The 112,819-nt window shown below is 61.5% G+C and carries 113 protein-coding genes (2 of these 113 cut by a window edge); 57 read left to right on the forward strand and 56 right to left on the reverse strand.

What is annotated here, in order from left to right; translation table 11 throughout:
* The 10 genes from ACFORG_RS10425 to ACFORG_RS10470 all read left to right on the forward strand — a co-directional run.
* Nucleotides 1–1,071, forward strand: the 3' portion of a protein-coding gene (locus tag ACFORG_RS10425) for a TonB-dependent siderophore receptor (RefSeq protein ID WP_386735362.1). It extends 1,023 nt beyond the left edge of the window; 1,071 of the gene's 2,094 nt are visible here — the last part of the coding sequence; the start codon falls outside the window, past its left edge; the stop codon is at nt 1,069–1,071.
* Between the two features lie 47 nt (nt 1,072–1,118).
* Nucleotides 1,119–2,111, forward strand: a complete 993-nt coding sequence (locus ACFORG_RS10430) for an ABC transporter substrate-binding protein (protein ID WP_386735363.1) — start codon at nt 1,119–1,121, stop codon at nt 2,109–2,111.
* Entirely contained in the window at nt 2,101–3,126 is a 1,026-nt protein-coding gene (locus ACFORG_RS10435) for a FecCD family ABC transporter permease (protein WP_386735364.1), read from the forward strand. Before ACFORG_RS10430 ends, ACFORG_RS10435 begins: the two co-directional genes overlap by 11 nt.
* Complete coding sequence (locus tag ACFORG_RS10440; RefSeq protein WP_386735365.1) at nt 3,123–4,139, forward strand: FecCD family ABC transporter permease; 1,017 nt, start codon at nt 3,123–3,125, stop codon at nt 4,137–4,139. The genes ACFORG_RS10435 and ACFORG_RS10440 overlap by 4 nt, the downstream gene beginning before the upstream one ends.
* Nucleotides 4,140–4,173: 34 nt before the next feature.
* Entirely contained in the window at nt 4,174–4,974 is an 801-nt protein-coding gene (locus ACFORG_RS10445; protein ID WP_386735366.1) for an ABC transporter ATP-binding protein, read from the forward strand.
* A gap of 6 nt (nt 4,975–4,980) precedes the next feature.
* Nucleotides 4,981–6,027 (forward strand): siderophore-interacting protein, encoded by a 1,047-nt coding sequence (locus tag ACFORG_RS10450; RefSeq protein WP_386735367.1) that lies wholly within the window; start codon nt 4,981–4,983, stop codon nt 6,025–6,027.
* A gap of 125 nt (nt 6,028–6,152) precedes the next feature.
* Nucleotides 6,153–7,163 (forward strand): MotA/TolQ/ExbB proton channel family protein, encoded by a 1,011-nt coding sequence (locus ACFORG_RS10455; RefSeq protein ID WP_386735368.1) that lies wholly within the window; start codon nt 6,153–6,155, stop codon nt 7,161–7,163.
* Between the two features lies 1 nt (nt 7,164).
* A complete protein-coding gene (locus ACFORG_RS10460; protein ID WP_386735369.1) occupies nt 7,165–7,539 on the forward strand; it encodes an ExbD/TolR family protein in 375 nt (124 codons plus the stop codon).
* 3 nt (nt 7,540–7,542) lie between these two features.
* The gene (locus ACFORG_RS10465) at nt 7,543–7,926 is read left to right on the forward strand and encodes an ExbD/TolR family protein (protein ID WP_386735370.1); all 384 of its coding nucleotides are present in this window, start codon (nt 7,543–7,545) and stop codon (nt 7,924–7,926) included.
* Nucleotides 7,923–8,948 (forward strand): TonB family protein, encoded by a 1,026-nt coding sequence (locus ACFORG_RS10470; protein WP_386735371.1) that lies wholly within the window; start codon nt 7,923–7,925, stop codon nt 8,946–8,948. Before ACFORG_RS10465 ends, ACFORG_RS10470 begins: the two co-directional genes overlap by 4 nt.
* Before the next feature lie 4 nt (nt 8,949–8,952).
* Here ACFORG_RS10470 and ACFORG_RS10475 read toward each other — a convergent pair whose 3' ends face one another.
* Both ACFORG_RS10475 and ACFORG_RS10480 read right to left on the reverse strand, forming a co-directional pair.
* The gene (locus tag ACFORG_RS10475; protein WP_386735372.1) at nt 8,953–9,759 is read right to left on the reverse strand and encodes a crotonase/enoyl-CoA hydratase family protein; all 807 of its coding nucleotides are present in this window, start codon (nt 9,757–9,759) and stop codon (nt 8,953–8,955) included.
* Nucleotides 9,760–9,792: 33 nt separating this feature from the next.
* The gene (locus ACFORG_RS10480; protein WP_386735373.1) at nt 9,793–10,941 is read right to left on the reverse strand and encodes an aromatic ring-hydroxylating oxygenase subunit alpha; all 1,149 of its coding nucleotides are present in this window, start codon (nt 10,939–10,941) and stop codon (nt 9,793–9,795) included.
* Nucleotides 10,942–11,035: 94 nt separating this feature from the next.
* Between ACFORG_RS10480 and ACFORG_RS10485 the strand changes: the two genes are divergently transcribed.
* The 4 genes from ACFORG_RS10485 (at nt 11,036) to pdeM (ending at nt 16,990) form a co-directional block, all read left to right on the forward strand.
* Complete coding sequence (locus tag ACFORG_RS10485) at nt 11,036–11,632, forward strand: TetR/AcrR family transcriptional regulator (RefSeq protein WP_386735374.1); 597 nt, start codon at nt 11,036–11,038, stop codon at nt 11,630–11,632.
* A 53-nt stretch (nt 11,633–11,685) separates the two neighbouring features.
* On the forward strand, nt 11,686–13,701 hold the full coding sequence (locus ACFORG_RS10490) for a CocE/NonD family hydrolase (RefSeq protein WP_386735376.1): 2,016 nt from the start codon (nt 11,686–11,688) through the stop codon (nt 13,699–13,701).
* Between the two features lie 181 nt (nt 13,702–13,882).
* Entirely contained in the window at nt 13,883–16,285 is a 2,403-nt protein-coding gene (locus tag ACFORG_RS10495) for a ligase-associated DNA damage response DEXH box helicase (protein ID WP_386735378.1), read from the forward strand.
* Between the two features lie 42 nt (nt 16,286–16,327).
* A complete protein-coding gene (gene pdeM, locus ACFORG_RS10500; protein ID WP_386735380.1) occupies nt 16,328–16,990 on the forward strand; it encodes a ligase-associated DNA damage response endonuclease PdeM in 663 nt (220 codons plus the stop codon).
* Here pdeM and ACFORG_RS10505 read toward each other — a convergent pair.
* The 21 genes from ACFORG_RS10505 to ACFORG_RS10605 all read right to left on the reverse strand — a co-directional run bounded on the left by ACFORG_RS10505 (nt 16,987) and on the right by ACFORG_RS10605 (nt 38,889).
* Nucleotides 16,987–17,679, reverse strand: coding sequence for a LytTR family DNA-binding domain-containing protein (locus tag ACFORG_RS10505; RefSeq protein ID WP_386735381.1), 693 nt, complete (start codon nt 17,677–17,679; stop codon nt 16,987–16,989). The genes pdeM and ACFORG_RS10505 overlap by 4 nt on opposite strands.
* Before the next feature lie 150 nt (nt 17,680–17,829).
* Nucleotides 17,830–18,732: a bifunctional methylenetetrahydrofolate dehydrogenase/methenyltetrahydrofolate cyclohydrolase FolD gene (gene folD / locus ACFORG_RS10510; protein ID WP_386735382.1), complete on the reverse strand. Its 903-nt coding sequence runs from the start codon at nt 18,730–18,732 to the stop codon at nt 17,830–17,832.
* 172 nt (nt 18,733–18,904) lie between these two features.
* Nucleotides 18,905–20,581 carry a formate--tetrahydrofolate ligase gene (locus ACFORG_RS10515; RefSeq protein ID WP_386735383.1) on the reverse strand — a complete coding sequence of 559 codons (1,677 nt, stop codon included), beginning with the start codon at nt 20,579–20,581 and terminating at the stop codon, nt 18,905–18,907.
* 273 nt (nt 20,582–20,854) lie between these two features.
* Nucleotides 20,855–21,430 carry an MOSC domain-containing protein gene (locus ACFORG_RS10520; RefSeq protein ID WP_386735384.1) on the reverse strand — a complete coding sequence of 192 codons (576 nt, stop codon included), beginning with the start codon at nt 21,428–21,430 and terminating at the stop codon, nt 20,855–20,857.
* Nucleotides 21,431–21,558: 128 nt separating this feature from the next.
* Nucleotides 21,559–23,475 carry an ATP-dependent zinc metalloprotease FtsH gene (ftsH, locus tag ACFORG_RS10525; RefSeq protein WP_386735385.1) on the reverse strand — a complete coding sequence of 639 codons (1,917 nt, stop codon included), beginning with the start codon at nt 23,473–23,475 and terminating at the stop codon, nt 21,559–21,561.
* Between the two features lie 89 nt (nt 23,476–23,564).
* On the reverse strand, nt 23,565–24,809 hold the full coding sequence (gene tilS / locus ACFORG_RS10530; protein ID WP_386735386.1) for a tRNA lysidine(34) synthetase TilS: 1,245 nt from the start codon (nt 24,807–24,809) through the stop codon (nt 23,565–23,567).
* 4 nt (nt 24,810–24,813) lie between these two features.
* Nucleotides 24,814–25,641, reverse strand: a complete 828-nt coding sequence (gene ybgF / locus ACFORG_RS10535) for a tol-pal system protein YbgF (protein ID WP_386735387.1) — start codon at nt 25,639–25,641, stop codon at nt 24,814–24,816.
* 6 nt (nt 25,642–25,647) lie between these two features.
* Nucleotides 25,648–26,187 (reverse strand): peptidoglycan-associated lipoprotein Pal, encoded by a 540-nt coding sequence (gene pal, locus ACFORG_RS10540; protein WP_386735388.1) that lies wholly within the window; start codon nt 26,185–26,187, stop codon nt 25,648–25,650.
* 80 nt (nt 26,188–26,267) lie between these two features.
* Nucleotides 26,268–27,599, reverse strand: coding sequence for a Tol-Pal system beta propeller repeat protein TolB (tolB, locus tag ACFORG_RS10545; protein WP_386735389.1), 1,332 nt, complete (start codon nt 27,597–27,599; stop codon nt 26,268–26,270).
* Nucleotides 27,596–28,747: an energy transducer TonB gene (locus tag ACFORG_RS10550; RefSeq protein ID WP_386735390.1), complete on the reverse strand. Its 1,152-nt coding sequence runs from the start codon at nt 28,745–28,747 to the stop codon at nt 27,596–27,598. The genes tolB and ACFORG_RS10550 overlap by 4 nt, the downstream gene beginning before the upstream one ends.
* Nucleotides 28,748–28,756: 9 nt before the next feature.
* Complete coding sequence (gene tolR / locus ACFORG_RS10555; protein WP_386735391.1) at nt 28,757–29,230, reverse strand: protein TolR; 474 nt, start codon at nt 29,228–29,230, stop codon at nt 28,757–28,759.
* A 3-nt stretch (nt 29,231–29,233) separates the two neighbouring features.
* Nucleotides 29,234–29,929, reverse strand: coding sequence for a protein TolQ (gene tolQ, locus ACFORG_RS10560; protein ID WP_386735392.1), 696 nt, complete (start codon nt 29,927–29,929; stop codon nt 29,234–29,236).
* A 107-nt stretch (nt 29,930–30,036) separates the two neighbouring features.
* Nucleotides 30,037–30,432, reverse strand: a complete 396-nt coding sequence (gene ybgC, locus ACFORG_RS10565) for a tol-pal system-associated acyl-CoA thioesterase (RefSeq protein WP_386735393.1) — start codon at nt 30,430–30,432, stop codon at nt 30,037–30,039.
* Nucleotides 30,433–30,562: 130 nt separating this feature from the next.
* Nucleotides 30,563–31,135, reverse strand: coding sequence for a bacteriochlorophyll 4-vinyl reductase (gene bchJ / locus ACFORG_RS10570; RefSeq protein ID WP_386735394.1), 573 nt, complete (start codon nt 31,133–31,135; stop codon nt 30,563–30,565).
* A complete protein-coding gene (gene bchE, locus ACFORG_RS10575) occupies nt 31,132–32,751 on the reverse strand; it encodes a magnesium-protoporphyrin IX monomethyl ester anaerobic oxidative cyclase (RefSeq protein WP_386735395.1) in 1,620 nt (539 codons plus the stop codon). Before bchE ends, bchJ begins: the two co-directional genes overlap by 4 nt.
* Before the next feature lie 85 nt (nt 32,752–32,836).
* Nucleotides 32,837–33,352, reverse strand: coding sequence for an isopentenyl-diphosphate Delta-isomerase (gene idi, locus ACFORG_RS10580; protein ID WP_386735397.1), 516 nt, complete (start codon nt 33,350–33,352; stop codon nt 32,837–32,839).
* Nucleotides 33,349–34,527: a geranylgeranyl diphosphate reductase gene (locus tag ACFORG_RS10585; RefSeq protein ID WP_386735398.1), complete on the reverse strand. Its 1,179-nt coding sequence runs from the start codon at nt 34,525–34,527 to the stop codon at nt 33,349–33,351. Before ACFORG_RS10585 ends, idi begins: the two co-directional genes overlap by 4 nt.
* 3 nt (nt 34,528–34,530) lie before the next feature.
* Nucleotides 34,531–35,817 carry a BCD family MFS transporter gene (locus ACFORG_RS10590; protein ID WP_386735399.1) on the reverse strand — a complete coding sequence of 429 codons (1,287 nt, stop codon included), beginning with the start codon at nt 35,815–35,817 and terminating at the stop codon, nt 34,531–34,533.
* Nucleotides 35,814–36,722: a chlorophyll synthase ChlG gene (chlG, locus tag ACFORG_RS10595; protein ID WP_386735400.1), complete on the reverse strand. Its 909-nt coding sequence runs from the start codon at nt 36,720–36,722 to the stop codon at nt 35,814–35,816. Before chlG ends, ACFORG_RS10590 begins: the two co-directional genes overlap by 4 nt.
* A gap of 55 nt (nt 36,723–36,777) precedes the next feature.
* Nucleotides 36,778–38,205, reverse strand: coding sequence for a transcriptional regulator PpsR (ppsR, locus tag ACFORG_RS10600; protein WP_386735401.1), 1,428 nt, complete (start codon nt 38,203–38,205; stop codon nt 36,778–36,780).
* Nucleotides 38,206–38,232: 27 nt separating this feature from the next.
* Nucleotides 38,233–38,889, reverse strand: a complete 657-nt coding sequence (locus ACFORG_RS10605) for a cobalamin B12-binding domain-containing protein (RefSeq protein WP_386735403.1) — start codon at nt 38,887–38,889, stop codon at nt 38,233–38,235.
* Nucleotides 38,890–39,343: 454 nt separating this feature from the next.
* Here ACFORG_RS10605 and bchF point away from each other — a divergent pair, with 454 nt between their 5' ends.
* From bchF to ACFORG_RS10680, 15 genes are all read left to right on the forward strand, one after another.
* Nucleotides 39,344–39,844, forward strand: coding sequence for a 2-vinyl bacteriochlorophyllide hydratase (gene bchF / locus ACFORG_RS10610; protein WP_386735404.1), 501 nt, complete (start codon nt 39,344–39,346; stop codon nt 39,842–39,844).
* The gene (locus ACFORG_RS10615) at nt 39,841–41,127 is read left to right on the forward strand and encodes a ferredoxin:protochlorophyllide reductase (ATP-dependent) subunit N (RefSeq protein ID WP_386735405.1); all 1,287 of its coding nucleotides are present in this window, start codon (nt 39,841–39,843) and stop codon (nt 41,125–41,127) included. The genes bchF and ACFORG_RS10615 overlap by 4 nt, the downstream gene beginning before the upstream one ends.
* Nucleotides 41,124–42,635 (forward strand): ferredoxin:protochlorophyllide reductase (ATP-dependent) subunit B, encoded by a 1,512-nt coding sequence (gene bchB / locus ACFORG_RS10620; protein WP_386735406.1) that lies wholly within the window; start codon nt 41,124–41,126, stop codon nt 42,633–42,635. The genes ACFORG_RS10615 and bchB overlap by 4 nt, the downstream gene beginning before the upstream one ends.
* Nucleotides 42,625–46,188 carry a magnesium chelatase subunit H gene (locus ACFORG_RS10625; RefSeq protein WP_386735407.1) on the forward strand — a complete coding sequence of 1,188 codons (3,564 nt, stop codon included), beginning with the start codon at nt 42,625–42,627 and terminating at the stop codon, nt 46,186–46,188. Before bchB ends, ACFORG_RS10625 begins: the two co-directional genes overlap by 11 nt.
* Nucleotides 46,189–46,207: 19 nt before the next feature.
* Nucleotides 46,208–47,104: a ferredoxin:protochlorophyllide reductase (ATP-dependent) iron-sulfur ATP-binding protein gene (bchL, locus tag ACFORG_RS10630; protein ID WP_386735408.1), complete on the forward strand. Its 897-nt coding sequence runs from the start codon at nt 46,208–46,210 to the stop codon at nt 47,102–47,104.
* Nucleotides 47,104–47,775 (forward strand): magnesium protoporphyrin IX methyltransferase, encoded by a 672-nt coding sequence (gene bchM / locus ACFORG_RS10635; RefSeq protein ID WP_386735409.1) that lies wholly within the window; start codon nt 47,104–47,106, stop codon nt 47,773–47,775. The genes bchL and bchM overlap by 1 nt, the downstream gene beginning before the upstream one ends.
* A complete protein-coding gene (locus tag ACFORG_RS10640) occupies nt 47,772–49,211 on the forward strand; it encodes a PucC family protein (RefSeq protein WP_386735410.1) in 1,440 nt (479 codons plus the stop codon). Before bchM ends, ACFORG_RS10640 begins: the two co-directional genes overlap by 4 nt.
* Before the next feature lie 30 nt (nt 49,212–49,241).
* On the forward strand, nt 49,242–50,009 hold the full coding sequence (puhA, locus tag ACFORG_RS10645) for a photosynthetic reaction center subunit H (RefSeq protein ID WP_386735411.1): 768 nt from the start codon (nt 49,242–49,244) through the stop codon (nt 50,007–50,009).
* A 24-nt stretch (nt 50,010–50,033) separates the two neighbouring features.
* Nucleotides 50,034–50,666 (forward strand): photosynthetic complex putative assembly protein PuhB, encoded by a 633-nt coding sequence (puhB, locus tag ACFORG_RS10650; protein WP_386735412.1) that lies wholly within the window; start codon nt 50,034–50,036, stop codon nt 50,664–50,666.
* Between the two features lie 15 nt (nt 50,667–50,681).
* A complete protein-coding gene (gene puhC / locus ACFORG_RS10655; RefSeq protein WP_386735414.1) occupies nt 50,682–51,146 on the forward strand; it encodes a photosynthetic complex assembly protein PuhC in 465 nt (154 codons plus the stop codon).
* Nucleotides 51,147–51,159: 13 nt separating this feature from the next.
* Nucleotides 51,160–51,456 carry a hypothetical protein gene (locus ACFORG_RS10660; protein ID WP_386735416.1) on the forward strand — a complete coding sequence of 99 codons (297 nt, stop codon included), beginning with the start codon at nt 51,160–51,162 and terminating at the stop codon, nt 51,454–51,456.
* Entirely contained in the window at nt 51,453–52,577 is a 1,125-nt protein-coding gene (gene acsF, locus ACFORG_RS10665; RefSeq protein WP_386735417.1) for a magnesium-protoporphyrin IX monomethyl ester (oxidative) cyclase, read from the forward strand. The genes ACFORG_RS10660 and acsF overlap by 4 nt, the downstream gene beginning before the upstream one ends.
* Entirely contained in the window at nt 52,577–53,386 is an 810-nt protein-coding gene (gene puhE, locus ACFORG_RS10670; RefSeq protein WP_386735418.1) for a putative photosynthetic complex assembly protein PuhE, read from the forward strand. The genes acsF and puhE overlap by 1 nt, the downstream gene beginning before the upstream one ends.
* Nucleotides 53,376–54,590: a 5-aminolevulinate synthase gene (gene hemA / locus ACFORG_RS10675; protein ID WP_386735419.1), complete on the forward strand. Its 1,215-nt coding sequence runs from the start codon at nt 53,376–53,378 to the stop codon at nt 54,588–54,590. The genes puhE and hemA overlap by 11 nt, the downstream gene beginning before the upstream one ends.
* Before the next feature lie 81 nt (nt 54,591–54,671).
* The gene (locus tag ACFORG_RS10680; protein WP_386735420.1) at nt 54,672–55,115 is read left to right on the forward strand and encodes a c-type cytochrome; all 444 of its coding nucleotides are present in this window, start codon (nt 54,672–54,674) and stop codon (nt 55,113–55,115) included.
* A gap of 137 nt (nt 55,116–55,252) precedes the next feature.
* On the opposite strand, the gene dxs is transcribed toward ACFORG_RS10680, so the two are convergent.
* The 13 genes from dxs to ACFORG_RS10745 form a co-directional block, all read right to left on the reverse strand.
* Nucleotides 55,253–57,184 carry a 1-deoxy-D-xylulose-5-phosphate synthase gene (dxs, locus tag ACFORG_RS10685; protein WP_386735421.1) on the reverse strand — a complete coding sequence of 644 codons (1,932 nt, stop codon included), beginning with the start codon at nt 57,182–57,184 and terminating at the stop codon, nt 55,253–55,255.
* Between the two features lie 92 nt (nt 57,185–57,276).
* Complete coding sequence (gene pufC / locus ACFORG_RS10690) at nt 57,277–58,371, reverse strand: photosynthetic reaction center cytochrome PufC (RefSeq protein ID WP_386735422.1); 1,095 nt, start codon at nt 58,369–58,371, stop codon at nt 57,277–57,279.
* 2 nt (nt 58,372–58,373) lie between these two features.
* On the reverse strand, nt 58,374–59,360 hold the full coding sequence (gene pufM / locus ACFORG_RS10695; protein ID WP_386735423.1) for a photosynthetic reaction center subunit M: 987 nt from the start codon (nt 59,358–59,360) through the stop codon (nt 58,374–58,376).
* Between the two features lie 2 nt (nt 59,361–59,362).
* Nucleotides 59,363–60,202, reverse strand: a complete 840-nt coding sequence (gene pufL / locus ACFORG_RS10700) for a photosynthetic reaction center subunit L (RefSeq protein WP_386735424.1) — start codon at nt 60,200–60,202, stop codon at nt 59,363–59,365.
* 116 nt (nt 60,203–60,318) lie between these two features.
* Complete coding sequence (pufA, locus tag ACFORG_RS10705; RefSeq protein WP_386735425.1) at nt 60,319–60,483, reverse strand: light-harvesting antenna LH1, alpha subunit; 165 nt, start codon at nt 60,481–60,483, stop codon at nt 60,319–60,321.
* A gap of 13 nt (nt 60,484–60,496) precedes the next feature.
* Nucleotides 60,497–60,646, reverse strand: coding sequence for a light-harvesting antenna LH1, beta subunit (gene pufB / locus ACFORG_RS10710; RefSeq protein WP_386735426.1), 150 nt, complete (start codon nt 60,644–60,646; stop codon nt 60,497–60,499).
* A gap of 162 nt (nt 60,647–60,808) precedes the next feature.
* Complete coding sequence (gene pufQ, locus ACFORG_RS10715) at nt 60,809–61,033, reverse strand: cytochrome PufQ (protein ID WP_386735427.1); 225 nt, start codon at nt 61,031–61,033, stop codon at nt 60,809–60,811.
* A 3-nt stretch (nt 61,034–61,036) separates the two neighbouring features.
* A complete protein-coding gene (bchZ, locus tag ACFORG_RS10720; protein ID WP_386735428.1) occupies nt 61,037–62,521 on the reverse strand; it encodes a chlorophyllide a reductase subunit Z in 1,485 nt (494 codons plus the stop codon).
* Nucleotides 62,521–63,987 carry a chlorophyllide a reductase subunit Y gene (bchY, locus tag ACFORG_RS10725; protein ID WP_386735818.1) on the reverse strand — a complete coding sequence of 489 codons (1,467 nt, stop codon included), beginning with the start codon at nt 63,985–63,987 and terminating at the stop codon, nt 62,521–62,523. The genes bchZ and bchY overlap by 1 nt, the downstream gene beginning before the upstream one ends.
* A gap of 46 nt (nt 63,988–64,033) precedes the next feature.
* Nucleotides 64,034–65,035 carry a chlorophyllide a reductase iron protein subunit X gene (locus tag ACFORG_RS10730; RefSeq protein ID WP_386735429.1) on the reverse strand — a complete coding sequence of 334 codons (1,002 nt, stop codon included), beginning with the start codon at nt 65,033–65,035 and terminating at the stop codon, nt 64,034–64,036.
* On the reverse strand, nt 65,032–65,973 hold the full coding sequence (gene bchC, locus ACFORG_RS10735; protein WP_386735430.1) for a chlorophyll synthesis pathway protein BchC: 942 nt from the start codon (nt 65,971–65,973) through the stop codon (nt 65,032–65,034). The genes ACFORG_RS10730 and bchC overlap by 4 nt, the downstream gene beginning before the upstream one ends.
* 232 nt (nt 65,974–66,205) lie before the next feature.
* A complete protein-coding gene (locus ACFORG_RS10740) occupies nt 66,206–67,081 on the reverse strand; it encodes an amidohydrolase family protein (protein ID WP_386735432.1) in 876 nt (291 codons plus the stop codon).
* On the reverse strand, nt 67,078–68,082 hold the full coding sequence (locus ACFORG_RS10745; RefSeq protein ID WP_386735433.1) for a nuclear transport factor 2 family protein: 1,005 nt from the start codon (nt 68,080–68,082) through the stop codon (nt 67,078–67,080). The genes ACFORG_RS10740 and ACFORG_RS10745 overlap by 4 nt, the downstream gene beginning before the upstream one ends.
* Before the next feature lie 116 nt (nt 68,083–68,198).
* Between ACFORG_RS10745 and ACFORG_RS10750 the strand changes: the two genes are divergently transcribed.
* The 15 genes from ACFORG_RS10750 (at nt 68,199) to ACFORG_RS10820 (ending at nt 83,177) form a co-directional block, all read left to right on the forward strand.
* On the forward strand, nt 68,199–69,251 hold the full coding sequence (locus ACFORG_RS10750) for an ABC transporter ATP-binding protein (RefSeq protein WP_386735434.1): 1,053 nt from the start codon (nt 68,199–68,201) through the stop codon (nt 69,249–69,251).
* 97 nt (nt 69,252–69,348) lie between these two features.
* A complete protein-coding gene (locus ACFORG_RS10755; protein ID WP_386735435.1) occupies nt 69,349–70,593 on the forward strand; it encodes an ABC transporter substrate-binding protein in 1,245 nt (414 codons plus the stop codon).
* A 65-nt stretch (nt 70,594–70,658) separates the two neighbouring features.
* Nucleotides 70,659–71,690: a carbohydrate ABC transporter permease gene (locus tag ACFORG_RS10760; protein ID WP_386735436.1), complete on the forward strand. Its 1,032-nt coding sequence runs from the start codon at nt 70,659–70,661 to the stop codon at nt 71,688–71,690.
* Between the two features lie 10 nt (nt 71,691–71,700).
* Nucleotides 71,701–72,582, forward strand: a complete 882-nt coding sequence (locus tag ACFORG_RS10765) for a carbohydrate ABC transporter permease (RefSeq protein ID WP_386735437.1) — start codon at nt 71,701–71,703, stop codon at nt 72,580–72,582.
* 2 nt (nt 72,583–72,584) lie between these two features.
* The gene (locus tag ACFORG_RS10770; RefSeq protein WP_386735438.1) at nt 72,585–73,604 is read left to right on the forward strand and encodes an ester cyclase; all 1,020 of its coding nucleotides are present in this window, start codon (nt 72,585–72,587) and stop codon (nt 73,602–73,604) included.
* A gap of 130 nt (nt 73,605–73,734) precedes the next feature.
* Complete coding sequence (locus tag ACFORG_RS10775) at nt 73,735–74,265, forward strand: ester cyclase (protein ID WP_386735439.1); 531 nt, start codon at nt 73,735–73,737, stop codon at nt 74,263–74,265.
* Nucleotides 74,266–74,275: 10 nt separating this feature from the next.
* Complete coding sequence (hisD, locus tag ACFORG_RS10780) at nt 74,276–75,607, forward strand: histidinol dehydrogenase (RefSeq protein ID WP_386735440.1); 1,332 nt, start codon at nt 74,276–74,278, stop codon at nt 75,605–75,607.
* A gap of 64 nt (nt 75,608–75,671) precedes the next feature.
* Nucleotides 75,672–76,724, forward strand: a complete 1,053-nt coding sequence (locus ACFORG_RS10785) for an ester cyclase (RefSeq protein ID WP_386735441.1) — start codon at nt 75,672–75,674, stop codon at nt 76,722–76,724.
* Entirely contained in the window at nt 76,724–77,488 is a 765-nt protein-coding gene (locus ACFORG_RS10790) for an SDR family NAD(P)-dependent oxidoreductase (protein ID WP_386735442.1), read from the forward strand. The genes ACFORG_RS10785 and ACFORG_RS10790 overlap by 1 nt, the downstream gene beginning before the upstream one ends.
* Nucleotides 77,488–78,507, forward strand: coding sequence for a LacI family DNA-binding transcriptional regulator (locus tag ACFORG_RS10795; protein WP_386735443.1), 1,020 nt, complete (start codon nt 77,488–77,490; stop codon nt 78,505–78,507). The genes ACFORG_RS10790 and ACFORG_RS10795 overlap by 1 nt, the downstream gene beginning before the upstream one ends.
* Entirely contained in the window at nt 78,504–79,493 is a 990-nt protein-coding gene (locus tag ACFORG_RS10800) for a nuclear transport factor 2 family protein (RefSeq protein ID WP_386735444.1), read from the forward strand. The genes ACFORG_RS10795 and ACFORG_RS10800 overlap by 4 nt, the downstream gene beginning before the upstream one ends.
* Before the next feature lie 149 nt (nt 79,494–79,642).
* Nucleotides 79,643–80,605 carry a cupin gene (locus tag ACFORG_RS10805; protein ID WP_386735445.1) on the forward strand — a complete coding sequence of 321 codons (963 nt, stop codon included), beginning with the start codon at nt 79,643–79,645 and terminating at the stop codon, nt 80,603–80,605.
* A 63-nt stretch (nt 80,606–80,668) separates the two neighbouring features.
* A complete protein-coding gene (locus ACFORG_RS10810) occupies nt 80,669–81,793 on the forward strand; it encodes a cobalamin-independent methionine synthase II family protein (protein ID WP_386735446.1) in 1,125 nt (374 codons plus the stop codon).
* A complete protein-coding gene (locus ACFORG_RS10815; RefSeq protein WP_386735447.1) occupies nt 81,790–82,485 on the forward strand; it encodes an alpha/beta fold hydrolase in 696 nt (231 codons plus the stop codon). Before ACFORG_RS10810 ends, ACFORG_RS10815 begins: the two co-directional genes overlap by 4 nt.
* Nucleotides 82,482–83,177, forward strand: a complete 696-nt coding sequence (locus ACFORG_RS10820) for an RraA family protein (protein WP_386735448.1) — start codon at nt 82,482–82,484, stop codon at nt 83,175–83,177. Before ACFORG_RS10815 ends, ACFORG_RS10820 begins: the two co-directional genes overlap by 4 nt.
* A gap of 69 nt (nt 83,178–83,246) precedes the next feature.
* Here the strand turns inward: ACFORG_RS10820 and ACFORG_RS10825 are convergent, their stop codons facing one another.
* The gene (locus ACFORG_RS10825; RefSeq protein WP_386735449.1) at nt 83,247–84,374 is read right to left on the reverse strand and encodes a methyltransferase; all 1,128 of its coding nucleotides are present in this window, start codon (nt 84,372–84,374) and stop codon (nt 83,247–83,249) included.
* A 1-nt stretch (nt 84,375) separates the two neighbouring features.
* Complete coding sequence (locus ACFORG_RS10830; protein WP_386735450.1) at nt 84,376–85,245, reverse strand: polyprenyl synthetase family protein; 870 nt, start codon at nt 85,243–85,245, stop codon at nt 84,376–84,378.
* 93 nt (nt 85,246–85,338) lie between these two features.
* Between ACFORG_RS10830 and crtD the strand changes: the two genes are divergently transcribed.
* Both crtD and crtC read left to right on the forward strand, forming a co-directional pair.
* Nucleotides 85,339–86,916, forward strand: coding sequence for a 1-hydroxycarotenoid 3,4-desaturase CrtD (gene crtD, locus ACFORG_RS10835; RefSeq protein WP_386735451.1), 1,578 nt, complete (start codon nt 85,339–85,341; stop codon nt 86,914–86,916).
* On the forward strand, nt 86,871–87,743 hold the full coding sequence (crtC, locus tag ACFORG_RS10840; RefSeq protein ID WP_386735819.1) for a carotenoid 1,2-hydratase: 873 nt from the start codon (nt 86,871–86,873) through the stop codon (nt 87,741–87,743). Before crtD ends, crtC begins: the two co-directional genes overlap by 46 nt.
* On the opposite strand, the gene tspO is transcribed toward crtC, so the two are convergent.
* The 3 genes from tspO to ACFORG_RS10855 are packed head-to-tail and all read right to left on the reverse strand — an operon-like array spanning nt 87,740 to nt 90,801.
* A complete protein-coding gene (gene tspO / locus ACFORG_RS10845) occupies nt 87,740–88,204 on the reverse strand; it encodes a tryptophan-rich sensory protein TspO (protein ID WP_386735452.1) in 465 nt (154 codons plus the stop codon). The two genes, crtC and tspO, sit on opposite strands and share 4 nt — an antisense overlap.
* Nucleotides 88,205–88,210: 6 nt before the next feature.
* Complete coding sequence (gene crtB, locus ACFORG_RS10850) at nt 88,211–89,251, reverse strand: 15-cis-phytoene synthase (protein ID WP_386735453.1); 1,041 nt, start codon at nt 89,249–89,251, stop codon at nt 88,211–88,213.
* Nucleotides 89,248–90,801, reverse strand: coding sequence for a phytoene desaturase (locus ACFORG_RS10855; RefSeq protein WP_386735454.1), 1,554 nt, complete (start codon nt 90,799–90,801; stop codon nt 89,248–89,250). Before ACFORG_RS10855 ends, crtB begins: the two co-directional genes overlap by 4 nt.
* Before the next feature lie 170 nt (nt 90,802–90,971).
* On the opposite strand from ACFORG_RS10855, the gene crtA reads away from it, so the two are divergent.
* Genes crtA through bchO form a run of 4 tightly spaced genes read left to right on the forward strand, consistent with a single transcriptional unit; the run spans nt 90,972 to nt 95,137 of the window.
* The gene (gene crtA / locus ACFORG_RS10860) at nt 90,972–91,613 is read left to right on the forward strand and encodes a spheroidene monooxygenase (protein WP_386735455.1); all 642 of its coding nucleotides are present in this window, start codon (nt 90,972–90,974) and stop codon (nt 91,611–91,613) included.
* Nucleotides 91,610–92,614 carry a magnesium chelatase ATPase subunit I gene (gene bchI / locus ACFORG_RS10865; protein WP_386735456.1) on the forward strand — a complete coding sequence of 335 codons (1,005 nt, stop codon included), beginning with the start codon at nt 91,610–91,612 and terminating at the stop codon, nt 92,612–92,614. The genes crtA and bchI overlap by 4 nt, the downstream gene beginning before the upstream one ends.
* Nucleotides 92,611–94,275, forward strand: coding sequence for a magnesium chelatase subunit D (locus tag ACFORG_RS10870; RefSeq protein ID WP_386735458.1), 1,665 nt, complete (start codon nt 92,611–92,613; stop codon nt 94,273–94,275). Before bchI ends, ACFORG_RS10870 begins: the two co-directional genes overlap by 4 nt.
* 4 nt (nt 94,276–94,279) lie before the next feature.
* Nucleotides 94,280–95,137 carry an alpha/beta fold hydrolase BchO gene (gene bchO / locus ACFORG_RS10875; protein WP_386735459.1) on the forward strand — a complete coding sequence of 286 codons (858 nt, stop codon included), beginning with the start codon at nt 94,280–94,282 and terminating at the stop codon, nt 95,135–95,137.
* 4 nt (nt 95,138–95,141) lie between these two features.
* On the opposite strand, the gene ACFORG_RS10880 is transcribed toward bchO, so the two are convergent.
* From ACFORG_RS10880 to ruvC, 5 genes are all read right to left on the reverse strand, one after another.
* Nucleotides 95,142–95,741, reverse strand: a complete 600-nt coding sequence (locus tag ACFORG_RS10880; protein WP_386735460.1) for a hypothetical protein — start codon at nt 95,739–95,741, stop codon at nt 95,142–95,144.
* 264 nt (nt 95,742–96,005) lie between these two features.
* Nucleotides 96,006–96,629, reverse strand: coding sequence for a hypothetical protein (locus ACFORG_RS10885; RefSeq protein ID WP_386735461.1), 624 nt, complete (start codon nt 96,627–96,629; stop codon nt 96,006–96,008).
* 61 nt (nt 96,630–96,690) lie between these two features.
* Complete coding sequence (ruvB, locus tag ACFORG_RS10890) at nt 96,691–97,710, reverse strand: Holliday junction branch migration DNA helicase RuvB (protein ID WP_386735463.1); 1,020 nt, start codon at nt 97,708–97,710, stop codon at nt 96,691–96,693.
* Between the two features lie 66 nt (nt 97,711–97,776).
* On the reverse strand, nt 97,777–98,457 hold the full coding sequence (gene ruvA, locus ACFORG_RS10895) for a Holliday junction branch migration protein RuvA (RefSeq protein WP_386735465.1): 681 nt from the start codon (nt 98,455–98,457) through the stop codon (nt 97,777–97,779).
* A complete protein-coding gene (gene ruvC, locus ACFORG_RS10900) occupies nt 98,454–98,951 on the reverse strand; it encodes a crossover junction endodeoxyribonuclease RuvC (RefSeq protein ID WP_386735466.1) in 498 nt (165 codons plus the stop codon). Before ruvC ends, ruvA begins: the two co-directional genes overlap by 4 nt.
* 353 nt (nt 98,952–99,304) lie before the next feature.
* Here ruvC and ACFORG_RS10905 point away from each other — a divergent pair, with 353 nt between their 5' ends.
* The gene (locus ACFORG_RS10905; protein WP_386735467.1) at nt 99,305–99,520 is read left to right on the forward strand and encodes a DUF1127 domain-containing protein; all 216 of its coding nucleotides are present in this window, start codon (nt 99,305–99,307) and stop codon (nt 99,518–99,520) included.
* 74 nt (nt 99,521–99,594) lie between these two features.
* Here the strand turns inward: ACFORG_RS10905 and ACFORG_RS10910 are convergent, their stop codons facing one another.
* The 4 genes from ACFORG_RS10910 to ACFORG_RS10925 all read right to left on the reverse strand — a co-directional run bounded on the left by ACFORG_RS10910 (nt 99,595) and on the right by ACFORG_RS10925 (nt 103,542).
* Nucleotides 99,595–99,939: a hypothetical protein gene (locus ACFORG_RS10910; protein ID WP_386735468.1), complete on the reverse strand. Its 345-nt coding sequence runs from the start codon at nt 99,937–99,939 to the stop codon at nt 99,595–99,597.
* Nucleotides 99,940–100,033: 94 nt separating this feature from the next.
* Complete coding sequence (locus ACFORG_RS10915) at nt 100,034–100,906, reverse strand: 50S ribosomal protein L11 methyltransferase (protein WP_386735469.1); 873 nt, start codon at nt 100,904–100,906, stop codon at nt 100,034–100,036.
* On the reverse strand, nt 100,906–102,300 hold the full coding sequence (locus ACFORG_RS10920; RefSeq protein WP_386735470.1) for an MATE family efflux transporter: 1,395 nt from the start codon (nt 102,298–102,300) through the stop codon (nt 100,906–100,908). The genes ACFORG_RS10915 and ACFORG_RS10920 overlap by 1 nt, the downstream gene beginning before the upstream one ends.
* 6 nt (nt 102,301–102,306) lie before the next feature.
* The gene (locus ACFORG_RS10925) at nt 102,307–103,542 is read right to left on the reverse strand and encodes an MFS transporter (protein WP_386735471.1); all 1,236 of its coding nucleotides are present in this window, start codon (nt 103,540–103,542) and stop codon (nt 102,307–102,309) included.
* A gap of 142 nt (nt 103,543–103,684) precedes the next feature.
* Here ACFORG_RS10925 and ACFORG_RS10930 point away from each other — a divergent pair, with 142 nt between their 5' ends.
* Together ACFORG_RS10930 and ACFORG_RS10935 are read left to right on the forward strand one after the other, a co-directional pair.
* The gene (locus tag ACFORG_RS10930) at nt 103,685–104,746 is read left to right on the forward strand and encodes a YeeE/YedE family protein (protein ID WP_386735472.1); all 1,062 of its coding nucleotides are present in this window, start codon (nt 103,685–103,687) and stop codon (nt 104,744–104,746) included.
* A 60-nt stretch (nt 104,747–104,806) separates the two neighbouring features.
* Nucleotides 104,807–105,217, forward strand: coding sequence for a hypothetical protein (locus ACFORG_RS10935; RefSeq protein ID WP_386735473.1), 411 nt, complete (start codon nt 104,807–104,809; stop codon nt 105,215–105,217).
* Between the two features lie 2 nt (nt 105,218–105,219).
* Here the strand turns inward: ACFORG_RS10935 and ACFORG_RS10940 are convergent, their stop codons facing one another.
* Entirely contained in the window at nt 105,220–107,415 is a 2,196-nt protein-coding gene (locus ACFORG_RS10940) for a primosomal protein N' (RefSeq protein ID WP_386735475.1), read from the reverse strand.
* A 93-nt stretch (nt 107,416–107,508) separates the two neighbouring features.
* Between ACFORG_RS10940 and fsa the strand changes: the two genes are divergently transcribed.
* From fsa to ACFORG_RS10960, 4 genes are all read left to right on the forward strand, one after another.
* Complete coding sequence (fsa, locus tag ACFORG_RS10945) at nt 107,509–108,162, forward strand: fructose-6-phosphate aldolase (protein ID WP_386735476.1); 654 nt, start codon at nt 107,509–107,511, stop codon at nt 108,160–108,162.
* A gap of 262 nt (nt 108,163–108,424) precedes the next feature.
* Nucleotides 108,425–109,132 (forward strand): DUF484 family protein, encoded by a 708-nt coding sequence (locus ACFORG_RS10950; protein ID WP_386735477.1) that lies wholly within the window; start codon nt 108,425–108,427, stop codon nt 109,130–109,132.
* Complete coding sequence (locus ACFORG_RS10955; RefSeq protein ID WP_386735479.1) at nt 109,129–110,049, forward strand: tyrosine recombinase XerC; 921 nt, start codon at nt 109,129–109,131, stop codon at nt 110,047–110,049. Before ACFORG_RS10950 ends, ACFORG_RS10955 begins: the two co-directional genes overlap by 4 nt.
* A gap of 53 nt (nt 110,050–110,102) precedes the next feature.
* Complete coding sequence (locus tag ACFORG_RS10960; RefSeq protein WP_386735480.1) at nt 110,103–110,798, forward strand: CDP-alcohol phosphatidyltransferase family protein; 696 nt, start codon at nt 110,103–110,105, stop codon at nt 110,796–110,798.
* Between the two features lie 22 nt (nt 110,799–110,820).
* Here the strand turns inward: ACFORG_RS10960 and ACFORG_RS10965 are convergent, their stop codons facing one another.
* The 5 genes from ACFORG_RS10965 to ileS form a co-directional block, all read right to left on the reverse strand.
* Nucleotides 110,821–111,279 (reverse strand): hypothetical protein, encoded by a 459-nt coding sequence (locus ACFORG_RS10965; protein WP_386735481.1) that lies wholly within the window; start codon nt 111,277–111,279, stop codon nt 110,821–110,823.
* A gap of 63 nt (nt 111,280–111,342) precedes the next feature.
* A complete protein-coding gene (locus ACFORG_RS10970) occupies nt 111,343–111,798 on the reverse strand; it encodes a methylated-DNA--[protein]-cysteine S-methyltransferase (RefSeq protein ID WP_386735482.1) in 456 nt (151 codons plus the stop codon).
* 2 nt (nt 111,799–111,800) lie between these two features.
* On the reverse strand, nt 111,801–112,055 hold the full coding sequence (locus tag ACFORG_RS10975; RefSeq protein ID WP_386735483.1) for a DUF3253 domain-containing protein: 255 nt from the start codon (nt 112,053–112,055) through the stop codon (nt 111,801–111,803).
* Nucleotides 112,052–112,318 (reverse strand): hypothetical protein, encoded by a 267-nt coding sequence (locus ACFORG_RS10980; RefSeq protein WP_386735484.1) that lies wholly within the window; start codon nt 112,316–112,318, stop codon nt 112,052–112,054. Before ACFORG_RS10980 ends, ACFORG_RS10975 begins: the two co-directional genes overlap by 4 nt.
* Nucleotides 112,315–112,819: the 3' end of an isoleucine--tRNA ligase gene (gene ileS / locus ACFORG_RS10985; protein WP_386735485.1), read on the reverse strand. The gene runs 2,429 nt beyond the window's last position; 505 of the gene's 2,934 nt are visible here — the last part of the coding sequence; its start codon lies off the right edge, out of view; its stop codon occupies nt 112,315–112,317. The genes ACFORG_RS10980 and ileS overlap by 4 nt, the downstream gene beginning before the upstream one ends.

The raw sequence follows: 112,819 nt of genomic DNA on the forward strand, positions 1-112,819 counted from the left end.
GACGGCACGATCAACCGCACATTCTACCGGGCCGAGAACGAGCTGAAAACGCTTGCCCTCGACACCTACGCCACCGCCGAATACGCGATGGGTGGGGTCGAGATGCGCACTCTCCTCGGCGCCAGCTACAGCCGTGGCACCTATGATTCCGATATCGGCTACGGCGCGCAGAACGCCCCGCTCGATCCGTTCAACCCGGTCTATTCCGGCTTCACCCCGATCACCGTGACCGACACGCCCGGCACCTCGGTCGACGAATGGGGGATCTACGCCCAGAACCGCGCCACGGTCGACAACTGGATCGTCGATCTCGGCCTGCGCTACGGCCGCATCGAAAGCGGGGCCTCGAACGGCAGCTTCGGCGCGACCACCACCGCGGCCGAGGACAGCGCATGGACCGGCAATGCCGCCGTCATGTATGTCTTCGACAACGGCCTCGCGCCCTATCTCAGCTACGCGACCAGCTTTGAACAGGACGCCATTGGCACGGATGTGAACGGCAACGCCTTCGACCCGACCGAGGGCGAACAGGTCGAGCTGGGCGTGAAGTACCAGCCCGCCGGAACCGACACGCTGCTGTCGGCCGCGCTGTTCGACCTGACCAAATCCAACCTACTGATGAACGACCCGGTCAATCCCGGCTTTCAAGTGCAGACGGGCGAGGCAAAGTCGCAAGGGCTGGAGCTTGAGGCCTTCCACAGCTTTGGCGAGGTCTCGGTTCAGGCCGCCTATACCTATCTCGACACCGAAAACGCCAATGGCTTCGACATCGCGCAGGTGCCGACCCACGCCGCATCGCTCTGGCTCAACTACGCGCCCCGCGCGCTCGAAGGGTGGCAGTTCGGCGGCGGCGTCCGCTACAACGGCACCGCCGGAGACGGCGCGGGCCAGTTCACCACACCCGCCTACACGCTGGTCGATACCGCCATCGCCTACGAACGGGACAACTGGCGGCTGGCGCTCAACGTCGCGAACCTCACCGACGAACGCTACATGACCACCTGCCAGGGCGGCGCCTGCTACTTCGGTGAAGGGCGTAACGTGGCGCTCACCCTCTCCTCGACCTTCTGAACTCCAGCGGCGGCCCGACCGGGCCGCCCCAACCCATGGTGCCTTCGATGCTGCGCGCGCTCCTCCTCTCGCTGACCCTCGCCTCTGCCCCCGCCGCGGCGCAGGAGTTTCCGGTGCGCATCCCCCATGCCTTCGGCACTGCCGAGATCCCGGACCGCCCGACTCGCGTCGTCTCGCTCAGCTTCATCGGCCACGACTTCCTGCTGGCGCTCGGCCTCCGGCCTTACGCCCTGCGCAAATGGTATGGCGATTACCCGTTCGGCGTCTGGCCCTGGGCGCAGGACGCGCTCGGGCAGGCCGAACCGATCGTCATGCAGGGCGAGATCGATATCGAGGCCATCTCCGCCATGCAGCCCGACCTGATCGTCGGACAATGGAGCGGCATGACCGCCCATGACTACCGCCTGCTGTCGCAGATCGCCCCCACCCTCGCCCATCAGGCCGAGTGGGGCCCCTACGGCGCGCCGTGGCAGGGGATGTTGCGCAACCTTGGCCGGGCCACCGGCCACAGCGACCGGGCCGAGGCCTGGATCGACCGGCTCGACGCCCGCTTCGCCCGCATACGCGCCGACCACCCCGACTGGCAGGGCGCCAGCGCCGCCGTGGTCTGGGCAGGGCGCATCGGTGCCTATACCGGGCGCGACATTCGCGGCCGCCTGCTGCGCGACCTCGGCTTCACCATCCCCACCGAGATCGACGCGCGCGGCGGGCTCAACACCACCTATGTCCCGATCCCGCCCGAGGACCTGTCGCCGATCGACGTCGACGCGCTGATCTGGCTCGACGCAGGCGCGGGCACCGACCGGCTGAACGCCCTGCCCCTGCGAAACACGATGCGCGCCTATGCCGAGGGGCGCGAGGTCTATTCCGGCCTGATGCTGTCGGCAGCCATGTCGCATTCCAGCCCGCTCAGTCTCGATCACGCGCTGGACACACTTGTGCCGCTGCTCGAGGCGGCGATGGACGGCGACCCCGCGACCGTCGTGGCCAGCTCCGCCAAGGCCGGCATCTTGCCGAAAGAGACACCCGATGCCCGCTGACATTGCCCTGCGCCACACCCCCGCACGCGACCGACGCGGCCTCGCCCTTCTGGCAGCACTGGCGGCGCTGGCTCTGATCGCGCTGCTCGCGCTGCGGCTGGGATACCGCCCGGTCACTTGGGCCGAACTTGCTGCCGCCTTCACCGCTTACGACCCCGCTGACCCCGCACAGATCGTCATCCGCGAGATCCGCCTCCCGCGTATCGCCGCGGCCCTTCTGGCAGGAACGGCGCTTGGCATTGCGGGCGCACTGATCCAGGGCATGACCCGCAACCCCCTCGCCGATCCGGGCCTTTTGGGAATCAACGCGGGTGCCGCCGTCGGCGTGATCGGCGCGGTGTTCCTGCTGCGCATCAGCGATCCGTCACAGTTCATCTGGACCGCGCTGGCGGGCGGCGCGCTTGGCGCGGTGGCGGTCTTCGCGCTTGGCGGCGGCGCTCAGGCCCGGCCTGTGCGGCTGCTGCTGGCGGGGGCCGCGCTTACCGCCTTCTTCCTCGCCTTGATCCGCGCACTGGTGCTGGTCAGCCGGCAAAGCCTCGAGACCTACCGCTTCTGGGTGCTGGGCGGGTTCGAGAACGTGACCACCGACAGCCTCGCCGCGCTCTGGCCCTTCTTCCTCGGCGGCGCGCTGGTCGCGCTGGCCGCCGCCCTGCTGATCGACGCCCTGTCGCTGGGCGACGATACCGCCCGCGGGCTGGGCGTGAATGTCGGCGGGGCAAGGCTGCTTTGCGGTTGTGCAATCGTCCTGCTGGCCGCCAGCACCGTTGCGCTGGCCGGCCCCATCGCCTTTGTCGGGTTGATCGTGCCGCACATGGCGCGCGCCGTGATGCGGCAGGACATGATCTGGCTCGCCCCCTGTTCGGGGATCTTCGGCGCCTGCCTGCTGCTGCTGGCCGATCTCGCGGGCCGCTCGGCGCTGTTCGGCGGCACCATGCAGGCCGGCGTGATGTCGGCACTGATCGGCGGGCCCCTTCTGATCTGGCTGATCCGCCGCACCGGGGGGAGCAGGACATGACCCACGCTCTTCGGCTTGGCCCGCTCTCCATTCCCGTCGCGCGCCGCGCCCTGTTTGCGGGTGGCATGCTGCTGGGCCTGTCGACGGTCATCGCGCTGACCGCGCTGCTGACCGGCAGCTATCCGGTGACGGCCGCGGATATCTGGCAGGCGCTTGCGGGTCGGGCCGAGGCCATACCGTCGATGATCGTGCTCGACCACCGGATGCCGCGCATCCTCACCGGGCTGGGCGCGGGCGCGGCGCTTGGCATGGCCGGGGCGATGTTCCAGACCATGCTGCGCAACCCGCTTGCCGCCCCCGACATCATCGGCTTCACCGCCGGGGCCAACGCCGGCGCATTGCTCGCCGCCTTGCTGACCGGCGGCATGATCCTTGGCGGAGCGCTTCTAGGCGGCGCACTGACCGCGCTGGCCGTAACCGCGCTCGCATGGCGCGACGGGCTCGACACCCATCGGCTGATCCTCGTCGGCATCGGCGCCAGCCTGTCGCTTGGCGCCGCGGCCGACCTGCTGCTCAGCTACACCGACGAGAACACCGCCGCCGACATGGCCCGCTGGCTGACCGGCACGCTGCACGCGCGCGGCTGGGCCGAGGTCGTGCGGATCTGGGGCGGGCTGGCCCTGCTGTTGCCGCTGCTGGTCTGGGTCAGCTTCCCGCTCGCCCGACTGGCCCTGTCCGATGAAACCGTGACTGCGCTCGGCCTGCCGCTCGCCCGGCTGCGCCTCGCCGTCACCGCGCTTGGCGTCACGCTTGTCGCACTGGCGGTCAGCGTCGCCGGGCCGCTGCCCTTCGTCGCCTTCGTCGCCGGACCCATCGCGCGGCGGCTGGTTGGCGGCGGCACCCCGGCGCTGCTCGCCGCCGCACTCGTCGGCGCGTGCGTCACCGCCGGGGCCGATCTCGCCGCGCGGTCGCTGCCCATGGTGCGGCTGCCCGCCGGTGTCTTCACCGCGATGCTGGGTGCGCCGGTTCTTGTCTGGCTCCTGTGGGCCGAGGCGCGAAAGGGGCGGATATGAGCGATGTACAAAACGGTCAATCGGGGCTCTGAACATGGTACAAAACGGTCAATTCGGGGGTACAAACCGCTTGCAGGCGAAGGAGATCTCGGTCTCCTACCCGCGCCGCGCGGTGATCGAGGCACTGACACTCGACATCCCCGACGGCAAGGTGACGGCCATCGTCGGCCCCAATGCCTGCGGCAAGTCCACCGTGCTGCGCGCCCTTGCGCGCCTGACCCCGGTGGCCGCCGGACGGGTGGATCTTGACGGTCAACCCATTGAAAAAAAAGGCTCCCGTGCGGTTGCTCGGCGGCTGGCCATCCTGCCGCAATCCCCGCTCGCGCCCGAGGGGATGACGGTGCGCGATCTCGTCCGCCGGGGCCGCACGCCGCATCAATCCGCCCTGCGCCAGTTCTCGCACGAAGACGCCCGCGCGACCCAGCGCGCAATTCAGCTTACAGGCCTGGAATCACAAGAAAATTCGTCACTCGAAACCCTCTCCGGAGGACAGCGCCAACGCGCGTGGATTGCGATGGCACTGGCACAGGACACCGACCTTTTGTTGCTGGACGAGCCCACGACCTATCTCGACCTGCCCCACCAGATTGAGCTTCTGACCCTGATCCGCAAACTCAACCACGAGACCGGCCGCACCGTCGCCATGGTGCTACACGACATCAACCTGGCGGCCCGCTTCGCTCACCACATGGTCGCGCTGAAAAAAGGCCGCATCCGATACCAGGGCGCACCGGACCAGGTCGTCACGCCCGAGATGATGCAAGACGTCTTCGCCCTTCCCTGCACCGTGATCGCCGACCCCGTCCACGGCCATCCCCATGTCATTCCAAGCTGAGGCCACATGACCAAAACAGCAACGCATCACACGGAAACCAGACTGCCCCACCTCGCCTTTGCCCCGCTGCGCGCGATCTTGCTGGCCGAGGCCAAGGAACACGGCCTCACGGCGACAGACACAGCCGCGGATGGTCTGCGCATCGTAACCTGTTATGGAGATTACGTTTTTCGGACCAACGCCACTGGTCTGCACGCACGGATCGAGGCACCGCGCGCCGATTGGCTCTTTGCTCTCAAGGACGGGCTGACAGAACGGATCACGGAACTTTCGCCCGATACCGGACGCGACATGCGCTGGTCGGGCGGGGACGAGGCGGGGGTGCGGCCACCGAACTTCCAATTGATCGAGATCCGCGAGATCGCCCCGCTCGGTAGGGATTTCCTGCGGATCACGGCAACCTCCGAGGACCTGACGCGCTTTGGCACGGATGCGATCCATTTCCGCCTGATCCTGCCGCCCGAAGGCCTCGAGACGCCGGAATGGCCCAGCATCGCCCCCAACGGCGCGACCGTTTGGCCCAGCGGGCACAAGGCCCTGCATCGTCCGGTCTACACGTTGCGCCATGTCGATCCTGCGGCGGGAACGTTCACCTTCGATCTGTTCAGGCACGAGGGCGGACGCGCAACCGAATGGGCCGGCAAGGTCAGGCCGGGCACGGTCGTCGGCCTGACCGGACCCGGCGGTGGCGGGCTTGTCGAGACCTCGGCCATCACGCTCTATGCAGACGAAACAGGCTTCCCCGCAGTGGCCCGCATCGTTGAATCGCTTCCGCAGAACGCCACAGGCATCGCGGTATTGTCGGCTGGAGCAGGCGCCGACTGCGGCTATCCGATGCCGACGCATCCCGGGATAGAAATCCACTGGACCCCGGGCCGGATCGATCTGGCAGCGCGGGCGATCGCCGAAAGAAAAGACCACCCGAACCACTTCTTGTGGTTTGCAGGAGAGCAACGCCAGGCCCGCACGCTGCGGGATTGGTGCCGCAGTACCGACTTGGACGTTCGAGCGCACAGCATTGCCGCGTATTGGACAGACAGGAGGGACGCGTGACATACATGCTCGGTATTCTTGACAGGAAAAACCACCGTATCTATTCCCGCCAAAACGGGGACTCGCATGCCACGCGCGGCCGGGACCTCCCGCTCCGCCGCGTCGAGAAGGAAGGACCGGCAATCATGACATCCTGCCGACACATCTTCATCGGTGCGGCTCTGGCGTTCTGCGTTGGTGCAGGAGCGTCGGCGCAAGAAGTTCCCGCAACACCGCCGACGCCCGAGATCGGACAGGCGCCCACGACGGGAATGGCCTCCAAGACCGATCAGAGCGAGCGTGTGGAGCGTTCCGCGCCCGCGCCGCAAACCGCCGAAACGATTGCAGACAGCGCAGCAGAGGTCGCAACCGAGCCGTCGGTGCCGCAAGTCTCGACCACCGTGCCGGCCGAGCAAAGCGCGCCAGTTGCATTGCCGGGTACAACCACCGAGGGCGACGAAGCGACGACACCCCAGATGCAATCAGCCGGATCAGTTACCGACACGGCGCGGAATGCGTCAGACCGGGCCATGGCATTCCTTCGCGAAGGGGGACCGGCGATCTGGGCCATCGCGGCACTGTCCGTGATCACCGTGGCGCTGATCCTTTGGAAGATCTGGCGCCTTGCCCTCATCGGCGCGTGGTCGCGCGGCAAGGCAGGGCGCGCGGTCGAGGCCTATCTTGCCGGCGAGCCCGAAGCTGCGCTGGCGCTGGTCGAAGGGCGCCGCGGCATCCGTTCGCAAGTCATGGCAGTCTCGCTTCGCAGCCTTGGCCATTTGCCGCACGAAACTGCACGCGAGGAAACAGCGCGCGTCGCCAAGCGGCATCTGTCGTCGGCACGTGACGGGCTGGGTGCGCTGGAACTGATCGCAACAATTGCGCCCCTTCTAGGCCTCCTTGGCACGGTTCTGGGCATGATCGCGGCATTCCAGGCCTTGCAGGCAGCCGGGTCGCGGGCAGATCCGGCGCTGCTGGCGGGCGGCATCTGGGAGGCGCTGCTGACCACGGCAGCGGGCATGGCGGTGGCGATCCCGGCCTCGGCCGCGCTGACATGGTTCGACTCGGTCATCGAGCGGATGCGCCGCGACATCGAGGACAACGCCACCCGCGTCTTCATCGCCGCAACCCCTGCGCGGCTGAAACTCGCGGCCGAGTGAGATGGAGTTCACGCCCCCTGCCCGACCGAGGCGCAGGCCCAGCCTGACGCCCATGATCGACGTGGTGTTCCTGCTCCTCGTCTTCTTCATGCTGGCCTCGCGCTTCGGCACCGAGGCGATGATGCCTCTGCCGCTTGCCGCATCGGGGGGCGACGGGTACAGCGGCCCGCCCCGGCTGGTCGATATCGCGCCGGAGAGCGTAGCGCTCAATGGTCGCCCGGTCGCGGACCTGCCAGCGGCGCTGGCGCCCTTGATGACCGCGCCCGACGACATGGTGATCCTGCGTGGTCGCGACGGGGCCGATCTGCAACGCGTGGTGGACGTGGCTGAAACCCTTCGTGCCGCAGGGCTATCCGCCCTTGTGTTGGTGGAGTGAGCGATGGACCTGAGTGATCCCCCCCGCCGCCAGCCACGCGAATCCATCGTGCCGATGATCAACGTTGTCTTCCTGTTGCTGATCTTCTTCCTCATGACGTCGAAACTGGCCCAACCCGACCCGTTCGAGGTTAGCCCACCCAAAGCCGCGAGCGAGGCAGAGGTCGAAGCGGAGCCGGTGCTGTACGTGAGCCGCGACGGTGAAATCGCGTACAACGATCTGCGCGGGGCCGCAGCGATTGGCGCGCTGTCAGGTCAGGCAGAAGACGCAACGGTGATCCGGCTGAGGGCGGATGCCCAACTGGACGCGTCAAAGCTCGCCGCGATCCTGCGCGACCTGTCGTCGGCGGGCCTTGTCCGGGTCGAGCTGGTGGTGACGACGAAATGAGACGCGTTGTCGAACTGGCCGTGTTCACGGGCCTTGCAATCCTGTTCCACGTTGCGCTGTTCGCGCAACCGCCCGACGAAGGTGCCGAGGCCGGTGGATCGGGGGGCGAGGCTCTTGTGTCGCTACAGGCCGCTGACGCCACCGTGACCGACATGGTTGCGGCCTGGCAGCGCCCCATCGACCGACAGCCGCCGCCCGAACCGGAACTTGCGCCGATCGAGGCCGAGAGTACCGCGCCGAACCTGCCCCGGCTGGACCTTGCCGAAGCGCGACGGGCCGAGATGAGGTTGGCCGCGATGCCGCCTGCAGAGACCGAGACGTTGGATTTCGATGCCCCCAAGGCGCCCGTACGGCCCCGCGCGCAAATGCCCGAGATCGCACGCCCCGATGCGCCCGAGACCTCGCTTTCGCCCGACATGCCGCGACCGGAGACTACGCGACCCGAACGTTCTGTCCCGCCGAAGACCGTTCTGACACAGCCGCAAGCGGAAGCCTTGGAGATTGAAACCGAAGCCGCCGAGCCGCCCCCGTCGGACGCCGCGCCCGTAACGTCAGTGCGGCCCCCCGAACGCCCCGCGCCGCAACCAAGAACCGAGCCGAGGCCGCAACCCCAGACCGCGCGCAAGGCCGAGAAAACGACGACGGGCACCGCGGCACAGCGTGCGGCCGGATCGGGTGGCAGCGCGCAGGCCGGCAATGCCAGAAGCGCTCGCACGGCGACACTGTCGAAAGGCCAGCAGGCCAAGCTGCAGGCTGTCTGGGGTGCCAAGATCCGCGCACGCATTGAACGTGCCAAGCGCTACCCGCGCGGGACCAATGCATCGGGGCAGGTCAGCCTGGCCATCTCGATTGGCAGAGACGGCCAGCTGCAGGGCGTCAGCATTCGCCGGTCTTCCGGCAATGGCGCATTGGACAAGGCGGCGGTCGATGCCGTGCGTCGCGCGGGTCGTTTCCCCGCCGCCCCGAAGGATCTGCCAGGCAACAGCTTTGCCTTTTCGCTCGCGATCGTGATGAAGCGCTAGCGGATCAGATGTTGGTGAAATCTCCGTGGCGTCCGGCGCCATCCCGGAAACGTCCAGCGCCCGCGGTTCCTTCCCTGCGGATCGCCTCGAGGCCGTTTGCCCACTCGACCTTCAGCGCCTCGCGGACCGGCAGGCCGCGTGTCTCGATGATGGTCCGGCGATCGGCGCGAACGGCCTCCTGCGGGAAGCGCGCAATCTCGCGGGCCATCGCCTCGGCCGCTTCGCGCGCGGCGCCATGCGGTACGACCTTTTCGGCCAGCCCGATGCGATAGCATTCTTCGGCTTCGACCTTGCGGCCCGTCATCGCGATTTCAAGCGCCTTGCCCTGACCCACGAGACGCGGCAAGCGCACCGCGCCGCCATCCATCAGCGTGATCCCCCAGCGGCGGCAGTAAACGCCCAGATAGGCGGTTTCCGCCATCACGCGGATGTCGCACCACAGGGCAAGCTCCATGCCACCGGCGACGGCGGCCCCTTCGATGGCACCGATCACAGGCTTGTTGAGCTCCATCCGCGACGGGCCTAGAGCGCCGGGGCCGACCGGGGCCGAACCGACGGGAAACTTGTGCGCGTCGAAATAGGCATCGCGTTTGACCGGGTCGGCCAGCGATGCGGCAAGCTTCAGATCCCATCCAGCGCAGAAATTGTCGCCCTTGCCCCAGAAAACGGCAACCTTGGCGTCGCTGTCGTCGAAGGCCTGAAAGGCATCGACCAAGGCATGCGCATGTTCCGTGTCCACGGCGTTGCGCGCTTCGGGACGATTATGGACGATCGTCCAGATATCGTCGTCTTTCTCGATTTCTACAGTCATGCGTTCCTCCCTGAGAATTATGATGCGCCCGCGTCAACCCGTGAGCATTTCCTCGACGACGAGGTTGAAACGGTTCAGTGCCCCTTCGAACCGCCCGAAAAGGTGGCTCGGGTTGCCGCGTGAGGCGAAACCGGCCTGGATTTCCTCGCCGAGGACGAAGTCCTCCATCAGTGTCACGTGGGTGATCTGGTGGTTTTTCTGCCAGTGCTTCTGCATCTCAGGCGTATCGGGCGAGTCATTTGGCACCAGCGTGGCAAGACGCAATGCGGTACGGCCTTCGGAGAGCGGTTCACTGTTGATCCAGACGATGTGATCCTGCTGCACCAGCATCTGGGTGGTGGGCATCAACGTGTAGAGCACGTTCGCGTCCTGACGGATTTCCCACTCGGTTTCCGGCTTTTCGTCCAGCTCCATCATTGAACTACGCGGCAGGATCGAGCGCATGTGCGGCCCGAACATCCGGTAGGTCGACAGGTTGTCGGGAAAGTGCGGTGCGATCGTCGCGGCATGCGCGACGCGGAAATGGTAGGCTTCGATCCCGCCTTCGACGAGCACCTTCCAGTTGGCCGCAATCTCAACCGTTTCCTCGACCGCGATCTTGTGGTTCGCAAGATCAAGCCAGTCCATGTCCGATGCAATTTCGCCCAACCAGGCGTCGATATCCAACGATGACCCATCGTCGGGATTAGCGACGACCCAGATGAACCCGTGCGCCTCGGCAACGGGCAGGCGGCGCAGCCCGCGCTCTGCGCGCGGCAGGTCGGGAAAGCCCTGCGCCTCCTGAGGGACGGCGCGCAGCTCGCCCTTATTGGTCCAGCTCCAGCCGTGATAGGGACACGTAAAGACCCGCTTGCACCCGGAGCTTTCACGCTCAAGTTTTGCGCCGCGATGTCGGCAGACGTTGAGAAATGCGCTGACCTCGCCATCGTCGTCGCGCACCAGCAATACCGGAAGCCCCATAACGTCTCGGGCGAGGAAGGCGCGCGCGCCTTCCAACTCGCTCGAATGCGCCGCGACGATGGGCTTGCGCCGAAAGATCGTGGCGCGCTCGCGCTCGAACCGCTCAGCGCTCGAATAGCGCGAAATCGGCGAATGCGCGATCGTATCGTCCAGATAAGCCGACTTTTGTTCGGCCAGCCCGATGATTTCCTTGATCAGGCCCAGTTCCTCGGTTCGGTCCATGGCGTCCTCCACCCGCTCGCTTACCATATGGTAAGTACCTACCGACTGGTAAGCCGTCAATGATTCTGTATGGTGTCGGGAAAGGAGAATCGCGATGTCGCAACAACCCAACCCCCGCGAGAGGTATCTTGCGATCGCGACCAGCGCCTTTGCCGAGACCGGCTACCATGGCGTCAGCCTTGCCCGGCTGGCCGAAACCGCGGGCGTAACCAAACAGGCGCTTCTTCATTTCTTCGGTACGAAAGAACGGCTATATACCGAGATCCTGACCGCCTTGGCCCAGCGGTTGTCGGCCAAGATCGACGAGATAGAAGCCCCCGACGCCGAGACGCGGCTTGTCGCCTATTTTGACGCGCATGCAGCAGGCGCATTATCGCAACCGGATGATGCAAAGCTGGTGATACGCGCGCTGCTGGACAGTGATGCGGCAGCTCGGATCTGGCCGATGAAACCCTATCTCGAAAAACTCGTGAATCTCGCGCTGTTGACCAGACGGTGGCGCGGCGCGGACAAGCGCGAGGTGCTGGCCGGTCTCTACCAGTTGATCGGGTCAATCCAGTATTTTGCAATCTCGAACCCGACGCTGACCGGAATGTACGGCGATACGGCGTCGACCACGCTGGCCGAGCATGTCACGCGAAACGTCCATGACGCCGTCAAGCTTTTCGCCTATGGAGAGAAAATCGACTGAATGAGCGCGGCAAGACAGGCCGCGCAACCGGCCCAAGGAACGGAGCGCAGACCATGCCGCAGATCGCCATCCGCACCGAGTTTCCGCGCAAGACACGCGAAATCGAAAATGTCTGGATTCCCATGCCGGACGGGACCCGCCTTGCCGCACGTATCTGGCTGCCCGAGGATGCCGAGGAAAACCCTGTGCCGGCGATCCTGGAATACCTTCCCTACCGCAAGCGCGATGGAACGGTCGAGCGTGATGCCCTCACCCATCCCTATTTTGCCGGTCACGGTTATGCCGGGGTGCGCGTCGACATGCGCGGAACCGGCGACAGCGAGGGGATCTGCCTTGGCGAGTACTTGTTGCAGGAACAGGACGACGCGCTGACAGTGATCGAATGGCTGGCCGCGCAACACTGGTGTTCGGGCAAGGTCGGCATGATCGGCATCAGTTGGGGTGGCTTCAACGGATTGCAGATCGCTGCACGCCAGCCCGAAGCGCTCGGCGCGGTCATCACCCTTTGCTCGACGGATGATCGCTATGCCGATGACATCCATTTCATGGGCGGTGCGGTCCTTACCGACAAGCTGGCCTGGGGCGCAACGGCCTTCGCCATCGCCAACACCCCACCCGACCCGGCCATCGTTGGCGAACGCTGGCGCGACATGTGGATCGATCGGCTGGAGAACAACGGCCTGTGGATGGTGGACTGGTTCCGCCACCAGCGGCGCGACGAATTCTGGCGGCATGGTTCCATCTGCGAGGATTATGACGCGGTCAAGGTGCCTGTCTATGCCGTGGGCGGCTATGCCGATGGCTATACCAATCCGATCTTTCGCATGATGCAGAACCTGACCTGTCCGCGAAAGGCATTGGTGGGACCTTGGGCGCACAAATACCCGCATTTCGCGACCCCCGCGCCGCGCATCGGCTTTCTGCAGGAGTGTCTGCGCTGGTGGGATCAACACCTCAAGGGCTTGGACACGGGTATCATGGACGAGCCGATGGTCCGGACCTGGATACAGGAACCTGCCGCGCCCAGCACCGTCGCGACCGAACGGCCCGGACGGTGGGTGTCTGCACCGAACTGGCCTACGCCCGGGTCACGCGTGAGCAGTTGGCACGTAAACCCGGCGGGCCTGTCTCAAGAGGCCGCGCCAGCCAACCCAATCACGCTTGCCTGCCCTGAAACCGCGGGAATGGCGGCGCAGACATGGTGCATTTATGGCGTCGACGCAGACGGACCGATGGACCAGAACCTCGAATCCGGGCGCATGCGCTTCTTCGACACGCCCCCCCTTGAACAGGACATGCAGATCATGGGGTTCCCCATTCTGCATACGAGTGTCGCAAGTGACGCTGACCAGGCGAACCTGGCCGCGGTTCTGTCGATGGTTGCTCCAGACGGAAAGGCGACCCTCATCAGTTTTGGCGTGCTTAACCTGACCCATCGCGACGGACACGCCGAGCCCAAGCCTTTGCCGATCGGACAATCGGTGCCGGCGCAACTCCAACTCAACGTGATCGGTCAGCGGGTACCAGCCGGATACAGGTTACGGCTGCAACTCTCGCAATCCTACTGGCCCCTGATCTGGCCCTCGCCGCGGCGGGTGCAATTGACGCTGACCGAGACGCGGCTCGACCTTCCCCTGCTCGCCGAAGAGGCCGGACCGGACCTGCCCGCGTTCGCCCGGCCCGAGGGGGCGGCGCCGTTGCAGACCGAAGAGATCGAAGCAGGCCATTCATCGCGGACCCACTGTATCGATTGTACGACCGGTGCCGAAACGCACACCCGATCCTCGGACACCGGGCGTCTCCGGCATGTCCATACCGGGATCGAGGTGCATTACGAGAACGAGGACAGCTTTACTATCCATCCCGACCACCCGAACAGTGCCTCTGGCACATGCAGATGGGCAAAGCACTATCGCCGCGGCGATTGGATCGCCGAGCTAGATACATCCGTGACGGTTCGCGCCTTGCCTGACGCGTGGCACATTACCGCCACGCTAGAGGCGCGCGATGCGGACGGCATAGTCGTGACCCGCGAATGGGACGAAACCATCCAGCGCGACCTTGTTTGAACGTTAACGGCAGCAGGGCCATTTTGCTTTGGAGCAGGAGTGGTTTGACTGAGCCAAGTCATTGCATGGTGTGACCTCGAGAAGTGATTATGGCGTGTCGTTGCGGTGTTTCCCGAACGCGGGATTTCCGTTAAGGCACGCACCCTACCCTGCCGTCACGCCTGTGCTAGGTCGCACCCCCATGCAAATTCCCGCCCAGATCATCGATTGGTTCTCTACCCGCGGCTGGGCCATTCACCCCCATCAACGGGCCCTGTTCGACCGCGCTGACGCGCCGGCGACACTTCTCATCGCGCCGACCGGCGGCGGCAAGACGATGGCGGGTTTTCTGCCGACACTGTCGGAGCTTGCCGACGGCGGTCACGAGGGGCTGCATACAATTTACGTCTCGCCGCTCAAGGCACTGGCAGCCGACATCCGACGCAACCTGACGACCCCGGTCACCGAGATTGGATTGCCCATCCGTATCGAGGACCGGACCGGCGACACCCCCGCAAGCCGTAAGAAGCGTCAGCGAGCCGACCCGCCGCATATCTTGCTGACGACGCCTGAAAGCCTGGCCCTGCTGACTTCCTACGAGGACGCCCCGCACATCTTTTCCGGGCTGCAGCGGGTGGTCGTGGACGAAATCCACGCACTCGCCGAAAGCAAGCGGGGCGATCAACTGATGCTCGCGCTGGCGCGATTGCAAAGCTTGCGCCCCGGCCTGCGGCGAGTTGGCCTTTCTGCCACGGTCGAAGATCCTGCTGCGATTGCCCGCTTTCTGGCACGGCACCCGGATCCGTGCGAAATTGTCGAGGCCGACCCCGGCCCCGATCCGGATATCGCGATGCTTCAGATCGACGAGAAACCGCCCTGGTCGGGCGGCGGCGCAGCATATGCTATCCCAGCCGTTCTGGAACAGGTGCGCAAGCACAAGACGACGCTCATCTTTCATAACACGCGCGCGCAGGCCGAGATATTCTTTCACAACCTCTGGCTTGCCAATGACGAGGGGCTGCCCATCGGCATCCACCACGGCTCGCTCGACCGGGTTCAGCGCGAGCGTGTCGAGGCGGCGATGGTCAGGGGCGAGTTGCGCGCCATCGTCTGTACCGGCAGTCTCGACCTTGGAATCGACTGGGGCGATGTCGACCTCGTGATACAGATCGGTGCGCCCAAGAACGTAAAACGGCTGGTGCAACGGATCGGTCGGGCCAACCACCGATACAACGCGCCGTCAAAGGCCCTTCTGGTGCCTGCAAACAGGTTCGAAGTTGTCGAATGCGTCGCTGCGCTTGAAGCCGTGAAGGCACATGATCTGGACGGCGAACCGCGCGGCACCGGCCCGCGCGACGTGCTATGCCAGCAGATCCTGATTACCGCGGCGGCCGGACCGTTTGACGCCGACACGCTCTATACCGAAGTGACCAGCGCCGGCCCCTACGCCACGCTGACGCGTGCGGGGTTCGATGCCTGCCTCGATTTCGTGGCAACCGGCGGCTATGCGCTGCGTGCCTATGATCGCTGGCAGCGGTTGCTGCAACGCCCCGACGGGATGTGGCAATTGCGCGATCCCCGGGCGTCGCAGCGGATCCGAATGAACATCGGAACGATCCAGGACACCGATACACTCAAGGTCAGACTGCGGCGCAACCGGGGTGGCAAACCACTGGGCGAGATCGAGGAGGGTTTTGCCGCCTCGCTGACGCCCGGCGACACCTTCCTGATCGGCGGCCAGATTGTGCGATACGAGGGGCTGCGCGAAATGGTGGTCGAGGTCACGCGACGCGCCGACAAAAAGCCCAAGATCGCCACGTTCATGGGCACGAAATTCGCGACCTCGACGCAGTTAAGCGCCCGTATCCTCGACATGTTCGCGCAGGATAGCTGGCCACAACTGCCCGCCCACACAGCCGAATGGCTGGCATTGCAGCGCGAGGTCTCGCAATTGCCCCAGCGCGGGCGGCTGCTGATCGAGAGCTTTCCCCATGACGGGCGCGAACACCTGTGCGTCTACGGGTTCGCAGGCCGGAACGCGATGCAGACACTGGGCCTGTTGCTGACGAAGCGGATGGAGGAAACGGGGCTGGCCCCGCTCGGTTTCGTCGCCACCGATTACGCCACCCTGATATGGGGCCTCGACGCGCCGTCCGATCCGACACCTCTTTTCGACATTGACGCCCTACGCAACGGTCTGGAGACGTGGCTTGCGGGAAATGCCGTGATGAAGCGCACCTTTCGCGCCAGTGCCACGATCGCCGGCCTGATCGAACGAAACACAGGAGGCCAACGCAAGTCTGGGCGGCAGGCGACGTTTTCGTCTGATATCCTTTATGACACGCTGTTGAAGTACGATCCCGGTCACCTACTGATGCAGATCACGCACGAGGAGGCGATGCGCGGCATGGTCGATTTCGGTCGGATCGAAGAGATGATTACCCGTGTCGGCTCGCGGATCGACCTATTGCGTCTGTCTCGGCTGACGCCCCTGTCGGCGCCGCTGTTCCTTGAAATGGGGCGCGTTCCCGTGAAAGGCGCGGCAGAGGAAAGGCTGCTTGCCGAAGAAAGCGCGCGGCTTCTGACTGAGGCGGGACTGAGCTGATCCGCCTTGCACTGCCGGCACGGTTGCGGCAAGGAACGGAGCATGAACGGATATGACTTCTCCCTTGCCGGCGTAGACCTGACCGCGTTGGGCTCGGGCGCCCTTTGGTGGCGCGAGGCCGACCTTCTTTGCGTGTCCGATTTGCATCTGGGAAAATCCGAGCGTATCGCCCGGCGTGGTGGAACAACGCTTCCGCCATATGAAACCCGCGACACGCTTAACCGCCTTTCTGACGATCTCGAAAAAACCGATGCCAAGACCGTTATCTGCCTCGGGGACAATTTCGACGATCTGCACGCGGCCGAGGCGCTGACCGAACATGACCGGACATCGATTACCGTTCTGCAATCGGGGCGGCAATGGTTGTGGATCGAAGGCAACCACGACCCGGGACCGGTCGAGTTCGGGGGCGCGCACCTTGCGGAATACAGCAGGGACGGACTTACGTTTCGCCACATCGCACAATCGGGCGCGCAGGCCGAGATCTCGGGCCATTACCACCCCAAGGCGACCTTGCGCAGCCGTGGTCGCGCGATCAGCCGCGCAGCATTTCTTGTCGATGACGCAAGGGTCATTCTTCCGGCATATGGCACATATACCGGCGGGCTGCGATGCGACGATGCCGCGCTTTGCGCGCTGATGGGGCCGCGGTCAGTTGCCATCCTGACGGGGCCGACACCCGCGCCCATGCCGATGCCGCGCTAGATGACGCCTAGCCGTTCCAATTCGGGACGATACTTGCGACTCACCGGGACCAGATCGCCATTGCACAGGCGTAATGAAACGCGGCCCGATTGCCGCTCGACGCTTTCGATGGCTTTTTCGCTGACCCAGTGCGACCTGTGGGTGCAATAGCCGCGAACCGGCTCCATTTCGTCTATTGCATCGGAGAACCGCATGCGAATGACGTGGGTTCCCTCGGTCGTGACCACGCGAACGCTGTGATCCTCGACCGTCAAACGCAGGATCTCTCCCCGGAAATCATCCGCGAGCCTTCGCTTCAATCGTGGACTGTCTTGCGGCTTCTCAGCGGCGGCTGATGGCACGGCAGCTTTCAGTAGGATCATCCCGGAGGCGGCGATCACCCCGTAAGAGCCGATTTCAGTCAGGCCCGGAAATACGTTGCCTCGTGCGCTCCAAACGACAATGGCCACAAGGAGCCAGAGAAACGGTGTGAAAAGAACGAAGATGCCCAGCGCAATGGAAAGGTCATGCAGCATACGGTGTTGCGAGGGAAGGATCCGCGAAACGATCCTTTGCGCGGCCCCTGCCGATAGCGCGGCAAGGATCATAACCAGCAACCAGAAAACCATCAGACCAGGAAAAGACAATTGAACCACGTCAAACGGATCAACTGTCGCCGCCAGCGCGAACCCACATATGAAACCGGGCACCAGGACCCGTTGCAGAAAGTGACCGATACACAATTCCGGCCCTGAATTCATACGCTTCGCACTCGCCCCTTTACACCCGGAACTTGTATTAGCGTATCAAACTGACGCTGACAAACGTCAATCCGTAATCAGGTAAACTTGGCTCGCTGGTCAGGCGGTCAGCCCCTCGGGTTCCGGCAGGCCGTTGGCGCGGCAACAGGCCGTCAGCGTGTTGGCCAACAGGCAGGCGATGGTCATTGGTCCTACACCACCCGGTACCGGGGTGATCGCACCGGCGACCTCGGCACAGCTTTCGTAATGGCAATCTCCCACCAGCCGCGTTTTGCCTTCGCCCTTCTCGGGCGCGTCGACACGATTGATGCCGACATCGATTACTGTCGCGCCGGGCTTGATCCAGTCTCCGGGCACCATTTCGGGTCGTCCCACGGCGGCGACAACGATATCCGCGCGCCGCACCACGTCGGGCAGATCCTTGGTTCTCGAATGCGCAATCGTCACGGTGCAGCTATCGCGCAGCAACAACTGCGCCATCGGCTTGCCAACGATGTTCGAGCGCCCAACGACCACCGCCTCCAGACCGGACAAGTTGCCATGATGCTCTCTCAGCATCATGAGGCAGCCCAGCGGAGTGCAGGGCACCATCGCCTTTTGGCCGGTCGCAAGAAGTCCAACATTGGAGATATGGAAGCCATCGACATCCTTGGCCGGGTCGATCGCATTGATGACCAGATCTTCGTTCAGGTGCCCGGGCAATGGCAACTGCACCAGGATCCCATGTACTGCCGGATCGGCGTTGAGCTGTGCCACGAGGGCCAGCAACTCGTCCTCCGAAGTCTCGGCATCCAGCTTGTGCTCAAAGGAATTCATGCCGACTTCGACGGTCATCTTGCCCTTGGACCGGACATAGACCTGGCTGGCAGGATCTTCACCGACCAGCACGACAGCCAGACCGGGCGTGATGCCGTGATCCGCCTTCAAACGCGCCACATGCTCCGCCACACGCCCCCGCACATCGCCTGCAAAGGCCTTGCCGTCGATTACTTGCGCCACCATCGCGATTTCCTTCTTCGCATTCCACGGGACTTGCAGCCCCGGTTTCGAGTGTTTCTCCGCTGTCCGCCACATTGAAGCGATCAAGGGTCAGCGCCGCCGCGCCGGGCCGTAAGGTCCACGCGGCCGCGAGCGGGCAGGGCTCGATGCCCTGCCCGCTCGCCACGTGTCTGGCTCAGAACAGCCCTTCGATCTGGCCGGCCTCGTTCAGGCGGATATTTTCGGCCGCCGGTTTGCGCGGCAGGCCCGGCATGGTCATGATCTCGCCACAGACGACGACGATGAAGCCGGCCCCTGCCGACAGACGGACCTCACGCACCGGGACGGAGTGGCCCGTGGGTGCACCGCGCAGGTTGGGATCGGTCGAAAAGGAATATTGTGTCTTGGCCATGCAGACCGGCAAGTTGCCGTACCCCGCATCTTCCCATTCGCGCAGCTGGTTGCGGATTTTTTGGTCTGCCAGCACCTCGTCCGCGCGGTAGATCCGCTTGGCGATTGTTTCGATCTTTTCGAACAGAGACATTTCATCGGGATAGAGCGGGCCAAAATTCGCTGAGCCGGAGTCAGCCAGTTCCACTACCTTACGTGCCAGGTCTTCGGACCCTTCCGAACCAAGTTCCCAGTGGCGCGACAGGACCGCCTCGCAGCCATGGGTGCCGACATACTCCTTGACCGCGTCGATCTCGGCATCGGTATCGGTCACGAAGTGGTTGATTGCCACGACCACAGGCACGCCAAAGCTTTTCACGTTCTCGATATGGCGTCCGAGGTTCGCGCACCCCTTCTGCACCGCTTCGACATTCTCGGCACCCAGATCGGCCTTGGCGACACCGCCATTCATCTTCATCGCACGCACGGTGGCGACGATCACGACCGCCGAGGGTGCGATACCGGCCTTACGACACTTGATGTTCATGAATTTCTCGGCACCAAGGTCGGCACCGAAGCCAGCTTCCGTTACAACGTAGTCGGCCACTTTCAGCGCGGTTTTGGTCGCGATGACCGAGTTACAGCCATGCGCGATGTTGGCAAACGGCCCGCCGTGTACGAAAGCAGGGTTGTTTTCCAGCGTCTGAACGAGGTTTGGCTGCATCGCGTCCTTGAGCAAGACGGTCATCGCTCCTTCGGCCTTGATGTCGCGGCAATAGACCGGGCTCTTGTCGCGGCGATAGGCAACAATGATGTCGCCCAGGCGCTTTTCGAGGTCTTTCAGGTCGTTCGCAAGACACAGGATGGCCATGACTTCCGAGGCCACGGTGATGTCGAACCCGTCTTCGCGTGCAAAGCCGTTCGACACACCGCCCAACGACGAAGTGATCTGGCGCAAGGAGCGGTCGTTCATGTCGACGACGCGGCGCCATTGCACGCGGCGGGTGTCAATACCTTGTTCGTTGCCCCAATAGATATGGTTGTCGATCATCGCCGACAGCAGCGAATGCGCGCTGGTGATCGCGTGGAAATCCCCGGTAAAATGAAGGTTCATCTCTTCCATGGGAACGACCTGCGCATAGCCGCCACCCGCTGCGCCGCCCTTCATCCCGAAGTTCGGACCCAGAGAGGCTTCACGGATGCAGATCATCGCATTCTTGCCGATCCGGTTCAGGCCATCCCCCAGACCGACTGTCGTGGTCGTCTTGCCTTCGCCCGCTGGCGTCGGGTTGATCGCGGTGACGAGGATCAGCTTGCCGTCTTCGCGGTTCTGAACCGAGTCGATGAACCCCTGGCTCACCTTTGCCTTGTCGTGACCGTAAGGCAGCAGGTCGTCGGCGGAAATGCCCAGCCTTGTCCCGATTTCCTGAATCGGCTTCTTGCTGGCCTCGCGGGCGATTTCGATATCGGATTTATGGCTCATGCTGCGCAGTCCCTGGATTGGCGGTGCAAGATGATCGGCGCGATACGCCGACGTCGATCACTGCATAGCCTTGCCTTGCTTCGAGTTGGGACAGAATTGCGACCTTTCGACGTTTCGAAACGTCCAGATTGCGACTGAGATGTTCAGATCGGAAACCCCGAACGCCTCGCGGAAACCCGTATGGTGTCAAGTCTATGATCCGCCGCATGCGGAGAGGCGTTTGCTGAATCACCTGCAAGAGATACACGGCCCGGAAAGCAGACGGTTAAACGGTCACGGGGCCCAGACGCGTTGTTCCGGCACGAACAGACGCAACCGATCGCCCAGGGCAAGCCGACCGGCGCGCTCCACCCAGGCCGTCACGCCACGACGCCCCTTGGCGGCCTGCTTGAACTGCTTGCCGTGGCCCGGTTCGTCGGCTTCGATTTCGCGGGCGGGCAAGTGGCACGGCAAGTTCTCCATATCCACTGTAATCGTCAGACCTGACGGCCCTTGGAGCCGCGAGCCCGGCGGGACATGGGTAAAGTCGGGAATACCGCGCAGGATGATACTCGCCCCGAGCAGGGCCGGGTCCAACTGTTCCAGCCCGATCTCGGCACCGACCAGGTCCAGCTCTTCTCCCGACAGAATCGACAGCTGGCGGACGTTCCGGATTTCGGTGCCCTTGGGATACAGGTGCGTCACCCGCGAGCAGGAGGGGCGGACGGCCCCCTCGTGGCGTGCACCCGCGTCCCCGCCCAGCGTCAGGTCAAGCGAGACGACCGACTCGGCACGGATACCGCTGCCTGCTGGGACATGGCCCAACCAGATCACTTCGCCCGCGTATTGTGTTTCCGCAACGGTGGACATGGCCTCTCCCTACTCAGCTGTTCCTCTCCGATATCGTGCAACGGGCACATCGGGCAAGGCTTTGGTCAGGCCCCCAAACGAAAAGCACCGCGCAAATGCGCGGTGCTTCTATGTAATTGAAGATGGGATCAAACCGTCGGTTCAGGCTCCAACCCACTTTCGGGTGGTGTCTTCTTGGGTTTGGTCTTTGGGATGGCAGTAACACTCGGCGCATTGCCTTCGTCCGAGGTATCGTCACCGTCATCTCCGACATTGGGTGGTTCGCCCCGGATGACGCGCTTGATCTCGTCGCCGGTCAGCGTCTCGTATTCCAGTAGCCCCTGCGCCAGGCGCTCCCATTCTTCTTTCTTCTCCTGAATGATCGTGAAGGCTCGGTCGTAACCTTCCTGGATGAAGCGTTTTACCTCTTCCTCGATCATTTCCTTGGTGTGTGCCGAAACGGAGAAACCTGGCGTCTGGCCCGAGTAGCCTTCATGCGCCTCGGCATAGTCGATATTGCCCACCTTGTCGGACATCCCCCAGCGCAGCACCATGGCGCGCGCCAACTGGCTTGCCTGCATGATATCGCCGGCCGGGCCGTTCGAGACGTGATCGGGACCATACTTGATGATCTCTGCCGCCTTGCCCGCCATCGTCATCGCGAGTTTCTGTTCGCACTCGTCCTTGTGGAAATTCAGACGATCCATTTCGGGCAGCGAAACGACCATACCCAGCGCGCCACCGCGCGGGATGATCGTCGCCTTGTAGACAGGGTCGCAGAGCGGCAGCTCAAGACCCACGATGGCATGTCCGGCCTCGTGATAGGCGGTTTTCTCTTTCTGGTCCTGTGTCAGCACCATCGAGCGGCGCTCGGCGCCCATCATCACCTTGTCCTTGGCGTTCTCGAAGTCTTCCATCGTGACGAAACGCCGACCCACCCGCGCAGCCATCAGAGCTGCCTCGTTAACGAGGTTGGCCAGATCGGCACCAGAGAAGCCCGGCGTGCCGCGTGCGATGATGCGCAGGTCGACGTCGGGGCCAAGGGGCGTCTTGCGCGCATGCACGCCAAGAATCTTTTCACGGCCTTTGATGTCAGGATTGCCGACAGTGACCTGCCGGTCGAAACGGCCGGGGCGCAGAAGCGCCGGGTCCAGAACGTCCTTGCGGTTGGTGGCGGCAAGAATGATCACGCCTTCGTTTGCTTCGAACCCGTCCATCTCGACCAGCAACTGGTTGAGCGTCTGTTCGCGCTCGTCATTGCCACCTCCATAGCCGGCACCGCGATGGCGACCCACCGCGTCGATCTCGTCGATGAACACGATGCAAGGAGCGTTTTTCTTGGCCTGCTCAAACATGTCGCGCACACGCGATGCACCGACACCGACGAACATCTCGACGAAGTCGGAGCCCGAGATGGTGAAGAACGGCACGCCCGCCTCACCAGCAATGGCCCGAGCCAACAGTGTTTTACCAGTACCCGGAGGGCCCACCAGCAGCGCCCCTTTGGGGATCTTGCCGCCAAGGCGGGAGAACTTCTGCGGGTTGCGCAGAAACTCGACGATCTCTTCGAGTTCTTCCTTGGCTTCATCGATGCCTGCAACATCGTCGAAGGTCACGCGACCATGCTTTTCGGTCAGCATCTTTGCCTTGGACTTGCCAAAGCCCATTGCCCCGCCTTTTCCACCGCCTTGCATCCGGTTCATGAAATAGACCCAGACACCGATCAGCAGCAGGAAGGGCAGCAGCGTGATCAGGAATGACTGGAAGCCTGACTGCTGCTGTTTCTTTGCCTGAACAGGGATGTCGTTATCGATAAGCAGGGTGGTCACCTCGGCATCGCCGGGTTTGATGGTGACGTATTCCCGGCCATCGTTGCCGCGGAAACGGATCTGCTCGCCATCCAGGGTGACTCGGCTGACCTCATCCGCTTCGACGGCACTGACGAATTCCGAATAGGTCTTTTCCTGGCTTTGCAGGGTTCCGCCAGATCCGCTGAACAGGTTGAACAGAGCAAGGATCAGAAGGAACAGGACGACCCAGAAGGCGATGTTGCGTGCGTTGCCCAAGGAAACTCTCCTAAATCTCACGGCAATCAGTGCCCCGAATGGGGGCTCGTGCCGGCTAGGCTAGTAAAATAGAGATCATTGCCCGAGGTTCAATGCGATAAAAGGGATGCATAGAACTCTTCGTCGCCTCCGATCCGCCTTGCGCACCATCCGCAGGCGTTTCCTGCGCTTGGCGCGGCAAGAAGCCGCTCGCCCTTCCAGACCGACGGCGAAGACAACAATGCCTGCCTCGGGCGTCCGGTCTGTCGCCAGTCGAGACATTCTATCAATCCCTCTGGACCGAGGGCACGAATGACCGCACCGGGCGTCGAAGGGCCGGTAAGTGCCCATCTTCCATCCCAAACCTCGCTAACCGGAGCCTCCAGTTCCTTGACGAAGTGGTATTCACGGCAAATCCGGGCCGACCGTCCCTGCCGCAAGATCAGGCAATGGCCAAGCGCACCGGGCCGTTCGTGCCGGATGGCCTGCATAGCTTCGGCAACGGCCAAGCGACGTGGCCCATACTCTCCGCCACCGACCCATGTGACGCAATGCAGCAGCAAACGTCGCGCGATTTCTTCGGGCAGAGTGCGATACCCGCGCAGGTCGATCAAAACGTCGCCGGCATCCAGGCTGACAATGTCGCGCGCCGCGAGGAACACGTACCAATCGAGTGCGTCGCGCACCTGCGCCATGTTGCGCGCAACTTCCGACAGGCTCGCAACCGTGATTCCCAATGGCGCCAAGGAGGAGATGGCTTCGCGTGCCTTGATACGATCAAAACGGCGGTCGACATTCGACGGATCTTCAGCCCAGTCGATACCCCTTTGAACCAGGTATGACCTGAGTTCTGCTCTCGTCTGCTCTAGCAAGGGGCGGACAAGCGTGACACCATTCAGCGTCCGGCGAGGTGACATGGCCGCCAGTCCACTTGCCCCGGCGGCACGGCCCAATCTCATCAGAACCGTTTCCGCCTGATCGTCAGCGGTATGCCCCAAGGCAACCAATTCTATACCCTTGTCGAGGGCCCAGCCTGTCAACAGCGTGTACCGTGCCCTCCGTGCCTGATCCTGCATGTTGCCGGACCCGTCCCACCCTTGCCAACGCAATACAGTGTGAGACACTCCGAGCTGCTCGCAGAGCGTGCTCACATTCCGGGCTTCTTCCGCTGCCTCGGGACGCAAGCCGTGATCCACTGTCGCCGCGAGCAGCTCGACGCCTTCGCCAGCGAAAGCGCGGTGCAAGAGATCAAGCAGTGCGACAGAATCCCCGCCACCTGAGACTGCGACCCCGATCCGCTGTGGTGCCTGCGCTGGAAACCAGGTCCGCACGGCGGCGACGAGATCGTCGTCCATTGCCTCAGGTGCAGTTGAGGGTTGCCATTTCCTGCGTCGCCTTGGCGACGGCAGGCGCCCCGGGGAACCGGGCCGAGACTTCGCCAAGCGTCACGCATGCCTGGTCCACCTGCCCCAGACGGCCAAGTGCCGCCCCCAGTTGGAACAGTGCTTCGGCCGCGTTTGGTCCGCTCGGATCGCCGGTGAAACTGGCGAGATAAGCACGAGCTGCTTCGCGCGTATCACCCATGTTGTCGAGGGCGCGCCCGCGGTTCAAATGCGCCTCGGCCGCGAGTGGGCTGCCCGGATAGGCCGTATCGAACTCGGCAAAAAGGCGTGCCGCCTTGTCATATGAGCCTTCGGCCAGTGCCGCATTGGCCGCGTCGAACTGGGACTGCTCTGCAATCGCCAGCTGGCCGCCCTGCTCGACGTCCGGCTCTGGTGCCGGAGCCGCAGATGCGCCGGGCAATTCGCCGCCGCCAAGGGTCGTGCCTTCTGACAGAGACGCCAGGTCACAATCCGGCTCAAGCTCACACAGTCTGAATTCCAAGTCGCCCACGCGGTTCGTTCCATCTGCGACAACGCGGTCCACACGTTGGGTCAATTGTTCTGTTTGACGGGTCAGGCGTTGCAGCTCAGCTTCAATGGAATCGACGCGTTCCAGTACGGAACTGCCCGACAGGTTCGGATTGGGCGCGCCGGTTGTCGAAAACTCCCTACGCAGACGCTGGATCTCGACATTCAGTACCGTCAACTCCTGACGGATGTCGGCCAGGGTCTGGGTGTTGTCCTGAGCAGCGAGCGGTCCGCAGAGTACCAGTGCCAGACCAAGCGCACCAATCACCTTTCGCATCGTCAATTACCCCGTCAGACCCCCGGCCAGCACGGTCACCGCGCGGCGGTTCTTGGTATAGCACGCCTCTTCGGAGCAGATCTCGATCGGACGTTCCTTGCCATAGCTTACCGTCGTCAGACGGCTTGCCGGAACACCACGCAATACCAGAAACTCCTTTACCGCGTTCGCGCGACGCGCCCCCAAGGCAAGGTTGTACTCCCGCGTGCCCTGTTCATCGGCATGACCCTCGATGGTGGCGACGTAATCGCCATTCGTGATCAGCCACTGTGCCTGCTGCTCGAGGATCGCGCGGGCCTCATCCCCCAATGTGGATTGGTCGACGGCAAACAGGACCCGGTCGCCAATCGCTTGCTGGAAGTACGCGGGCGAGGCCGGATCCCCGACGAGGCCGGGTTGCCCGGTACCCGACGCCCCCGTACCGGTTCCTGCACCGCCAACGCCCAGATCATCCTGACCGGTTACGTTGGAACAGGCGGCCACCGACAGCAGCGCCAGTCCGGCCATGGCAGACCGCAACACGGCCCTTTTGCGCAATAGGTTCATCTCGGATCGCCTCGCAGCTTCGATGTTTCTTGTTTGGTGTCTTCTAACACATGGAAATCGGCATGGGAACGCGGCTGAACCTAGTCAAGCAAGGGTGACCAGGACGGGTCGGAACCGCCATCCGGCGTAGGAACAGGCCGCAGGTTCCGGCCCGAGATATCCACCGAATAAAGCTGTGACCGGCCCGCTGCGCCCTGGCTTTCACGGGTGAACATGATCACCCGGCCATTGGGTGCCCACGTCGGCCCTTCATCCAGGAACGACGCGGTGAGCAGGCGTTCCTCGCTGCCATCGGTTCGCATCACGCCAATGTGAAAGCGCCCCTTGCTCTGCTTGGTGAACGCTATGAGGTCGCCGCGCGGAGACCAGACCGGCGTGCCATAACGGCCCTGTCCGAAACTGATGCGCTCTGCCTCGCCCCCGCTTGCAGACATGATGTAGAGCTGCGGCGTGCCAGAACGGTCGCTTTCGAACACGACCCGGCTGCCGTCGGGCGAAAAACTCGGCGCGGTTTCGATGGACGGAGCATTGCTCAGCTTGCGAGACTGCCCACTGGCGATATTCATCGCATAAAGATCCGTGTTCCCTCCCGAGGACATGGAGTAGAGGATCGTCTGACCGTCAGGTGAGAACCGTGGTGCAAAGCTCATCGTTCCTTCCTGCGTGGGCAGGATCTGGCGCTGCACACGACCGACGTCTAACACATAGATCCGCGGGAAGCCGGTTTCGTAGCTGGTGTAGAGCACGCGATCACCGGTCGGGGAAAAGCGCGGCGCCAGAACGATCGACGAACTGTCGGTCAGGTACTGCACGTTGGCACCGTCGTAATCCATGATCGCCAGACGCTTGCGCCGCTCGCCCTTGGGGCCGCTTTCGGATACGAAGACCACCCTGCTGTCGAAATAGCCGCCCTCACCCGTGATCCGGCTGTAAACTTGGTCGGCCACCTTGTGCGCCATACGACGCCAGCCATCGGTGGTCCCAACGAATTGCAGCCCGTTCCCCAGCTCGACGCCCGAGAACACATCCCAGACACGGAAACGCACTGTCAACCGATCGCCGGAGACACCGACACCACCGGTTATCAATGCCTGCGCGTTGACCGCTTTCCAGTCGGCGAACTGGATCGGCGCGTCGAAGCTCGACACACGGCTGATATGCGCGTCCTTGGGAATCTCGCGGAACAAACCCGTACCGGACAGGTCGGCCGCGATCACCCGGGCAATCTGCTGTCCCATCTCGGTCGCAGCCGGACTGTCGGGCACGAAATCCACCACCGCGAAAGGCATCGGCTCGATCACGCCCTCGGTGATCTCCAATCTCAGCGGACCCTGCTGAGCGTGTACCGGCATGGGGCCCTGCGCGAACAGCGTCGCAGCGGCCAGAAGGAGGCTGAAGAAAAGTCTCGTCATCTGAATCGCATCCCCTCGGGGTTGAATGTCATCTCGATTTCACGCCAATGATCGTATTTCTCGACTGGCAAGTCATATCCTTTTGCGCCGCAGCGCAGAATCGCGCGGCGGGCCGCCTGAAACGCCTGCTCTGCCGCCGCACGAGACCCGCCCGAGAAGTCGATCATGCGGATCGAACCTTGATCCGGCGTTCCGTCCCGCGCCATGTTGACGCTAACGACAACGGTCGTACCCAACGCTTCGGTAGACAGCGAACCCACGTTCCAACAGCTTGAAACCGCCACTCGGAGGTTTTCCTTTTCGCCGGCGCTCATGGGCGGGCCAGTCGGCGCAGGTGCAACGGCCTGAGGCTGTTCCTCATTCGACGAACCTCCCAGTGCCTCGGCAAGCGCATCATTGATCGCTGCACTGGTATCCGGAACCGATGATGGCTCATCGGCCTGTACTGTCTGTGTCTGCTCGGCAGTGGTCGGGCGCGACGCTGGACGGGTCCGAGGCCGGATCGTGCTCTCTGGTGCTGCGCTGTCCGAGGTCTCTGTCGCTTCGGTCACAATCTGGTCTGTCGCTTCTTCCGGCGCGGTAGCCGACTGCTCTTCTCGTTCGGTCTCTGCCCCGGGCTCGGCCGTTACGGCCGGGGTCTCGACGTCGTCAGGCTGGGTATCGGGCTCTGGCGGCGCAACAGGAACCGGTGCGACCCGATCGACCGGACGCGGCTCTGGACGAATGGCCGGAGGGACCGGCAAAGCTGCGATTTCGGGCTCCGGCTCGGGTTCGGGAGGAGTAGGAACCTGTTCAACGACTTCTGGCTCCGGCTCCTCGGCTGCAAGTTCAGAGACGGATTCAGGGGGTGTCTCCGGTTCTGGCTGAGGCGTCGGCTCGGGTCGTGCGATCGGTTCGGGCGCAGGTTCCGGTTCGGGTTCTGGAGTGAACGTCTCCGGTTCCGGTTCGGGCGGCGTAATCGCTGCCGGCCCGTCTGTTACTTCCGGCGACGAACGCGGCGCTGTCATGGCAGCGAATTCCTCAGCGGAAATCACTGACACCTCCTGTACTTCGAAAGGCAGGGGTTCGGAGCGGAAGACACCGCCGAAGAGAGCCCAGCCGATCAGCGTCACGTGGGCAATGGCTGAGATCTTGGTCCCGGTTTGCAAACCGCTGCCTCACTCTCCCTCGCCGTCGAGCGTCGGCCCGCCGGTATCGGTGACAAGCCCAACATTCGAGAAACCGCCCGCGTTGAGCGCGCCCATGACTTGCATCACGGTGGCATAGGAAATCGCGCCATCGGCACGCAGGAAAACCCGGTCCGTGGTCCGTTCGGCCGCAACGGCGCGCAGCTTGGATACCAACTCTCCCCGCGCGACTTCGGTTGTCTGGATCTGAACCCGCCCCTCGGCGGTGATCGTAACTGTCAAAGGCTCTTCGCTTTCCGAAGACAAGGCTCCGGCAGCGGTCTTGGGCAGTTCGACTGGCACCCCCACGGTCAGCAACGGCGCTGCCACCATGAAGATGATCAGCAAAACGAGCATCACATCGACAAACGGCGTCACGTTGATCTCGGCCATTGGCTGCGCGCGGCGCCGATTACGGCCCCGGCGGCGGCCACCTCCCGAAGTATTCTGAACCGCGGCCCCCATCTCTCAACCGTCCAGCTGTCGCGAGAGAATCGTCGAGAATTCGTCGGCAAACGCCTCGTAGCCGCCCAGGATACGATCACTGTCGGCACTCAGCTTGTTGTAGTAAATGACCGCCGGAATCGCGGCCAAGAGGCCAAGCCCCGTGGCCAGCAACGCCTCGGCGATACCGGGCGCCACAACCGCGAGGTTGGTGTTCTGCTGTTCTGCGATCTCGATGAAGGCGTTCATGATACCCCAGACCGTGCCGAAAAGACCAACGAACGGCGCGGTGGAGCCTACTGTTGCAAGGACCGGCAAGCCCTGCTGCAGATCCTCGGCCTCTTTGGCAATCGCCACGTCCATCGAACGATCGATGCGCGATTGCGCCCCCGCGATCAGCCCACCATCGGTGCGGTGCGAACGTCTCCATTCGATCATTCCCGCGGCAAAGATGCGCTCGGCCCGGCCTGACGGCTCTGGCCCCAGTCTTTCGAACAATTCGTCAAGCGGGTTCCCGGACCAGAACGCATCATCAAAGGCCCGTGCCTCTCTCCTCGCTGAACGGTAGGTGATGTGTTTCTGGATGATGATTGCCCAGGCCCAGAACGAGGCCAGCACCAGCATCACCATCACCAGTTTCACGATCAAGGTTGCGCGGGCAAACAGCCCCCACATGGAGAAATCAATCTCCTGCGCAAGCGCCAGGGTTTCAGCTTCCATGAACCTGCTCTTTATATATCCGCCCACCCGGTTTTTCCGGGTTTCTTGGCCATCACGCTACCGCAACTCGACCGCGAATGCCAACAGAACCGCCAAAACGGTAGCCATTATTGAAGCGATGCGCGAATCTCTGCCGGAAGCCTGACCGGGCGGCCATCCTTGTTCATGCACACAGCCATCACCGTCGCACGAAAGATTTCCGTGTCCCCACGCCGGACGACCTGAACCATGGTCAGCCTGACACCCGATACCTCATGGACATCAGTTTCGACGACAAGCTCGTCTTCGAATTTTGCGGTGGCAAGGTATTCGGCCTCAATCTTACGAACGACCCAGACGATACCGGACTCGCGCATCGCATTCTGGTCATTGCCAAGTTGCCGGACATAATCGGAGCGTGCACGCTCGATGTACCGCAGGTAGTTGGCGTGATAGACGATCCCGCCCATATCGGTGTCTTCGTAGTAGACGGTGACCGGAAATCGATGCGTCTGTCGGGACACGATGCTTCCTCCGACATTTCAGCCCCAGACTGCGAAGGCGAACGCCCACGCGCAAAGGCCTTTAAGCAGGAAGCTTTTGAAATGTCCAACGCCGGGACGCCCAAATCAGGCCAGAACGGGACTGCTGGCATTACTCCGCCGACAGATGAAAGACAAAGTCGCAGCTCGCCGCCCCCATGGCGCAGCATCCGTGATGAGTGACACGCGCTTCACGATGAACGAGGCGACGAAACAATGCTTCGAATACGGAGCAGTGCCACGGGCATCCTGCCGTAGCCAGCGGATTTGCCTCGATCGAAAGGGTCAATTCCGGACGCGTCGAGACTGAAACCAGCCCGGATCCTGCAAAGGTCCAGGCATGGTTACGGATCGCCTTCAGCAGTAGTCGTGCCGAGAGTGCTTTGGGTAAAAGAGGCAGCGCCACGCAGGCCGCTGCCGGAATTCGATTGTCCAGAATGTATCGACCCGTCAGAAATCCCGCCCTGTGAAGGATCTCGTCCGCCTGTGTTGACGGCATTGCGGCCACGGCGCGCAACAGCCTCGACGCGCTTTCCTCTGCGACCATCCCATCTGGCGGCACATCTCGGAAAGCGTCGAGACCACTGGCAGAAAACAGGCGATCTGCCAGACTGCGCCCTCCCCACTCCAGAAGAGCGGCTTCGGTTTGCAGGATCGCGTTCGGGCCGACCCGGGACGCGCTCACCTTGACGTCTCTTTGACATCTGCCTCTGACCGGCTTGCCTTGCGCTCCAGCGTTTGGGCACGCACGGCGGCCTTTCGCTCTCTTGCTCGTTGGGCCTTGTCGGCCATGGCCTCCCAATCCGCCATCTGTGCCTCGGCTATCTGACGCGTTTCGTCGAAATGGAAAACGACCTTCTCCTTGGACTGCGGCCCCCAGTACCCGACCTTGCCGAGATCGTAGAAAGTGCGCGCAAAGCCCGCCTTGGCGAAGGCGCGCAAACAACCCAGCAGGTATTTCCGGCGGAAACCTGTGCCGCGCCACGGGTAATGGAATAGCGCCTTGATCATGTAGAACCGGCGATAGTTGTGCATCACCCGGTCCAGAAGAGTGGCCCGATCCATTGCTTTGGGTTTCATGATCGGGGTCACGAAATTGTACTTCTCGAAATCGAACACCTCGACCTTGTCGCCAAGCTCTCGGAACAAGGGCGTGAAAGGCCATGGCGTGTACATGGACCAGTTGGCCAGGTCCGGATTCCATTCCCGCGCGAAGCGATAGGTTTCCTCCAGCGTTTCTTCGGTTTCATTGTCGAGACCGACGATGAACTGCGCTTCGGTGAAGATATCCGCCTCGCGTAGAAGCCGGATCGCTTCGCGGTTCTCGGCAACCTTTGTTTCCTTGTTGAACAGGTCCAGCTTCAACTGTGCTGCCGCCTCGGTCCCAAGGCTGACATGGACAAGGCCAGCACGTCTCCACAGTGCCAGATCGTCCTTGTCGCGCATGATGTCGGTTACGCGAGTGTTGATCCCCCACTTGACCTTGTCTGGCAGGCCACGGGCGATCAGTTCCTCGCAGAATTCGACAAACTTGCGTTTGTTGATCGTCGGCTCTTCGTCGGCAAGGATAAAGAAACCGACACCATGATCCTCGACCAGGGACTCGATCTCGTCGACCACTGCTTTCGGGTCCCGCACGCGGTAGTCGCGCCAGAATTTCCATTGTGAACAGAACGAGCATGTAAAGGGGCATCCTCGCGCCAGGTTCGGAATCGCGACCCGCGTGTTGAGAGGTACATAGATGTACTTTTCCCACTCGAGCAGCGACCAGTCCGGCTTGATCCCGGCCAAGTCCTTGACCGTAGAAGCGGCAGGAGTTGCAACAATCTCATCCTCGTCACGAAATGCCAGTCCCTTGATCCTGCGCCGATCCCGGAAATAGCGCCCTTCATCCACGGCCCGAAGCAAATCGGCGACGATCTCCTCACCCTCGCCACGGACAATAACGTCGACCCAAGGCGCCTCGGACAGGACTTGCCGATACATGAAGGTCGCATGAACGCCGCCAAGCATGCAAAGGGCTTCGGGTACGACCTGTTTGGCGATCTGCAGGATCCGCTCGGCCTTGTAAATCGAAGGCGTGATCGCTGTCGTTCCGACAACGTCGGGTCCAAGTTCTGCCAGTTGGACCGCGATTTCCTCATCCTCCAGATGGTTCGTCATCGCGTCGATGAAATGGATATCGTGAAATCCCGCAGACCTGAGCGCGCCCGCGATATAAGCAACCCAAGCGGGAGGCCAATTCCCGGCGATCTCGGCTCCGCCGGAATGATAGTTCGGGTGGATCAGGACGATACGCATGGAAAACCCTCCGCAGTGTAAATCAAAGATTACACTTACTAACGGAGACCGAGTTGACACAGATCAACCACGGCCCTCTTCCATGTCATGCAAAGATGCTATCGGCGTGCTGGGTGAGATAAATGCGCAACCACGGGGTAAAGGCTTCGGGGTGCCGCTCGACGCGCCTAGCCAGTTCCCTCATGTCGACCCAGTCGGTCGCCATGACCTCATCCGGATCAGGCTTGGGAACGGGGCGAACGCTAACCTGTGCGACGAAGACGTCCACACGCTCGTGCTCCACAAGGCCGCCACCGACATCCGCGCGGTATGTCAACTGTCCACGAGACTGTAGATCCAATCCTTCAAGCCCCAGTTCCTCGCGCAGCCTGCGTCGCGCGCACGCGCTCGGCGCCTCGCCCCAGTGTGGATGCGTGCAGCAGGTATTCGCCCAAAGCCCCGGTGTGTGGTACTTGGCCATGGCCCGTTGCTGTATCAGAACGTCATCCCCGCAAAGGACGAAAACTGAAACCGCCCTATGCAATAATCCCCTCTCGTGCGCTTCGAGTTTCTCCACCGGGACAAGTGAGCCATCCACCCAGGCCGGGATCATCAGGTTCATGTATGTGCGGGCGGCACAAGCCGAGCCAGATGCGCGAGATTCTTCAGGCCGATCTTCAGATGGGCCATTGGCCGCGCTCGAACGAGCTTCTTGTTCATGTACGCCTCGAAGGTCAGGCGCTGCACATCTATGTCATGGCACAGTGAGACGAACCGCTCGCGCCGTTCGTCGGACCGGTAATAAGCATTCTGCATCGACGCCAGAACGCGAAAAACCGTCTTGTGTTCACGCATGAAAAGCTGGCGCGCCAGCCTGAGATCCCTGGCCCGGCCCGAAGCGAGACTGGCCGCGGCCGCGGTGGCGGCGACCCGGCCACCAACCATAGCGTAGTAGATTCCCTCGCCTGAGCTGGGCGCCACGACACCGGCAGCGTCGCCAGCCAAAACCACATCTCGGCCATTATCCCAGCAATCCAATGGCTTGAGGGGGATAGGCGCGCCTTCGCGCCGGATCGTCCTGCACTCGGTCAAACCGCTCGCCGCACGCAAGGCAGCCGTTGCCTCCTTGAGGTCGACCGCGCGCTCCATCGACCCCATTCCGACGCTTGCGGAGGAGCCATGCGGAAACACCCATCCATAGAAGTCGGGAGAGATTCGACCGTCATAAACGACGTCACAGCGGTCAGGATCGTAACCGTTCATTCCGGCGGGCGCTTCGATGATCTCGTGATAGGCAATGACATAGGGAATTCTGTCACCGCCCGGCACCTCGTCGCGGGCAACGGCAGAGCGTGCGCCGTCTGCGCCGATCACCAAACGCCCATCGATGACCTGTTCGCGGCCGGTTTCCTTGTCCCGATAAACGACACGAACCCTGCCTTCCTCACGTTCGATGCGTCGGTAGGTTCCGGTCACTCGGGTCGCTCCGGCCTGCTGCGCGCGTACGCGCAAAAACGCGTCGAAATGTTCCCGGTCGACCATGCCGACAAATCCGTTCTCGATCGGAATATCCACCTTGCGTCCTGTCGGCGAGATCATGCGTGCCGTTGTGATCCGCGCAACGAGCTGGTCGTCGGGGATGTCGAAATCGGCAATCAGGCGCGGCGGGATGGCTCCGCCACATGGCTTGATACGTCCGGCCCTGTCCAGAAGAGCGACGGAATGACCGGACCTTGCCAGATCTTCGGCGGCTGTGGCACCGGCGGGCCCGCCACCCACGACGATGACGTCAAACATTCCTCACTCCCCTGCAACCATGGCGCCACCTGCGGGCTGCCTGTGAATGACACTTGCGGCGAGAACCGCCGCGACGACGAACAACAGGGCCTCGGCCAAAAACACGGCGCCGAAAGCAGCGAAATCATCAGCCATTGTTACACGCATCAGGTCGACGGCAGCCGCCCCCAAGAGCCCGCCAAAACCCGCCGCAATGGCTTGAGCTGCGCCCCACAGCCCCATTCGCGTTCCTTCGCGAGATCCGCGTCCCTCACCGGCGAGCGACATCATGGTGCCTATAGCCGCAACGGCGAACATGCCGTTGAAGATGCCAAGTGAGACAACCGCGGGCATCAATGCCGGTCCCTGCGATAGAAGGCCCGCCAACATGATCGCGCTCAGGCTTGCACCCGATCCCAGGCACCCCGCGATAACCCAGCTGCGCAAACTTCCAATTCGCAAACCGGTTGCCGCGATCCCGACGAGCAGCATTCCAACGAAAACGCCGCCGTTTTGCGCCGCGCTCAACATCGTGGAGTCGCCGGGAGTGAAACCGAAAACCAATCCGGCATAAGGCTCCAGGATCAATTCCTGCATGAAGTAGGCGGTCATGGACAGAAAGACGAAGATGGTGAAATTCCGAGCATCCGGCTCGTCCCAGACCTCACGCAATCCATCGGAGAATCGAGTTTTATCCGGCTCGCGGAAAGGAAGCTGGACGCCACGCTCGACGCCGGCGACCGCAAGGATAGAGAGTGCTATTGCCCCGAGGCACACTGTCGCCACGATACCCATCAACCGTTCCGGCGAATAAGGATCAAGAGTGGCCCCGACCCCCGCAGCGGTCAGAGCAATCCCAGCGATCATCATCAGCCATGTGATCGTGGCGGCCGCGGCTCGACGTTCGGGCGCCGTAGCCGTCGCCAGAAGGGCGAGCAGCGAAGTGCCTGATGCCCCGACCCCGACACCGATCAGCGCGTAAGCGAGGACAGAGATCAAAAGAGCAAGTGCAAAGGAACTCTCGAACAGGGCAACGCCCATCGTTGCCCCAAGCGCACCAAGGGCGAGTACCGCCATGCCACCGATGATCCAGCGTGTCCTGTTCCCGCCAGTATCGGAGAGGAAGCCCCAACTGGGCCGCGTGATCTGGATTCCGTAATGCAAGCCGACCAGAAGACCGGGCAGGATTGCCGGCAAGGCCAGCTCGACCACCATCAGCCTGTTCAGCGTAGAGGTGGTCAGGACGACAATCGCCCCCAGAGCCATCTGTACGGCGCCCAGACGAACGATCGAGAACCAGCCCAAAGTCATGTCATACCCACCATGCGCAGTGCAAAGGCCGCGACCATCATGCCACTCACGTACATCAGGACTCCCGTTGCGTTGTACCAAGGGGCCCGCGCGCGGGGATCGGACAGAAGAATGCGCATGGCCCAGACCTGCCCTAGCAACAGCGCCGTCACGATCATTGCGTTCACCGGCGCGTTCCAAATCCACAAAAGCGCGATGACCACGGCCTGCGGCATAGCCATGACGATACAGGCGATCCGGGCCGCACGTTCGGGTCCAAGACTCACAGGCAGGGAATTCACACCCGTCTGCCGATCTCCTTCAAGGGCCTTGAAGTCGTTCAGCGTCATTATGCCATGAGCGCCGAGAGCGTAGAGAGCCGCGATAACGACGACACGATACGAGGGCATACCATCGGACAATACAGCAGCACCGGTAAACCACGGTAACCCTTCGTAACAAAGCCCAACCAACCCCGGCCCCCAGATACCAGACCGCTTGAGCCGAACCGGTTCGGCCGAATAGGCCCAAGCGGCCAGAACTGCCAGTATGGTAGCGGCAAAACCCCACGGCCCTAGGAAATGACCAACCCAGACCGCAAGCACACTCATCGCCAATGCGATCCAAAGGCCCCAGCGCCCGGGAATACGACCCGAGGGGATCGGCCGGTCCGGTTCATTTATGGCGTCGACATGCCTGTCGCACCAGTCGTTTGCCGCCTGGCTCATGCCGCAAACCAGCGGTCCCGCGAGCATGAGGCCAAGGAAGACCAGCAATGGCGAGCTTGACAACGGCACACCAGACGAAACAACACCGCAAAGATAGGCCCAGACGGGCGGAAACCACGTGATGGGCTTCAACAGCGTCAACACGGCGCGCGGATCGGGGAAGCGACGACCGAAATGCAAGTTTTCGTAGACACTCATAGTGTCAACTAAACTATACATTTCGAGTCGGAGGAAGAAAATTCTGAGGTAACCCTCAGTCGCTCTTTCCGTCTGAGACCATGCCGTACTTGCGCAGCTTCACATACAGGCTCTGCCGCGACAGTCCCAGCATTTCGGCCGAGGCGACACGATTGTTGTTGGTCAGTTGCAGCGCCGTCTCGATACACATGCGCTCGATCACGTCGGATGTGGCCGACACCAACTCTTTGAGCGAAGCCGTTCCAACCAGGTCCATCACCGACTTGATCGCATCCTCACTGACCATCACGTTCGACGCCGCGTCGCCCGTCGCTTCGCTTTCCGGTGCGTCCCGAACGATCAAGCCGAACTCGGCCTCACCCTTGCGCGGACGTAGCACTGCCGCCGAGATATCGACGCCGGCGCGCGTCCCTACAGTACTGCGGAACTGCGCTGCATAGCTGCGCATGGCGCCGCTTTTGCGCGCGCCATCCAGCAACAGCTTGAGATCGACCTCACCACGCAGCAGGAAATCGGAAAAGGACCTCCCCCGAACGTCTCGCAGCTGTGCGGCGTCCGCGAGGATCAGGAATGCCTCGTTTGCCTCGCAGACGAACCCGTTACCATCCAACGTCACGATTGCGTCACTCGTGTTGCGGAACAGCGATTGCAGGTCCTGCGCGATGCCAGAGGCATCCTTGCTTTCACCGGCGAAAGGAACGAGGCGACATAGCAGACCCAGCTCACCGGCCGCGCGGAAAAATCTGGGAAGCACCGAAAGTGCCTTGCCGCTACGCCGTGCGATTACCTCGACCACGCCGCCATCCGTTTCGGCAGCCGCCTGAAGCGCCTCCATCAATTCGCCCCTGCGAAACTTGTCGAAGGACTGGTTCAGCGCATTGCCTCGCAACGTTTCCGGTGCCGCACCAAGCAGGTCGGCCGCAGCGCTGTTCAATTCTCGAATGCGCGCAGTCTCGGGGTCGACCACGACCAGAGGGGTTAGCGCGGCCTCGAGCACAAGACGATAATGTGTCTCGGCCGAGCGCAGCTTTTGCTGATCACGCTCTCGCTGCAGCTGTTCGGACACAAGCCGCTGCTGCACCTCGGCAATAGGCTGCAGGTCCCGACCGATCAACAACAGGGCGCCCGAATCCTGAACCATCAAAGGCGTGTAGCGTACCGGGAACTCCCATGCCGCGTTGTCCGTGTGGTTCAGCTCTATGGACCGCAGCGCCCGACCGCCGGAAGAGCGGATTTCGGACAAGCGGCGTCCGAATTTTGCTTGGGACTCCTCTGTCAGAAACCCCTCGAAAAGGCGACCCACCCAATGTTCGAGACTTCCAAATGACGGATTTTCAGGATTGACGTAAATTCCAAGAACCACACCGTCAGCGTCGATGTGAACCGCGATATCCGAAGGCTGCTCGATAATGTTCTCTACCAAAGCAGGGTCCGGGAAAGTCCCGGTGTAGGTGAACTCGAGAGCCGCCTCCTGCTTAGTCACGCCACACCCCAATCGGATCGCAAAACCCTACGACGTGGTTGCGTCGGACGACAGGAAATCGGCCACCGATGCAAGACCACATAATTCAATCGCTTCTCTCGCCGAACGAACGGCGTGATCGGCACCCGTGCGCTCTGATATATCTTCGGACAATGGAACATATCGCCCACCAAGGACAACAGGGGGGCAATGTTCCAGTTCCATCTTGAGGTAATTTATTAAACCCGCGACATTTTCAACCGCTTTTTCTCGCGAGATGGACACGCCGACCATCGCGAAATGACCTTCGCCTATGACTTCGACCAACTCATCCTGCGACATCTGGACGGCAATTCGGACCCATAATCCATGGCGCCTGAACTGATCTGCCGCAACAAAAGCACCGAGCGTGTGGTCCTCACCTTCGGGCAAGATCATCAGAACCGACTGACCCAACGGAACCGTCCGGTCGATCAGCCGAACGGTTCGACCGGTCTCTCCGCGACTTGCCGCCTCCTGAAAAACCGATTGCAAACGCGCAGCGCCGATCGTCACTGCGACGAAGCTTGCGTGATCGGTGACCCACATTTCCCCCAGTCGCCGCGCTGCAGCGGGCACCATGTCGTGATAAAGCGTTTCAGAAGAGACACCCGACGCGATGGCAGAGGTCAGCACGGATTGATAGCTGGTCTCAGACTCCGACATGAGCGCCTCGCAGAGGCGTTCAACCCAGGCGTCGCGAGATCTCGGCTTGTCCGCACGCCGCCGCGATGCAACGGACTTCAATGCAGACTCGACAAGAAATCGTATCGCCGTGTCACGATGACCAGACAGTTCAAGACCCTTTGCGCTGCACCCCATTCACACCTCCATCAGCTAGTGTGGAATTCGCACGCTTCAACGAGTCTTTGTTATCGCATCAGTGTGCGCGCCCTCGGGCCACATGTCAAACTTTCTTGACAAATTGACCGAAGCATCCGGATTCACTCGACAATCGCCAAAATACCATTGAAAAATCGGCTTTTCTATTGAGCAAACGCTCAGTTGATCGCACCGAACGTCCACTTCAGTGGACACCCACAGGAACCCCTGGGTGTAAGTTTTAGTTGACAGTTTGCAGGACGGAGCCGTAGCCTTTCCGTACTGGCGGAACTCCGAAATGGGGACGAAAGTGCTCTTAGACGGCCATAGATCACCCACACAGACTGCGCTCTACACGGCTCAACAGCGCGCTCGCCGGGATGCGTCCGTCTGGACGCTGGTTCAAGGCATCCTTGCGCCGCTTCAGTTCCTTGTTTTTCTGGTCTCGCTGGTGTTGGTTCTGCGCTTCCTTGCAACGGGCGCTGGATATGAGGCCGCAACCGTATCAATCCTTCTAAAGACCGGATTTCTTTACCTGATCATGATCACAGGTGCGATCTGGGAGAAGGTGGTTTTCGGCCAGTACCTTTTCGCACCCGCCTTCTTTTGGGAAGATGTTTTCAGCTTCGTGGTGATTGCGTTGCACACGGCGTATGTCTGGGCGGTTTTGACCCAGGCGCTGCCCGCCACCGGCCAGATGGCAATCGCGCTGGCAGCCTATGCCGCCTATGTCGTCAACGCTACACAGTTTCTGCTCAAGCTGCGCGCCGCGCGCCTCGAAGCGGGGGCGCCGGCATGACGCGGCTGGAGCGAAACCCGCCCGCAACGGGCTGTCGAAACGCCCCGATTCTGAAAGAGCGCGGCCAACACGAGGTTTTCTGCGGGCTGACAGGAATCATCTGGCTGCATCGAAAGATGCAGGATGCCTTCTTTCTCGTAGTCGGCAGCCGCACCTGTGCACATCTGCTGCAATCGGCAGCGGGTGTGATGATCTTCGCCGAGCCGCGTTTCGGCACGGCAATCCTGGAGGAAACCGACCTGGCCGGTCTGGCCGACGCGCAAGAGGAATTGGAACGCGAGGTCGACCGCCTTTTGGCGCGGCGCAGCGATATCCGGCAATTGTTCCTCGTCGGCTCTTGCCCCTCCGAAGTCATCAAGCTGGACCTCGCACGCGCCGCCGAACGTTTGTCTGCACGTCATGCACCGCACGTGCGGGTGCTGAACTATTCGGGGTCGGGGATCGAGACGACATTCACCGAGGGGGAGGACGCATGCCTCGCCTCTATGGTCCCAGCCTTGCCCGAAACGGCAGAGCGCCAACTGTTGCTGGTCGGAGCGCTCCCGGATGTCGTCGAGGATCAGGCTCTTGATCTGCTTCAGAAGCTGGGGATCGAAAACGTGGCAGTTCTGCCTGCAAGACGGGCGGATAAGGGACTTGCGATTGGCCCGAACACCGTTTTCGCCCTGACACAGCCGTTCCTGGGAGGCACCCATGCCGCCCTCGAACGGCGCGGGGCGCGGCATGTTCCCGCGCCATTCCCGTTTGGCGAGGAAGGCACCACAGCGTGGCTTGCCGCCGTGGCAAGGGAATTTGGCGTCGATCGGGCGCGGTTCGACGCCGTGACCTCTGCGCCCCGCGCCCGCGCCCGCCGCGCCATCCGCAAAGCCGCCGAAGCGTTGCATGGAAAATCGGTCTTCTTCTTTCCCGACAGCCAGTTGGAAATACCCCTTGCACGCTTTCTGACCCGCGAATGCGGAATGGAAGCGATCGAAATCGGTGCACCATACATCCACAAGGGTTTGGTCGGACCGGACCTCGACCTTCTGGCGCCCGGTCCCACCCTCGCAGAGGGGCAGGATGTCGAGCGTCAATTGGACCGTTGCCGGGCTGAGAGCCCCGACCTGACGGTCTGCGGTCTCGGTCTCGCCAACCCCCTTGAGGCCGAGGGGCTTGCCACGAAATGGGCGATCGAACTGGTCTTCACGCCGGTTCATTTCTACGAACAGGCGGGCGATCTGGCCGGTCTGTTTTCGCGCCCACTTCGCCGCCGGACCGCCTTGCACCTCGGTACCGGCTCATGAAGTTGAGCGTCTGGACATATGAAGGCCCGCCGCATGTCGGCGCATTGCGGGTCGCGACCGCGATGAAGGGCTTGCACTACGTGCTGCATGCCCCGCAGGGCGATACCTATGCAGACCTGCTGTTCACCATGATCGAGCGGCGCGACCACCGCCCGCCGGTAACCTACACGACGTTCCAGGCGCGCGATCTCGGCAGCGATACCGCAAATCTTTTCAAGACCGCGTGTCAGGCCGCGTACGACCGGTTCCAGCCTCAAGCCATGATTGTCGGCGCCTCTTGCACCGCCGAATTGATCCAAGACGACCCGGGCGGGATGGCCGAAACCATGGGGCTGCCGATACCCGTCATTCCGCTGGACCTGCCAAGCTACCAGCGCAAGGAGAATTTCGGGGCGGATGAGACGTTCTTTCAAATCGTCCGAGCCTTGGCTCGGCCTCGCCCGCGAACCGACCGGATCACCTGCAACCTGATCGGCCCCACGGCGCTTGGCTTTCGTCATCGCGACGACATCACCGAACTGACCGGGTTGCTTGCAGATATGGGCGTATCGGTAAACGTTACCGCCCCCTACGGAGCCACGCCCGAGGACATTGCCCAGCTAGGTGGCGCAAATTTCAACGTGCTCATGTATCCCGAGACTGGTGAAAGCGCGTGTCGCTGGATGGAACGCGAACTGGGTCAGCCCTATACCCGGACTGTGCCGATCGGCGTGGGGGCCACCCGTGATTTCGTAGCCGAAGTTGCCAAACTTACCAGGATCAAGGCACAGATCGACGAAAGCAGACTGCGCCAGCCTTGGTACGCACGCAGCGTCGACAGTACGTATCTGACCAGCAAGCGGGTCTTTCTCTTCGGTGATGGCACCCATGTCGCTGCCGCCGCGCGCATCGCACGCGACGAAATCGGTTTCGAGGTGGTCGGTCTCGGGTGCTATAATCGAGAGATGGCCCGCCCCACACGCGCCCTTGCCCGCGAGTATGGTGTCGAGGCGCTGATCACCGATGACTATCTCGAAGTCGAGGCCCGGATCGAGGCGCTGGCGCCGGAAATGATCCTGGGTACGCAGATGGAGCGCCACATCGGCAAGCGGTTAGGAATCCCGTGTGCCGTTATTTCGGCCCCGGTCCACGTTCAGGATTTCCCGGCACGCTACTCGCCGCAGATGGGGATCGAGGGCGCCAACGTCATTTTCGACACATGGGTGCACCCTCTCATGATGGGGCTGGAAGAACATCTTCTGACCATGTTCCGCGAAGATGTGGAGTTTCACGACGCCGCCGGGGCTAGCCATCACGGCAGTACTTCCCAGATTGAAGTGCCCGACCCCGGTGAAGTGCGAACCGATGCGATTGTCTGGCTCGACGATGCGGAACGCGAACTGAAGAAAGTGCCGTTTTTCGTGCGCGGAAAGGCTCGTCGAAACACCGAGACCTTCGCGGTCGAACGCGGCCTGCACGAGATCGGCATCGAAACGCTCTACGAAGCCAAGGCCCATTATGCGCGATGATGGCACCATATCCTGTCCGGCCTACCGGGTTGTGTTCTTGACACTCGATTCGCACGCTGCGGGACCTTGTGCGCGTGTCTCCGACCGACTGGCGGCGCATTTCCCGGGCTTGGAGATTTCCGTACACGCCGCCGCGGAATGGGCTGAAACGCCCGAAGCGTTGCAGGCCGCAATCGCGGCGGTCAGCCGGGCCGACATCGTTGTTACAGGCCTGATCTTCTTGGACGAACACATCCGCGCGATCCTTCCGGCATTGCAGGCCCGTCGGGACCATTGCGATGCCATGGTGGGGATTATTTCAGACGCGCAGATCGTCCGGATGACCCGCATGGGAACGCTGGACATGTCGGCCCCGGACAGCGGGTTGCGCAAGCTCATGAAAAAGCTGCGTGGAGCGGACAAATCCGGGACCACCCAGGACGGTGCGCGGAAAATGCGGATGCTGCGCCGCCTGCCTCGAATCCTGAAACTCATACCCGGCAAAGCACAGGATCTTCGGGCCTGGCTTCTGACAATGCAGTATTGGCTGGGCGCCTCGGATGACAACATCGAAGCGCTGGTTCGCTTCCTGATCTCACGCTATTGCAACAAGGCGGATTGGCGAAACACGGATGCACCCGCCCCGCTCGAGTACCCCGAAACCGGTCTCTATCATCCCGATCTGCCCGGTCGCATCACCACCGAGCCAACCACCCTTCCCGTCCCGAAAACATGTCGTGGAACCGTCGGCGTGTTGATGATGCGCAGCTATGTGCTGGCTGGCGACACGGCCCACTACGACGCCGTCATTCGCGCGCTCGAGGAACGCGGACTGAGGGTTATCCCCGCCTTCGCGGGCGGCCTTGACGCTCGGCCCGCCGTAGATGCGTTCCTGAGGGATGAAAACGGCCCGAGGATTGACGCTCTTCTCTCGCTTACGGGCTTTTCGCTGGTTGGTGGCCCGGCCTACAACGACAATGAGGCCGCGGTCGAATTGCTCCGCTCTCTCAATGTTCCTTACATCGCGGCGCATCCGCTGGAGTTTCAGACGCTGGACCAATGGGCGAACTCTCCTCAGGGTCTTGGCCCGATCGAAACGACCATGCTGATTGCCCTTCCGGAACTGGACGGCGCGACCAATCCGACCGTGTTTGCCGGTCGGCATGGCGACGGGCAATGCACCGGATGCGCGCGCGCCTGCCGGCCCGGGCCGCAGGCCAAGGCGATGGCGCCATGTTCGGAACGCATAACATACCTTGCCGACCGTGTTGCCCGGCTGACAGCCCTGCGCAGGTCCGCGGTGGCCGAGCGCAAACTGGGGATTGTTCTTTTTGGTTTCCCACCGAATGCGGGCGCGGCGGGTACGGCCGCCTATCTCGATGTGTTCCGCTCGCTCTACAATACGCTGCATGCTCTTGCTGATCGGGGCTACGACCTGACCCCGCCGGAAAGCGTCGAGGATTTGCGTGCCGCCGTCTTGCATGGAACGGCCGAGAAATACGGGCAGGAGGCCAATGTCGCGGCACATGTCGGAGCCGAGGACATCGTCCAGACAACGCTCTGGCTCGACGAGATCGAAGCTCAATGGGGGCCTGCACCCGGCAAGGTCCAAAGCGACGGTCGCGGCGTGTTCGTTCTGGGCGCGCGCTTTGGCAACGTCTTTGTCGGGCTACAGCCTGCCTTCGGCTACGAGGGCGACCCGATGCGCCTTTTGTTCGAGCGCGGCTTCGCCCCTACCCACGCCTTCACGCAGTTTTACCTTTGGCTTCGCAACAGTTTCCGCGCAGATGTGCTGCTGCATTTCGGAATGCATGGTGCGTTGGAGTTCATGCCCGGCAAGCAGACGGGACTGTCAGGCGCCGATTGGCCGGACCGGCTTATCGGTGACCTTCCGAACGTGTACCTTTACGCCTCTAACAACCCCTCCGAGGCGACGCTCGCCAAGCGCCGCACTGGGGCAGTCACGGTATCCCACCTGACGCCGCCGCTTTCTGCCGCGGGGCTGTACAAAGGGCTCGCGGAACTGAAGGACAGCCTGACCCGCTGGCGGCAAAGCACGCTCGGCGCCCCAGAACGTACCGAGATTGCGGTTCTTATCGCCGAACAGGCCGAAGCCGTCGACATGGACGGCAGCGACCCCGATGCGTTGTGGCTGAAGTTGCTTGAAACCGAGGAGGCGCTGGTCCCTGAGGGGCTTCACGTTCTCGGCGCACCGCTTAGCGATGCCGCGCGCGAAAGCTACCTTTCCTTAGTGCCGCAAGATGCTGCGCGCACCGAAATTTCCGAACACCTCCGTCACGATACCGAGATGCCGGCCTTGCTCCACGCCCTTGACGGTGGCTTCACTCCACCGGTGCCTGGCGGCGACCTGATCCGTTCGCCAGAGATCCTGCCGACCGGGCGAAACATTCACGCGTTCGATCCATTCCGCATGCCCAGCGCCTATGCCTGCCGCGAGGGTACTAAACAGGCGCAACTACTTCTGGAAACGCACAAAAGCCTTCCCCAAAGCGTGGCGATCGTTCTGTGGGGTTCGGACAACATCAAATCCGACGGAATGCCCTTGGCCCAAGCGCTGGCCCTCATGGGGGCCAAACCGCGATTTGACGGGTTTGGGCGTCTCTGCGGTGCCGAGCTCATTCCATTGAAGGAACTGGGGCGGCCACGCATTGACGTCCTAATGACGCTTTCAGGCATCTTTCGCGACCTGCTTCCGCTTCAAACGCGCATGCTGGCCGAAGCGGCGCTTATGGCTGTACGCGCCGAGGAACCGCTCGACCTGAACTTTGTTCGCGCGCACGCCCTTGCCTATGCCGAAGAGACCGGCTTCGATCTCGAAACGGCTGCATTGCGGGTCTTTTCGAACGCCGAGGGAGCGTATGGGTCAAACGTGAACCAGTTGGTCGACAGCTCTGCTTTTGGCGACGAGGACGAGCTGGCCGACGCTTATGAGGCACGGAAAAGCTTCGGTTATGGAACCGACGGCAAGGCCCGGCAGAATCCCGCGCTGTTGCAGCGCGCCTTGCGCGACGTGGATCTCGCCTACCAGAACCTTGAATCGGTCGAGCTGGGCGTGACAACCGTAGATCACTATTTCGACACGCTCGGCGGTATTTCCCGGGCGGTCAAACGTGCGCGCGGCGGGCAGGATGCCGCGATCTATATTTCCGACACGACGCGCGGCAGTGGCAAGATCCGCACGCTGGCGGACCAGGTCGCGCTCGAGACCCGTTCCCGCTCTCTCAACCCGAAATTCCACGAGGCGCTGCTGAATCATGGTGCCGAAGGTGTTCGCCAGATCGAAAGTCACGTCACCAACACGATGGGCTGGTCCGCCACGACCGGTCAGGTGGAGCCTTGGGTCTATCAGCGCATTTCCGAGACATTCGTGCTGGATGCCGAAATGCGCCAGCGCCTTGCCGCGCTGAACCCGGCCGCCTCTTCTCGAATGGCCAATCGACTGCTCGAGGCTCACGACCGCGCGTATTGGCAGCCCGATGACGCGACCCTGTCGGCCCTGCGAGACGCAGCGGACGCCCTTGAAGACCGGATGGAAGGGGTCGCGGCTGAATGAAACACGAAAGGAACATATCATGAGCCCGCGCGACGACATTCCCGACCTTCACGGCCAGGATGGCGAAGGCTCGGTGCAGGTACATCAGGATCCTGCCGCCCGGATCGAAGGCGCCAAGGTGTTTTCGGTCTACGGCAAGGGTGGTATCGGAAAATCGACCACCAGCTCGAACCTGTCGGCGGCCTTCGCAAAAATGGGTAAGCGGGTTCTGCAAATTGGTTGCGACCCGAAACATGACAGCACCTTCACCCTGACGGGGCGGCTGCAGCCGACTGTCATCGATATCCTTAAGGAAGTTGACTTTCACCCGGAGGAACTGCGCCCCGAGGACTTCGTGACAGAAGGCTGGGGCGGCGTGAAATGCGTTGAGGCCGGCGGCCCCCCTGCCGGTACCGGGTGTGGTGGTTATGTGGTTGGTCAGACCGTGAAACTGCTGAAGCAGCATCACATGCTCGAGGATACCGATGTCGTCATCTTCGACGTTCTGGGTGACGTGGTTTGCGGCGGCTTTGCTGCACCCCTTCAACATGCTGACCGGGCGGTCATCGTCACCGCAAATGATTTTGACTCGATCTACGCGATGAACCGCATCATTGCCGCGGTTCAGGCCAAATCCGCGAACTACAAGGTCCGGCTCGCAGGGTGCATCGCCAACCGGTCCCGAGACACCGACGAAGTCGACCGCTACTGCGACCGCGTGGGTTTCGATCGAATAGCGCATATGCCGGACGTGGACGCCATCCGCCGTTCTCGCCTCAAGAAGAAGACGTTGTTCGAGATGGATGACGACGAGGACATTATCGCATGCCGCGCCGAGTATGTCAGGCTCGCCGAAACCCTCTGGCGTGGAACCGAACCCTTGGCGCCCGCACCGATGGAAGACCGCGACATCTTCGAGATGCTGGGATTCGACTGATGACGTATGACCGCACCCTCACCCGTGTCGAAACCTATTTCGATAAGACCGCGACCCGCACATGGGAGCGTCTGACGAGCGATGCGCCGGTATCGCGGATCCGGGAAACGGTGCGACGCGGACGCGATGAAATGCGGGCCCATCTGTTGTCCCGACTGCCAACCGATCTGCGCGGGGCACGCATACTCGACGCAGGTTGCGGCGCCGGTCAATTGACGGCGGAACTCGCGGCACATGGCGCCGATGTGGTGGCAATCGACATATCTCCCTCGCTGGTCGACATCGCCCGCCAGCGATTGCCGATTGACCTTGCAGGACGCGTTACCTTCCAAACCGGGGACATGTTGTCAGAGTCCCTGGGTCATTTCGATCACGTCGTGGCAATGGACAGCCTGATCTACTACGTTCGGACCGACATCGCCCGTGCCTTGACAGCGCTGAATTCACGCACATCTGGTTCCGTCCTGTTTACGGTTGCGCCGCGAACGCCGTTGTTGATGGCGATGTGGCGCATGGGGCAGCTTTTCCCGAAAGCCGACCGGTCACCCGTGATGGTGCCACATGCGCCCGCCACGCTTTCACGGGCTCTTGGCGACACTGCCAAGCTCACCACTCTCGAGCGCGTCAGCAGCGGATTTTACATCAGCCAGGCGATGGAGGTGCGTACGTGATCCTTCATCCCTCGCATTTCAAACGGTTGACCAACCGCCTTTTGCCCTTTGCAGATGCGGCAAGCGAGGGGCTGCCGTTGGGCCAATTGCTTCGTCTTTCGTTGTTCCAGGTCTCAGTGGGAATGGCCACGGTCATGCTGCTGGGCACTCTGAACCGCGTGATGATCGTCGAATTGTCGGTGCCTGCCACAATAGTTGCCGTGATGATCGCACTGCCCGTGCTGATCGCACCTTTCCGTACCCTTTTGGGTTTTCGCTCGGATACGTATCGCAGTGCGATCGGGTGGAAGCGCATCCCATATCTCTGGTTCGGGTCTCTTTGGCAAATGGGTGGCTTGGCCGTGATGCCCTTTGCCCTTCTGGTCCTGTCGGGCGAGACCGTTCACGATGTTCCATTCGCGGGAGAGGTGCTGGCAGCGCTAGCATTCCTGATGACAGGTCTCGGGCTACACATGACCCAGACCGCCGGCCTTGCGCTGGCAACGGACCGCGCGGACGAAGCGACGCGCCCACGTGTCGTGGCAATGCTATATGTCATGTTCCTTTTGGGCATGGGTTCGTCTGCTGTCATTGTCGGTTGGTTGCTGCGTGACTTTTCACCCCTTCAACTGGTTCGTGTCGTTCAGGGAGCCGCCGTTGTCGGTCTGGCGCTGAACCTCGTTGCCCTGTGGAAGCAGGAGCAGGTCCGTCCGATGAGCCGTGAAGAGCGCGCGGCCCCGCGCCCGCTGTTCCGTGAGGCATGGGCTGACCTTCTCGGCGGCGGTCAGGCGGGGCGGCTGTTGGCCGTGGTGTTCATCGGCACGATGGGTTTCAACATGCAGGACGTGCTGCTCGAGCCTTATGGCGGCGAGATCCTTGGCCTGTCAGTTGCCTCGACCACGATGCTCACCGCGCTTTGGGCTGCGGGAGCGCTGGCCGGGTTCACTCTGGCCGGGCGTATGCTTGCACAAGGCCGCGACGCGCTCCGTATCGCGGCAATGGGCCTGCTGACAGGTGTGGTGGCATTTTCCACGGTTATCTTCGCGGCGCCAACGAACTCCCCGACGATGTTTTTTACCGGTGCTTGTTTGATCGGTTTCGGAGGCGGCTTGTTTGCGGTCTCCACCCTGACGGCTGCGATGACCCTTCCGGCAACGGGCAAGGCTGGGCACGGGCTGGCACTTGGGGCTTGGGGTGCAGCGCAAGCCACTGGCGCCGGTCTGTCAATCGCGCTCGGCGGCGCGCTTCGCGACTGGACCAACGCCCAGGCGCTTTCCGGCGCGTGGGGCGACGCGGTGGCGACACCCGCGACCGGGTACTCCTTTGTCTACCATGTCGAGATCGGCTTGCTGTTCCTGACCCTCGCGGCCCTTGGCCCCTTGGTCCGCATCGCACGCAAAGCCTCTCGCAGCACTCAGGGAGCGGCCCGTATCGGCCTGGCCGATTTCCCAACATGACCCTCGGCCGTCCCATGAAAGGATCGTGACATGACGGAACCGTTCTTTGGAAATGTCGATCTCGCCAGTGTCAGCCTCTGGCTCTTCGTCGTCTTCTTTGCGCTCTTGATCTTCTACATTCAGCGCGAAAACATGCGCGAGGGCTACCCCCTCGAAGACGAAGAGGGCAACTCTTCGGCCAACCAGGGACTGTTCCCCGTCCCGGATGACAAGACCTTCAAGCTGCCGCACGGACGTGGAGAGGTTACGGTGCCCTCGGGGCAGAACCCCGACCGCAAGGACCTTGCACTGGCACGAACCAACGCAGCCAACGGGTTTCCCTATGAGCCGACAGGAGACCCGATGGTCGACGGTGTCGGCCCTGCCTCTTGGGCACCTCGTCGGGACGTACCGGAACTCGACGGTCACGGACATCCCAAGATCGTGCCGATGGCCGCAAACGAGAGCTTCCACGTGGCGGCCGGTCGCGATCCGCGCGGGTTGCCTGTGATGGCTGGTGACGGAGAGATTGCCGGAACCGTTTCCGACATGTGGATCGACGAGCCCGAACAGCTGGTGCGCTACCTCGAGATCGAGCTCTCAGGTGGCGCAGGCAAACGGCTGGTTCCAATGACGATGGCACGAATCCGCTCGAACCACGTCAAGGTCCGCTCGATCTTTGGCAAGCATTTTCCGGGCGTTCCGCAGCATGCCTCGCCCCGGCAGGTGACGTTGCTCGAAGAGGAAAAGATCACGGCCTACTACGCTGGCGGCACGCTCTATGCCAGCGAGGCCCGGCTGGAACCGCAACTGGGCTGATACCGGAGCGGGGGAGGACACAGGATGAGCCATGACGATTTCGCTTTCGAACCCGTCGAGGGTTTGCCGGAACGCCCCCCTGAAGGCGAGCGTATCCTCTGGCAGGGTCGGCCCAGTTGGTGGGCGCTGACCTGTCGGGCACTCAATCTCTACTGGGTGCTGGGTTACTTCCTCGCGCTTGCCGCATGGCGATTTGCCACGCTCTTTGACCAGGTAGGTGCGGCACAGGCCTTTGCCGCATCGTTCCCGTTCCTCATCCTGGGTGCCATCGTTGGCCTACTGCTCGCGGCATTCGCCTTTGTTCAGGCCCGGACCACCGTCTACACGATTACCAACCGCCGTGTCGCAATGCGCATAGGCGCAGCTTTGACGGTGACGTTCAACCTGCCGTTCAGACAGCTGCGCAACGCCAGCCTTGATCTGCGCCGCAATGGGACCGGGACCATCGCACTTGAGATGGAGAGCGATGCCCGCCTGTCCTACCTTATTTTTTGGCCGCATGTGCGCCCTTGGGTGATGCGCCGTACGCAACCTGCCCTGCGCTGTATCCCCGAGGCCGAGATCGTCGCGCGCATTTTGTCCGAAGCCGCCGAGGCTGCGGTCGCGACCCCCCAGATCGAACACAGGACTCCGCAACCGGCCTTTGCGGCCGAATAGACACGGAATATCGGCATGAGCCACACCGACACCAGCCACCGCCGCCCGCATGACAAGGAACTCGTTCCCCGCGTCATGGCGCGGGCGCTCATGGTTCTGGTCTTTTCGGTTCTGGTGCTTGTTTCACTGGCCCGCCTGACCGATCGGCCCGTGACGTCCACCCCGCCCGAGGGCGATGTCTTAACAAGCCGAACGATCGTCCTTTCGGGCGACATGGCCGGGGCTGCGACCGTTCGAACGCCGTCCGGGACCCTGATCGCCGAGCTTACGCCCGAACAGGGCGGTTTCATATCCGGCGTCTGGCGTGTGCTGGTGCGCGAACGCACCAAGCACCGCGTTGCGCTGGATGGCCCGGTTACAATCCTTCGCCGCGACACGGGGCGGCTTGAAATTCACGACCCCAGCACAGGCTGGCGCGCCGATTTAATGGGATTCGGTGCGGATAACGCCAGGGCTTTCGCGCAGCTCCTGGCACAATAGGAGGAGCCAGAAAATGGGATGGCTGACCAAGGATATCGAGCGTGCACCCTGCACCGTAGAGATATCGCACAAGTTCGAAAGCCTGCACGCGCATGTGCGGTTCAACAACGGCGCCGTGATCAACCCCGGCGACGAGGTCAAGGTTCACGGGCCAGAGATCATGGCCCCCTTCGGCCAGATTGTCCGAGAGGAACGTGAGGCGACAATCATCCGTGCCTCGAAACTGGAGCAACTCTGGACCCGGCTCACCGGCGATGTCGAGGTGATGGAGCTTTGCGAGTTCTCTTTCTCCGAGGAGGTCACGCTATGAACATGCAGATAAAGCACACCGCCGACGCCACCACGGTCGAAGAAGGTCTTGCCATTCAGGAGGAGCAGGCAAAGCTCGATAGCGCCTTTGCGACCGACGTAGCGATGCAGAACACCTTGCTGACCCCACGCTTCTACACCACCGATTTCGACGAACTGGACGCAATCGATGTCTCTTCGGTTCGCCAGGATTGGGATGAACTGATCGACGACATGGTGAGCGACCCGAACAAAGGTCACTTCAAGAAGAACGAAGACTGGGATCACGTCGATTGGGACGCCATGGAGCCGGCGCTGAAGAAGGAATTCATCGACTTCCTGATCTCATCCTGCACGGCCGAGTTCTCGGGGTGCGTCCTCTACAAGGAAATGAAGCGTCGCGGCGCCAACAAGGACATCACGCAACTCTTTCAGTTGATGGCCCGCGACGAGGCCCGCCATGCAGGTTTCATCAATGACGCCCTGCGCGAAGCAGGTGTGGCGGTAAACCTCGGCTTTCTCACACAGAAAAAGAAGTACACCTATTTCCGTCCGAAATTCATCTACTACGCCACCTACCTTTCGGAAAAGATCGGCTATGCCCGGTACATAACGATTTTCCGTCACCTTCAGGCGCATCCCGAACATCGGTTCCACCCGATCTTCAAATGGTTCGAGGAGTGGTGCAACGACGAGTTCCGCCACGGCGAGGCGTTTGCCCTTCTGATGAAAACGGACCCGAAACTGACGCAGGGCGGCAATGTATTGTGGATCAAGTTCTTCCTGACCGCGGTCTATGCCACGATGTTCGTACGCGATCACCAACGCCCGGCCTTTCACAAGGCTCTTGGCGTTGATCCCGATTGGTACGCCCACGAGGTGTTCACCAAGACCTCGGAGCTGAGCAAACAGATTTTTCCGATCACGCTGGATATCGAACATCCACGTTGGCTGCCAACCTTGCGACGTCTTCAAAAAGCCAATGTTGCGATTGCCGAAGCCAAACAGCAGTCAGGGCTTTCGGCTCGGCTGCGCCAAATAGCGAATTCCGCGAAAGCCGCATATGCATTTGCATCGCTATACACGATACCGGCGAAGAAACACGCTGTGCCCGCCAGCACCCGACTGGAGCCCGCCTACTGATGCTTGCCAATAGCTGGATCGCTGCGCTTATCGCGCTTTTTGCCTGGTGGTTTTCCACCGGGGCGATCCTGTGGGTGGTACGGCGGGCTGATCACGTCGGGCCGAAGGCCGGCCGGCAGGCCACATTGCTGGGCTTGCCGGTTTTGGGGCTTGGCATATGGGGTTTTCTCGCCAGCCTCACGCATACAGATGCTCAGGCAGCTTATGTTGCCTTCCTTTCGGCGCTCATGATCTGGGGTTGGATCGAGCTTGCATTTCTCACCGGGCAGATTACCGGTCCCAACACCTATGCCTGCCCGGACCGCCTGCCGGAATGGGAACGCTTTATTCGCGCATGGGGCACCGTGGCTTATCACGAAATGCTTCTGACTGGCGCGCTTATCGCCATGTGGCTGGCGGCGCAGGGTTCAGCGAACAGCTTTGGCCTGTGGACCTTCGGTGTTCTTTACGCGGCACGCATCTCGGCCAAACTGAACCTCTATTTCGGAGTGCCGCGCATCAATACCGAGTTTCTGCCCACAGCGCTCGGTCACCTGCCCAGCCATTTCCGGATATCCAGGCTCAACTGGATTTTTCCAATCTCGATTACCGGCCTCAGCTTTGCCACGGCGTGCTGGCTGGAACGACTTGCAACTGCCACCCCTGCCGAGGCCGTCGGGTTCGCCCTGCTGACAGCGATCACGGCACTGGCGCTGCTGGAACACTGGTTGATGGTACTGCCTCTGCCAGACGCGAAACTATGGCGCTGGATGCTGCCCGCGCCCAAACACGACACGAGATCGACGGAGGGACACCATCATGGAGTTTGACGCCCTGTTCACGGCGCAACTGGACGCGCTGAAAGAAGAAGGAAATTACCGGATTTTTGCCGAGCTGGAACGTCGTTGTGGCCAGTTCCCGACTGCAAGAAGCCATGATGACGAGGCCCCAGACGAAGTCACGGTGTGGTGTTCCAACGATTATCTCGGCATGGGTCAGCATCCCGCCGTTATTCAGGCAATGAAGGAGACGGTGGACAGTTGCGGCACCGGCGCGGGTGGGACGCGTAACATATCCGGCACGAATTATCACCATGTCAGGCTTGAGGCCGAACTGGCCGATTTGCATGGCAAGGAAGCGGCGCTGCTGTTTACCTCGGGATACGTGTCGAACTGGGCCGCGTTGTCGACCCTTGGCAGCAGACTGCCGGACTGCGTGATCCTGTCGGACGCTCTGAACCACGCTTCGATGATCGAGGGAATCAGGCATTCCCGCGCGCGCAAGATCATCTGGAAGCATAACGATCCCGAAGACCTGGATCGCAAACTGGCCGCACTGCCCGCCAACGCCCCAAAGATCGTGGCCTTCGAGTCCGTTTACTCGATGGATGGCGACATATGCCCCATGGCCGAAATCGTCGAAGTGGCGGAGAAGCACGGCGCCATGACCTATCTCGACGAAGTGCATGCCGTTGGACTTTATGGGTCACGGGGTGGCGGCATCTCGGAACGCGAAGGGCTGGCCGACAGGATCACACTTATCGAAGGCACCTTGGGCAAAGCCTTTGGTTGCATGGGCGGCTATATCACTGGCAGCAGGGCTTTGTGTGATTTCATCCGGTCCTTTGCCAGCGGTTTCATTTTCACAACCGCCTTGCCGCCTGCCGTCGCAGCAGCAGCGCAAACCTCGATCGCGCATCTCAAGACATCGCAGGTGGAAAGGATGAGGCAACGCCGCCAGGTTGCCAGACTGCGCGCCATGTTGGATGCACGGGGCATTCCGCATCTCGACAATCCCAGCCATATCATTCCTGTAATGATCAAGGATCCGGTAAAATGCCGTATGCTCGCCGATATCCTGATGCGGGAGTACGGGATCTACGTTCAGCCAATCAACTACCCGACCGTTCCGAAAGGCACCGAACGGCTGCGCTTCACGCCATCGCCGCTGCATAGCGATGCGGATATCGACCGTCTCGTCGAGGCTTTGACGGTGTTGTGGAAGCAATGCGCAATCGCTCATCAAGTGGCCTGAATGCCTTTCCGACGGCCAGATGATTTGATTTCCGGACCTGTTGCCCCAGATCCAAACAAGGTTGAAACTGGAGATTGCACCATGAAATTCACGATTATTGCGGCCTTTGCCGCGACCGCGGCTGCGGGTGCAGCCTATGCCGAAGCTCACGCAAGCGGAGACGCAGAGGCAGGCGAAAGCGTCTATCGTCAATGCCGTTCGTGCCACATGATCGTCGATGCAGACGGCAATGACATCCAGAAAGGCGGTAAGACCGGGCCCAACCTCTATGGCGTTTTCGAACGTACAGCCGGCAGTGTAGAGGATTTCCGCTACTCCGACGCAATGGTCTCTGCCGGCGAAGCCGGGCTTGCCTGGAACGAAGAAGATTTCGTCGCCTATGTGCAAGACCCGACCGGCTACCTCCGCGAGTACCTCGATGACAGCTCGGCGCGTGGCAAGATGAGCTATCGTGTTCGCAGCGAAGAGGACGCTCGCGATGTATGGGCCTATCTGGTCTCGGTAGGTCCTGCGCCCGAGTCCTGATCAGCCCCGACGCCTTCAAGCGCGACGACTTTTCGAGCCGACCCCCGCGGGTCGGCTCATCCCGTTTAAAGTAGGCCGATTACTCGACCTTTAGAAATGGTCCGCTGCTATTTCGATTGTGACTCTATCGGCTGTGGTCATATCGCCGTGCGATGCAGCGGGACCACATCGCCGCCAAGGCCCAGCGCCTGCCGGGCAAGTCTGACGATATGGGCAGAACTCATGCCGGCGTCCTCGTACATCTGTTCGGGCGAGGCCTGCTCGATGTTCCGGTCGGGCAAAGCCAACGTTCGAACGGCAAGTCCACGGTCGAACAGGCCCAGCCCAGCAAGGGCATGCAGGACAATCGCGCCAAACCCACCTTCGGCACCCTGTTCTACTGTTATCAAGGCACGATGACCCAAGGCGAGACGCTTCAAAAGGTCGGAATCGAGCGGCTTGGCAAATCGCGCATCGGCCACGCTGACAGAAACGCCCGACGCGCCCAAAGCTTCAGCTGCCGCAAGGCATTCCTGCAGATGTGCACCATAGGAAAGGATCGCGACATCCTCGCCTTCTTGCAGGACACGCCCTTTGCCGATTTCAAGCAATTCTCCACGTTCGGGCATATCAACTCCGGCGCCTGCCCCCCTTGGGTATCGGAATGCAATGGGTCCGGCATCATGTGCAGCCGCAGTGGCGACCATGTGCACCAGTTCCGCCTCATCACCCGGGGCCATCAGCGTCATACCCGGAAGATTTCCGAGGTAGGCGATGTCATATGCTCCGGCATGGGTTGCGCCATCCGCCCCGACAAGCCCTGCCCTGTCAATTGCGAACCGCACCGGCAATTTCTGCAAGGCGACATCGTGCACGACCTGGTCGTAGCCGCGCTGCAAGAAAGTCGAGTAGATCGCACAGAAAGGCCGAAGCCCACTAGCAGCCATACCCGCCGCAAAGGTTACCGCGTGCTGTTCTGCGATACCGACGTCGAAGACGCGACCGGGGAACCTGTCGGCCATGAGGTTCACGCCGGTTCCTGATGGCATGGCGGCGGTCACGGCCACGATCCGCTCATCCTTGGCGGCCTCTGCCGTCAGCGCCCTTCCGAACACGCTTGTGTAACTGGGTGCACCGCCCTTTTTCTTGGCCTGTGCTCCCGTCGCCGGGTCGAATTTGGACACGCCATGTCCGCGATCGGCCGCACCTTCGGCCGGGCCATATCCCTTTCCCTTTATAGTACAGCAATGGATAAGGACCGGCCCGGTTGCCCTCGTCCGCGCGGCTCGCAATACCGGCAGAAGCTGGTTCAAATCGTGGCCATCGATAGGGCCGACATAGTCGAAACCCAATTCCTCGAACACCGTGCCAGCGCCGGACAACCCCGTCACGATCTGGCGCGCCCTCTTGGCACCTTGCCGCATCGGAGCGGGCATCGCTTTTTCAAACCCTTCCCCAAGGGCCTTCATCCGTGCCAACGGGTCCGATGCATAAATCCGGCTCAGATAGGATGACATGGCGCCAACAGGCGGGGCGATGCTCATCTCGTTGTCGTTCAAGATCACGAAGAGCCGCCGTCCTTCGGCACCGGCGTTGTTGAGCGCCTCATAGGCCATTCCTGCGCTGATGGCCCCGTCCCCGATCACGGCGATTGCATCGCCTGTTGGCCGCCCCATGTCACGCCCCACGGCGAAACCCAATGCCGCGCTGATCGAGGTCGAGCTATGCGCTGCTCCAAACGGATCATGCTCGCTTTCGGATCGTTTCGTGAACCCGCTCAGACCATCTTTCTGCCTGAGGGTGCGGATCCGGTCCCGGCGCCCAGTCAGGATCTTATGAGGATAGCACTGGTGTCCCACGTCCCAGATCAATTTGTCCATCGGCGTGTTGAACACGGCATGAATCGCGACGGCCAATTCCACGACACCAAGCGAAGAGCCCAAGTGCCCGCCGGTCTGGGAGACTGCCGATATCACCTCGTTTCTCAGTTCAGCGGCAAGTTTCGCCAAGTCGCCGTCGGACATCCCCCGAAGGTCCGACGGGCCGGCGATACGGTCGAGAAGCGGTGTTTCGGGGCGGTTATCAGTCATCGCGCATCCTCCCTCTGGGTGACGCTGGCGTCGCCCGCGGCGCGAACGGCGCGATTTTGTCGGACGGCCGGTGCGACGGCCGTCCCAGGCAGTCATTGCCCGTAGTCGGGTTCGCCCGAGGTGGTGGCCAATTCAGGCCAGTTGGCAATCACGTTGGTGCCTTGCAGGGGCTGTTGATACCCTTTGTGACATGTCTTGCAGGCCACCTTGGGGGCGTCCTGGAACACAGGCCCCAGACGCTCAGGTGGCAAAAGACCTTCGAGCGGGACGAGATAGTCGTTGTTCAACTCGAGCACCATCTGGATGCCCAGGCTTTCGGTTCCCCATTGCGGCGTCACCTGCGCCCCATCGTAGAAGGCTCGCGAGTTGTGACAGAATACGCAATTCACCCCGAGAGAGTTCGCCACGTAGTTCATCAGCGAATAGGTGCGCTCCGCATGTTGAATACCAGGATAACCGTCTTGCCCGGGAATGCCCGCGACGCGGCTATCGAGATCGTGAACGCCGATCAGTTCGCCGTCGAGCAGGTACTTCTCCAACGCGTCGGTCGGGAGGGACGTGTATTGATTGAGGGGTGTCACACGGTTCTGGTTCGCCGACCATCCCGCCATGGATTTGTTCACATCCCCAAGGCGATACCAGATATCGCTCGGCACGGGCTGACCCCGATGGCAGGTAAAGCACGTCACGCCGACCACCTTGTTGGCGTTCACGTGTCCATCCCAGTTCTCGTTCAGGTTCTTTGTCATTCCGACCATCACATGTCCTACCGCCGTCTGGTAGGAGTCGGGATCGTCGAACAGGTCGGGTATGCCAGTCCATTCCCGCATCGCCGCCAGCAAACGGTCGTAGTTGTCGACCGTCAAACCTTCGAGGCCCGGCGGAACATTGTCGCGTGCATCTCCGGCCAGCTGCTCGCCGCCACTGGGCACGACCGGTTCGGACGTGCTTGCCGCAAACGCCGCGATACCCGGGTCGGGCGAAAGCCGGTCGGCATCGAACTCTGGCACTGACATACCTGTTCCGCGCGGCCCGGTCTGCAGGCTTTCGGTCGCGAATGGCTGCCCCCAGAAGACCAGCGCCACCACGGCGATCACCGCAACCCCGATCCCGCCCATAAGGATGGCCGGCACCTCGATATCCACCGGGTTCTCGCGATTCCACTTGTCGAACCATCTCGGTAGCATGATCAGTCCTCCTGCCCGATGAAGGCTTCGTAGGTCCCGTAGGCCTCGTAGCCATAGCTGCCATCATAGGCGGGGGCGAAATGATGCTCCTGTGCCCAGATGAACCAGTTGTCCACGACGGTGCCCGTCAGCAGGATGCCGATACCACCTGTGATGGGCGTCAGGACTGCAAACCACCACGCCCAGCGGTGAATGCCTTCCATTGTGGCGTTGAACCCCATGGTCCAACGCCAGAACAATGCCGCGCGCTCGCTGGCGGTACCGCGATCCACGATCTGCTCCAGCTCTCGGTCGCCACCGAAGCGCGATACTGCAAGGATCGTCGCACCGTGCATCGCGAACAGCAGAACCGAACCATAGAGGAATACGATCGAGAGACAGTGGAACGGATTGTAGTAGAGGTTCCCGTACCGGATCGAAAAGGCCGTGGTCCAGTCGAGATGCGGGAAGATACCGTAGGGCACGGCCTCAGACCATGACCCCATCAAGATCGGGCGGAACAGGCCGAGGACAAGAAACAGCCAGATTGCGCTGCCAAAGGCCCAGAAGACATGCTTGCCCATCTTCTGTGCGGCAGCCAATTGCCAGGACCGCAACCACCACAGCATCACGGAAACCAACAGCAGGAAGCTCGCGATGATGTACCAGCCGCCATCGTTCAGCGGTGGGATACTAAGCCCGTACTCCGGGCTCGGCGGTTCCAGAGCCAACCAGAAGCCCTGCCGCAGAAACTCGGAAATCGACCAGTTCACCTGCGCCAGCATGTTCAGGCCGATGATATTCAAGGCAACCGTCCCCGCGGCAAGCGAGGCCAACCCGGCCATCCCAAGGTTCACTGGCCCGAGCTGTGCATTACCGAACCACCCCAGAAGGTTTGAGAACCCTGTGGTGGTCGTCCGCTCCTCGGTCAGGGTTCCATAATCGTCAACCCCCATCTCGGCAGCGCCGCGCACCTGAACCTGGGTGAATATATTCTGATACTCGACCATCGTTACACTCCTGCCTGAGAGAACCAGATCGGCAGCTCGAGCCACCAGTTCCACCATTCGGGCCAGCCTTTGGTCCAGACCGGGCCGGAAATAATGATGCAGACCGCCGACCAGAAACCGGCATTCAAGGCCAGCAGCAGCCCAAGCCGGTGAATGCCCAGCGTGCCGACCGAATACCCGATGAAGTCACGAAAGAACGTGTCCTCGTGATCGGGAGTCTTCATCAGTTCGCCCTTTTCGGGATTTGCGGCTGACAGGATCAGCCCGCCGTGCAGGGCCAACGCCAGAGTGGTGGTGAAGAAGAAGGTCACCGCCAGCATATGCGCCGGGTTGTAGTGGAAATGCAGATAGGCATAGCCCGTGTTGCTGACCCAATCGAGATGGCTGAAGATACCGTAGGGGAATCCGTGCCCCCAGGCGCCCATCAGCACGGGCCGAAAGACCACGAGTGTGACGTAGGCGAAGATCGCGAAACTGAACGCGACAGGCACGTGATAGCCCATCCCCAGCTTCCGGCAGATCTCGACCTCGCGCAACGCCCAGCTGCAGAAGGCGCCGATGGCGCAGATCGTGATGATCTGCCACAATCCTCCCTCCATCAACGGTGCCGCGCCCAGACCATAGCTCAGGTCGGGCGGCGCGATGTTAATAAGCCAGGGGTTCCACGTCCCTTGATGGGCCGCGCCCCAGAATATCAGGATGGTTCCAAGCAGGGCGAAAAAGGCTGTCGTCACTCCGAAGAAGCCCACATAGAAAGGGCCCACCCAGAAATCGAACAGATCGCCGCCGATCAACGTCCCACCGCGGACGCGATACTTTTTCTCGAAGCTAAGCAACGCCATCGTTGTCCTCCGCGTTTGGCGGCTCGTCCCCGTCAGATCTCAAGCCGTCGGTTACCTCGGTCCGCTGCGGGCAGGCGCCCCGCCCGCAGCGCTTTCATTGGACAAGCTGTCCTGGTTCACTCCACCATCGCGCGCGACTCGGCGGCGTTCTCGAACCAGTTGACGCCGTTCGACAGAACCACCAGGTGGATCATGACGGCCAACAGGAAGAGAAAAACGCCCTGCGCGACAAACACGCGGCGCGGATCGAAAATGAGCCAGATCTTGTAGAACTTCGACATCTCCGATCCTCCCTCAGAACCAAGGGGCCCAGATGTAGGTCGCAAGATGTGCGACCACTGCAACGATCACGAAGAGGTAGAGACCACTCATGTAGACCGAATGCAGCTCCTGGGCCTGCTCGTCGGTGAGACCTGTGAAGGACAGGTCGGTGTTATCAGCCATAAACTTTCCTCCGGAACGTTATGCTGACGCCGCGACCCCCGCGGCCGGGTCCCTTGGGGCCTGGGAGGTCCCTCAGGTTCCTGCCTGCCCTTGCGGACAGCCAGCTTTGACCTTGGTGCCAACGCCACAGGGCGCCGACCCAAGGAACTCGGGCCTGGTGTGTCAGGCCGAAAAGATCAGCGGCGTGATCCGGTCCGCTTCGCACCACGCGCGCGCCAGCGGCCCATGGAGGTTCAGCGTCCTGCGACGGATCACGTCGCGCACCCAGCCAACGCTCACGAACGGCAGGGCAGTCAGGAAGATCAAAGTGAAATACACGTTGAACTCCGCATCTCGCCTCCGCCGACCTGTAGGTCGGCTTGGGGTGTGGGATGCGACATCAGTCATCGGTCAGTCCTCCTCTCCAACGACATCGGAACGGCTTGCCTCTCGTGGAGACAGCGCCTGAACGGTTTCCAACACCACACGCTCGGCCCCGGCGCGAAGTGCTGCCTCTTCAGCAGCGTCGCGCAGCGACTTGGCGGCGGAAATGCGGGTCAGAACGGGATGGGTCGCGACAATGCGATCGAGCTCCCGCTGAGCATCGGCGTCCCAAGGGAAATTGCGTCGCAATGGGGTCGGCGTGGCAGCCGAGCCATCCATCTCGGAGCCGAGAGGCAGGATATGGAAAAGCGCATCGAAGAGACCATTGCAGACCTCCTGCAACAGATAGGTCGCCCCCGCGTATCCCATGAATGGCGTACCGGTGGCCCGCCGGATCGCAGCGCCGGGGAAGCTTGCCGGGATAAAGGCCGGATTGGGTCCGTGCCCGGCTTGCATCTCGGCCAGATACATCTTTTCGTTGATCGACCCCATGACGGCCAGGGGTCGGGTGCGTGCGAGCAACGCCCGAACTTCCTCGTTATTGGTCTTCTTGCCGGCGCAACGCGCCACGGCGAAAGCACAGGGCAGGCCGAGATCACCTTCGAGGTAGTTTCGCACGCCGCGGCTATAGGTTTCATTCGCCACAATCCCGAAATTCGCTGTCGCAAAGAAGTCCTGCGTGACCGATCGCCAGAGATCCCAGACAGGTTTGAGTGTCGAGTGCTTTTCCCTCGTGATGAACGGCTCCGGATCGAGTCCGAGCAACTCGCCCAACTTGCGCAGAAAGAGTGTTGTGCTCTCAACCCCGATTGGCGCTTGCAGATATGGCTTGTCCAGAAGTTCGGCCAACCCGCGCCCGAACTCCCTGTACATGCAGATATTCACGTCGGCATTCACGAGGTCACGCATCTCAGCCAGGTGCGCGCCCAGCGGCATCACCATGTTGATCTCTGCGCCGATCCCTTCGACAAGGCGCCGGATCTCGTGCAAATCGCTGGCCATGTTGAACGTGCCATACATCGGGCCAAGGATGTTCACGCGCGGCTTCGCGCCCTCTTCGCGCTTCTTCTCCTTCGGCATGCGCCCTTTGGTCATGCCGAACTCGGTAAAGATCCAGGTCATCGCCCTGTCAGCGGCTTCCCACTGGTCTTCGTCAATGGTGCGCGGCAGGAAACGCTGGATGTTCGTTCCCTGGGGGGTGACGCCGCCGCCGATCATCTCGGCGATGGAGCCTGTTACCACAACTGCAGGCAGCGCCGGGTCTAGCGTTGCCCACGCCCGTTTCATCGCACCCTCGGTTCCGTCCCGGCCCAGTTCTTCCTCGCCCAGGCCGGTTACGACGATAGGCAATTCATGCGGCGGCAACGCGTCGGTGTAATGCAGAACACTCGTGACTGGCAGATTCTCACATCCCACCGGCCCATCGATCACGACCTGCAGGCCTTTGACGGCGCAGAAGGCATATACTGCCCCCCAGTAACCGCCTGCCCTGTCATGATCCTGGATCAGCATCAGATCATCTCCTGCGCCTTGGCGGCCCGGCGCTGCTTGTCGAGTTTCTTTTGGTTGAGGGCACGGAACTCTGGCCGCTCATTCGGTGCGCCCTCCCAGATCCCGGCGGTATCGCCCGCGCCAACCCCGTCGAAAAAGGCGCGCATCCGATCCATTCGCTCCTTGCCAGAGATCGCCGCGTTGACCACGTCGGCCAGCGAGCCGGCACCGGCAGGTCCCATCAGCGGTCGCGCCGAGATCAGGTTGGTAAAGTAGAGACTGGGAATCCCCATCGCTTTGGCCTTTTGCACGACAGGGGTTGTTCCGATGGCAAGGTCAGGTCTGATCCCTTCCATGGCAGCCAGATCGTCCTCGAGTGAGGCGCGAAATTGGACGCTGACACCGTGTGCACGCAACCATTCGGCATCTTCCTCGGACCATGGGCTTTTTGCACATGCCGTTCCGACATATGGAACATCCGCACCGCTTTCGATCAGCAACCGCGCAACGAGCAATTCACTGCCTTCGTAGCCGGACAGTGTGATGGTGCCCTTGACTTGCGCCGCTCCCAACGCCCCCTTGATCGCTGGCAGGAACGCGTTTTGTGCCGCAGCTGTTTTCGCCCCGGCAACTCCGAACGCCTCGCCAATCGCCGCCAGCCATGCCGCCGTTCCGTCGTGACCGACCGGCGCACTGCCCACAATTGGACGACCTGCAGCCTCGAATTCACGTACCGCCGCAGTATAGAACGGGTGAAGCGCAGCCACCGCACCGCAATCCAGCGCTGCGTACAATTCCCGCCATTCCCGGCATGGGACTACCGGCCCGGCGGCCAGTTCCATCGGTGCCAACATCTGACCGATCATCACCGGATCCGCCGGAAACATCTCACCCAACAGGGTGACAGTCGGCAGGTCCGACACACCGCTTGCAGGTGCAGCGACTGGGCCAGCCTCGACTTCGGTGCGCGCGTAATTCAACATCGCGCCAGCCAGCACATCCTTGGCCTCGGCATGGGTCGGCACGCCAAAACCGGGAACGTCGATGCCTACGATGCGCACGCCGTTGATTTCGTCTGGCAGCAGGCGCAGCGGAACGCCGGAGGCGGTCGGTACACACAGGTTGGTGACAACCACCGCGTCGTATCGTTCGGGATCAGCCAGATCGTGAACGGCTTCGCGGATATCTTCGAAAAGCTTGCCGGTCACCAATGTCTCGGAGTTGAAAGGCACGTAGCCAACCGAGCGACGAGCACCGTAGAAATGGCTTACAAACGTCAGGCCATAGACACAGCAGGCCGAGCCGCTCAAAACCGTGGCGACCCGCTTCATGCGCAGCCCCACACGCAAAGAGCCGAAGGCCGGGCACATGCTTTGGGGTTTGTCGTGCGGGCCGACCGGATAATCCGCCCGCAACCCGTCCAAAAGGTCGCCCGCGCCAGCTTTGCGTGCGGCGGCCTCCATCTCTTTTGGCGCCACACAAGTCATCGCGGTGTCTTGGCCGTCTTGGACAGGAGCGTCTGCCGGATATGCGTCACGCATCGTCATAAATGACCTCCAGTGACGGTCTTGGCTCTGCGTTCTTGCCGCGCATGTCAGCATCGGTTGCCGGCTCAAGGACAAACCCGGCTCCGGTGTCCGAACCATCGAAGAGGGCCAACAGCCCGTCCTGTTCCAAGGGGGTTGGCCGCACCGGCGGAGCATCGCTTACCGCGTCCGACAGAGTTGCAAACAGCGAGCCCCATGGACTGCGGTCGGTGCCGACAATCTGATAGCTCGCTGATTTCTTGCGCAGGTCGTCATCCTGCGGGATCGAGGCCAGCACCGGAATACCGGCCGCTTCGGCAAAGGCCTGTGCCTCGCCTGAACCGTCATCCTTGTTTACCACCAGCCCTGCGACGCCGACATTTCCGCCCAGCTTGCGGAAATACTCCACCGCCGAGCAGACATTGTTGGCGACGTACAGCGATTGAAGGTCATTGGATCCGACGAGAATGACCTTCTGCGCCATATCCCTTGCAATCGGCAGACCGAAACCGCCGCAGACCACGTCGCCGAGAAAATCGAGTAGCACGTAGTCGAAGTCCCAGTCGTGAAAGCCCAGCTTCTCGAGAAGTTCGAAGCCGTGGATGATGCCACGTCCGCCGCAGCCGCGGCCGACTTCGGGTCCACCAAGCTCCATCGCGAAGACGCCGCCTCGCTTGAAGCAGACATCGCCAATCTGTACCTGCTCGCCCGCGAGCGTCTTGCGCGTCGATGTTTCGATGATGGTCGGGCAAGCTTTGCCACCGAAGAGGAGCGAAGTCGTGTCGGACTTCGGATCGCACCCGATCAGCAGAACACGTTTTCCCTGTTCAGCCATCATGTGGCTAAGGTTGGCCAGGGTGAAGCTTTTCCCGATTCCACCTTTGCCGTAGATTGCGATGATCTGTGTCTTCTTGGTTGGTTCCTCGGTCACGAGATCGGCGAGATCCTCATGTGCTTCGTCTCGCAGCCTTTGGTCGAACGCCTTGAGATTGGGTACGTCGTCCTTCATGCTGCGTCCTTCCAGTCCAATATCATTTTGAGGCAGGCCGGATCACCGAAAGCTTTGCGGTAAGCCTGCGGTGCTTGCGAAACCGGTTCGGTGTGGGTTACCAGACCTGAAAGCGAGAGCGCTCCGCTGTCGAGCAGGGCACTGACCGCCATCAGATCTTCCCGCGCCCATTCGGCGGCGACGCGCAACCGCGCCTCGCGCAGAAAAGCCGGTGGAAAGGCAAAGCTGACGCCAGCAGGATAAAATCCGGCCAGAACCACCTCGCCACCTTTGGCGAGTCTGCCGATCAAATCGTTAAGGATTTCGGCATTTCCCGAGGCATCGTAGATCGCCTCGTAATCCCGGCGCGGGTCGTCTTCGGGCGCGATGACTGTATAGCCGTCGGCACCAGTGCGTCGCTGTGGCTGCGTTTCCCAAACTGTGGGCGCAGGCGCGCCTGCGGCAATGGTCAACCGGGCGAGCAAACGCCCCAGAACGCCATGCCCCACGATCAGTTCCGGCACACGGTTTCGCAGCCCAGCCATGGCGTGGCGGGCGGTTGCGGCCAGTGCCAGCAAAGCGCCCTCCGCGCCCAGGCTTGCATCAATCCGGCTTGCCCTCTCGGCTTTCGTCACCAAATGACCGGCGGAACCGCCGAACAGGCCGAAAGCACCGTCAAAGCAATTGGCACCGGGAACAAAGACACGATCGCCCGGACGAAACCCTGTACCCGGCGCGGCCTCGACCACCTCTCCTGCGCTCTCGTAACCGGGTACCAGCGGATACCCCATGCCGGGAAACGGTGGCATTTCGCCCGACCAGAACAGCTTCTCGGTGCCGGTTGAAATACCCGAATGCGAAACTTGGACAACCAGATCTCCCGCCTCCGGCGCCTTGAGCGCGAGAGTGTCCAGTGCCAGATCCTTCGGACCATGCAGGAGGACAGCGCGGGTTTCCATGATCGCCTCCCTTCAACGACTCGCCCCGGTACTCCGGCACGATTGCTTCGGTTTTGTCAGCGTAACAGAACATCAACATGTGTCAATCTTGGTTTACACATAAAGCTGCTGACAGACGGGCATGGAACCGTACCCAACCCGATCCAAACACGAGCGGACCCCGAAGCAGGGCACCACGAAATACCTGACAATGCCTAGAAAGACGTTGGCCAAACTGCGACTCGATGTACGATCAGAGAGAATAGAATTCTGCAGCCGTTGTCCGGAAAACGTCCGCGTGCATCTCATTGGGGACGATGGCCAGATGCGCGTCCATGAGACGGGAATAGCTTGAATAGAGGCTGTCGACCGGGAAATTCGAACCGTACATGCATCGCCGGGCACCGAACTGATCCAGACAGACCTCGATGATCGGTTGGAAATCCTTCAAGTGCCAATCGTGCTGGAACATGCCAAGACCGGAAAGCTTGCAAGTCACTTGAGGAAGGTCAGAGAGCCTGCGCAGCTTTTCTGCCCAATCCTCCAAGCCAGCGGCGGACCGATCATGCGGGCTGCCAGCGTGGCACAAGGCCACTTTGGTCTCCGGCGCACGGTCGAGAACCGCCGCGGTTTTGCCCATCAGCTCGGGTATGAGTTGAAGGTCGAACGACAAGCCCCGCCGTCCAGCTTCGCGCAGACCCTCGACGAAACGCGGATTATCCAGCAGGTCGTTTGTCCCTGTCACCGCATCCTCGCCCGGCTCGCGGCCAACGATCTGACGGACGCCGCGCACAGTTGGCAAGGCTTGAAAAGACTCCAAACGCGCGCTTAAATCTGGGGCAGTCAGGTCACAGAATACCACTTGCGCCATGGGCCAATCCGGGTGAGCGTCGGACACCGCCTGCACCCATTTGGCTTCGGCCAGTCCGTCTTCTGCTCCGACCTGGATATGCACCGAGGCTGCAACATCGCGCGCTTCGGCGTCACGACGGAACTCGGCGAAGAGGTAGTTGCGCTGGATGGGCTCCGGGTTGCCGAAAAACCGTGTCACGCCCTTGGCCATCAGCCAAGGGTAATGGACGGCGCTCAGATCCCATAGGTGATGATGGGCATCGATCCAGCTGGTCATGTGCGCGGGACCTGCGCCATGCGGGCGAGCACATCGACGCCCTGCTGGTTCCAGAAATGCAACAGGTCGATGAATATCCAGTTTTCCGCCAGCTTGTCGCCCTCGCGGCGGTAGATGTCGATGACCCGAAACTCACCGGGCCTGCCTGTGGCGGGCATACCCATGAACCCACCACTGGGCGTGGCTGTAAAGTTCGGCCAGCCGAAAAAGCCACCGAACTGCCCCTCGGCCAAGCGGCAGATGTGCTTCGTCTTGGACCTGTCGTTGAATGACGCGCGAAACGGGCCGGAATGCTGCCTGGCGTATCTCTCGATAGTATAGGTCGCACCAATTCCCGCTGGCCCCCACCAGATCATGTCTTCGCACCAGGTTCTTCGCAACTCGTCTTCGAGGCTCAATCCGCTGTTCCATTGGCCCAAATCCGAGATCATCGCATTGATCGCGGCGAGGGTTTTTTCCCCCTCCTCAGCGGCTTGCGGGTCATGCATGACGCCGTCATGCGTCATGGGTCCCGGCTGCACCAAGTGGGCGGCGGTTTGCGGCGGAAAGGGCTGCAGCCCCGCCTGCATCATCAGATGCGGAATGTCGAAGAACATCGCCGTTTCGGTGATGCGGCCCTTTTCAACCTTGTTGAATTCGCAATAGCGCAGGAACGCCATTTTGCTCGTGGGAGGAATGCCCAGCCACGCAGCATCGAAGAGCCCCATAAGATGCCCCATGGACACCACCCAGATCGACTGGAACCCGTCAATTTCATTGGCGCCGGCCATGAAGACGTCTTCTCGACGCTGCATGTGCCTCAGGGCTTTGCGCAGAGGAGTCCAGAAGGATTCAGCAACGGCCCGGGGACCTCGCTGTTCGTGAATCGGATGATAACCGCGCCATACGTGATTCGCGTCGTAGAACCGCTCCAGCACGCCCGTTACGTCATCATCATCGCAACGTGCGAGATCGGCGTAAAACTCTCGGATGACTTGTTTTTCGGCTGCGAACCCACCCATCGGGAGCGTCTCCTTTGCATACGCTTGCATTATCTTCTTGCCAAATTGACGCGGGCAAGACTACCCTGTTTGCAAGCGTATGCAACAATGCCGTTTCAGCCTTTCAGGGGGACCTCATGGCAGAAATCCAACTCCGCAACGTGGGTAAGCGTTGGGGCTCGTTCGTCGGGGTCGATAACTTCGATCTGACCATCGCCGACAAGGAGTTTCTGGTTCTCCTGGGGCCGTCGGGCTGCGGTAAGACGACAACGATGCGGATGATCGCCGGCCTTGAAGACGCGACCGAAGGCGATATCCTGATCGACGGCAAGCGCGTCAACGACATGGAACCCAAGGACCGTGATGTCGCGATGGTGTTCCAGTCATACGCGCTTTACCCGAACATGAACGTGTACGAGAATATCCGCTTTCCGCTCAAGGTTCGCGGCATTGATCCCAAGACCCACGACGAAAAGGTGCGCCGCGCCTCGGCCATGGTCGAACTGGATGATTTCCTGCACCGTAAACCGGCAGAGCTATCGGGAGGACAGCGCCAGCGGGTCGCGCTTGCCCGTGCCATCGTGCGCGAACCGAATGTCTTCCTCATGGACGAACCGCTGTCGAACCTGGACGCCAAGCTACGGGTCTCGACGCGCGCGCAGATCAAGAACCTGTCCCACGAACTCGCCGTCACGACGATTTACGTGACGCATGACCAGATCGAGGCGATGACGCTGGCCGATCGCGTCGTCGTGATGAAACAAGGCATCGTCCAACAGGTCGGCAGCCCGACCGAGATATACGACACGCCGGCCAACACGTTCGTCGCCAGTTTCATCGGCAATCCGGCCATGAACCTGGTGAGTGGTCGAATGGAAAACGGCTCCTTCGTTGCTGAAAACGTTCGTATCGAGGGGCTTACCGCCGCAGATGGACCGGTCACTCTGGGCTTCCGGGCCGAAGATGCCGGCCTTGGCGACGCAGGGCATCACGAGATCACTGCACCGATCTACACGCTGGAACTTCTCGGTGACGCGACGATGGTCACCGTGCGTATCGGTGGTGAGTTGATCGCCGTGCGTGCGCCCAAGGACTTCCGATCCGAGATTGGCGATACCGTATCGCTCTCGGTTCCCGCAGGCATTTGCCACCTGTTCGACGCCAGGACAGGCGAACGGCTTGGCGCCTGACGATCAAATTCGGCCCTGCGTTCCAAAGGTGGCGGGGCCAACAGACGGTGCGTGATTGCAAGGCGCACCCGACACTCAAGGAAACAGGGAGATAGAGATGTTTCTGAAGAAGATCGCCATCGCGGGGGCCATGACCGGCCTTTTGGGAACCGCGGCATATGCGGCCGATTGCGGGCCGTCGGGTCAGTCGATCCGCATTCTTGCCAGTGACTTCCCGGCAATCCACGCCGTGGCTGACGCCGCCGAAGCCAATTGCGGCGAAGCTGCCGCCGAATTCAGCCGCAACCACACCACCGAAGCGCGCCAGATCATGAACGCTGCGCTGACACCGAACCCGGCGGAATACACCTCGGTCATCGTTGCAAACTCCACCCTCACCCAGTTGATGAATGACGGCTTGGTCCGCCCGCTGAACGACCTGGTCGAGAAATACGGCCAGAACCTGCCCAAGAACCTGATGATCACCATCGACGGCAACATAATGGCCGTCGCGTTCATGGCGAATTCGCAACACCTGTTCTCTCGCAAAGACATTCTTGCACAGGCTGGTATCGACGGTGTCCCGACGACCTACGACGAGGTAATCGCCGCGGCAAAGGCCATTCGCGACGCGGGCATAATGGAACATCCGATCGTGATGAACATGAAAACCGGCTGGAACGTGGGCGAATCCTTCAACCTCGTCTTCCTTGCGCATGGCGGTGAGTTCTTCAAGCCGGGGACCGCGGAACCCGCCATCAACAGCCCTGCAGGTGTCGCCGCCCTGAACACGTTGAAAGAGTTGGTTGAATACGCGCACCCTGACCATCTGACGCAAGCTTCGAACGAGACCCAGGGACTCTGGGAAGCGGGCCAGGCCGCACTTGGCATCATGTGGGGCTCGCGTGGCGCTCCGATCCTTGACGACGAAGGATCGAGCGAGGAAGTGACGTCGAACACGGTGCTCTCGGCCGCACCTTCGGTTGAATCCGGCGGCACGCCCGGCGCAACCCTTTGGTGGGATGGCTTCACCATCTCGACCAACGTGTCGGACGAAGAGGCAGAAGCAACCTTCGCAGCCTTGGCAAGCGCGCTGACACCCGAAATGGTCGCTGCGAACAACGACGACGCGGTCTGGCTGCTCGAAGGTTTCAAGCCGGGTGCCGCTGCAGCAGGCGTCGCCGCAACGGCGCAGGGCGGCGCCAAACCCTATCCGATGATCCCGCAGATCGGTCTCATGCACAACGCGCTGGGATCCGAACTCGCCGATTTCCTGAAGGGCGATGAAAGCGCGGAGAAAGCATTGGCAGATGTCGAAGCTGCCTACGTCACCGCTGCCAAGGAAGCCGGCTTCCTTCAGTAAAACCCCTCCGACGGAGGCTCGCAGGAGTCTCCGTCTCCCAAACGCTGCCGACGGGGACGTTCGTCATGAAGCACCGTACCTTTTTCTGGTTCATACTGCCGACGCTCTCCGCGATGATCCTCTTCATTGCGCTGCCAATCCTGTCGGTTTTCGTACAGTCCCTGTTTGTCGCCCATGAACAGGTCTTGATCGAATCCGAGAGTTGTGGCCCCTTCGGGTGCACTCCCACGACGTCGGTAGACGTCGAAGCGACTGAAAAGCTTCGTCAAGAGCAACCCCTGGGCAAATTCAACGGTCTGAACACCTATTTCAACCGGTCCCATCTGGCTATCGCGGACATAGGCGAGGCTTGGTCAACGTCCGAAACCATGGGCGAGTTCTGGGGGCAGGTCTACAACCTGCCTTTCTACAACGCGCTGACGTTCACGCTGACATACACTTTCATTGTCACACCGTTGGTTCTTGTCCTGGGGATGGCCATTGCCGTTGGCGTCAACAACCTGCCGCGCATGCTCAAGGGCCTTGCCATCTTCATCTCGTTGCTGCCGTTTCTCGTCACGCCGCTTGTGGGTTCCTTGATCCTGTTCTGGATGGTCGACGGAGACGGCGTGATCGGTGCTACGATCCAGAAGCTATTCGACGACCCGTCGCTCAGCCTAAAGGCCTCCACGCCGCTGATGTGGATCATGCTGATGGTCTACGGGGTGTGGCATACCCTGCCGTTCAGTTTCATTACCTTCTATGCCGGTCTTCAGACAGTACCCGAAGACACGATGGAAGCGGCTCAGATCGACGGGGCCACGAAATGGCAGCGCCTGATCCACGTCATCGTGCCTCACCTGATGCCGCTCGTTTCCTTCGTGACGCTTATGCTGATCATGGACAATTTCCGTGTCTTCGAACCGATCGTGAGCTTCTCCGCCGAAGCCCATGCCAGATCGCTCAGCTGGATCATTTTCAATGACCTCCGCGAAAGCGGCAATCCGCTCTACGCATCGGCAGGCGCGACCTCGCTTCTGACGATCATTCTCGTGGTGATCCTGATGACACCTGTACTGGTCCGCACCTGGCGCGACTTCACCCGCAAATCGCACTGAGGAAACGCTCATGGCAACTGCAGCTCAATCCCGCATGACCCCGCTCAAGGCGTTTTCCTATGCCTTCGTGTTGCTCTGGCTGATCATCGCCGCGTTCCCTTTCCTTTGGACGTTCTGGGGCAGCTTCAAGGTTCAGGCCGACTTTCTGTCCAAAGCGGACTGGATGAACGCGCTGCGCGGCACCAACACGATCGAGCAGACCGGAAGCGCCTTCACCGGGGCCGCCTATTACGGTGCCTGGGTTGAAGAAGAGTTCTGGTTCAACTTCAAGAACACTGGAATCGTGGTGTTCTTCACCGTTGTCATCTCTTTGACCTTCGGAACGCTGGGTGGGTACGCGTTGGCGCGGTCAGGGTTCCGCTATGCCTTCTGGATCCTGATGGCGGCGCTGGTTTTCCGCGCGATGCCCCACATGACCCTGGTTTCCGGCTACCTGCTGTGGTTCTTCGAGTGGAACGTCTGGGGTATCCTGCCGACCACCATCATCGTGCTTGTCGCGATCAACCAGCCCTTCACGCTTTGGATGCTGCACTCGTTCTTCAAGAACATTCCCAAGGACATGGACGAAAGCGCCATGGTCGATGGCTGCACCCGGTTTCAAGCCTTCCGGCATGTGATCGTTCCGGTCATGTGGCCTGGGGTCATAACGACCGGTTTGTTCAGCTTCCTGCTGGCCTATAACGACTTCACCGTGGCCGTGATGCTGCTGAGCGAGGAAAACGAGACCATCATTCCTGCGATCAACAGCTTCATGGGTACCACGCAGGTCGAAGGCAAGGTGATGTACGCGGTTGCTGCCGTGGTCTCGGCCACTGCGCCGCTCTTCATCCTGATCCTGTTCTTCCAGCGCCAGATCGTATCGGGCCTGACGGCTGGTGCGGTGAAAGGGTAATGATGTCGGTCCACGACCACAACAAGACCCTCATCGCGCAGCTGCGGTCGGCGTTTGCGAGTTGTGATGCCGACCAGGTCAAGGCCGCGATCCTGGAGGCCGTTGCACCCGACGCAAAGATACGGCTTGGCTACCCTTTTCAGGACGTGGCCGGCGCCGAAGACCTCTGGGACCGGGTCTATGCACCGCTGCTCGCTGCGATGCCTGACATGGAACGCCGTGATTTTATTGTCATGGCCGGTCCTAGGTGGGGGAATTCACAGGCTGGCAACTGGGTCGGTCTGGGCGGCAATATTGTCGGCTGCCTGACAGGTGAGTGGCTCGGCATCCCCGCCTGCAACAAGCCAGTTTTCATGCGCTACCAAGAATACCTGCGCGTCGAGGATGACAAGATCGTCGAGATGGAGGGATTGTGGGACATCCCGCAGATCATGGTTCAGGCTGGCGTCTGGCCCATGGCGCCACAACTTGGCGTCGACTGGATGTGCCCCGGCCCCGCCGATGGTCAGGGCATTGGAAATTTGCCCTTCGATGCGGATACGGCCAACGCGTCCGTGCAGCTTGTCTGGGACATGCTGCACGACTTGAAACAGGGCACCGCCGACACTCCCGAACGGGGGCTCGGCGGCTACTGGCACGACAACGCGCTTTGGTATGGACCCACCGGCCTGAGCACCGCGCGGGGGCATTCGGGGATAGCGAACCGGATCTTCCGTCAGTTTCGAGAAGGACTGTCCGAGAACACCCGTCACCTTGAGGAGGGTGTTTTCTTTGGCGATCAGAACCTTGTCGCTTTCACGGGCTGGCCTTCGGGAACAGCAGTGCATTCGGGCGATGGTTTTCTGGGCCTCGCCCCAACGGGCCGCCGCATCACGCGCCGGAGCCTCGATTTCTGGCGCGTAGAAAACGGGCTGGTCCGCGAATGCTGGGTGATGGTCGATATCCTCGATCTCTATGCACAACTCGGCCTCGATGTGCTTGGGCGGGTGCCCGCCAAGACAGGGTACGAGGCCGCGGCATGAGTTCGAACTTCAGACATAGCGCCTCGGGGCGGCATCCGGCGCTCAATCGGATGCCCAGGGATTTTCTGGTTACGGGCGGCAATGCCCCGTTCACCCAGACACTCCCCCGGCGATCTGAAAGGACAAGATAATGAAAGGATCCCGCCCGGAACAGGCCGTGCTGACAAAAGACACGGACATGACCAAGACCGACGAAACCCGCGCCGTCATCGAAGCGATGGTGGACGGACTGAACGATCACCGTATCGACGATATCGGCGAATTCTTCACCCAGGGCTTTCGCTGGATGGGCAACCAGGGCTGCGGCACGAAGACCGGCCTGAAAGAGTTTCAGAACAACTGGCAGCGCCCGTTTCAGGCGGCGTTTTCCGACAAGACCTGCATAGACGAGGCCCGCCTGTACATGGGCGAATGGGCCGCCGCATTCGGCCGCCAGGAAGCCACCCATTCGGGCGAATTCCTTGGGATCGCCCCCACCGGCAAGAGAGTCGAAATCCGTTACATGGACTTCTGGAAAGTTGTCGACGGCAAGATCGTCGACAACTGGGTGAATGTCGATTTTGCCCATGTCGCCGCCCAGCTTGGCGTTGATCTTTTCAACGGTGAAGGCTGGGAAGCATTTGATCGCGGTGAGAAAATCCCGCCGCGCCCCGGAAACTGAGGATAAGACCATGACCATCGAGTACCTGAAACGTGGCAAGCCCGAGGCTGACCGTGCCGAAGACGATGCCAAGACCCGCGCCGTGGTCGAAGCGACGCTGACGGATATCGAAGCGCGCGGCGATGCGGCCGTTCGGGACCTGTCGGAGAAATTCGACAACTATTCCCCCAAAAGCTTTCGCCTGAGCCAACAACAGATCGACGAGTTGATCGCCTCACTGACCGACCGAGAATTGGCCGATATCAAGTTCGCGCAGGAACAAGTGACGAAATTCGCTCAGGCACAGCGCGACTCGATGCTTGATATCGAGGTCGAAACACTTCCCGGCGTCATTCTCGGCCACAAGAACATCCCGGTGCAGTCGGTCGGCTGTTACGTGCCCGGCGGCAAGTTCCCGATGGTCGCCTCGGCGCATATGTCTGTGGCGACCGCCAAGGTTGCCGGCGTGCCGCGGATCATCGCCTGCACCCCTCCCTTCCAGGGCAAGCCCAATGCGGCGGTGATCGCCGCAATGCACCTTGGCGGCGCGCATGAGATCTACGTCATGGGCGGCATTCAGGCGATCGGCGCAATGGCGATCGGCACCGAGAGCATCGAACCCGTGCACATGCTGGTCGGCCCCGGCAATGCTTTCGTGGCCGAAGCCAAGCGCCAGCTCTTTGGCCGGGTGGGTATCGACCTTTTTGCCGGCCCGACCGAGACGATGGTGATCGCGGACGAGACGGCGGCCGATGCCGAGCTTTGTGCCACCGATCTTTTGGGCCAGGCCGAACACGGCTATAACAGCCCCTGCGTCCTGATCACGAACGCGCGCAAGCTGGCCGAGGACACGCTGTCCGAGATCGATCGCATCCTGGGTATTCTCCCGACCGCAGGGACCGCGAGGGTCAGCTGGGACGAGTATGGCGAGGTGATCGTTTGCGACACCTATGACGAGATGCTGGATGTCGCCAACGACATCGCCTCGGAGCATGTACAGGTCATGACCGATCGCGACGACTGGTTCCTTGAGAATATGCATTCCTACGGCGCGCTGTTCCTCGGACCAAGGACCAACGTGGCCAACGGCGACAAGGTGATCGGTACGAACCACACACTGCCCACCAAGAAAGCCGGCCGCTACACCGGCGGGCTCTGGGTCGGCAAGTTTCTGAAAACGCACAGTTATCAGAAAGTCACCACCGACGAGGCGGCAACCATGATTGGCGAGTACGGCTCGCGCCTGTGCATGCTCGAAGGCTTCGTCGGCCATGCCGAGCAATGCAACATCCGCGTGCGCCGCTACGGTGGGATCAACGTGCCCTACGGCGAGGGCGCGCCATACCACGAAGCCGCAGAGTGAGTTGAACTCCGGAGCGGGGAGCATGACCCCTCGCCCCTTTCCGAAATTTTGGACCAGACAAGAAATGAGCGACATTCACACCCAGAACAAGGCGCTGATCGCGCCAATGCGTGCCGCGATGTACGACTTTGATGAAAGTGGAGTGCGCGCGGCACTCGACGCGCTGATCGCCCCGGATGCGACGATCCACATGCCGTGGCCCCTGAACGACATGACCGGCCCACAGGCGCTGTATGATACATGCTACGCACCGCTTTTGGCCGCCATGCCTGACCTTGAACGGCGCGACTGGATCGTCATGGGCGGCCCGGACGAATTTGGCGCTGACTGGATCGGTTGCGGCGGCCATTACGTCGGAACCTTCGTTGCGCCCTGGCTCGACATCCCGCCCACCGGGCACCTGACCCATATGCGCTTTCACGAGTTTTACCGGTTCGAGGGTGGAAAGGTCGTCGAAATCCAGACCTTGTGGGACATCCCTGAGGTGATGATGCAGGCCAACGCCTGGCCGATGGCGCCTAGCCTCGGGCGCGAATTCTGCATACCCGGACCGGCAACGCTTGACGGCATCGTAGAAGGCCCCTGGGACGAAGAGCGTTCGCGTGCGTCCCAGCAGCACATCATCGACATGCTTGCCCATATGAAAAAGCATCCCAGCCAGGGCGGGCCCGAAGTGATGGAAATGCCGCGCTTCTGGCACGAAAAGATGAACTGGTACGGACCGGCGGGGATCGGCACGGGCCGTGGCATCGCGGGCTTCCGCAACTGGCACCAGATACCTTTCCTGAACGGCATGCCCGACCGCGGAAAATACGTGGACGAGATCACCTATCACTTCTTCGGCGACGGAGATTACGCCGCGGTGACCGGGTGGCCAAACATGATTCAGACCGTCACCCATGACGGTTGGATGGGCATTGCACCCTCGGGCAAGAAGATCACGATGCGGTCGCTCGATTTCTGGCGGATCAAGGATGGCAAGATCCGCGAGAACTGGGTCATGGTCGATATTCTCGATGCCTATCGACAGCTGGGGGTCGATGTCTTTGCCCGGTTGCGCGAGTTCAACAAGGTCCGAGTCCGCGGTTCGATCCCCTTCCCCGTGGGAGACGTATGATGGATCTGCCGAAATCCCCTGGCTTTGATCTTTCGGGCAAGCGGGCACTGGTGGCCGGTGCCTCTTCCGGTATCGGACTAGCCTGCGCCGTCGCGCTTGCCGAACATGGGGCGGCCGTCACACTCGCTGCCCGGTCGGGCGACATATTGCGTGACATCGTCCAAGAAATGACCGCCCGCGGGTGGCGGGCGGAGGCACTCGAACTCGACATATCCAACGTCGCCGTTACCAAGGCGGCAGTGGCTGAACATGGGCCATTCGATATCTTGGTGAACTCCGCAGGTCTGGCGCGGCATGGGCCTGCGATGAAAACTGAGGAAGGCGATTTCGACGTTGTTGCGAACCTGAACGTCAAGGGGGCCTATTTCCTTACGCAAGCCGTGGCCAAAGGATTGATCGAAGCCGGTCGCCCCGGATCACTGATCAACATCTCCAGCCAGATGGCGCATGTGGGCGGCATTGACCGCGCCGTCTATTGCGCCACGAAACACGCGGTCGAGGGCTTTACCAAGGCGATGGCGATCGAATGGGGCAAGGCAGGGATACGGGTGAACACGATCTGCCCCACCTTCATCCTGACGCCGCTGACGCAATCGACCTTCGACAACCCCGAGCGTGCCGCCTGGATCATGGACAAGATCAAGCTGAGCCGCCCCGGCAACGTCGAAGATGTCATGGGCGCCGTCGTTTTCCTTGCTTCCGAGTCGGCGGCCCTGATCACCGGCTCGTCCCTGATGATCGATGGAGGTTGGACGGCAGACTGATGACGCAGGCAAAGGTCACATCGGCACAGGTTGCAAAACGTGCAGGCGTAAGCCAATCGGCGGTCTCCCGCGTTTTCACGCCCGGTGCCTCGGCCTCGCCAAAAACCGCGGCCAAAGTGCGCAAGGCCGCGGCCGAACTGGGCTATCGCCCAAATGCCCTTGCACGGGCCGTTGTCTCTGGGAAAAGCCGGATCATCGGCGTGGTCATGGCTTATCTCGAAAACCAGTTCTACCCCGACGTGCTGGAAAAGCTATCAAATGCCTTGCAGGCCAAGGGCTACCATGTACTCGTCTTCATGGCCTCGCATCAGGCCGGCAATATCGACACGGTGGTAGAGGAGATCCTGGACTACCAGGTCGATGGCATAATCGCAGCTTCTGTCGCCATGTCCTCTGACCTGTCCAAAAGGTGCCGTGCTGCGGGCGTGCCGATGGTACTTTTCAACCGGTCGCAGGATGACCCGAACATGTCGGCCGTCACCTCGGACAATATCGCCGGCGGCCGGAAAGTGGCCGAGTTCCTCGTGGCCGGCGACCACCGCAAGATCGGCTATATTGCCGGGTGGGAAGGCGCCTCGACCCAGCGTGACCGCGAGGCCGGGTTCCTGCAGGGTCTGGCCGAAGCAGGTGTCAAGCCATTTGCCCGCGAAGTGGGAAACTTCCGCATGGACGAGGCGCGTGACGCGACGCTGCGCATGTTCGCCGACGATCCGCCGGATGCGGTCTTTGTCGCGAACGACCACATGGCCTTGGCCGTGGCAGATTGCCTGCGTTTCGAGTTGAAGCTGAACATACCCCAAGACGTCTCGGTCGTCGGTTACGACGATGTGCCAGCCGCCGCCTGGCCTGCCTACGACCTCACGAGCGTCAGACAGCCCGCGAACAGAATGGTGGCTGAAACTGTCGAGATCCTGCTTCGCAAGATAGAAAATCCCAACGCGGCACCGCGCAAAGTTCAAATAGACGGGCCCCTGATCCTGCGAGGATCAGCCCGCATACCCGAAGGATGGAACAAATGAAGGGATTTGATCCCAAGTTCAAGGATTTCCCAGATTACATCATCGGCATCACCAAGGAGATCTGGGAGGACCGTGGCATTGCCACGTTGCACGACTACTACGCCCCGGACATCGTCGTCCGTTCACCTGCATCGGTGGTAGTCGGCAATCAGGGCGTGATCGCGGCCACCATGGCGACTTTGGCCGAGTTCCCGGACCGGACGCTGTTCGGCGAAGACGTGATCTGGTCCGGCACCCCGGAAGAGGGGATGCTGTCGTCGCACCGGCTTCACTCGACCGCAACGCATATTCATCCGGGTGTCTACGGCGCGCCGACCGGGAAGAAGCTGCACTATCGAATTCTGGCCGATTGCCACGCCATCGACAACCAGATCAACGACGAGTGGCTAATCCGCGACCAGGGAGCCATTGTCCGGCAATTGGGGTGGCAGCCCAAAGAGTTCGCCCGCGACCTTATCGCGCGAGAAGGCGGCCCAGAAAACTGCGTGACGCCATACACCCCTGCCAATGAGGTCGCAGGCCCTTACAAGGGCACCGGCAACGAAAATGAGTGGGGTCAACGCTATGCGGATATACTGACCCGGATCATGGGGGCGGATTTCACGGTAATCCCCGAAGCTTATGACCGTGGCGCAAACCTGTCCTACCCAGGCGGTCAGGAAACACTAAGCTTTGAAGGGGCCGACCAGTTTTGGATGGGGCTACGCGCGTCATTTCCGAATGCCGAGTTCAGAATTCATCATGCGATAGGACGTGATGATCCGATGATGCCGCCCCGCGCTGCCCTGCGCTGGACGCTGCATGGCCTTCACGAAGGTTGGGGAGCTTTTGGAACGCCGACCGGGGCCGAAGTCTTTGTACTTGGGATATGTCATGCCGAATTCGGAGCGCTGGTCGGCGGTGAACCGAAGCTGCGTCGCGAATGGGCCCTGTTCGACGAGACCGCGATCTGGAAACAGATCCTGCTGAAAACCGGCGAACTCTGAGTGACCGATCGAATTTCATATCTTGACGCCAGCGAGGGCGCGCAGCGGTTCCATACGCATCGTGCGTCCTTGCGGGCACGGCGATTGAACAATCATCCGCCGGGGAACGGGCCTTGAAACACGCCCCCAAACCCCAAGGAGATCAGGATATGAGTACCATTCAAGACCGCATCGTTCGCTACGGTGAGTTGAAGCCCTGCAAAACGGCATTCATCGACGCCCATACGCCCGGCTCGGACCAAAAGGAGAACTTTACCATCATCGGCGGCGGCGTGTCTGAAAGCCCCGACCAGCACGTTCACATCACCGACAAGATAGGCTTCAACATCGGTGCGGCGGGGCAGCCGCCCAAATGCCGCAACTCACTGCACAGCCACACTACGGCCGAGGTTTTCTTCGTCGCCAAGGGCCGCTGGCGTTTCTTCTGGGGCCGCTACGGCACGGCGGGCGAGTTCATCGCCGAGGAAGGCGACATTTTCAACATCCCGACCGGGATATTCCGCGGCTTCGAGAATGTCGGACAGGATTACGGAATGATCATGTCGATCCTCGGCGGTGACGATGCCGGCGGCGGCGTGACATGGGCACCGCAGGTGATCGAGGACGCACAGGCACATGGCCTGAAGCTTGGCAACAATGGTGTTCTGTACGACACGAAGAAGGGTCAGGATCTGCCACATAACGTGCAGCCCATGCCGCTGCTCACGGAGGAACAGTTGAAGGCCTATCCCGAGGTTCCGGTTGAAAACGTGATCGGCAAGTATGTCGCCCGCTATTGGGACCTTATGGCCCTGGCCGCGAACAAGCCGGTCAAGGTCATCGGCGAAGATGGTGTCATCAAGGACAAACCGGGGTTCGAGGTCGACTTCCTGGGTCGAGGTTCCTCCGTGACCGAACAAGTCGCGGCAGAAAAACCCGTTGTTCTGATGCCCGCCAGCGGCCACTGGCGCGTTACTATCAACGAGGTTCAGGCCACGCTGTCCAACGGCGATACGGCCTTGGTTCTGCCGGGGGAACGCTACAGCGTCGAACCGTCGATGACCGGCAACGCAGGTCTTTACCGTATCACCGCAACCAACGATCCGGCCGGGGCAACCTGGACTGGTGCGTAAACGGAATGGCGCCAGGCCCGCAAAGGCTGGGCGCGTACCCAAATTCAACAGCGAGGCGAACTCATGACCCGCATTGCAACCACCCACGTTGGAAGCCTGCCACGCAGCCAAGAGGTCGTCGACTTCATCTTTGCGCGCGAACGGGCAGAGCCTTTCGATCAGGCCGCTTTTGACGATTGCATGACTACGGCTGTCTCTCAGACGGTGGCGAAACAGGTTCAGGCCGGCGTCGATATCGTGTCGGACGGAGAAACCTCCAAGATCTCTTATGCAACCTATGTCAAGGACCGCTACACCGGCTTTGCGGGTGACAGCCCGCGCAACGCACCGGCCGACCTCAAGATGTTTCCGGGGTACCTGAAGCGTCTCGCGGATGACGGCGGCACGCCGCAATACGCCCGCCCCATGTGCGTGGGAGAGGTCCGCTCGAAAGGTCAGGGGGAACTGCAAAAGGACATCGACAATCTCAAGGCGGCCATGGCCGAGCACGGGGTCGAAAGAGGGTTCATGAACGCGGCTTCGCCTGGTGTGATTTCGCTTTTTCTGCAGAACGATTTCTACGAGACCCGCGAGGCTTATCTGGCCGCTTTGGCTGATGCGATGAAAGCGGAATATGAAACCATTGTTGCCTCCGGCCTCGACCTGCAGTTGGACTGTCCCGACCTAGCCCTGTCGCGCCACATGCTGTTCGCGGATTTGTCCGACGACGAATTCGTCAAGATCGCGAACATGCACGTCGATGCGTTGAACCATGCCTTGTCCGATGTTCCGCAGGACAAGGTTCGCGTTCACATCTGCTGGGGAAACTACGAGGGTCCCCATTGCTGCGACATCGGCATGGAAAAGGTGTTCTCGACCCTGATGTCCACCAAGTCCCGCTATGTGCTGTTCGAAACATCGAACCCGCGTCACGCGCATGAATGGGCCGTGTTCCGAGACAGGAAATCCGAGATACCCGATGACAAGGTGTTGGTGCCCGGTGTGGTGGATACCACGTCGAATTTCGTCGAGCATCCACAGGTCGTCGCCCAGCGGATCGAACGGTTCGTCGACATCGTTGGCCGTGATCGCGTGATTGCCGGATCCGACTGCGGCTTTGGGACGTTTGCAGGTTTTGGCGCCGTCGATCCCGACATCGCCTATGCCAAGCTGGCGGCTTTGTCCGAAGGGGCAGCACTGTTAGAATGACGCCGCTGATCCTACTACCCGGAATGATGTGCGACGCGCGGCTTTTTCGCCCGCAGATCGAGGGAATGTCCCAAAGACACCCCCTGATGACCATGCCGATTGGCGGCTATGACAGAATGGAGCTTTTGGCGCGGGCTGTGATCGCGCAGGCACCACCTCGCTTTGCGCTGGCCGGCCTGTCGATGGGCGGCATTCTGGCTATGGAGATCTTGCGGCAAGTTCCTGAACGGGTGGCCGGCATGGCCCTCATGGACACCAATCCCCTGGCCGAACGGCCCGAGGTCAAGGAACGTCGCGCGCCTCAGATAGCCGCCGCAGAGGCCGGTAATCTGCACCGTGTCATGCGGGACGAGATGAAACCGAACTACCTGACAGACGGACCGAACCGCACGGCTATCCTTGATCTGTGCATGGCCATGGCGATGGATCTGGGTCCAGGGGTCTTCATCAATCAGTCCAAGGCGCTGCGCGACCGCACTGACCAGACGAAAACGCTGCGCGCCTTCAACGGGGCGGCCTTGGTCCTTTGCGGCAAGGATGACGCCTTGTGCCCCGTGGAGCGGCACGAATTGATGCACGGGTTGATGCCTCAGAGCGAACTGGTGATCATTGAGGGCGCCGGTCATCTGCCAACACTCGAACAACCTGAAAAAACGACAGCGGCACTTTCCCGCTGGCTGGAGCAAGTATGAACGAATCCCTTCTGAACCTTTTGCAGACTGTCGATACACCAACAGTCTGCAATGCCATCGAAGTTGCCCAAGGCAAACGAGGGTTTGATGCGTTCACCCGCGGCACGATGTTGTCTTCCGCTCCTGAAAGCGGCGCCATGGTTGGATATGCTCGAACGGCCAAGATTGCGGCCCTGCGCCCTCCAGAAGAGCCCGCAGAAGTGATCAGAACGCGGCGAATGGACTACTACAGGCACATGTCCAATGGGCCACGCCCTGCCATCGCAGTCGTCGAAGATATCGACTTTCCCAACTGCATTGGCGCCTACTGGGGCGAAATCAACACGACGGTTCACAAGGGCTTCGGGATGGGCGGGGCATTGACCAACGGCGTCATGCGCGATCTGGGCGACTTACCGGATGAATTTCCCGTAGTTGCCGGTTCGATCGGTCCCAGCCACGGTTTCGTACATGTGCGGGACATCGGAACGCCCGTTGAAGTTTTCGGCCTGAGGATTGCGGATGGAGACCTGGTCCACGCCGACCGTCATGGGGCGCTGGTCATCCCCGTCGACGTCATCCCCGATCTCGAATTCGCCATCAAGAAGCTTCTGGAAACGGAAAAGCTCATTCTGGAGCCGGCCCGACAAGAAGGTTTCAATTTCGACGCTTTCGAGATGGCGTGGGCGCGTTTCGAAGCGGCCAGAACGTGATACGCCCTGTCGTCGGGGCGCCTCTTGTACCTGCCACCTCTGAATACTCGCGGAAACCGAAACGTCGGCTCAGTTCGGTTTTCGCGCAGTCAGGACACCCGTGATGTAGGGGCGCGGAGCGCGGGGAGCCTTCACATCAATGAACCCCGCGTTTCGACAAAGCGTGCTGATCTCCTCTGCCGAGCGTGTTCGCCCAGTCTGCATAGCCATGGTGTAGAATGCAAAAAACACGTCGGTCACCCTATCGGGCGAACGCCCGCCCGACATGGGTTCGGAAACGATCAAACGTCCGCCTGGCGGCAGGGCATCAAAGACGCGAGCCACGAGCGCTTTCACTGTGTCGTCGTCGTGGTCGTACAGCACCCGCACCAGCGATATGGCATCTACGTCCGTCGGTAACTGGTCGTCCCGGAAACTGCCCGGACTCAAAGTCACCCGATCCGTCATCCCAATATGCGAGAGGTTTTTCTTCGCCAGCGGCATGACTCCCGGCAGATCGAAAAGTACCCCTTGCATCTTTTTGTGACGTCGCAAGACCTGAGACAGGAAAACCCCGGTGCCGCCGCCGATATCCATCAGTTTGCGAATGCCAGAGAAACGTACCATGCGCAGCGTATCCTGCGCCACCAACACCTGCGACCGCGCCATCAAGTCGGAATACCGCTCCGACACCTCCGACGGAATTTCGTCGCCGCCACCGAAAACGTAGGGCCAGAACCGCGCCATCTCGGTCTCGCTGTCGCCACGCAGCAGATCGACGGGGTTCTCGAAATCCCGGTAAAAGGCTCTGTTATGACGGATCATGTCTGCAAGCCCCGGCACCCCGAGTACCGCTGCCCCTTTGCGGGTCAGGCCGAACCGGGCGGAACGACGTCGTACAAGAAACCCAAGCGCCGCGCCCGCCTGCAAAAGCGTCTCCATCCGTTGCGCTGCGATGCCCGTCCCGCGGGACAACTCGACCGCAGTTGCAGGCCCGTCCAGCAAAACCGAGAAAACGTCCAATTCTACCAGCGCCGAGAGAACTTGCGACGAAACAAAGCCCTGCAGAACATCAAAGATTTCGGCACCGTCGCGGCGGGCCATTCCACGACCGAAAGGCAGGCGAGCGGCCCATTCGAGGACATTCGTACGCGCGACAAGACGTGGGACCAGCGTATTCAGACCTCCTCGACGGCGCAGGTGCTGGGTCGCGGCCATGTCAGGCCCGGTACCGGGCAGGTACGGCGGGCATGATCCGTTCCGCCTGGTGGCTGACCATGCGTGCCAGAGCAGCCTCGCCGGGACATGAAGGGATCGACGCGATCGCTCCGGACAGGATTTGCTTCAAACGATCAACCGCGCCCTTTACCCCCAATTCGGCAACCGCGTTCGGCCGACCGTGCAAATCATCCTGACCAACGGGTTTACCCAGGCTTTCCGCGTCAAGCAGAGCATCACGCAAATCGTCAGCGACCTGGAAAGCTTCGCCGATCAGAGCACCAAGGTCGCGCCATTCTTCCGGCGCGTGTCCTGCCGAAATTGCACCCATTTCCGTTGCGGCCATGAACAAGGCCGCAGTCTTGGAGCGGTGATAGGCACCGAGATCGATTGTCTTTTCGCTTTCCCAACCCTGCCCCGCGCAGATCCCTCCGGGCATTCCGGTTCGTTGCGCTAGCGACAACACCAGTTGCGCCGCGCGGCCGGGGTCACGCCCCCCTGCCCGAGCCAACACCTCAAAGGCGAGGATAATCAAGCTATCGCCGGTCAACACGGCCAACGGCTCTGAATATGCGCGGTGTACGGACGGCTTCCCGCGCCGGATATCGGCATCATCGAAACAAGGCAGGTCATCGTGGACGAGACTGGCGCAGTGAATAAGCTCCAGCGCTGCGGCTGCCGCGTTGGCGAGTTCGGGTCGGTCGTCGCCACAAGCGGCGGCAACCGAAAGTAGGATGGTCGGTCGGATCCGTGCACCTCCGGGCGTGGTCGCATAAACCAGTGCGCTTGAAAGCTGGGCCGGGGCGCTCTCGGCCTGGCTCAGTTGCAGCGCATCGCTGACAGCGGTTTCGATCCTTTGCGTCAATGGCATGGCAGCCTCCTCCACAGGAAGTGTAAACCCTGTCTTGATTGACATGTGTAAATTAGATTGGACACCTTGACGCGTTCTGTCAATAATCGAGCTATGACAAAGACGGCACATCAAGGCACGCTTAGACCGCATGTCGTGATCGTCGGGGCTGGCATTGGCGGCCTCGCCGCTGCGTGTCGGTTGGCACATATCGGGGCCGATGTAACAGTTGTCGAGCGCCATGACGCACCCGGAGGCAAGATGCGGGTCGTGGCTTCGCCTGCGGGACCGGTCGACGCCGGGCCGACCGTATTGACGCTCAAACCTGTGCTTGAGGATCTGTTTGCGGCTCTGGGTGAATCTCTTGATGATCACCTTTCACTCAAGCGATTACCGTTGATCGCCCGGCATTTCTGGCCGGACGGCAGCCGGTTGGATCTTTGGGATGACGCGCAAAAGAACCTTGCGGCGATCCACGCCTTTGCCGGAGCCGGTGCAGCACGGCAGTTCGCGGAATTCAGTGCTCGTGCCCGTGCCTTGTTCGAGGGACTTGATGGGCCAATGATGCAAACGGCCTCACCCACGCCGCTCTCTCTTGCCATGCACTGCTTGAGCAGGCCGAAACTCGTGGCTGCTATGGGACCGCTCTCGACACTCGCGAAATCGCTAACCAGCCAATTCGACGATCCGCGTCTTGCCCAGCTATTCGGACGGTACGCGACCTATGTCGGAGGCTCACCCTACAATGTTCCTTCCCTGTTATCTCTCATCTGGCAAGCCGAGGTTGCAGGGGTCTGGGCCGTTCAGGGGGGAATGCACAGGCTGGCACAGGGGCTCGCCAAGTTGGCTGAGGCGAGAGGGGCGCGCTTTCACTACAACAACCATGTCGCCCGCATCGTGACCAATTCGGACGGTGTGTCAGGAGTGACCCTTGCCTGCGGCGCGCAACTCTCGGCCGACCATGTGGTATTCAACGGCGACCCGAGGGCCTTGTCGGTCGGCGCACTGGGGGCCGAGGTTTCGCAAGTTGCACCCCAAACCCGTGATGCCGCGCGCAGCCTGTCGGCAGATGTCTGGGCTTTTGCCGCTAGAGCGGCGGGGCCGGAGCTGTCCTATCACAACGTCTTCTTCCGTGCCGATCCCAAACCCGAATTCGATGCACTGGCCAACGGCCGACGTGTGCCCGACCCGACTCTCTATGTCTGTGCGATGGACCGGGGAGGTCCGGAACCGCCACCAAACGTCGAGCGGTTCGAAATCATCGCCAATGCCCCGCCCCTACCCGCCCATGAACCGGAGGTCACCGAATGCAAAAAACGCTGCTTCCATACACTGGCGGGCTTCGGTCTGACATTCGATCCGATCCCGGACGGCCTGACCACACCGCGCGAGTTCGACCGCCTGTTCCCAGCCAGCCAAGGCTCCCTCTACGGGCAGAGCCCGCACGGACTGATGGCGGCCTTTCGAAGACCGACGGCCAAGACAAAGATTCCCGGTCTCTACCTCGCAGGGGGCGGGACGCATCCGGGGGCGGGAGTGCCGATGGCACTCCTCTCCGCCCGGCACGCGGTCGAGACGATGCTGAGCGACCGAACTTTGCGCTGGCCGTCCCGCCCGACGGTTACGCGTGGTGGTATGTCGACGGGATCAGCGCCGACGGCAGCCGCGCCATCAGTATCATCGCGTTCATAGGATCAGTCTTTTCGCCGTGGTACGCTTGGTCTGGGCGCCGTGACCCGGAAAACCACGTCTGCATAAACGTCGCGACCTATGGTCCCGGTGGGCGCTTTACGATGACTGATCGCGGCCGTACGGCGCTGAGGCAAAGTACGCGCACTTTCACCGTCGGCCCGTCGGCGCTTCATTGGGAAGGCGACCGCTTGGTCATAGATGTGGACGAGATAGGCGCCCCGCCTCTCGTTTCGCGATTGCGCGGGCGGATCAGCCTGCACCCCCATGCGGTCACGGCGGTCGAAATGCCCCTTACCCCGGACGGAGCCCATATCTGGCGACCTTTTGCGCCCAGTGCCGACATCTCGGTCGATCTCGACGCACCCGGCTGGAAATGGCAGGGGCACGGGTATTTCGACGCGAATTTCGGGACACGAGCGCTGGAGGCAGATTTCACCTATTGGACTTGGGGCCGGTTCCCGACCCGTGGCGGTGCCACTTGTTTTTATGACGCGACGCGCCGAGATGGAACACACTTGGCATGCGCCGTAAGATTCGACGCCACCGGGGCTGCGCGAGTGGTCACACCGCCGCCCAAGGCCCCCCTGAAGCGTTCGCTCTGGCAGGTCAGGCGCGAAACCCGCGCAGACTTGGGATTTTCTCCCCATCAGGTCAAACCGATGCTGGACGCCCCGTTTTACACGCGAAGCGCTGTACGGACGTCGATAGACGGCGAGATCACTACCGGCGTGCACGAGGCTCTGGACCTTCGTCGTTTTCGATCCGCATTGTTGAAACCGATGCTGGCGGTCCGGGTTCCGCGACGGGCGCGCTGGAAGTTCGACTAAGCCGCCGCCTCTTCCGGGTTCATACGCATCACGGTAAAGTTCAACGCCCACGCAACACTTACCCAAATCAGGTAAGGCACGAACATCAGCCCGGCAATGAAATCGATCTGCCAAAGCGCGATCAACGTGGCCGCAACGGAAAGCCAAAGCGCCGACAGCACCACCAGGCCAGCCCGGATCTTGCGCAGTCCGAAAAACACGGGTGTCCAAAGCGTGTTCAACGCGATTTGCAATGCCCACAGCGCCATGGCGAGGCCGTTTTCCGGCTCGATGGCAGCGCGCGCGCCGGCATAGGCCATGCAGAGATAGAGCGTAGTCCATGCAACCGGAAACAGCCAATCCGGTGGTGTCCAGCTTGGCTTGTTCAATTGCTTGTACCACTCACCCGGCGGAAACATCGCGCCGGTAGCGCCTGCCGAAAAGCACGCGGCGAGGAAAATCGCAAACAGGATCCAGATCATGCGATCCTACCTAGCCGTTGGCAATGGCCGTATCAATGCTGCGCGACGCTCCGCCTCTCGGGATTTCAACACCACCAAGCTTTCGTGCAGGGTGTCACTCCAGTCACGTTGTGGTGCCTGCTGCCGCGCCGCTGCCGCGACAAGGAATTCAGTCTCGGGCAAGGGTCGAGCATGGATCACGGGAGAGAGCGGCGTCGCCATAGTCATGCCCGCCCGTAAAACAGAAAGACCAAGTCGGCCGAGCTTTCGACCGGCACTCGTGCGTGCGCGCCGAGTGATGGAGTCATACCCGTTTCGCGCGACGATCCGTCCGATATCGGCATAGATGTACCGTGCGGCATAGATCCCGGGCCGCGCATCCAACGGCAACAGGGCGATCCCTGTTTCCGCTCGGCTATAAAGACGCTCAGCCTCGCGCAACAACCGTCGGATTACGCTGGACAAACCTTCGCCAATTCGCGGCGCGGCAAGAAAAGCTTTGGGCTCGATATCTTCCTCGGAAAGCCATTCCAGAGGCAGGTACAACCTCCCTTCGCGAGCATCTTCTCCGACGTCGCGGGCTATGTTGGTCAATTGCATGGCAACGCCCAGATCGCAGGCGCGCGCGAGGGCGTCAGCACCCCGCTTGCGCATCAACACACACATCATTGCACCCACTGTCGAGGCCACGCGTGCCGAGTAGGACCTCAACTCCTCAAGACTGGCGTAACGGCGTTCCATCGCATCCCAGGCCAAACCTTCCAGCAAGGCTTCGGGCAAGGCACGGGGCATTTCGAACTGCTCGACAACCGCCGTAAAGGCCCTGTCCGCCGGGGCATTGTCCGGCCGTCCGGCGTAGGCTTTTTCCAACCTCTCGTGAAGGTCGAGAACGGCACGCGCCTTCGCCTCCTGCAGATCCACGGCATCGTCGGCCAACCGACAAAACGCATAAAGTGCCAAGGCAGGGTCGCGAACCCTTGCGGGCAACAGGCGCGAAGCGGTGTGGAAGGAAAGCGATCCATGTCGGATCGCTTCCACGCAATGTGCCATGTCTTCTGCGTCGATCATGATTGCACCAAGGTTTGTGGCAGTGGAACCAGTTGGGCCAGCACTTCGGCGCTCCCGATCACTCCGGGCAGACCAGCGCCGGGATGCGTTCCGGCCCCGACAAGAAACAGGCCCTCGGCTTCTTCGCTGATGTTGTGTGGACGGAACCACGCACTTTGCAGAATGCGCGGTTCGATCGAAAACCCACTGCCGTGCGGGCTCAGGTAGCGGTCCCGGAACGTCTCGGGGGTATAGACCAGCGACTCGGTCAAATGCTCGCCAAGACCAGGCAACAGGTCGCGCTCCAACACGCTCTGCACACGCGCGCGATAAGTCTCTGCCATTTTGTTCCAGTCCACCGGTTCATCATGGCCGAGATGCGGCACCGGACTGAGAGCATAAAACGTATCCCCGCCATCCGGAGCGACACTGGGGTCCGTCACGCTGGGGCGATGGACGTAAAGGCTCATGTCCTTCGCCAATCGCCCCTTCAGGAAGATGTCCTTGACCAGACCGCGATAGCGCGGACCGTTCAGGATCGTGTGATGACCGACATCGGACCATTTCTCGCGTGTCCCGCGTGTTCCGAAATACCAGACGAAAAGCCCCATGGACCATCGCGACCTCTTCAGCCGCGCCCCAGTCCAGCGCCGCCTTTTGTGACCTCTGAGCAGGCGGTCATATGTGTGGCCGGCATCTGCGTTCGACACGACGATATTCGCCGGGATCACCTCACCGCCTGTCAGCGTCACGCCTCTTGCGCGTCCATCGGCAACGCGGATCTCGTCAACCTCGACCTCTTGCCGAACGCGACCACCCTGTTCCTCGATCACACGAACCATCGCCTGTGCCATTGCCGAGACGCCACCCATCGCGTAGTGAACACCGAATTCCGCTTCGAGATGGCTCACCAACGCGTACATCGAGGTTACATGGAACGGGTCCCCTCCAATGAAAAGCGGATGGAACGACAGCGCCATCCGCAACCTTTCGTCCTTGACACACCGCGCGGCATAGCCGTGAACCGACCGGTCGGCCCGCAGTTTCGCGAAAGTCGGCAATACCCGAACAAGATCGCCCAACCGGTGCATTGACCGGCGTCCAAGATCCTCGAACCCGAACCAATAGCGTGTTTCGGCCCCTGCAAGGAACTTGCGGTATCCGTCGACATCCCCGGGTGACAGGCGCGCAACCTCGGCTTCCATTTCCGACCGGTCTTGCCGCATGGTGAAGCAGCTGCCATCGGGCCAGCGGATTTCATAGAATGGGTCCAGTGGACGCAGGTCGACATCATCCTCGAACTGCCGCCCACAGGCGGCCCACAATTCCCGGAATACCTGAGGCACGGTAACAATCGTGGGGCCAAGATCGAACCGATGCCCGCCTTTCACCACGGCTGAACCCCTCCCGCCAGGCACGTCGAGCCGGTCCAGCACGGTCACACGATAGCCCATCGCCCCCAACCGCATTGCCGAGGCAAGCCCGCCAAGCCCCGCGCCGATGACCACCGCGTGCGCTCGGGGAGAGGCACCGGAATCCGACAGAAAGGCAGGGTCGAAGCGTGTCAACATTCATCCAGCCTACTACTGTAAGCTAAAGTTGACAATTAGGCATTCCGCCTCTTTCCTCAAACGAAGGCAGATGCAAGACTTGTGGCATCAACCGGAGGGTCCCACCGATTCAAACCGCCAGCCTCACCTTCTACCGGTTTACCGGTGCAGCCCGCATCTGGGCCTTTGCCATGATGGGCCTCGCGCGCCCCGCAATGGCGCGGATCGAGGGGATCGGATTCTGGAAGTTGTGTGGCTCGGGAACAGGAGAGGGGTTCACCCCCGTGCCCAATACCGGTGTCTACGCAATACTTGCGACATGGCCCGATCTGGTCACAGCGCGAAAGCAGACCGTCGAGGCGCGGATTTTCCGGCGCTACGCATCACACGCCACTGAAAGCTGGACGCTCTTTCTTGCCCCGACATCGTCGCGCGGGGAATGGTCGGGTGTTACGCCTTTCGTACCCGAACATGGCGATACGCACGGGCCTGTCGCGGCGCTTACCCGGGCGACCCTTCGTCCCTCGCGCGCCTTGCGTTTCTGGCGTCGCGTGCCCGACATCAGCGCGGTGATCGGTGCCGACCCCAATGTCGCCTTCAAGATAGGGATCGGAGAGGTGCCGCTGTTGCACCAGATCACCTTTTCCATTTGGCCCGATACCGAAAGCATGGCCGCCTTCGCCCGCGCGGACGGGCCGCATGCAAACGCGATCAAGGCAGTGCGGGACGGCGAATGGTTCCGGGAAGAACTCTATGCCCGCTTCCGCATCCTGGGGGATCGTGGAACATGGGCAGGACGCGCGCCCCTTGCCACTCTGAAGGAAACTCCATGACGACCCCCTTTCCGTTCTCCGCCATCGTTGGCCAATACGAAATGAAGCGCGCAATGGTCCTCACCGCCATCGACCCGGGACTGGGGGGCGTCTTAGTCTTTGGCGACAGAGGCACCGGAAAATCGACAGCCGTCCGTGCGCTGGCGGCGCTATTGCCCCCAATTACCGTCGTTGCGGGTTGTCCCGTGAATTCGGCCACCGCGCGTGACATTCCAGATTGGACCGACGTCAAGGACACGGCGCTGATCGAGCGCCCGACACCTGTCGTCGACCTGCCGCTTGGCGTGACCGAGGACCGCGTGACCGGTGCCCTAGATATCGAACGCGCTTTGACACAAGGGGAAAAGGCTTTCGAACCCGGCCTGCTGGCGCGTGCAAACCGAGGCTACCTTTACATCGATGAGGTGAACCTGCTCGAGGACCATATCGTCGATCTCCTGCTGGACGTGGCGCAATCGGGGATGAACATGGTCGAGCGAGAAGGCCTGTCAATCCGCCACCCCGCGCGCTTCGTTCTCGTCGGGTCGGGCAATCCCGAAGAGGGAGAGCTTCGTCCGCAACTGCTCGACCGGTTCGGACTGTCGGTGGAGGTGAGTTCGCCCGACAACGTCGAAGAAAGAGTCGAAGTGATACGGCGACGCACGGAGTTCGAGACCGATCACGAAGCCTTCATGGCCCGATGGCAGGCCGAAGACGCCAGGCTGCGTGACCGCATCCTAGCCGCGCGAGACGCTCTCGGGCAAACGATCACATCGGACGATGTCCTCACGGATTGCGCACGGCTCAGCATGGCGCTTGGCACCGATGGCTTGAGGGGTGAGCTCACGTTATTGCGCGCGGCGCGTGCTCTGGCCGCGTTGGAACAGGCAGGCGAAGTCAACCGAGTTCACTTGCGTCAGGCCGCGCCGCTGGCACTCAGCCACCGTCTGCGGCGCGATCCGCTGGACGAGGCAGGGTCGGGCGCGCGCGTTTCACGCGTTGTGGCGGAAACCCTTCCATGATCGCGGCTGACAAACTCAGGGCCGACCGCGCACTTGCGGCGCTATGCGTCGATCCAGCTGGCCTGAAAGGCATGGTGATCCGCGCGCGCCCCGGACCCGTGCGACAAGCTTGGGACGAAGCGCTTTCGCGTTTGGCCCTACCACTGCGCCGCATTCATCCCGGCCTTGATGATACGCAGCTCTTTGGAGGGTTGAACGTTGCAGCGTCAATCGCCTCTGGCCACATGATACGCGACGCGGGCCTTGCAGAATCGGCCGCAGTGATCGTCCTGCCGATGGCCGAACGCACACCTCCGGGTCTCGCCGCGCGGCTCGGACAATTGCTCGACGCCGACACGGGTCATGCCTTGATTCTCTTGGACGAAGGCGCCGAGCCGGAAGAGATGTCACCGCCTGCCCTGGCCGAGCGGCTGGCGTTTCATCTCGACCTCTCCGGTTTCCGTGCCGCAGATGCACAACCAAGCCTGCCTGCGTCGGCCGATATCGACCGCGCGCAGGCGAACCTCCATTCGGTAGTCGTTCTACCAGAGGCCGTATACACGCTTACCGTAACGGCAGCGCGGCTCGGCATCGCAAGCCTTCGCGCACCGCTCCTTGCCTTGCGTTGCGCACGCGCATTGGTCGCGCTGGAGGGGGACGACATTGTAACGGATGAGCACCTGCGTGAAGCCGCGGAACTTGTGTATCCCTGCCGCGCGACACAGATTCCCGAAGAACCGCAGGAACCACCTGAGGATACCCCCGAGCGACAAAACGGGGACCAAACGGAGGGCGACGGAAACAACAGTCTGCCACCCGAGGATATGTTGATCAAATCGGTGGCCGCGTGCCTGCCAGACGGGCTTCTTGCGGCGAGGGACAAGGCCCGCACCCTGCGCGGTGCAAAGGGAAGCGGTGCGGGTCAGCGACGCAAGGGCAATCGGCGCGGCAGACCACTTCCACCACGTCCGGGCAGACCGGATGGCCGCGCCCGGATTGACGTTTTCGCCACGTTGCGAGCCGCCGCGCCGTGGCAAGCACTGCGCCGCAAGTCTCGAGAAACTGATCAAAAACTCATTATCCACCCCTCTGACATTCGCCTGCGCCGCTACGAAGACCGTTCCGATCGGCTGGTGATTTTCGCTGTCGATGCCTCCGGCTCTGCCGCCATGGCCCGTATGGCCGAGGCCAAGGGTGCCGTCGAAATCCTGCTGGCAGAAGCCTATGCTCAGCGTGATCAAGTGGCACTTGTGGCATTTCGCAAGGAGGGCGCAGAATTGCTGCTGCCCCCAACCCGCGCATTAGTACAGGCCAAGCGCCGCCTGCAAGCTTTGCCGGGCGGCGGAGGCACTCCGCTTGCCGCAGGTATTCGTGCGGCCATAGACATCGCCTTGCATGCGCGACGTGGCGGACTTGCCCCTACCTTGGCCGTGCTAACCGATGGGCGCGCCAATATTGCGCTCGATGGAGGGGCAAGCCGCGCACGGGCAAGAGAAGATACAAATGCCATGGCCGTTGCTTGGCACCAACTCGGTTTGCCTGGTCTCGTCATCGACACCTCTCCGCGGGCTGGCCCCGACAGCGCGGCGCTCGCCGAGTGGCTGGGCGCAAGGCACCTTGCCCTGCCGCGTGCCGATTCACGCCGTATCAGCACTGCCGCAAAATCGGCACTGGCGAGCTGAAGGCATGGATTGGGACCGCGACCTGGCCACCTGGCCGCTCAATCATCTGTCGCGCCGCGTCGCGTCGCCTCCGCACCGCTGGCACATCCAGGAAAGCGGAAGCGGGCCGGTGATCCTTCTTCTGCATGGCGCAGGTGCATCAACCCATACATGGCGCCACCTTTTCCCTCGGCTGGAGAGCAATAACCGGGTCGTCGCAATCGATTTGCCCGGCCAAGGCTTCACTCGCATGGGATCTCCGGCACGCTGCGGATTGACGGCAATGAGCGCGGATATCGGCACCCTGTGCCAGACGCTCGACCTGCGCCCAGCCCTTGTGGTGGGGCATTCGGCCGGTGGCGCAATTGCCTTGGATCTGGCGCAACGCCTCCCTGACTCCCCGGCTGTTGTTACGATCAACGCCGCTCTCGGGCGCTTTGACGGCATGGCTGGCTGGCTTTTTCCGCTGCTTGCCAAGCTGCTCGCGATTACGCCCTTCACTGCCGTCGCCTTCACGGCCGGAGGTCCCAACCCCGCCCGTGCGCGACGCCTGATCGAGGGAACCGGTTCTCATATCGATGCCGACGGATTGGATCTGTATGCCCGGCTCATCTCCGACCCATCCCATGTCGACGCTACGCTGAAGATGATGTCGCAGTGGGATATCGATCCGCTGCTGGACCGGCTTTCAGACATCACCGCCCGATGCCTTTTGCTGACAGGAAGTGCTGACACGGCGGTGGCGCCCGAAGTGTCCGCTCGTGCAACGTCGCTCATACCTGCCGCACGAAACATTGACCTTGCCGGACTGGGCCACCTCGCACATGAGGAAGCCCCCGACACAGTTTCAGACCATATTCTGGACTGGCTGCGACAGGACTGAAAACTCAGGCAGCTCCGGTATTCTGTTCAGCAGACAGCTCGCGCGCCTGTGCGATCCAATCGTCACGCTCGATACGACCGCGAAAAGAGAGTTTCTCATCAACCCAAGCAGCATTTTCCGAGGTCCAGGCCGCGATCTGGTGGAAATGGTGCACCCCCAGTTCGTTGAGCTGTTCCTCCAGTTTCGGACCAACCCCGTTTATCCGCTTCAGATCGTCTGCCTGTGCGGGATCGGCCAGCGCATAAAGCGCAGGTTCATCCCCAGCCGTTGATCCACTCGCAGGACCGTTGGACTCTGAATCGTATCGCCATGAACCTTTCCTTTCGGACAGTTCCGTTTCTCCTGCCAAAAGGGTCGATTTCAGCGCCGGTTCGGACGAAACGGCACGAGCGTCGGTCGCGACACTGGGTGCCTCCGGCACCGTTGGGGTTGGACTGGACGTCTCTGTATTGTCCTGTCCAGGCGCATCCCACCCGGGCACACCTTTCAATCCTTCGAGTGGTCCCCAATGATCGGCAGCCAACCCGCACAGATTGCGCTGGAGAAAGATCGCAATTCCCAAACCTGCAGCTACGCCGATAACGGTCGCAAACACGACGGGCATTACGCTTCCAAGAGCAACCGCAAGACCTACGCCAACCAATCCTCCAAGCGTCCAGCATACAACCAGACAGGATGTTCCCTTTTCCTCCTCCGGCACGACAAACCCTCCATCCTTAGCGCTTCCGACAGGCAATCGGGTTGACCATATCATGAAATGCAGAATGAATCTTGCCCGCTCTTACCGCTGTTTCAGTTACACAAGGCAAGGAACGTTACCTGCCCAATACTTGGGCAGTTTAGGGTCGCGGGGTTTGGTCGGCTCAGCTCAGTTGGTCTGCTGCATACGCGCATAAAGCCGTAACGCATGTGCCGAATCCTGCGACATGGCGGGCAGTACCGGATCGTATCCTGCGCGGATGACACCCGCGATATCAGGCCGAAGGATAACGGTGTCATCAGCTACAGCCAGGGCCGACCTGTCGCGGAATGCCAAATCCGACCACAAGAGGACCGTTTGAACCACTTGGCTGAGCGCCAGCGTCTGGGCCGGCACCTTGGACAATTCCTCGTCCATGCGCAGAAAGACAAAGGCCGCCTTGATGGCCCCCGCTTCGTCGAAACGAAAGATGCGGTACTGGTTTGCGCTGGTCGAAATCAGGCGTCCGACCAATTGATCAAGGTCCGGGATCAGGCGATCAAGGCCGGGTACTTCCGGCAACTCCTCCCATTCACGGAAGAAGAAGACCATGACATTAGCGCCCAGCTCTGGATCGGTTTCGGCCATCTTGTGTCCGGCCAACGCGACGACTGCCTCGAACGCCCCTTTGACGGTCGCCAAAGTCTCGTCTTTAACTCCGAACACCACCGGAACGATTGGTCGCCCCCAACGGGCAAACAGGTATTCACCGCTTTCGCGAGTGAAGAGCGCTTCTATCTCTTGCGGTGTCATGCACTGCCCCTTTGTCCGTAAAAAATCGCCGCCGAAGGCATAAAACCCTCGGCCCGCTGGTTCAACCGAACAGGTCGTTTTGTCCCTTGGGTGCAGGCATGCCCAGATGATCCCAGGCCTTGCGCGCCAGCATGCGACCGCGTGGCGTACGCTGGATCAGCCCCTGCTGCAACAGGTAGGGTTCAATCACTTCTTCCAGAGAGTCGCGGCTTTCGCTGAGCGCGGCAGACAAGGTCTCGATCCCGACGGGACCACCTGCATAGTTTTCGGCGATCAGGCGCAGATACCGCCTGTCCGCACCGTCCAGCCCCAGCTTGTCGACACCGAGTCTTGTCAGCGCACCATCGGCAAGAGCCTGCGTGATGTGCCCGTCGCCCTCGACAACTGCGAAATCGACGACACGGCGCAAAAGCCGTCCCGCGATGCGTGGCGTTCCGCGCGAGCGTTGCGCAATCTCTCGCGCGCCCGCCTCATCCGCCGGCGCACCCAGTTTGCGGGCGTTGCGGGTCACGATCTCGTGCAATTCGTCCACGGTGTAGAACTGCAGGCGGGTCGGGATACCGAAGCGATCACGCAGGGGCGTCGTCAGCAATCCCATCCGGGTTGTCGCGCCCACCAGCGTGAAGGGCTGCAACTCAATCCGCACAGTGCGCGCAGCGGGCCCTTCACCGATCACGAGGTCAAGCTCGAAATCCTCCATGGCCGGGTAAAGCACTTCTTCGACAGCGGGGTTCAACCGGTGGATCTCGTCGATGAACAGCACGTCGCGGCTTTCAAGATTGGTCAGGATCGCGGCCAGATCGCCCGCTTTGGCCAGTACGGGCCCGGACGTCATGCGGAAACTCACACCCAACTCCCGGGCCATGATCTGGGCCAATGTGGTCTTGCCGAGGCCCGGCGGACCGTGGAACAGAGTGTGGTCCATTGCCTCGCCTCTCTGACGTGCGGATTGGACAAAAATGCGCAGGTTTGCCCGCGCTTCGGCCTGTCCGATGAACTCATCCAAGCCCTGCGGACGAAGCGCGCGATCCGTGTCTTCAGGAAGCGGGTCGGGGCGCAACGTGGGATCTGACTCAACCATTTCTGGCGCTCCCGTGGTCAACAACGGACGAGCCACTTGACCGACTGAAAAGACAACGCGTCATTCCTATCCTTTCGGAGCAAGGAGACGGAGCGCCGCCCGGATCAGCTCGGCCTCGCCGGCCTCGGGCGCTTGGGCGGCGGCTTCGGCCACTGCTGCGGCAGCCTCGGACGGCCCATAGCCGAGGTTCGAGAGTGCAGACAACGCACCGGCACTGGCCGCTGCGGCACTCGTAGGCGGACGACTGCGCCGAGCAGGGGCAACAGGCGCGGCAGCCTCCGGATCGCCCGCCTCGATCATCGTTTCTTCATGTTGAAACGTAGAGGTGCTGCCCATCGCCATAACCGTTGGGGCCTTATCCTTGAGGTCAAGCACTATGCGCTGCGCGGTTTTGGGACCGACGCCCTTGGCCGCCTTGACGGCCGCCCAATCACCCAGAGCGATGGCCCGACTGACGCCTTCGGGCCCCAAGGCGCCGAGGATCGCAAGTGAAACCTTGGCGCCGACACCCTGCACGGAACATAGAAGCCGATGCCACTCCTTCTCTACCAGCGAGGTAAAGCCATAGAGTTGCATGAGGTCTTCGCGCACCAGCAGATCGGTGTATAGCGCCACCGCCTCGCCCGGACCCGGCAGCGCCGCAAGCGTCCGGTCCGAACAATACACGATGTAGCCAACGCCCCGCACGTCGATCATCACGTGATCGCCCGTCCGATAGTCAATCACCCCAGTCAGCTTGCCAATCACGTGCCGACCTCGCGCATCCGAGATGTGGGAGCGTTTCCGTAGAATGCATGACAAATGGCGATCGCCAAGGCGTCGGCCGCGTCCGCATTCTTGGGCCGGCAGCCGGGCAATTGCAGCTTGACCATATGCTGAACCTGCTCCTTCTCGGCGTGCCCCACGCCGACGACAGTCTTCTTGACCCGGTTTGGCGCGTATTCACCCACCGGCAAACCGGCCCTTGCCAGCGTCAGCAGCGCGACCCCCCGCGCCTGACCGAGTTTGAGCGTTCCCGCCCCGTCCTTGTTCACGAAAGTCTGTTCGATCGCGGCCTGATCCGGAGAATACGCCAAGATGATCTCGGAAAGCTGGTTGTGCAGCGAGAGCAGACGTTCGCCCAGATCGTCGCCATCCGACTGACACACCCCGTTTGCGACATGCGACAACCGGCTGCCAGATGATTCGATTACACCCCAGCCCATGGCCCTCAAGCCCGGATCAATGCCCAGAATCCGCATTGCTGCCCCTGTCCGCCTTCCGGTTCTATGCCGGTTCTGACCGCTTTCGAAACATTTCTTGAGCAGTAGCACGAAAGGCGAACATTTTCCAAGCAGTTTGCGAGATGTCGGAAAACGACACGACTATTCCCGTCACCGACACCAAGAGCACAGAAGCGACATGCCAAAGCGCAGAAACGGCAACAGCCGAGATAAAAAATCGCCAATATTTCAAGGTTTTTCTGTGAAATGCAGCCATGCAGAAACTGCATGGGACGCATGCGGTTTTGCCGTCTTGCGAGGGTCAAACGAGATCACTAGATGCCCGCCAAATCGCTTCAGAGCACGTTCGCCTAAACGAAAGGATCCGCGACATGGCCGTACTGGACACCACCCGCACCGCAACAGCTTCGTTCGGCCTTTTCGGCCGTTTGAGCACAACCATTGGCAGTTTTTCCGCAGCTTTTGCCGAATGGAACGACGCTCGCATTACACGCAAGACGCTCGGTGCGCTGAGCGACCGCGAGCTGGAAGATATCGGCCTTTGCCGCGGTGACATCGAACTGGTTGCCGAAGGGCGTAAAGCCTGATCGCGCCAGCACTCTTCGAGAACGAATTGCGCCGCGTCAGAGCCTGACGCGGCGTTTTCGTTTTGTCGACTGGATCAACGAAGCCAAGGGCCAAGCGTTTCCGAGATATAGGTCGACACAGGGTCAGCATTCATCACCCATGCACCGGCGCGCTCCGCTGTCGTGCCTTCGGCGAGGCGTGCGACACGCTCCTCGTAGGTCGCAACGCCGACGCTTGCCAACATGAAGCCCTTGAAAACGAAAAAGCCTGCAATGAAGAACACGATGGCGCGAAAGGATATGCCGGGCCTTGAGCGCCGCGGCTTCATCACGATCAGACCGTCGGGCCGCATCTGCGCGCGATAGCCACCGGCCATCGCGTTGTGTTTTTTTGCCAAGCGCCTGATGCGCCTGTCGAATTCTACCTGGTTTCCGGCCATGGCAGCCTCCGTGTACCGGCCCCCACCAGCGACTATGTCAAGCTAAGGGCAGATTGGGGCAAGACCAAGGCGATTGCGTGCGGATTGCCTAAAACTAGCCGTTTTTGTGCATTACGAGCGTGGTCCATTCACCAATTTCGCCGCGCGACGCGACACTGGTTCCGATCTGGCAATAATGCCCAGCTACCTCATCCGCTTGCTCGTTGAGAATCCCCGAAAGAATCGCATATCCGCCGGGGCGGAGATGGGAGATCAGATCCTCTGCAAGCGCCATCAGCGGTCCCTTGAGGATATTGGCGAAGATCAGATCGTAAGGTGCGGCATCGGCAAGTTGCGGGTGGTCGAACCCTGCAGCCTCGACACAGGTCACGCTGCCTCCCATCCCGTTCGCCTGCAGGTTGGCCTCGGCCACGTCAACAGCAACGGCATCAATGTCGCTGGCGATAAAGGTGCCATCCCACACGCGCGCCGCCGCCATTGCCAGAACGGCGGTACCACATCCGATGTCTGCGACTCTTCGTGCTTCAAACCCTTCGTTGAGCAGCCTGTCGAGAGCCTTCAGGCAGCCCAAGGTCGTTCCGTGGTGCCCCGTACCAAAGGCCATGGCAGCCTCGATCAGAAGCGGAATCCGCCCCTCCGGCACCTTGTCGGCATCGTGACTGCCATAAACGAAAAAGCGCCCGGCCTCGACCGGGGCAAGCTCGCGCCGGACATGCGCCACCCAGTCGGTTTCAGGCACCTCGGACACGGTGAAAGGTTTCGCACCGAAGGCTGCGGCCAACAGAGCGAGCGCGGCTTCATCAGGCGCTTCGGTAAAGTAGCCGCCGACCTCCCACAGGCCCGATCCGTCTTCGAGTTCGAAAACGCCGACGCCTGTCGGTTCCGGCTCCAGCCGCTCCATCGCTTCGCCCAGCGCTTCGGCGCCGGTTTTGCCGGAAAGGGTCGTAAGGGCGGTGAATGTGGTCATCATCGTCTCCGAAATCTGTCGGCATGGGCGTAGGGTCGCGGCGGTTCGAGGTCAAGCGCCGGCAGGTCTCGCCGCTCCAGCCCGCAGACATAGCGCCACCCAAGCCAAGCCACCGTTACGCCCGCGACGATCGCAACCAGTGCCTGCGCATAGATCACCCCGGAAGAGCCGAAGACCGCCGCAAGCCAGATGGCGGCCGGCCAGGTGAGGACGCCATCCCGCGTCCAACTGGCCAAGGTGGACCATGCCGGCCGCCCCAGCGCGTTGAACGCGGAATTGGCGACGAACAGGGCCGCGGCGAAAACAAAGGACCCGGCGCCGATCATGACGAAACTTCGTACGACCTGCGCGCCCTCTCCCTCCAGCCCGAAACCGCTGATCACATAAGGGCCAGCCGCCGCCAGGAGTGTCCAGGTTACCAGAGTGTAGGCAAATCCGAACACCAGCGCATCGCGATAGGTCGAACGCAGCCGCGCGTATTCCCGCGCACCGTAGTTCTGACCAAAGATGCCGCCGATCGCCCCCGCCAACGAGAAAACCCCGCCAAAGGCAACAACGGTCAGACGACCGACAACGGCCCAACCTGCCATCGCCTCGTCACCGAAACCGGCCATCACTGTCGTGAGCAGGTAGTTGCCCACAGGCGCCGCCTGCTGAGCAAGAATGGCCGGTACCGCGATTGCCAGATAAGGCCGCAAGGTCGATGCGACATCCGCAAGCGATGGACGCGCCATCAGGTCGTGCGTCCCAACTGCAAAGCGGAAGGCCTGCACCAGCATAACACATCTCGACAGGTTCAAGCCCAGCGCCGCTCCATCCAGCCCCATCTCGAGCCCGACGATCAGGAACGGGTCGACGATCATGGCAACGGACCCCGAGGTCAGAGTGACCATCATCGATCGGCGCCCATCTCCCTCTGCCCTCAAGGTACCATTGGCGATCATCGCGACCGCCATGATGCCAAGGGATGGTACGGACATCGCCAGGTACCGCGCGGCGAGGTCAGCTGTCTCTCCGGTGGCGCCGGCGACACGGACGATATCGTGTCGGAACAGGATTATCAGTACCGCAGCCGTCGTCTGCACCAGGCATGCGATGATCGCAGCGCTGGTCGCCGTTCTACGGGCCAAGGCGCGGTCGCCGGCCCCGATATGGCGCGACACCAGTGCGGTCGAGGCGATCATCAGGCCGATCCCGGCCGAAACGGAAAAGAACTGGATCGCGAAAGCGAAGCCTATCGCCGCCATCAGCACCGGTTCTCCCAGCCGGGAGATCCAGAACAGGTTGGCCGCATCGACCAGGAAGACAAAGGTAATTCCCATCGCCCCGGTCATGGTCATACGCACGACATGCCCCATGGTCGATCCGGTCAGGAACCTCCCCCTGTCAGACATGACAACTCATTCGGCAGGGGCCGCGCGGGCAAAGCGTGAGAACACCGTCTCGTTGCCCGGTTCCGGATGGCGGGGGATCATCAAAGCCAGCGTTAGCGAGACAAGTGCCATCCCCGCGGCCAACCCGAACACGGCACCCGGGGACACCACCCAAAGCAACCCCAGCGCGACCGGCAGGAACACAGCGGCAATATGGTTGATCGTGAACGCCACCGCGGCGGTCGGGGCGATATCGCCGGGGTCGGCGATCTTCTGGAAATATGTCTTCAACGCCAGGGCAAGACCGAACAGGATATGATCCACGACATAGAGGATGGCTGCCACCAGAACGCCCCAGCCGAACCAGTAGATGCCGCCATAAGCCGTGAACACGATGGCGAGACCGACATATTCGAAGGTCAGGGTCCGCCGCTCTCCGAACGTGGCGACCGCGCGGCCCAGCAAAGGCGCGACGATCATGTTGACGATCAGATTGATGAGATAGAGCGCGGTCAGTTCATGCACCTCGAAGCCGAACTTTTCGACCATCATGAAGCCGGCGAAGACCATGAATATCTGCCGCCGCGCGCCGGACATGAACTGTAGAGCGTAGTAAAGCCAGTAACGTCGACGCAGGATCATCTTCTTGACCTGCGGGTGCGGTGCTTCGAACTGGGGATAGGCGACGAGACAGAAGAGAGCAGCAAGAAACGTCGCCGCGCCGGCAGTCATGAACACGAGATTATAGCCGAGGTTCAGCGTCTCCCACATCATCACGATGAGGATAAACACCACCAGCGTCACTGCCGAACCCGTCGCCATGAGCCAGCCCAGCATCTGCGGCGCACGGTCCTTGGGCAGCCATTGAAGTTGCAGCGACTGGTTCACGGTCTCGTAGTAATGAAAGCCTATGGAACTAAGAAGGGTCAGCGCCAACAACCCTCCCAACGAGGGAAACCAAGCGGTAAATGCCGTCGCCACCCCCAACAGCATCAGCGAAACGAGACCAAGCACCTGTTCCCGCACGAAGATGATGATCGCGATGACGCCGACCGCAAGAAAGCCCGGAATTTCACGCACTGTGTGCAACAGTCCGATGTCGGCCCCATCGAACCCGGCGGCCTCGATCACGAAGTTGTTCAGCAGCGCGTACCAGGCATAAAACGCGATCGGCATCGACGCCGCCATGACAAAAAGCAGCGTGGTCGGACGACGCCAGAGGGGCAATGAACGCGCCTCGGCCAAGGGAACGGTTTTGGTCATGTAACGGGCATACGCCCGTTCATATGGCTTGGCGAGACAAAAAGCCCGGATGCACATCTGATCTGCATCAATGCGAAGGTGCCTGCCAGCCGTTAGGTCAACGCATCAATTGCGATGCGTGAATATCTTGGGAGCCGGTCCAATGGATTTTGTCAGTCTTGTTGAGAGGATCGGGGAAGCACCCACCGCGGCACTGTTCGGGCTGGCGACTGGCATCATGTTCGGCGTGGCCGCACAACGCTCGCGGTTCTGTCTGCGGGCCGCGACGGTAGAATTCGCACGCGGTCGCATGGAAGACAAGGTCGCCGTATGGCTCCTGACCTTTTCGACCGCAGTGGTCTGGGTACAGCTCGCCCAGCTTTTGGGACTTTTTCAGGCAGCCGATGCACGCATGATGGCGGTACCCGGCAGTTGGTCGGGCGCGGTTATCGGCGGCTTGATGTTCGGTGCGGGAATGGTTCTTGCCCGGGGCTGTTCAGGACGCCTGCTCGTCTTGGCCGCGACCGGCAATCTGCGCTCGGTCGTCTCGGGCCTGATCTTCGCCGTTGTCGCCCAGATGAGCCTGTCCGGCATCCTGTCGCCGATGCGTGACAAGATCGCGGCACTCTGGATCACCGAGGGCGGGCGCAACGTGAACCTGCTTTCGGCCTTGGGTCTGCCGGAAGTATCCGGTTTGTTGATAGGTCTTGCATTTGCCGTTCTGGCGCTTGTCCTGTCGCGTCGGCAGCGGATCGGGGCATCGCGGCAGATCTTCGCCTCGGGTGTCGGGTTTGCCGTCGCCGTTGGCTGGGTGCTGACATTTTCGCTTGCCCAGATCGCCTTTGAGCCGGTGCAGATCGAAAGCGCGACCTTCACTGGACCCTCAGCACATACGCTCATGTATTTCCTTGAGCGCGACCCAGTTCTTGAGTTCGACGTGGGACTCGTGCCCGGCGTATTCATCGGAGCGATGATCGCCGCCTGGTTCGCTGGAGAGATGAAGTTCCAAGGCTTCGATGGACCTGTCACCATGCGAAAGGCAATGGTCGGTGCGGCGATGATGGGATTTGGCGGAATGCTGGCAGGCGGGTGCGCGATCGGCGCCGGTGTGACCGGCGGGTCCATATTCGTTGGCACGGCCTGGGTTGCATTGTTCTGCATGTGGATCGGCGGAATGGTCACCGATTACCTCGTCGATCAACCCGCCGCAGCGGTGACCGCCTGACCTCGCCGAAACCGGGTTTCGCATTACCTCGTTAACCAGGAAGATACCCGGAGAAACCCGATGCACCGTACTCTACGCCTGATCTGCCTGCTCGCCCTGCTTCCCGGCAGCGCCTTGGCATTTACCGCTTTCAACCGGCACGAGGTCGAGCCGGTTGGCAATGGTGTGTTCGAAGTTCTCAACGAGGTCGGATCGGGTGCCCAGCAATATTGGTGCGGTGCCGGAGACTACGCGATCCGGGTTCTTGGGGCAGGCGCCACGCAGCGCGTTTATCTCTGGCGGGCCAAGGGACCGGCGCAAACGCGCGCAAACAGGCAATCAGTGCAGTTTTCGCTGACCGCGCCGACAGGCGTCGATACGACCCCGGGGCTGTCCTTGTCGACGAAACGTGTCGGGGACAACATGACTGCGGCGTCGGCGCAAAACTATTGCTACGACCGGGTCCGCGACGAACCGTGGCTGTTCCCCTGACGCTACATGAAGCTTTGCGGGTCGATATCGACAGATAGCCGCAAATCCCCCTTGAGGCGTATCGGCGCGATCCATTGCGTGATGGCCTCTTGCAAGGGAACGCCCTTTGCGGCCTTAACCAACAAACGGACCCGGTGCCGCCCGCGAACACGGGCGACCGGCGCCGGCGCCGGGCCGAAAACCTGAGCGCCAATCCTACGCAGAGGCCCATCATTTCGCGCCAGTGCGTTTCCAAGGTCAAAGACCGCGCCCACCTCTGGACCCGACAGGATGATGCCAGCCATACGACCGAAGGGCGGCACCTCGGCTGCCTGTCGGCCGGCAGCCTCGGCACGCCAGAAATCCTCCTCGTCCCCGGACAGGATGGCCCGGATCACCGGATGTTCAGGCTGAAACGTCTGTAAGAGCGCCTGACCGGGCTTTTCCGCCCTGCCAGCCCTGCCTGCCACCTGTCGCATCAACTGAAACGTCCGCTCGGCTGCGCGCAGGTCGGATCCTTGCAACCCCAGATCGGCATCGATCGCCCCAACCAGTGTCAGCTTGGGAAAGTTATGTCCCTTGGCGACGAGTTGCGTGCCGATCACGATGTCCGCCTCGCCCGCTGCGATCTCTTCGATCCGGGCCTTGAGCGCACGCGCGGAACCGAAGAGGTCGCTGCTGAGCAATGCGATCCGGGCATCGGGAAACGCTGCTTCGGCCTCTTCGGCCAATCGTTCGATCCCCGGACCGACCGGGGCCAGCTTCCCCTCGACACCGCAGGACGGGCATTTCACGGGAATGGGTTTCGTTTCGCCGCACTGGTGGCACATGAGGCGGTTGAGAAAGCGATGTTCCACCATCCGCGCATCGCAATGATCGCACCCCACCTGCTGACCACAGGCCCTGCACAGGGTCACAGGCGCATAGCCGCGCCTGTTGATGAACAACAGCGACTGCTCGCCCGCCTCCAACCGCCGCCGCACCGCACCTCGCAGCGACGGCGAAATCCAGGTACCGGGCTGCATCGCCTCGGCGCGCATATCGATCGCCTTCATCTCGGGCAGCACCGCGTCGCCGAAACGGGATGTGAGGGTGAGGCGGTCGTACTTCCCTGCCTCGGCGTTGACCCAGCTTTCCAAGCTGGGTGTTGCGCTCGCCAATACGACGCGCGCACCGCAAATCGCTGCACGCAACACTGCCATGTCGCGGGCATTGTAAAGGACACCGTCCTCCTGCTTGTAGGAGGTGTCGTGCTCTTCATCGACGATGATCAATCCCAGGTCGCGAAACGGCAGAAAAAGCGACGAACGCGCGCCGACGACAAGCTGGGTCCCGCCCTGACCGACCATGCGCCAGATCCGCCGCCGTTCGGTGACGGTCACGCCAGAGTGCCATTCCGCAGGCTTCGCCCCGAACCGCGCCTCGACACGGGTCAGAAACTCGGCCGTCAGCGCAATTTCGGGCAGCAGGACCAGTGCCTGACGGCCAAGCCGCAGCGTTTCGGCCACCGCTTCCAGATAGACCTCGGTTTTGCCGGAACCGGTGACTCCCTTGAGCAGAGTCGTACCGTAGCCTCCCCCACGCAAAGCTTCTCGCAGCGCTTGCGCGGCGTCGGCCTGATCTTCGGTCAGGGTCTTGCCCGGGCGTTCGGGGTCCAGAACCGGATAGGGCGTATCGCGCGGGCTGTCTTCCTCGCGTACCGCGCCCTGCTTGGCCAACCCCTTGACGACTGAAGAGGTGACACCAGCCATCTCCGCCAATTCCTTGAGCGTGAAGGCCAGCCCGCCATATTCGCGCAATACCTCAAGCACGCGGCTGCGCGCTTCGGTCATTCGATCAGGCAGACCGTCGCCCAACCGATAGATCTTGCGCATCGAGGGCGGGTCGGCCAGTCCCGGAGCGCGGGTTGCAAGGCGCAACATCGCTGGCATCGGGGTCAGGGTGTAATCGGCAGCCTTGCCCAAAAACTGGCGCATCTCTGGCCGCATCGGGGCCACGTCCAGAACCCGGTGCACCGGGCGAATCCTTGACCGGTCGAAATCCCCGCGCCCGGGTCCCCAGACCACGCCGAGTACGCGCCGCGGACCCAATGGCACTTCGACAAACGCACCGGCGAAGCAGCCCCCCTCCGGAGCGACATAGTCGAGCAGGCGGTCCAGCGGCTGTGTCGTCAGCACCGCGACCAGCGCGCCTTCTTCGAAATACTCAGATCCGCTCACGGGCTTGGGCAATCCTCGGCAGGGGTTTCGGCAGGATGACACTTGGGGTAAAGCCAAGCGCGACAGAGGCCAACCCATCAAAGGACTGCCGCCATGAAATTCTTCGTTGATACCGCCGAGATCGACGCCATCGCCGAATTGAACGACCTTGGCATGGTTGACGGCGTGACAACTAACCCCTCGCTGATCCTGAAATCGGGCCGCGACATCCTCGAAGTCACCAAGGAGATCTGCGACCTGGTCGACGGGCCCGTCTCGGCCGAGGTGGTCGCGACCGAAGCAGACGACATGATCGCCGAAGGCCGCAAGCTCGCCGAAATCGCCGAGAATATCGCGGTCAAGGTGCCGCTGACCTGGGCCGGGCTCAAGACCTGCAAGACACTCACGGACGAAGGCCGCATGGTCAACGTCACTCTGTGTTTCTCGGCAAACCAGGCGCTGCTGGCGGCCAAGGCGGGCGCGACCTTCATCTCGCCCTTCATCGGCCGGCTCGACGATATCAATCTCGACGGTATGGACCTGATCCAGGACATCCGCACGATCTATGACAATTACGGGTTCGAGACACAGATCCTTGCCGCCTCGATCCGCACGGTGAACCACGTCACCGAAAGCGCCCGGATCGGCGCCGACGTGATCACCGCGCCGCCAGCGGTCATCAAGAAACTTGCCGATCACCCGCTGACCGACAAGGGCCTCGAAACCTTCCTCGCCGACTGGGCCAAAACCGGGCAGAAGATCCTCTGACATCGGCGGGCGGAATGCGTGGCCCATCGTGACGTTGCCCATGTGCGCTCATGAATGCGCTAAAGCCAATGTAAGACGCGGCTGACGCAGTGTGACCGCGCCGCGCCCCGCAAGGGCGCGGTGCCCGGCCCAACTGACGGGGTCCGATCAACGATCGGGCCGCGGCGGGCGGGAGCACGCCCGAGCTTGTCGAGCGGTGGGATTTTTTCCGCGCCATCGCCCGCAACCCGTGCTATACAAAGCCAAATCAAAAGAGGCACAGATGAGCAGTCGCCCGAAACTCGAAGACACGCTGCGAGAAAAGATTCTCGCTGCTCCAGATGCGGTTCTGGAAGACAAGGACCTGATGAACGCGCTCGTCGCGGCAAACGAGCGTGCCATGGGCGGCAACATCATCGACCTGCGCGGCATTGCGATGGAACGGCTCGAAGCACGGCTCGACCGGCTGGAAGACACCCATCGCTCGGTCATTGCCGCGGCCTACGAGAACCTTGCCGGCACGAACCAGATTCATCGGGCCATCCTACGAATGCTCGAGCCGGTGGAATTCGAAGGGTTCCTGAAAGATCTCGGTAGCGACGTGGCCGAAATCCTTCGTGTCGATGCGATCACATTGGTGCTCGAGACGGTTCAGGATGCCGAGGAACCGGCCGTCAAGCGGTTGGGCGATGTCCTTTGCGTTGCCGAACCCGGGTTTCTGCGCAGCTATCTGACGCGCGACAGGGGCGGCGAGCCGCGGCAGGTCACGCTCCGCCAGCTCGGTGACGCATCACGCCGGATTTATGGCGAGCGTGCGGACTGGATCAGGTCCGAAGCCTGCCTCCTGCTCGACCTCGGCGAGGGTCGCCTGCCCGGCATGCTCGCGCTCGGCGCCGAGGATCCCCATCACTTCACGCCGCAGCAGGGCACCGACCTGCTCGGCTTTTTCGGCGGCGTATTCGAAAGGTCGATGCGCCACTGGCTCAAGTGAGCCTGATCTCCCCTGCTTGCCGCGATGCGCTGCAAGCGTGGATTGATCACGGTCGCGCCATTCAGGGGCAAGCCGAGGCGACCTTGACCGCCTACAGGGCCGATGTTGTCGAGTTCCTGTCCTTCATGACGGCGCACCGTGGCGAGCCTCAAGGTCTAGGAGCGCTGGAAGCGGTGACAACCGCCGAGATGCGGGCCTGGATGGCGGGACTTCGCGGCGACGGCGTCGGCGCGCGCTCGCTCGCGCGCAAACTCTCAGCGGTCAAAGCGTTCTACCGCTGGCTCGCCTCCCGCGAAGGGTTCGAGCCAACGGCCGTCCTGTCGGTGCGCCCGCCCAAGTTCCAGCGTAAACTGCCGCGACCGCTGGCCGAGGACGCAGCCCGCGACGTACTTGACACCGTTGCCCTGCAAGCCCGTGATGGATGGGTCGCGGCACGGGACGTGGCGGTGGTAACGCTTCTTTACGGATGCGGTTTGCGAATATCCGAGGCTTTGGGCCTCAAGGGGCGCGATGCTCCGCTGCCGGATGTCCTGCGGATCGTCGGCAAGGGCGACAAGGAACGGCTGGTGCCCGTTCTCCCCGCAGCACGCGACGCAGTTCAGAACTACCTGGCTCTCTGCCCGCATCCGAAAGAAGCGGACGCACCACTCTTTCGCGGCGTTCGTGGCGGACCGCTGCGGGCAAATGCGATACAGAGCGCTATGGCAAAGACCCGCCTGCAACTGGGCCTGCCGTCATCCGCGACACCGCATGCGCTTCGGCACAGCTTCGCCACGCATCTGCTGGCGGCCGGCGGCGACCTGCGCGCCATACAGGAGCTTCTTGGCCACGCCTCGCTGTCGACGACGCAGGCTTACACGGCTGTGGACACCGCACGCCTCATGGAAGTCTACGCGCGGACACACCCCAAAGCCTGATCCGCTCTTTCCAACCGTTTGCAGTCTGGGCCTTAATGCGTCATGGAAGGGCGATGACACCAAAACTCCAAGCCACGCTCGTCCACCTCTTCACAGCTACCGGCGCTGTTTTTGCCATGCTCGCGATGCTCGCGGCCGTGGACGCGCGGTGGGACCTGATGTTCCTGTGGCTGGTGGTCGCCTTCATTGTCGACGGAATAGACGGGCCGCTTGCCCGCCGTTACCACGTGCAGACCCACGCGCCAGAGTTCGATGGTGTGCTTCTCGATCTCATCATCGACTACCTGACCTATGTCTTCATCCCAGCCTTCGCCTTGTTCAAGTCGGGCCTGATGGACGGTTGGACCGGCTGGTTCGCCATTATCGTCATCACGTTTGCCAGCGCGCTGTACTTCGCCGATACCCGGATGAAGACAAAGGACAATTCTTTCTCGGGCTTCCCGGGTTGCTTCAACATGGTGGTTCTGGTGATCTTCGCCGTCGAACCGAGCTTCTGGATCAGTCTCGTGCTGGTAACGCTGCTCTCGGTCGCGATGTTCCTGCCGCTGAAATTCATCCACCCCGTCCGGACCGAGCGGTGGCGCGCAGTGTCGCTGCCGATGGCGTTTGCATGGACTTTCTTTGCCGGCTGGGCGGCATGGGTGGATTTCCACCCCGAAAGCTGGGCGCATTGGGGGCTGGTGACGACCAGCATATACCTCGTATTCGCAGGTATCGCGCAGCAATTGATCCCCGAGCGCACGGCCTGAGCCGCGCGCTCGGGCCGACCCGCTACAGAACGCTTTCGATCTCGACGTCCTTGCCGTTATGGGTGAAGGTTTCGCCTTCCTTGAGACCGGCCATCGCCTGGTAGATTGGGCTCTGCGTTGAAATACCCATATAGGTCTCACCATCGACCTCGAACCGCTGCGTCGAGACGCAGACGACGAAATTTCGACCGCCGAAACTTACCACGGCACCTGGCCCGACCGTATCGCTCAACGACCAGTCGGTGTTCTCGATCGCGTCGATCTTGCCATGATGTGTCTGCACGGGGGCCTCGAAGGCATGGGCCAAATCGGCATTCTCACGCGCGATGGCCATGTCGTCGTTGTCGTGCGTTTCACGGTCGCTCAGATGCGAGTCGGCCATGTAGGCTTCGTAATGCGCGATGGCCGCGGCCAGTTCGCTTTCCTCCAGCGACATAAGCCGGGCATGAACGGCCTTCTTCTTCGCGGCGCGGTCGGTCATTGGCGTCTCCTTGTTTTGCCGCCCGATCCTTTCCATTTCGGACAGGCGCGGCATTGATCTCTGTCAGATCAGCAAGCTAGCGGCCCCTTCGTGCCGCAGCAAGGCCACCTTGGTCTCGACCCCGCCCCTGCCTGAATAGCCTGTCAGCCCCTTGGCGCCCATCACGCGGTGACAGGGTATGATGATCGGGATCGGGTTCGCGCCGCAGGCCTGTCCGACGGCCTGTGCCGGTACTCCAAGCGCACGGGCGATATCACCATATGTGCGGGTTTCTCCGAATGGAATGTCCAGCATCTTGCGCATGACCCCGCGCTGCAGGTCCGATCCTCGGATAGCCAGGGGAAGATCGAACCGCGTAAGCTCACCCCGGTCATAAGCCTGCAATTGACCTGCGGCCTCTTGCAATATCGGCGTCGGATCGAATTTGGGGGCATCGCCCCAATCCAGCCGAACGATTTCCCCATCCTCTTCCGTCACGGTGAGCATGCCGAACCCGGTATCCACGGCGATAGAAGACATTTTCACCCCCTGGGCAAGCCGAGGCGGATCGGCCCTGTCGCGCTTTCAGGATCAACGGGAAGACCCTTTTGCGTTGCTTCGATCCGCCCTTCCAGAACGAGCCTGCCAGCCACGGATCGAACCGTGGTCATCAGCGGCCGCCAATCCTGCACGAGGTTCCGCGCAATATCGGACGGGCAAAAGGTTTTTCCGACCCCGCGCCGATGCGCGAGGTCGAGTATCGCTTGCGCGATGATATCATCCGAGGGCTGCGTCACACCGTCCAGTGTTCAACCAACTTCCATTTCTTTGAATCAGGGTTTTGCGTCACCACACCCTCACTTTCCATGACAGCCAGAATGGTTCGAGAAATGTGCCCAACGTGTTCGACGTGTCCACCGTAAATGCCCAGTGTTTTGCCTATTTCGACATTGCGCATTCCTTCACTTGGACCAGTTTCCAAGATCGTACGAACCGATGCTTTCAGCATAGCCAAGGCCGCTTGGGCATCACTGTAAGCCTTGTTGCGCTCACTCGTCATTCCAAAGCCTCTTCACATCGCCCACAGACGCCCGGATGGGAGTGACGCCCCACATCCGGCAGGATCTTCCAGCAGCGCTGGCATTTCTCGCCTTCGGCACGTTCGAACACGACGCTGACGCCCTGCACTTCGGGCATGCGGAACGCCTCGGACGGCGACGGGTCGCCGGTTACGCTCAGGCCTGAGGTGATGCACAGATCATCCATATCGCTGCGCTTGACCAGCTCGCGCAGGTCGGCATCCTCGACATGAACCACCGGTGCCGCCTCGAGGCTCGAGCCGATGACCTTGTCGCGGCGCTGCACCTCGAGAGCAGAGGTTACGACGCGGCGAACCCGGCGCAGGCGCGCCACGCGGGCCTCGATATCTTCATTGCGCCAATCACCTGGCGTCTCGGGGAAATCGACCAGGTGAACCGAGCTGTCATCGCCCGGGTACCGTTCCAGCCAGACCTCCTCCATCGTGAAGACGAGAACCGGCGCGAGCCACGTCGTCAACCGG

The sequence above is a fragment of the Lutimaribacter marinistellae genome, assembly GCF_042648365.1.
Lineage (GTDB): Bacteria > Pseudomonadota > Alphaproteobacteria > Rhodobacterales > Rhodobacteraceae > Lutimaribacter_A > Lutimaribacter_A marinistellae.

What these genes read in the sequence shown, in the direction of transcription:
- pufA (WP_386735425.1), bottom strand. Translation starts at nt 60,483, where the DNA reads ATGTCGAAGTTCTACAAGATCTGGCTCATTTTCGATCCGCGCCGCGTG.
- bchE (WP_386735395.1), bottom strand. Translation starts at nt 32,751, where the DNA reads ATGCGTATCGTCCTGATCCACCCGAACTATCATTCCGGCGGAGCCGAG.
- dxs (WP_386735421.1), bottom strand. Translation starts at nt 57,184, where the DNA reads ATGACTGATAACCGCCCCGAAACACCGCTTCTCGACCGTATCGCCGGC.
- ACFORG_RS10765 (WP_386735437.1), top strand. Translation starts at nt 71,701, where the DNA reads ATGGCAACTGCAGCTCAATCCCGCATGACCCCGCTCAAGGCGTTTTCC.
- bchI (WP_386735456.1), top strand. Translation starts at nt 91,610, where the DNA reads ATGACGACCCCCTTTCCGTTCTCCGCCATCGTTGGCCAATACGAAATG.
- ACFORG_RS10465 (WP_386735370.1), top strand. Translation starts at nt 7,543, where the DNA reads ATGGACCTGAGTGATCCCCCCCGCCGCCAGCCACGCGAATCCATCGTG.
- ACFORG_RS10915 (WP_386735469.1), bottom strand. Translation starts at nt 100,906, where the DNA reads ATGACCACATTCACCGCCCTTACGACCCTTTCCGGCAAAACCGGCGCC.
- ACFORG_RS10680 (WP_386735420.1), top strand. Translation starts at nt 54,672, where the DNA reads ATGAAATTCACGATTATTGCGGCCTTTGCCGCGACCGCGGCTGCGGGT.
- ACFORG_RS10970 (WP_386735482.1), bottom strand. Translation starts at nt 111,798, where the DNA reads ATGTCTTCTATCGCCGTGGATACCGGGTTCGGCATGCTCACCGTGACG.
- ACFORG_RS10910 (WP_386735468.1), bottom strand. Translation starts at nt 99,939, where the DNA reads ATGGCCGGAAACCAGGTAGAATTCGACAGGCGCATCAGGCGCTTGGCA.
- puhC (WP_386735414.1), top strand. Translation starts at nt 50,682, where the DNA reads ATGAGCCACACCGACACCAGCCACCGCCGCCCGCATGACAAGGAACTC.
- ACFORG_RS10475 (WP_386735372.1), bottom strand. Translation starts at nt 9,759, where the DNA reads ATGACTGTAGAAATCGAGAAAGACGACGATATCTGGACGATCGTCCAT.
- ACFORG_RS10495 (WP_386735378.1), top strand. Translation starts at nt 13,883, where the DNA reads ATGCAAATTCCCGCCCAGATCATCGATTGGTTCTCTACCCGCGGCTGG.
- puhE (WP_386735418.1), top strand. Translation starts at nt 52,577, where the DNA reads ATGCTTGCCAATAGCTGGATCGCTGCGCTTATCGCGCTTTTTGCCTGG.
- ACFORG_RS10740 (WP_386735432.1), bottom strand. Translation starts at nt 67,081, where the DNA reads ATGACCAGCTGGATCGATGCCCATCATCACCTATGGGATCTGAGCGCC.
- ACFORG_RS10455 (WP_386735368.1), top strand. Translation starts at nt 6,153, where the DNA reads ATGACATCCTGCCGACACATCTTCATCGGTGCGGCTCTGGCGTTCTGC.
- ACFORG_RS10585 (WP_386735398.1), bottom strand. Translation starts at nt 34,527, where the DNA reads ATGTTTGACGTCATCGTCGTGGGTGGCGGGCCCGCCGGTGCCACAGCC.
- ACFORG_RS10615 (WP_386735405.1), top strand. Translation starts at nt 39,841, where the DNA reads ATGACGCGGCTGGAGCGAAACCCGCCCGCAACGGGCTGTCGAAACGCC.
- ACFORG_RS10435 (WP_386735364.1), top strand. Translation starts at nt 2,101, where the DNA reads ATGCCCGCTGACATTGCCCTGCGCCACACCCCCGCACGCGACCGACGC.
- ACFORG_RS10855 (WP_386735454.1), bottom strand. Translation starts at nt 90,801, where the DNA reads ATGTTGACACGCTTCGACCCTGCCTTTCTGTCGGATTCCGGTGCCTCT.
- tolR (WP_386735391.1), bottom strand. Translation starts at nt 29,230, where the DNA reads ATGGGGGCCGCGGTTCAGAATACTTCGGGAGGTGGCCGCCGCCGGGGC.
- ACFORG_RS10660 (WP_386735416.1), top strand. Translation starts at nt 51,160, where the DNA reads ATGGGATGGCTGACCAAGGATATCGAGCGTGCACCCTGCACCGTAGAG.
- ACFORG_RS10820 (WP_386735448.1), top strand. Translation starts at nt 82,482, where the DNA reads ATGAACGAATCCCTTCTGAACCTTTTGCAGACTGTCGATACACCAACA.
- bchL (WP_386735408.1), top strand. Translation starts at nt 46,208, where the DNA reads ATGAGCCCGCGCGACGACATTCCCGACCTTCACGGCCAGGATGGCGAA.
- ACFORG_RS10925 (WP_386735471.1), bottom strand. Translation starts at nt 103,542, where the DNA reads ATGACCAAAACCGTTCCCTTGGCCGAGGCGCGTTCATTGCCCCTCTGG.
- ACFORG_RS10980 (WP_386735484.1), bottom strand. Translation starts at nt 112,318, where the DNA reads ATGACGAGTGAGCGCAACAAGGCTTACAGTGATGCCCAAGCGGCCTTG.
- ACFORG_RS10885 (WP_386735461.1), bottom strand. Translation starts at nt 96,629, where the DNA reads ATGACACCGCAAGAGATAGAAGCGCTCTTCACTCGCGAAAGCGGTGAA.
- ACFORG_RS10800 (WP_386735444.1), top strand. Translation starts at nt 78,504, where the DNA reads ATGAAGGGATTTGATCCCAAGTTCAAGGATTTCCCAGATTACATCATC.
- ACFORG_RS10445 (WP_386735366.1), top strand. Translation starts at nt 4,174, where the DNA reads ATGGTACAAAACGGTCAATTCGGGGGTACAAACCGCTTGCAGGCGAAG.
- ACFORG_RS10460 (WP_386735369.1), top strand. Translation starts at nt 7,165, where the DNA reads ATGGAGTTCACGCCCCCTGCCCGACCGAGGCGCAGGCCCAGCCTGACG.
- ACFORG_RS10880 (WP_386735460.1), bottom strand. Translation starts at nt 95,741, where the DNA reads ATGCCCGTCGTGTTTGCGACCGTTATCGGCGTAGCTGCAGGTTTGGGA.
- ACFORG_RS10515 (WP_386735383.1), bottom strand. Translation starts at nt 20,581, where the DNA reads ATGAGCCATAAATCCGATATCGAAATCGCCCGCGAGGCCAGCAAGAAG.
- bchF (WP_386735404.1), top strand. Translation starts at nt 39,344, where the DNA reads ATGGGGACGAAAGTGCTCTTAGACGGCCATAGATCACCCACACAGACT.
- ACFORG_RS10950 (WP_386735477.1), top strand. Translation starts at nt 108,425, where the DNA reads ATGAGCAGTCGCCCGAAACTCGAAGACACGCTGCGAGAAAAGATTCTC.
- ACFORG_RS10590 (WP_386735399.1), bottom strand. Translation starts at nt 35,817, where the DNA reads ATGACTTTGGGCTGGTTCTCGATCGTTCGTCTGGGCGCCGTACAGATG.
- ACFORG_RS10490 (WP_386735376.1), top strand. Translation starts at nt 11,686, where the DNA reads ATGCCGCAGATCGCCATCCGCACCGAGTTTCCGCGCAAGACACGCGAA.
- bchZ (WP_386735428.1), bottom strand. Translation starts at nt 62,521, where the DNA reads ATGCTGATCCAGGATCATGACAGGGCAGGCGGTTACTGGGGGGCAGTA.
- ACFORG_RS10730 (WP_386735429.1), bottom strand. Translation starts at nt 65,035, where the DNA reads ATGAAGGACGACGTACCCAATCTCAAGGCGTTCGACCAAAGGCTGCGA.
- fsa (WP_386735476.1), top strand. Translation starts at nt 107,509, where the DNA reads ATGAAATTCTTCGTTGATACCGCCGAGATCGACGCCATCGCCGAATTG.
- ACFORG_RS10825 (WP_386735449.1), bottom strand. Translation starts at nt 84,374, where the DNA reads ATGGCCGCGACCCAGCACCTGCGCCGTCGAGGAGGTCTGAATACGCTG.
- chlG (WP_386735400.1), bottom strand. Translation starts at nt 36,722, where the DNA reads ATGAGTGTCTACGAAAACTTGCATTTCGGTCGTCGCTTCCCCGATCCG.
- ACFORG_RS10795 (WP_386735443.1), top strand. Translation starts at nt 77,488, where the DNA reads ATGACGCAGGCAAAGGTCACATCGGCACAGGTTGCAAAACGTGCAGGC.
- ACFORG_RS10745 (WP_386735433.1), bottom strand. Translation starts at nt 68,082, where the DNA reads ATGGGTGGGTTCGCAGCCGAAAAACAAGTCATCCGAGAGTTTTACGCC.
- bchB (WP_386735406.1), top strand. Translation starts at nt 41,124, where the DNA reads ATGAAGTTGAGCGTCTGGACATATGAAGGCCCGCCGCATGTCGGCGCA.
- ACFORG_RS10815 (WP_386735447.1), top strand. Translation starts at nt 81,790, where the DNA reads ATGACGCCGCTGATCCTACTACCCGGAATGATGTGCGACGCGCGGCTT.
- crtB (WP_386735453.1), bottom strand. Translation starts at nt 89,251, where the DNA reads ATGATCGACGCAGAAGACATGGCACATTGCGTGGAAGCGATCCGACAT.
- ACFORG_RS10790 (WP_386735442.1), top strand. Translation starts at nt 76,724, where the DNA reads ATGGATCTGCCGAAATCCCCTGGCTTTGATCTTTCGGGCAAGCGGGCA.
- ACFORG_RS10625 (WP_386735407.1), top strand. Translation starts at nt 42,625, where the DNA reads ATGCGCGATGATGGCACCATATCCTGTCCGGCCTACCGGGTTGTGTTC.
- ruvC (WP_386735466.1), bottom strand. Translation starts at nt 98,951, where the DNA reads ATGCGGATTCTGGGCATTGATCCGGGCTTGAGGGCCATGGGCTGGGGT.
- ACFORG_RS10810 (WP_386735446.1), top strand. Translation starts at nt 80,669, where the DNA reads ATGACCCGCATTGCAACCACCCACGTTGGAAGCCTGCCACGCAGCCAA.
- bchY (WP_386735818.1), bottom strand. Translation starts at nt 63,987, where the DNA reads ATGACTTGTGTGGCGCCAAAAGAGATGGAGGCCGCCGCACGCAAAGCT.
- ACFORG_RS10605 (WP_386735403.1), bottom strand. Translation starts at nt 38,889, where the DNA reads ATGTCGGAGTCTGAGACCAGCTATCAATCCGTGCTGACCTCTGCCATC.
- hemA (WP_386735419.1), top strand. Translation starts at nt 53,376, where the DNA reads ATGGAGTTTGACGCCCTGTTCACGGCGCAACTGGACGCGCTGAAAGAA.
- tolQ (WP_386735392.1), bottom strand. Translation starts at nt 29,929, where the DNA reads ATGGAAGCTGAAACCCTGGCGCTTGCGCAGGAGATTGATTTCTCCATG.
- tolB (WP_386735389.1), bottom strand. Translation starts at nt 27,599, where the DNA reads ATGACGAGACTTTTCTTCAGCCTCCTTCTGGCCGCTGCGACGCTGTTC.
- ACFORG_RS10775 (WP_386735439.1), top strand. Translation starts at nt 73,735, where the DNA reads ATGAAAGGATCCCGCCCGGAACAGGCCGTGCTGACAAAAGACACGGAC.
- ACFORG_RS10935 (WP_386735473.1), top strand. Translation starts at nt 104,807, where the DNA reads ATGCACCGTACTCTACGCCTGATCTGCCTGCTCGCCCTGCTTCCCGGC.
- crtD (WP_386735451.1), top strand. Translation starts at nt 85,339, where the DNA reads ATGACAAAGACGGCACATCAAGGCACGCTTAGACCGCATGTCGTGATC.
- ACFORG_RS10785 (WP_386735441.1), top strand. Translation starts at nt 75,672, where the DNA reads ATGAGCGACATTCACACCCAGAACAAGGCGCTGATCGCGCCAATGCGT.
- bchM (WP_386735409.1), top strand. Translation starts at nt 47,104, where the DNA reads ATGACGTATGACCGCACCCTCACCCGTGTCGAAACCTATTTCGATAAG.
- idi (WP_386735397.1), bottom strand. Translation starts at nt 33,352, where the DNA reads ATGAACCTGATGATCCCGGCCTGGGTGGATGGCTCACTTGTCCCGGTG.
- bchC (WP_386735430.1), bottom strand. Translation starts at nt 65,973, where the DNA reads ATGGAAACCCGCGCTGTCCTCCTGCATGGTCCGAAGGATCTGGCACTG.
- pufC (WP_386735422.1), bottom strand. Translation starts at nt 58,371, where the DNA reads ATGCTACCGAGATGGTTCGACAAGTGGAATCGCGAGAACCCGGTGGAT.
- ACFORG_RS10755 (WP_386735435.1), top strand. Translation starts at nt 69,349, where the DNA reads ATGTTTCTGAAGAAGATCGCCATCGCGGGGGCCATGACCGGCCTTTTG.
- ACFORG_RS10440 (WP_386735365.1), top strand. Translation starts at nt 3,123, where the DNA reads ATGACCCACGCTCTTCGGCTTGGCCCGCTCTCCATTCCCGTCGCGCGC.
- acsF (WP_386735417.1), top strand. Translation starts at nt 51,453, where the DNA reads ATGAACATGCAGATAAAGCACACCGCCGACGCCACCACGGTCGAAGAA.
- ACFORG_RS10750 (WP_386735434.1), top strand. Translation starts at nt 68,199, where the DNA reads ATGGCAGAAATCCAACTCCGCAACGTGGGTAAGCGTTGGGGCTCGTTC.
- pufM (WP_386735423.1), bottom strand. Translation starts at nt 59,360, where the DNA reads ATGGTCGAGTATCAGAATATATTCACCCAGGTTCAGGTGCGCGGCGCT.
- ACFORG_RS10920 (WP_386735470.1), bottom strand. Translation starts at nt 102,300, where the DNA reads ATGTCTGACAGGGGGAGGTTCCTGACCGGATCGACCATGGGGCATGTC.
- pufB (WP_386735426.1), bottom strand. Translation starts at nt 60,646, where the DNA reads ATGGCTGATAACACCGACCTGTCCTTCACAGGTCTCACCGACGAGCAG.
- ACFORG_RS10430 (WP_386735363.1), top strand. Translation starts at nt 1,119, where the DNA reads ATGCTGCGCGCGCTCCTCCTCTCGCTGACCCTCGCCTCTGCCCCCGCC.
- pal (WP_386735388.1), bottom strand. Translation starts at nt 26,187, where the DNA reads ATGAACCTATTGCGCAAAAGGGCCGTGTTGCGGTCTGCCATGGCCGGA.
- ybgF (WP_386735387.1), bottom strand. Translation starts at nt 25,641, where the DNA reads ATGCGAAAGGTGATTGGTGCGCTTGGTCTGGCACTGGTACTCTGCGGA.
- folD (WP_386735382.1), bottom strand. Translation starts at nt 18,732, where the DNA reads ATGGTGGCGCAAGTAATCGACGGCAAGGCCTTTGCAGGCGATGTGCGG.
- bchO (WP_386735459.1), top strand. Translation starts at nt 94,280, where the DNA reads ATGGATTGGGACCGCGACCTGGCCACCTGGCCGCTCAATCATCTGTCG.
- ACFORG_RS10485 (WP_386735374.1), top strand. Translation starts at nt 11,036, where the DNA reads ATGTCGCAACAACCCAACCCCCGCGAGAGGTATCTTGCGATCGCGACC.
- ACFORG_RS10480 (WP_386735373.1), bottom strand. Translation starts at nt 10,941, where the DNA reads ATGGACCGAACCGAGGAACTGGGCCTGATCAAGGAAATCATCGGGCTG.
- ACFORG_RS10450 (WP_386735367.1), top strand. Translation starts at nt 4,981, where the DNA reads ATGACCAAAACAGCAACGCATCACACGGAAACCAGACTGCCCCACCTC.
- pufL (WP_386735424.1), bottom strand. Translation starts at nt 60,202, where the DNA reads ATGGCGTTGCTTAGCTTCGAGAAAAAGTATCGCGTCCGCGGTGGGACG.
- ruvB (WP_386735463.1), bottom strand. Translation starts at nt 97,710, where the DNA reads ATGGTTGAGTCAGATCCCACGTTGCGCCCCGACCCGCTTCCTGAAGAC.
- tspO (WP_386735452.1), bottom strand. Translation starts at nt 88,204, where the DNA reads ATGATCTGGATCCTGTTTGCGATTTTCCTCGCCGCGTGCTTTTCGGCA.
- hisD (WP_386735440.1), top strand. Translation starts at nt 74,276, where the DNA reads ATGACCATCGAGTACCTGAAACGTGGCAAGCCCGAGGCTGACCGTGCC.
- crtA (WP_386735455.1), top strand. Translation starts at nt 90,972, where the DNA reads ATGATGGGCCTCGCGCGCCCCGCAATGGCGCGGATCGAGGGGATCGGA.
- ACFORG_RS10520 (WP_386735384.1), bottom strand. Translation starts at nt 21,430, where the DNA reads ATGTCCACCGTTGCGGAAACACAATACGCGGGCGAAGTGATCTGGTTG.
- pdeM (WP_386735380.1), top strand. Translation starts at nt 16,328, where the DNA reads ATGAACGGATATGACTTCTCCCTTGCCGGCGTAGACCTGACCGCGTTG.
- puhB (WP_386735412.1), top strand. Translation starts at nt 50,034, where the DNA reads ATGAGCCATGACGATTTCGCTTTCGAACCCGTCGAGGGTTTGCCGGAA.
- ACFORG_RS10870 (WP_386735458.1), top strand. Translation starts at nt 92,611, where the DNA reads ATGATCGCGGCTGACAAACTCAGGGCCGACCGCGCACTTGCGGCGCTA.
- tilS (WP_386735386.1), bottom strand. Translation starts at nt 24,809, where the DNA reads ATGGACGACGATCTCGTCGCCGCCGTGCGGACCTGGTTTCCAGCGCAG.
- ACFORG_RS10805 (WP_386735445.1), top strand. Translation starts at nt 79,643, where the DNA reads ATGAGTACCATTCAAGACCGCATCGTTCGCTACGGTGAGTTGAAGCCC.
- ACFORG_RS10830 (WP_386735450.1), bottom strand. Translation starts at nt 85,245, where the DNA reads ATGCCATTGACGCAAAGGATCGAAACCGCTGTCAGCGATGCGCTGCAA.
- ACFORG_RS10905 (WP_386735467.1), top strand. Translation starts at nt 99,305, where the DNA reads ATGGCCGTACTGGACACCACCCGCACCGCAACAGCTTCGTTCGGCCTT.
- puhA (WP_386735411.1), top strand. Translation starts at nt 49,242, where the DNA reads ATGACGGAACCGTTCTTTGGAAATGTCGATCTCGCCAGTGTCAGCCTC.
- ACFORG_RS10470 (WP_386735371.1), top strand. Translation starts at nt 7,923, where the DNA reads ATGAGACGCGTTGTCGAACTGGCCGTGTTCACGGGCCTTGCAATCCTG.
- ACFORG_RS10960 (WP_386735480.1), top strand. Translation starts at nt 110,103, where the DNA reads ATGACACCAAAACTCCAAGCCACGCTCGTCCACCTCTTCACAGCTACC.
- pufQ (WP_386735427.1), bottom strand. Translation starts at nt 61,033, where the DNA reads ATGACTGATGTCGCATCCCACACCCCAAGCCGACCTACAGGTCGGCGG.
- ACFORG_RS10930 (WP_386735472.1), top strand. Translation starts at nt 103,685, where the DNA reads ATGGATTTTGTCAGTCTTGTTGAGAGGATCGGGGAAGCACCCACCGCG.
- ACFORG_RS10760 (WP_386735436.1), top strand. Translation starts at nt 70,659, where the DNA reads ATGAAGCACCGTACCTTTTTCTGGTTCATACTGCCGACGCTCTCCGCG.
- ACFORG_RS10770 (WP_386735438.1), top strand. Translation starts at nt 72,585, where the DNA reads ATGTCGGTCCACGACCACAACAAGACCCTCATCGCGCAGCTGCGGTCG.
- ACFORG_RS10965 (WP_386735481.1), bottom strand. Translation starts at nt 111,279, where the DNA reads ATGACCGACCGCGCCGCGAAGAAGAAGGCCGTTCATGCCCGGCTTATG.